The organism is Pseudoxanthomonas sp. J35, from assembly GCF_000513995.1.
Taxonomy (GTDB): domain Bacteria; phylum Pseudomonadota; class Gammaproteobacteria; order Xanthomonadales; family Xanthomonadaceae; genus Pseudoxanthomonas.
Genome location: NZ_AZVB01000004.1, coordinates 169,161 through 264,498 on the forward strand (window position 1 = coordinate 169,161; position 95,338 = coordinate 264,498).

Genomic DNA, 95,338 nt, shown 5'->3' on the forward strand with positions numbered 1-95,338 from the left:
AGAAAAAGGGCCCGGAGATTATCCGAGCCCTTCAATTTGGTGGCGGAACACGGAACCGAACCCCCGTCCGCAATCCGAGCCAGATAGTAACGCCTCGGCCTTGAGGGCGCGGATTCGATGATTTGGCCACTTCGATTCCTTGCATGGGCATAATCTCTGGCGCATGATGTCATCATTTTGATGATGTGATATGCCTGCCGATGAGCAATCGAACTTCCGTTTCCAGCCGTTCAGTCCTCCGCCTTGGATGAGGAGCCTTCGGTGACTCAACCCCAGCGCGTCGAGAGCTTGAGCCGCGCCCAGCGCGAGCGGCTGGCCTACATCGACTTCCGGCTCTACTTCTTCGGCGAGATCGGTCGCCCGGATCTGATTGAGCGCTTCGGCGTGGCTCCGGCCGGGGCGACACGCGACTTGGCGCTGTACCGGGAAATCGCGCCGCAGAACATCACCTTTGACGGCAGCAACAAGATCTACCGCATCGGACAGACGTTCTCTCCGCTGTTCGAACACGCACCGCAGCGCGTGCTGTCGGCGCTGGCTCTGGGCTTCGGCGATGGCGTGAACGGCGCATCCCAATCGCTGCTGCCGTGCGAGTCGCCAACCGCCCTGAGCAACCCCACGATGGAAGTGCTGGCTCCGGTCTGCCGGGCGATACACGCCAAGCGGCCCGTCGCCATCCGCTACCACTCGATGAGCAGCGGCGAGTCCGAACGGGTCATCGTGCCCTTTGCACTGGTGGATACCGGCCTGCGCTGGCACGTCCGGGCCTTTGATCGCAAGAGCGGAGAGTTCCGGGACTTCGTCGTCACCCGCATCGAAGCGCCGACCCTGCTCGACGAGGAGCCACAGCCCAACGAGCGCCCGGACAACGACATCCAGTGGACGCGCATCGTCGAGCTGGAGCTGGTTCCCCATCCGCGCCTGGCCCGTCCAGACATCATCCGGATGGACTACGGCATGAAGGAAGGCTCGCTCAAGCTGCGCGTTCGCGCCGCCGTCGCGGGCTACATGCTGCTGCGCTGGAGCGTGGACTGCTCGCCTGACCACCGCCTCAAGGAAGAACAGTACCGCCTGGCCTTAAGCGATCCGCTGGCGCTGTACGGCGTCGAGAACGCCAAGCTCGCGCCGGGCTATCAAGCCCCGGCAGCAAAGACATCACGCAAAGGATAAGAACACGATGGCACAGAACGACACCAGCAAGAACGGCAACGGAGGCAACCTCGGCTTCGAGGCCGAGCTGTTCAAGGCCGCCGACAAGCTGCGCGGCAACATGGAGCCTTCCGACTACAAGCACGTCGCGCTTGGGCTCATCTTCCTGAAATACATCTCCGACGCTTTCGAGGCCAAGCACAAAGCGCTGCTGGCAGAAGATGCGCAGGCCGCCGAGGACAAGGACGAGTACCTTGCCGACAACGTGTTCTGGGTGCCGAAGGAGGCGCGCTGGTCGCATCTTCAGGCCAACGCCAAGCGGCCCGAGATCGGCACCCTGATCGATGACGCCATGCGCGCCATCGAGAAAGACAACGAGTCGCTCAAGGGCGTGCTGCCCAAGGACTACGCCCGCCCCGCGCTCAACAAGGTGATGCTGGGTGAGTTGATCGACCTGATCTCCGGCATTGCGCTGGGCGCAGAAGGCGACAGGTCGAAGGACATTCTCGGGCGCGTGTACGAGTATTTCCTGGGCCAGTTCGCCGGAGCCGAAGGCAAGCGCGGCGGCGAGTTCTACACGCCGCGCTCGGTGGTGCGCGTGCTGGTGGAAATGCTCGAACCGTACTCAGGCCGCGTCTACGACCCGTGCTGCGGCTCGGGCGGGATGTTCGTGCAATCGGAAAAGTTCGTGCAGGAGCACGGCGGGCGCATCGGCGACATCGCCATTTACGGGCAGGAGAGCAACTACACCACCTGGCGGCTATGCAAGATGAATCTGGCTGTGCGCGGCATCGACGCCGACATCCGCTGGAACAACGAGGGCAGCTTCCACAAAGACGAACTGCGCGACCTCAAGGCCGACTACATCCTCGCCAATCCGCCCTTCAACATCTCCGACTGGGGCGGCGAGCGCCTGCGCGAAGACGTGCGCTGGAAGTTCGGTGCGCCGCCCGTGGGCAACGCCAACTACGCGTGGCTCCAGCACATCTATCACCACCTCGCACCCAACGGCACGGCGGGCGTGGTGCTGGCCAACGGCTCGATGAGCTCCAACCAGTCCTGCGAGGGCGACATCCGCCGTGCCATGGTCGAGGCCGACGTGGTGGACTGCATGGTGGCGCTGCCCGGGCAGCTTTTTTACTCCACGCAGATTCCCGCCTGCCTGTGGTTTCTGGCGCGCAACAAGAACCCCGCGAATGGGAAAGCAGGCGGCCTGCGCGACCGGCGCGGCCAGGTGCTGTTCATCGACGCCCGTCAGATGGGCGTGCTGGTGGATCGCACCCGGCGCGAACTCACCGACGAGGAAATCCAGCGCATCGCCGACACCTACCACGCCTGGCGCGGGGAACCGGGCGCAGGCGCATACCAAGACGTGCCGGGTTTTTGCAAATCCGCCACGCTGGAGGACATCCGCAAACACGGCCACGTACTGACACCGGGCCGCTATGTGGGCGCGGCGCAGCGGGAGGACGACGGCGAACCCTTTGCAGAAAAGATGGCACGCCTCTCCGCCCGGTGGCGGCAGCAGCGCGAAGAAGCGGCCAGGCTGGATGCCGCGATTGAAGCCAACCTGAAGGAGCTGGGGTACGAATGAATCCTGTTTACGCAAATGATTTCGTCGACGGCTTGCCAGAGGGCTGGTGCATTCGACCTTTCGAAGATTTGGTCTATTTTCAAGAGGGCCCAGGGATTCGGAACTGGCAATATGTGGACGAAGGCATCCCGTTCGTAAATATAAGGTGCCTTGTAGACGGGCGACTTGATCGTGGCGCTATGAATCACGTTTCGAAGGATGAAGCTCTTGGTAAATATCGTCACTTTCTGCTAGACGTCGATGACTACGTCGTTTCTAGTTCCGGCACGCTTGGACGAATCGCCACAGTGCGGAAGTCGGATTTGCCGTGCATGCTGAATACCAGTGTCATTCGCATGCGGCCAAAGTCACCGCAGTTGAACCGCATTTACCTCAAGTATTTTCTGCTTTCGGAGTACTACCAAGCACAGGTACTTTCCTTTGCAACCGGAAGCGCCCAACTCAACTATGGGCCAATGCATCTTCGTCAGATGTTCATCGTTTGCCCACCTCTCTCCGAACAACGCGCCATCGCCCATATCCTCGGCACGTTGGACGACAAAATCGAACTCTTGCGCCGCCAGAACGAAACGCTGGAGGCCATGGCCCGCGCCTTGTTCAAGGCGTGGTTCGTGGACTTCGAGCCCGTGCGCGCCAAGATGGAAGGGCGCTGGCAGCGCGGCCAGTCACTCCCCGGACTGCCCGCCCACCTCTACGACCTCTTCCCCGACCGGCTCGTCGATTCGGAGTTGGGGGAGATTCCGGAGGGGTGGGGGGTTTGCAGTTTTTCTGATGTTGTTGAGATTATCGGGGGCGGCACGCCGAAAACCTCAGTCAGCGAGTACTGGGGCGGCGATATCCCTTGGTTTTCCGTTGTGGATACGCCAGTAGCAAGCGATGTTTTTGTTGTTCAAACGGAGAAGTCGGTTACTCAGGCCGGGTTGGAAAGAAGTTCGGCGCGATTGGTTTCTAAGGGCACAACGATCATTTCTGCCCGCGGTACCGTTGGAAACTTGGCCATCGCTGGGTGCGATATGACATTCAATCAGTCTTGCTACGCCCTCAAAGGAAAGAATGGCTCAGGTTGCTACGTTGTATTTTTGTCTGCCCAACGCATGGTCGAGCAGCTCAAAGCGATGGCGCATGGTTCTGTTTTCTCAACAATTACGCGGCAAACTTTCGACGCGGTGCGCACTGTATTGCCGCCGGAAAAAGTGCTCCAACAATTCGAAGAAAACTCTGCAAGCGTTTTCGATCGCATTCTTGGCAACGTCAACGAATCCCGCACCCTCGCCCAACTGCGCGACACCCTGCTGCCCAAGCTGATCTCCGGCGAGCTGCGCGTGCCGGATGCCGAGCGTATCGTCGGAGGCGCTGTATGACCTTGGATTGGTGCCCCGGCATCCGCGAGGCCTGCGGCCATTGGCGCGACGCGCCGATGTTGCAACAGACCTTCGAGGCAATGGAGCGCAATCTGGAGCAGAACAACGATGCGTGCATCGACTGCGCCAAGACCGTCGTCGAAGTGGTTTGTCGCGTGGTGGTGGAAAGTTTCCACACCCCGCAAGCCCCGCTCAAGCCGACCCAGGAGACGCCCTCGCTGTCGGACTGGCTGTCGGCAGCCATCCGCGCGCTCAGGCTGGGTGACATCCGCGACGAGAAGTTCAAGAAGCTGGTGTCCAGCCATCACAAGTTGGCCGACGCGCTGAACGACCTGCGCAACAAAGCTGGCCCCGCCAGCCACGGCAAGGACCCGTATCTGGAACGGCTGGCCGAGCACCACCGCCGTAGCGTGGTTCTGGCGGCAGATGCCATCGTGACCTTTCTTCACCAGGCCTATCTGGATGCGCAGCTCGACCCGATCAGCTCTCGCGAGCCGTGGGAGCGATTTGCAGATGACAACGTGCTGATCGACGCGCACGTGGGGCTGGCTGTGGACGCCGAGGACGGCGACTCACCAACTTTGCGCTTCCTGCTGCCGGGAGGCGATGAGCTACCCATCAACATCGAAGTCAGCCGACTGCTTTACCTGCTGGATCGGGACGCCTATGTGGAGGCGTTGAACGCTGCGCGCGGGGTGGCGGCTCCGGACGTGGAGCCCGTAGAAGAACAAGGAGAACCGTAATGGCATTTCTGTCGGAGGCCGCCGTGGAGCAAGCGCTGCTGGATCAGCTGCGCGCGCTCGATTACAGCATCGAACGCGAGGAGGACATCGGCCCCGATGGACACCGACCGGAGCGGGAGAGCCACGATGAAGTCGTGCTCAAGAAGCGGTTCGAGGACGCCGTTGCACGGCTGAACCCTCATCTGCCACTGGAGGCGCGTCAGGATGCCGTCCGGCGCGTGATGCAGTCCGAGCTGCCATCGTTGCTCGAAGAGAACCGCCGTCTCCACAAGCTGATGACGGAAGGCGTGGACGTCGAGTACTACGCGAACGACGGCACGCTGACAGCGGGCAAGGTCACGCTCATCGACTTCGAAAATCCTGAGCAGAACGACTGGTTGGCGGTGAGCCAGTTCGTGGTGATCAACGGTCAGAACAACCGGCGTCCCGATGTGGTGGTGTTCGTGAACGGGTTGCCGCTGGGCGTGATCGAGCTGAAGGCGCCGGGCAGCGCCGGGGCCCATCTCTTGGGCGCGTTCAATCAGCTGCAGACCTACAAGCAGCAGATCCCGCAGCTCTTCCACACCAACGCGCTGCTGGTCACGTCGGACGGTATAGCGGCCCGCGTGGGGTCGCTGTCGGCAGACCTCGAGCGCTTCATGCCATGGCGCACCACCGACGGCACGGCCATTGCCCCGAAGGGCGCGCCGGAACTCTCGACCCTGATCGAAGGCGTGTTCGAGCATCGCCGCCTGCTCGCTCTGCTGCGTGATTTCACGGTGTTTGCCGAAACCGGTTCCGGGCTGGCCAAGATCATCGCGGGCTACCACCAGTTCCACGCTGTGAAGAAGGCCGTGGAGCAAACCGTGCGCGCCTTGCCGCCCAAGCACGTTGCGCAAGAAGACCCGGCCGACTACGGCCTGCCGTCGGCCAAGACCCAGCGCCCTGGCGACCGGCGTGTGGGCGTGATCTGGCACACGCAAGGCTCGGGCAAAAGCCTGTTGATGGCCTTCTATGCCGGGCAACTGGTCAAGCACCCGGCGTTGGAAAACCCCACGCTGGTGGTGCTCACCGACCGTAACGACCTGGACGACCAGCTCTTCGCCACCTTTTCGATGTGCCGCGACTTGATCCGGCAGACGCCGGTGCAGGCCGAAGGACGTGATCACTTGAAGGAACTGCTCAACCGGGCGTCCGGAGGTGTGATTTTTACGACCTTGCAGAAGTTCGGCGAGATTGCGGAGCCGCTCACCACGCGCCGCAACGTCGTCGTCATCGCGGACGAGGCGCACCGCAGCCAATATGGCTTCAAGGCCAAGGTGGATGCCAAGACCGGCGAGATCTCCTACGGCTTCGCCAAATACATGCGAGACGCCCTGCCGAACGCATCCTTCATCGGCTTTACCGGCACGCCCATCGAGGCGGACGACGTCAACACGCCAGCGGTGTTCGGCCACTACATCGACATCTACGACATCAGCCGCGCTGTCGAGGATGGCGCAACCGTGCCGATTTATTACGAGTCGCGGCTGGCGCGTATCGAGCTCGACGAGGAAGAGAAGCCGAAGATCGACGCCGAGGTCAACGAATTGACTGAAGGAGACGAAGAGGCCGAGCAGGAACGCTTCAAGAAAAAATGGGCAACGGTCGAAGCGCTGGTTGGCAGCGACAAGCGCTTGGCCCTGGTGGCCAAGGACATGGTTGCCCACTTCGAGGATCGCGTGGCAGCCCTCGACGGCAAGGCGATGGTGGTGTGTATGAGCCGCCGCATCTGCGTCAAACTCTACGATGAGATCGTCAAGCTGCGCCCGGACTGGCACAGCACCGATGACAACGCGGGCGTGGTCAAGATCGTGATGACCGGCGCGGCAAGCGACCCGCAGGAGTGGCAGCAGCACATTGGCAACAAGGCCCGGCGCGATCTGCTGGCCAAGCGTGCCCGCGATCCCAAAGACCCGCTCAAGCTGGTGATCGTGCGGGATATGTGGCTGACCGGCTTTGACGCGCCGTGTATGCACACGATGTACGTGGACAAGCCGATGCAGGGCCACGGCCTGATGCAGGCGATTGCGCGGGTGAACCGCGTGTTCCGCGACAAGCCTGCCGGGCTGATCGTCGACTACATCGGCATTGCGCAAAACCTGAAAAGTGCACTGGCCCAATACTCGCCGCGCGACCGTGAAAACACCGGCATCGACGAGCGTGAGGCCATCGCGGTGATGATGGAGAAGTACGAGGTCGTGCGCGACATGTTTCACGGCTACGACTACGTCTCCGCGATGAGCGGCACGCCGCAGGAGCGCCTGGCGATGATGGCGGGAGCCATCGAGTGGATTCTCGACCTGCAACAGAAGCTGGCAGCGCAAGAGAAGACCAAGGAAGGCAAGAAGAACGCTCACCGTCGATATCAGGACGCCGTGCTGGCGCTGTCCAAGGCCTTCGCCCTGGCGTCCGCCTCTGACGAGGCCCGCCAAATCCGGGAGGAAGTCGGCTTCTTCCAGGCGATCCGCGCAGCGCTGGTGAAGAGCAGTACCGGCTCCGGAGTGACCCAGCAAGAGCGTGAGCTGGCCATCCAGCAGATTGTCAGCCGTGCGGTGATCTCGACCGAGATCGTAGACATCCTGGCCGCTGCGGGCATCAAGAGTCCGGACATCTCCATCCTTTCGGACGAATTCCTCGCCGAAGTTCAGCAGATGGAGAAGAAGAACCTTGCGTTGGAAGCCTTGCGCAAGCTGATCAACGACGGCATTTGCTCACGCAGCAAGGCCAACGTGGTGCAGACCAAAGCTTTCTCGGAGCGATTGGAGGACGCGGTGGCGCGCTACCACGCCAACGCCATCACCACCGCCGAGGTGCTGCAGGAGCTGATCCAGCTGGCCAAGGACATCCGTGCGGCGCGTCAGCGGGGCGAAGAGTCTGGGCTGTCAGATGAGGAGATCGCCTTCTACGATGCCCTGGCCGAGAACGAGAGCGCGGTGCAGGTCATGGGGGATGACAAGCTGCGCGTGATTGCCCACGAGCTGCTGGTGAGCTTGCGCGAAAACGTGTCGGTGGACTGGGCCCACCGTGACTCTGCCCGTGCTCGGATGCGGGTGCTGGTGAAGCGCATCCTTCGCAAGTATGGCTACCCGCCTGATCTCCAAGACACGGCAGTTCAAACGGTGCTGCAACAGGCTGAGGCGTTGTCGTCGGGGTGGTCGGTGTCGCATCGCGGAACACCCTGATCAGCACCTGCAAGAGGCGTCAGTTCACTGAAACAAGAAAAGAGGAAAGCCGAGAGATAGAAGGAGGTGCCGTAAGCCTGGTCTTCGTCGAGAGGCTGGGAAAGCCTGCTTCGATCTCGTCGAACTTGGTGGTCAGGTAATGGCGGTAGAGGGCGTCAACTTCGTCGCGGGTCATCGACTGTAGGTTCCGGTCGACTTGCTGCAGGAACGCGGCCATATGGGCTTCCCACAGCGCCAAGCGTCGGCGCGCCTCTCGGAGGTCGCCGGTGCGCAGGCTTCGGGTTAGTTCAGGCCGTCCCCAATGGGCGCGGATGCGCGAGGGGACGACGATGCGAGAAGTATCGATCTGACCGCGTCGCTGTAGCACTTTCTGGTCACTCTCTGTAGCAATCGAGCTAAAGGGAGCGAAAGTGCTAGATTTTCCAATGACGTCAAACGCTTGCGACGCATTGGTGGCTATGGGTGGACTCGAACCACCGACCCCAGCATTATGAGTGCTGTGCTCTAACCGGCTGAGCTACATAGCCACGCGGTGAACCGCGAATTTTTCACTTTCCGGGGCGGGCTGTCAATGCACCCCCGCTTGTGGCCCCGACGGGGCCATGGCAGAGTCGGACCCAGTTGATCTTTCTGGAGTCCGCATCGTGATCGATCCGGACGGATACAGGCCGAATGTGGGCATCGTCCTCATGCGCACGGACGGCCAAGTGTTCTGGGCACGTCGGGTGCGCCGGGACGGCTGGCAGTTCCCGCAGGGCGGGATGCGCAGCGACGAGACCCCGACCGAGGCCATGTACCGCGAGTTGCACGAGGAAACCGGGCTGCTCCCCGAGCACGTGGAAATGCTCGGGGCAACCCCCGGCTGGCTGCGCTACCGCCTGCCCAGCCGGGCCATCCGCAGGGGCGGGCCCGGCCCGGTCTGCATCGGCCAGAAGCAGGTCTGGTTCCTGCTGCGCCTGGTCGGGGACGAGTCGCTGGTGCGCTTCGACGCCTCCGAGACCCCGGAGTTCGACCACTGGCGCTGGGTCGACTTCTGGTACCCGGTGGAGCACGTGGTCACCTTCAAGCGCGGGGTCTATGCCCGGGCGCTGCGCCACCTGGCGCCGCTGGCCGAGAAGGCCGGCGCGACCGTGCGGCAGATGCCCGCGGCGGCGCTGGAGGCCTGGATGCCCGGCGCCGCGGCCGGCCACGACCGGCCGCGGCGCCGTACGCGCGGGCCGCGGGGCCAGCGTTCATCGGCCTGAACGGGGCGGCTGAACCGGCCAGAACCCGGGGGTTCGATGCGAGCCCCTCGCAATTGACAGCGATTCTCATCCCTGTTTGAATGGCGCCGTTCCCCGAAGGTAGCCAGAACGTGTACGTCTGCCTCTGCAACGGTGTCACCGACCGCCACATCCGCGAAGCCGTCGAAAAGGGCTGCGGGAGCGTCGGGGAGCTGACCATGCGCACCGGCCTGGGCGCCAACTGCGGTTCCTGCCTGGGGATGGCCGCCGAGATGGTCGAGCAGATGCGCGCCGAGCTGCCGTTGCCGGTCCTGGCCGCAGCCGCCTGACCGCGCGTCGCCGGCGCGCCAATTGATCACGATTCGCGTTCCCTCGCCGCTTCGCGCGGCGCGCTAGAGTGCGCCCGTTCCCCCCGCGACACGGAGCTGCGGCCATGAAAGGCGACGTCAAGGTCATCGAATACCTCAACAGGGCGCTCTACAACGAGCTGACCGCGATCAACCAGTACTTCCTGCACGCCAAGATGCTGAAGAACTGGGGCCTCAAGGAACTGGCCGAGCACGAGTACAAGGAATCGATCGACGAGATGCGCCACGCTGACTGGCTGTCCGAGCGCATCCTGTTCCTCGAAGGCCTGCCGAACTTCCAGGCGCTGGGCAAGCTGCGTATCGGCGAAGGTCCGCGCGAGCTGCTGGAATGCGACCTGGCTTTGGAGATGGACGGCCTCCCGCTGCTGCGCGAGGCGATCGCCTACTGCGAGTCGGTGGGCGACTTCGTCAGCCGCCAGCTATTCGCCAAGATCCTCGACAACGAGGAAGAGCACGTCGACTGGCTGGAGACCCAGCTGGACCTGATCGGCCGGATCGGCGAGCAGAACTACTTGTTGAGCAAGCTCGAGGACTGAGCCACGGCCGCCTGCGCCTGGGTGGCCGACAGCCAACCCTGCAGGGCCACCCGCGCGCGCGCGAACTCGGCGATCAGCAGGGCCACGGCCACCGCCGGCCGCTCCAGGGTGCCGGAGCGGGCGCCAAGTTCGATCTTCTTGGCCGCCGCCGACAGCGCCAGTGCGCCGACATTGGCGCTGGACGACTTCAGCGCGTGCGCGGCTTCGCGCATCACTTCCAGGTCCGGGATCGCCGAGGCCTGCTCGAGCAGGCGGATCAGGCGCGGCGCGTCCTCCAGGAACAGGTTGACGATCGACAGCGCCTCGTCGCCGGCGATCTCGCGCAGCTCGTCGAGCATCTCCGGTTCCAGCACCGGCGGCGGAGGCGGCTGCGTGGTCGGCGCGTCCTGCGGTGCGTGTTCGACGACGGGCGCGGTTGCGGCCGGCGCGGCCGTGGCGGCGGGAGTGGTGGCGTGCATATCGGCAACCGGGTTCGCGCTGGAAGGCGGCGGGGTGGGTGCAGTGACGCTGGGCTGCGGCGCAGGCGCAACCTGGGCGGCCGGAACGGCCGGGGCGGCCGGAACCGGAGCAGTCGCGGGTGCTGCCGGGGCAGCGGCAGGCGCGGGAGCCGGCGCGGACGCATGCGCAGGTTCGGACGCGCGCGCGCTGCGCTCCGGGGCGCTGCGCAGCCAGCGGCGCAGGCAGGCGTCCAGCTGGTCGCGGGCGACCGGCTTGGACAGGTAGTCGTCCATGCCCGCGTCCAGGCAGCGCTGGCGGTCGCCGGCCATGGCGTTGGCGGTCATGGCCACGATCGGCAGGCGGTGGCCGGGGCCCTGGCCGGCCTCGATCTCGCGCCAGCGGCGCGTCGCCGAATAGCCGTCCAGCACCGGCATCTGGCAGTCCATCAGGACCAGGTCGTAGACGCCGCTGGCCATGTGCGAGAGCGCGACCTCGCCGTTGGGCGCGGTGTCGCAGTCGTAGCCCAGCACCGACAGCAGCTTCTGCGCGACCAGCAGGTTGACCGGGTTGTCCTCCACCAGCAGCAGGCGCGCCGGCATGCCGGCGGGCGCCGGTTCCGGGTTCGGCGGGGTCGGATCGGGTCCGCTCGGCAGTTCGCCGGTGGCGGCGGGGGTGATCGTCTCGACCCTGGCCGGCGCGGCCGCCTCGACCGGTGCCGGCTGCGGATCCAGCAGGGCCGTGCGCAGGTCCGCGTCCGGCACCTGCCGCGGCAGGATGGTGGTCCCTTCGCGCAGCTCGTCCGGGATCTCCTCCTCGCCATACAGCCAGACCAGGCGGATGCCGGCGTTGGCCGGGGTGCGCAGCAGCGCGCGATGCAGGGCGCGCGCGCTGTGGCGCAGGCCGTCGTAGTCGGCCAGTACCGCGACGAAGCCCTCGGTCTGGCCCGGCGACGGCGGCTGGCGCAGGCGCTCCAGCGCTTCCTGGGTGGTCTCGACGATGCTGACGGTGACGCCCCAGTTGGGCAGCAGCAGGGCGATGCGCTGGCGCAGGCGCAGGTTCGGGGTGATCGCCAGCACCCGCCGCGCGTCGTACGCGGTCTGGCGGATCTGCACGTCGCCGATCACCTTCAGCAGCGGGATCTCGAACCAGAACGTGGCGCCCTGGCCGGGCTCGGACTGCACGCCAATGCGCCCGCCCATCAGGTCGACGATGCGCTTGCAGATCGCCAGGCCCAGGCCGGTGCCGCCGTACAGGCGGGTGGTGGAGGCGTCGGCCTGGGTGAAGGCGCGGAACAGGCGTGCCTGCTGCGCATGGCCGATGCCGATGCCGGTGTCGCGCACCTCGAAGCGCAGCAGGTGCTGCGCCGGGGTCTCGCCCAGCCGGCGCACGGCCAGGTGCACGCCGCCGCGCTCGGTGAACTTCACCGCGTTGCCGAGCAGGTTGGTCAGCACCTGGCGCAGGCGCACCGGGTCGCCGCGCACCGGCAGGCGCACGTTCGAATCGATCTGCAGGTCCAGGCGCAGGCCCTTGCCCTCGGCCGGGCGCTGCATCAGCTGCAGCACGCCTTCCAGCAGCTCGCGCAGGTTGAAGCTGGTGATCTCCAGCTCGAGGCGGTTCGCCTCCAGCTTGGAGTAGTCGAGGATGTCGTCGACGATGCGCAGCAGCTGCTGCGAGGACTCGTGCGCGGTGCGCAGCATCTCGCGCTGGTCCGGCGCCAGGTTGCCGCGCGCGATCAGGTCCAGCATCGGGATGATGCCGTTGAGCGGCGTGCGGATCTCGTGGCTCATCGTGGCCAGGAACTCGCCCTTGGCCAGCGCCGCCGACTCGGCCGCGCGCTTGGCCTGCAGCAGCTGCTGCTCGAGCTGGTCGTGGCGGTTGACGTCGCGCTGCAGCAGGTTGCACTCGTCCTCGGCCGCGGCGGCGCGGGCCAGGGCCTCGTTGAGGTCGCGTGCCAGCGCGCCGGCCGACAGCAGCGAGACCAGCGCCAGCGCCAGCGTGGCCAGGGCCAGGCCGCCGGCCACCCGCCACCACGACGCGTCGGCGTTGCCGGTCAGGACAAGGCCGATGGCGACCACCGTGCAGGCGCCCGCCATCGCGGTCAGCACGGGCCAGATGCGGCGCAAACCCGGTGCAGCCATCACAGCACCGCGTTCTTGAAGTCGAAGTCCAGTTCCGAACCGACCGAACTGACGAGGTTGCCCTGGATGTAGTCGATGCCGCCCATCCACATCGCGGCGGCCGCCTGCGGATCCTCGATCTGCTGGCCGATCACCTGCAGGCCCAGGCGGTGGGCCTGGTCGATGACGCCGCGCAGTTCGTCGCGCAGCTGCGGGTCGTTATGGGCGGCGGCAAAGCGCGAGGACATGCGCACGTAGCCCAGCGGCAGCTGGTTGAGCAGGGCCTCGGCCTCGGCGCCGGGCTCGAACTGGCTCAGGCAGAACTGCACGCCGGCGGCCATCAGCCGGCGGCAGAACTCGCCCAGGGTCACGCTGTGGATCAGCGCGTCGCCCAGGCGCAGGTCGATCACCACCGAGGTGCCGTCGATGCCGCGGTCGGCGATGGCCTGCAGCAGCCAGCCGGCGAAGGCCTCGCGGGCCAGCGTGCGCGGCGACTGCGAGACGAACAGGCGCAGCGGGCTGCCGGCGGCGTTGCGCTCGGCGATCATCTCCAGCGCGTGGTCCATGATCTGCTGGTCGAAGTCGGCGATGCGGCCGCTGGCCTCGGCCGCGGGCACCACCTGGCCGGCCGACAGCAGGCTGCCGTCGGGCCGGCGCAGGCGCAGCAGCACCTGGTACTGCGCCTGCTCGTTGCCGGCCACCGCCACGATCGGCTGGTAGGCCAGTTCCAGCTGGCCTTCGAGCAGGGCCATGCGCTCCTGCGCCTCGGCGTCGCTGGGCGGCTGGTAGGCGGCGATGCCCTCGCTGCTCAGGCGCGCCTGCAGGGCGCTGCGTTCGGTCGCCTCCAGGGCGCTGCCGGCGTCGTCGAAGCCGGTCGACAGCGCGGCGTAGCCGACCGAGCTGCGCAGCTGCACCTGCTCGTCGTCGCGCACCAGGAAACCGCGCGCCGACAGTCCGCCGCGCAGGTCGCGCGCGATCCGGTCCAGGTTGGCCTCGTCCTCGTCGGGCAGCAGGGCCAGGAAGCTGTTGTCGTTGAGTCGCGCCAGCGGCGCCGGCGCGACGATCCGCGCCAGGGCGATGCCGGCCTGCGCCATCAGCCGCTCGAACGCGGCGTAGCCGTAGCGCTCGCGCAGGCCCAGCGCGCTGGCCACCTCGATGAAGAACAGGCCGCCATGCGCCTTCGCCGCCAGCGCCGCGTCGACCTGCTGCAGCAGCCAGCCGCGGGTGGCCAGGCCGGTGTCCGGATGCTTGCGCAGCATGCCGCCGTGCGGCGTCGACTGGCGCAGCTGCGCGCGGGTGCGCTGGATGCGGTTGGACACCGCCGCGATCAGGTGGCGCGGGCGGATCGGCTTGGTCAGGAAATCGTCGGCGCCGCTCTCGAGTACCTCGAACTGGCGCTCCGGATCCGGGTCACCGGTGAGGAACACGATCGGCAGCAGCTGGAACTCAGGCTGCTGGCGGATGAGCGTGGTCAGGCGCATGCCGTCCAGGCCGGGCATGTGCAGGTCCATCAGGATCAGGTCCGGGTCGAAGCGGCCGATCGCCTCGATGACGCCGTCCGGCTGCAGCTGCACTTCGGCCTGCATGCCGGCGCCGTGCAGCACGCTCTGCGCGAACAGGGCCTGGGTGCGGTCGTCCTCGACGATGAGGATGCGGTAGGGCGAATCGGCCAGGCCGGACTGGCGCGCGGCGGTGCCGGCCTCGGTGCCCGGGCGCACCAGGGTTGGCGCGGGGGCGGGGGCAGCGGCGGGCGCCGGGGCCGGGGCGATGGCGGGCGCGGCGGCTTCGACGACCGGCGAGGCGGCGGGCGCGGGCGCGGCTTCCGGCGCTGGGGCGGGTTCGGGCACGACGACTTCCAGGTGCGGCGCCGCCGGCGGGGCGGGCGCCTCCCGGGCGTCGGACACCCAGCGCCTCCAGTAATGCGGCGGCGGGGTCTCGGCGCGCATTCGCTGGCGGGCAGCCGCGTCCTCCGGCGCCGGAGCGGGTTCTCGAACGGCCATCAGATTTCCCCCTGCTGGGACCGCATTATGTGAACAAGAGCACTCATTCGAACAAGTCCGCTCCCCGGCCGGCTCATGCCGCCGGTCTGGTGAACAGGCGCCGCACCCCGCGGGCTAACATCCGCCAGACCCACCACACCAGCAGTGCGCCGAGCAGGCTCGTGCCGAGCACCAGCACCAGGGCCAGCCACGGATGGGCGATGGCCAGGGCCAGGCCGCCGACCACGACCGTGTCCTCGGCCGCCGAGGCGACCCAGTTGCTGGCCGGTTCCGGCGAGGTGTTCAGCAGCGCCCGCGTGCCGCTCTTCAGGCCGTGGCTGGCCAGCGCCACGCCGGCGCCAGCCGCCAGCGCGCCGGCGCCCAGCTGGCCGTCCGGCGACAGCGCGGCCGCCGCGAGGAAGGCGCCGGCCGGGATCCGCGCCAGGGTCTGCAGCAGGTCCCATACCGAATCCACGCCGGGGATCTTGTCGGCGAAGAACTCGGCCAGCGCCAGCAGGCCCGAGCTCCCCAGCACCCACCACGAGGTCGTCGGTTCCAGTGCCGGCGGCAGGTCGACCCAGCCCAGCAGGCCGGCCAGGCCCACGCCGAACACGGTCAGGTAGGCACGGATGCCCGCCATCCATGCCAGCAGGATGCCGATCACGTAGATGTGGGCGTCGGTCATGGCGGATCTCCCTGGGGCCTGCGGGCGTTTTCCCGGTCCGCGCAGGCGCTGCGCTAGACTGCCCCGTCCGCCCCGGAGTATAGGCAGAAAACGGGCCGCGCCCGACCCCGCGATGAGCGAACCGCTTCCCCGATTCCAGGTAGTGCCCCGCCGTCCCGGCCTGCCGCCACGTGGCTGGCTGGTCGCCATCGGCGTCGCATGGCTGCTGACCCTGGCCGGCACGTGGATGCTGGCGACCTGGCTCGCCGAGCCGGGCCTGGGCGATACCCGCGCGAAGCTGCGCGCGGCCGAGCGCACCGTGGCCCAGCAGAAGCGCCAGATCGACGAACTGGACCAGCGCCTGGTGACCCTGGCGCGATCGGACCAGATCAGCCGCGCCGCCAACACCGAACTGCAGTCCTCGCTGGCCGAGCGCGACGAGGAGATCTCCGCGCTGCGCGCCGACGTGGCCTTCTACGAGCGCCTGGTGGGCTCGACCTCCCAGCGCAAGGGCCTGAACGTCCACTCGATCGACTTCTCGCCGACCGAGGCCGGGACCTGGAACTACCGCGCGGTGCTGACCCAGAACCTGAACCGCGGGGCGATCAGCCAGGGCCAGATGCGCTTCGCGGTGGAGGGCGTGCGCGCCGGCAAGCTGGCCACGATCGGCTGGGACGAGCTGCACAACCGCGCCGACACCCCCGGACAGGACTATTCCTTCCGCTATTTCCAGGAATTGACGGGCAACGTGATGTTGCCCAAGGATTTCACCCCGCAACGTGTGCGAATCTCGCTGCGTGGCGGCGCCGGCAGCGTCGAGCAGACCTTCGACTGGAAACCCGCGGGGAGCGGAGGGGGAACCTGAACATGTTCAAGAGCAAGTCGACCCAGCGCGACGGCTTCGCCATCGACACCCTGATCGGCCCGGACGTGGTCATCCGCGGCGACCTGGAATTCAGCGGCGGGCTCTACGTGGAAGGCCGGATCGTCGGCAAGGTTTCCGCCATCGAGGGCAAGGCCGCCAGCCTGCTGCTGGCCGAGCAGGGCAGCATCGAGGGCGAGATCAGCGCCCCGGTGGTGATCATCAACGGCACCATGACCGGCGACGTCCACGCCGCCGAGCGCATCGAGCTGGCGCAGAAGGCCCGGGTCGAGGGCAACGTCCACTACACCGTGGTGGAGATGAGCGCCGGCGCGCAGCTGACCGGCCGCCTGGTCCACGCCGGGTCCGGCCAGGGCAAGGTCGTCCCGCTGGCCGAGTCCGGCGCCACCCCGATCACCGCCGCCAAGGCCGCCAAGGCTTGATCCCGGGCCGCTTCGGCCCCATCTTGGCGGGATGGAAATCCTCCCCAGCTACCAGCAGCTCGAACAGCCGCTGCGCTTCAGCCATGCCGCCGCCAGCAAGGTGCGCGAACTGATCGCCGAGGAAGGCAACGCCGACCTCAAGCTCCGCGTGTACATCCAGGGAGGCGGGTGTTCCGGCTTCCAGTACGGCTTCGAGTTCGACGAGAACCAGGCCGAGGACGACATGGCGGTGAACACCGACGGCGTCACCCTGCTGGTCGACCCGCTCAGCCTGCAGTACCTGATGGGCGCGGAGGTCGACTACAGCGAAGGCCTCAGCGGCGCCCAGTTCGTGATCCGCAACCCGAACGCCAAGACCACCTGCGGCTGCGGCAGCAGCTTCAGCGTCTGACCCGGGGCGTCGCGATGTCCCCGCTCGGCGGCCTCGCCGGCTACGCGTTCGCGCAACCGTCCCTGGACCGCGCCGATCCGCTGCGCGGCGACGCCGGGGCCCTGCGCGCGCTGTGGCCGGCGGCGCGGCTGCTGGTGCTCGACGCCGAAGGCCGCGCCCCCGCCGATGCCGCCGGCGGCCCGCTGCCGGTGCTCGGCGCCGAGGTCGGCGGCGGCCCGGGCACGGCGATCTTCCTCGGCCGCGCCGGCGGGCAGGCCTGGTTCGCCATCGACGCCGCCACCCTGCCGGCGCTGGACGCGCCGCAGTGGATCGACCTGCGCCGCGCCGCCGCGCAATGGCCGGCGGACATCGCCAGCGCCTTCGCCTACGCCCGCGGCATGCTGTACTGGCAGGCCCGCTGCCGCTTCTGCGGGGTGTGCGGCGGCCAGGTCGCGTTCGACCGCGGCGGCTTCGTCGGCCACTGCGCGCAGTGCGGCACCGACCACTACCCCCGGGTCGACCCGGCGGTCATCGCCGCGGTCAGCGATGGCGAACGCCTGCTGCTCGGCCGCCAGTCCGGCTGGCCGCCGCGGCGCTGGTCGGTGCTGGCCGGCTTCGTCGAACCCGGCGAGGCGCCGGAGCAGACCGTGGTCCGCGAGGTCCACGAGGAAACCCGGGTACGTGTGCGCGCCTGCCGCTACCTGGCCGCGCAGCCGTGGCCGTTCCCCGGCGCGCTGATGCTGGGTTACGAGGCGCTGGCCGAACCGGACCTGCCGCAGGTCGACGGCGAGCTGGAAGAGGCGCGCTGGTTCACCCGCGAGGAGATCGGCGCGGCCCTGCAGCGCGACGGTTCGGAAGCCGAAGGCATCCTGCTGGCGCCGCCGATCTCGATCGCCCGCTCGCTGATCGAGCACTGGTACCGCCACGGTCCCCTGATCACGCAGGCTTAGCGTCGGGCGCCCGCCGCCCGGGCTAGAATCGCCGGCGGGAGGATCCCCTTCGATGTTCACAACGCTGGTCGCCGTCATCGCCGCGCTGGTGCTGGGCCACGTCGCGCCCGCGCCGGTCGCCTCCCTGCGCCGCTTCCACTGGTACACCCGTTGGCTGGAATGGCTGGGCGTGCAGGCCGGGGACGGCGGCTTCTGGCGCGGCCGCTACGGCATCGTGCTGGCGCTGCTGCCGCCGGTGCTGCTGGTGGCGCTGGTGCAGCTGGCCCTGTCCGGCCGCTGGCTGGGCCTGGTGAGCCTGGTGTTCGGCGTGCTGATGCTGGCCTGGACCTGGGGGCCGCGCGACCTGGACACCGACGTCGAGTCGGTACTCGACGCCCACGACCTGGACACCCGCCGCGCGCGCCTGGCGCAGCTGGCGCCGGCCCCGGACACGGTGATGGCCGAAGGCCCGGCGCTGCCGGGCAACGTCATGCGCAGCGCGCTGCGGCGCTGGTTCGCTCCGCTGTTCTGGTTCCTGCTGCTGGGGCCCGCCGGGTCGCTGCTGTACCGCCTGGTCGAACGCGCCGCGATCGCCAATCCCGGAGTGCTGCCAGAAGAAAACGCGGCCGGCACCCGGGTGCTGCTGCAGTGGCTGGAATGGCCGGTGGCGCAGCTGATGACCCTGGCGCTGGCGCTGGCCGGCAACTTCGACCTGGTGTTCCGCGCCTGGCGTGGCGCCGGCGGCGACCGCTGGCAGCCGGAGAGCCTGTTCCTGGAGGCCGTCGGCCGCGCCGCGGTGAGCGGCGAGCTGGCCGAGGAAGCGGAGGACTACCTGCGCGAGGGCCGGACGTTGCCGGCGGGCGGCGAGCTGCTCGAGCTGCGCGATGCGATGAGCCTGGTCTGGCGCATGCTGCTGTTGTGGCTGGCCCTGCTGGCGCTGCTGGTCATCGCCGGCTGGGTGAGCTGATTCCGGCCGGGGCGCTTGCACAGGCGACCGGTGCTGGTCGCTCCAGGGCCTTCGACGCGATAGCGGTCCTGCCGCCGGCATGGACGCGTGCTCGGTCCGTGGGCCACGAAGGCCCGTCACCACATGCCAGCAGCCTTGCCGCCGCGCCGGTCTTTCAGCCCGGCGCCAGCAGGGTGAACGGGAACCACGGCAGGTTGCGGGCGATCCAGTAGGCCGGCAGCACCACCAGCCACAGCTTCGGCTCCATCACCACCGTCATCAGCGGCCGCAGCACGCGCGGCTGCCAGCCCTGGCCCCACGCCGCCATCAGCGGCATCAGCGGCAGCATCAGCATCGCCAGCGGGTTCATCGCGAAGGCGCCGGCGATGTCGCCGTGGACCAGCGCGTGCAGGGCGCGGGTCAGGCCGCAGCCGATGCAGAACAGGCCGGTGAACTGGCGGAACATGCAGGGCGGGAACGGGCTTCCCGCCGCGTTGGGATCGAACGTGCGCAGCAGCCACACGCCGGCGCCGGCCGCGATCGCGGCCGACACCAGCGCCAGTGCCCACAGCGCACGCCGTGCAGCCATCGTTCGGTTACTGCGCCTGCTGCATCTGCTCGATCCACTGCTGGTACCCGGCCATGCCGCCGCTGGTGTACATGTAGATGTTCAGCAGCAGGCCGATGATGGCCAGGGCGGTGGCGACCCAGCACCAGGTCTTGGCGTTGGCCGAGGCGCGGCGCGCGCCGTCGATGTCGCCCGCGGCCAGCAGGCCGTTGACCTTGGCCGCGAACACGATGGCGACGATGCCGACCAGGCCCAGCGGGCAGCACAGGCAGGTGGCCAGCACGGTCGAGATGATCGCCCACGCCAGGTGGTTGGGGACCGGTCCGTAGGCCTGGGCGGTGTTCGGCGTGGGGGGCGGGACGTAGCTCATTGCATTGCCTCCTGCGGACGTGTGTTGGATGCGGTGGGTGCTTCGGCTGCGACGACGCCGGCGGGCGGACGCCGCCGGAGGTGCCTTGCTACGGGCCCGTTCCCGTGCCCTGCGGTCCCCCCCGGACCGTTCGCCGCAAGCCTAACCGACCGGCCGTCGGCGGCAAAGCTGCAGCGCGGCGCCTCAGGCCGCGTCGCCGCGCAGCGCGCGCACCTGCGCTTCCAGGTCCGCGGCGGTGACGCCCTCGCCGGGGATCGGTGGCGCCGCGACCACCTCCACCCGTGCCCGGAACCGGCGCGGCACGCGCATCCGCCCCAGGCGCGAATCGCGCCGGCTCCACATGCTCGCCCACATCCCGCGCAGCGCCATCGGCACCACCGGCACCGGTCGCCCGGCCTCCGCGGCGCGTTCGAGGATCTTCTCCACGCCCGACTTGAACGGGGCGATCCCGCCGTCCTGGGTCAGCGCGCCCTCGGGGAAGATGCACACCAGCTCGCCCTCGGCCAGCGCCGCGTCGATCTCGTCGAAGGCGCGCTGCATCAGCGCCGGGTCTTCGCGCGCGCCGGCGATGGGGATCGCGCGGGCGGTGCGGAATATCCAGCGCATCACCGGGATGTTGAAGATCCGGTAGTACATGACGAAGCGCACCGGCCGCGGGATGCTCGCTGCCAGGATCAGCGCGTCCATGTAGCTGACGTGGTTGCACACCAGCAGCGCCGCGCCCTCGTCCGGCACGTTCTTCTCGATGCCGTGCAGGCGCAGCCGGTACAGCGCGCGCACCATCACCCAGCTGAGGAAGCGCATCAGGAACTCGGGCACGATGCTGAAGATCCAGATCGCGACCAGGGCGTTGGCGATGGCCAGGGCCAGGAACAGCTGGGTGCTGCTGAGCCCCAGGACCTGCTGGGCGACCAGCACGGCCACTGCGGCCAGGACGATGAAGCCGGAGTTCTGGATGTTGACCGCGGCGAACACGCGCGACATCCGCGACGACGGCGTGCGGCTCTGGATCAGCGCGAACAGTGGCACCACGAAGAAGCCGGTGAACACGCCGATGCCGAGCAGGTCGACGATGATCCGCGCGCTGCCGGGCTGCTGCAGGAAGCCGGCCAGGTCGAGGCCGCCGACCGGCGCCGGCCCGGGGCGGGCGAAGTACAGGTCCAGCAGGAACGCGGTCATGCCGAACGCGCCCAGCGGCACCAGGCCGATCTCCACGGTGCGCGCGGACAGCTTCTCGCACAGCAGCGAGCCGGTGCCGGTGCCGATCGAGAACAGCGCCAGCGCGCCGATGTAGAGCACCGCCGAATCGGAACGGCTGCCCAGGTGCACCTCGGCGTAGGCCGGCAGCTGCGAGGTCAGCACCGTGCCGAAGAACCAGAACCAGGACACGCCGAGGATGGCGTTGCGCACCGCCAGCTGTTCGCGCGCCATGCGCAGCACCGCCAGCGATTCGGGCAGCGGGTTCCAGCGCACGCGCAGCTGCGGGTCGCCGGCGTCGATCCGCGGGATCAGCCGCGCGCACAGGTTGCCCGCCACCGCCAGCAGGACGATGGCCGTGGCGGCGATGGCCGGGCCGTGCGCGCCGGCCAGCTCGAAGATCAGCACGCCGCTGATCATGCCGCACAGGATCGAGATCGAGGTGCCCATCTCGACCAGGCCGTTGCCGCCGGTCAGTTCCTCCGGCTTGAGGATCGCCGGCAGCACCGAGTACTTCACCGGGCCGAACAGGGTCGACTGCACGCCGGTGAGGAACAGCGCCACCAGCAGCACCGGCATGGCCTGCAGCAGGAAACCGACCGCCGCCAGCGACATGATCCCGATCTCCATCGTCGTGGTGATCACGATCAGGCGCTGCTTCTCCAGCTTCTCGGCGACCTGCCCGGCGATGGCCGAGAACAGGAAGTAGGGCAGGATGAAGATCGCCGGGGCGAGCACCGCGTACAGCGAGCGCTCTTCCGTGCTGACCCCGAGGAAGAACAGCAGGCCGATGATCGCCTGCCGGTAGATGTTGTCGTTGAACGCGCCCAGCGCCTGCACGACGAAGTAGGGCAGGAAGCGGCGCTGGGTCAGCAGCGAGAACTGGCTGTAACCGGACATGCACGTCTCCGCGGGGCTGCGCGGAGCCTAGCAGACGGCCGGCGGCCGCCGCCCGGGCCCGCGGTCACCCCCGCAACGGTCCGTTGCGGCCGGCCCGCGCCCGGCGCCGGCGCAGGCGCGTACAGTGGCCGGGCTTCCCCGACGGTACCTTGCCGATGTCCACCACCACGCCCATGCCCGCCGCCTTCCTCGGTCATGGCAGCCCGATGAACGCGCTGGAGCGCAACCGTTACACCGATGCCTGGCGCGCGTTCGGCGCCTCGGCGCCGCGGCCGCGCGCGATCCTGGCGGTGTCGGCGCACTGGTACGGCAACTTCACCGCGGTCACGGCGATGCCGAAGCCGCGCACCATCCACGACTTCTACGGCTTCCCGCAGGCGCTGTTCGACGTGCAGTACCCGGCGCCGGGCCTGCCGGAACTGGTCGAGGAAGTCGCCGACGCGGTGCGCCCGGACCGGGTGGGCGCCGACGTCGACGGCTGGGGCATCGACCACGGCACCTGGTCGGTGCTGGTCCATGCCTTCCCGAAGGCCGACGTGCCGGTGGTGCAGCTGTCGATCGACGCGCGCAAGCCACCGGAATGGCACCTGGCGCTGGGCGCGAAGCTGGCGGCGCTGCGCCAGCGCGGGGTGATGGTGGTCGGCAGCGGCAACGTCGTGCACAACCTGCGCGCGATCGACTGGAACCGGCCCGACGGCGCCTTCGACTGGGCGCGACGCTTCGAGGAGGACGCGCGCGCGCTGATGCTCGAACGCCCCGCAGACGTGCCCTTGCTGGTCGCGCACCCGGACTACCGCCTGGCCGTGCCGACGCCGGACCACTTCCTGCCGCTGCTCTACCTCGCCGGCCTGGCCGCCGCGTCCGGGCGTGCGCCCGACGTGCTTGTCGACGGCTATGCCTATGGCTCGCTGTCGATGACCTCGTACGCGCTGGACGCGCATTGCCCGCAGGCCACGGGCAGCGAAGGCGCGGCGCCGCTGGACACGGCCCTGCCGCCGGAAGACGCCAACGTCTGAGCACGCGCGGCGGCGTTACCATCGGCGCTCCCCACGGAGCCTGCCCATGACGATCTCCCTGCGCGCCTGTGTCCTGCTGTCGCTGCTGCTGCCAGCCCAGGGGGCTATGGCAGTCGAGACCGCTGCCGAGGCGGCGGCACGGCAGCAGCCGGCGATGGTCGAGTGGCGGCGCGACTTCCACCGGCATCCGGAACTGGGCGGGCACGAGACTCGCACCGCCGAAACCGTCGCCCGCGAACTGCGCGCGATGGGCCTTGAGCCGCGCACCGGCATCGCCCGCACCGGCGTGGTCGCGGTGCTGAGGGGCGCGCTGCCGGGGCCGCGCATCGCCCTGCGCGCGGACATGGACGCGCTGCCGGTGAAGGAGGAGACCGGGCTGCCGTTCGCGTCCACCGCCACCTCGAGTTACCGCGGCCAGCCAGTGGGCGTGATGCACGCCTGCGGCCACGACCTGCACATGGCGATCCTGCTGGGCGTGGCGCGCGCGCTGGTCGAGCGCCGCGACAGCCTGCGCGGCGAGGTCATGTTCGTGTTCCAGCCCTCGGAGGAAGGCCCGGACGAGCCGGGTGCGCCGTTCGGCGCGCGGCTGATGCTGGACGAGGGCGTGTGGAAGGATTTCCGGCCGGAGGCGGTGTTCGGCCTGCACGTGTGGTCGTCGCTGCAGGTCGGCCAGGTCGGTTTCCGCAGCGGGCCGCTGCTGGCCAGCGCCGACGAGTGGACGCTGCGGATCCGCGGCCGCCAGACCCATGGCTCGCGGCCGTGGGACGGGGTCGATCCGATCACCATCGGCGCGCAGGTGCTGCTGGGCACGCAGAGCATGATCGCCCGCCAGGTGAACATCGCCAGCACGCCGGTGGTGCTGACCGCCGGCCAGTTCAACAGCGGCGTGCGTTTCAACATCATCCCCGACGAGGCGGTGCTGGTCGGCACGCTGCGTACCTTCGACCCGGAGGTGCGCGAGGACGTGGTCGCGCGCTTCCGCCGTATCGCCGACGGCTACGCGCAGGCGGCCGGCGGCAGTGCCGAGCTGTCGGTGGCCAGCAACGCCCCGGCGACGATCAACGACCCGGCGCTGGCGCGGCGGGTGCTGCCCTCGCTGCAGGCGGCGGTGGGCGCCGGCAACGTGGTCGAGATGCCGCTGCAGACCATCGCCGAGGACTTCGCCCAGTTCGCCAACGAGGTGCCCGGCGCGTACTTCCTGGTCGGCACCACCCCGGCCGGGCAGGATCCGGCGAAGATGCCGATCAACCACTCGCCGCAGTACGCGCCGGACGAGGCGGCGCTGGAAACCGGCGCGCGGGCCATGCTGCAGGTGGTGCTGGATTACCTGGGCGACGGGCCCGGCTGAGCCTTCAGCGGATCCGTGGCTGCGCCGCGAACCACGGCCGCAACCGCCGCAGCGCCTCCTCCACCTGCATCGTTGCCGGGGCGAAGCTGAAGCGGATGAAGCGGTGGCCGTCCACCGGATCGAAGTCCACGCCCGGGGCCAGGGCCACGCCGGTGTCTTCGAGGATGCGCTTGCACAGGGCCAGGCTGTCGTCGGTGAGGTGGGACACGTCGGCCCAGATGTAGAACGCGCCGTCGGGCGGGGCGATGCGCTCCAGGCCCAGGTCCGGCAACGCCTGCAGCAGCAGCTGGCGGTTGCGCGCATAGGTGGCGCGGTGGCCTTCCAGCTCCCGGATGCAGTCCATCGCCACCAGCGCCGCCTGCTGGCTGGGCGAGGGCGGGGTCAGGAACAGGTTGCCGGCGTGGGCGCGCGCGCTGTCCACGTGCGCCGGCGGGACCAGCAGCCAGCCCAGGCGCCAGTCGACCATCGAGTAGTACTTGGAGTAGCTGTTCACCACCATCGCATCCGGCGCGTACTGCAGGATCGAATGCGCCGGCTGGGTGTAGTGCAGGCCGTGGTAGATCTCGTCGGACAACAGGACGATGCCGCGCTCGCGGCAGACGTCCGCGATCGCGCGCAGCTCGTCCGGCTCGATGATGGTGCCGGTGGGATTGGCCGGGCTGGCGAGGATCACGCCGGCCGGCGCCGGGTCCAGCGCGGCGATCGCCGCGGCGGTGAGCTGGTAGCGGCTTTCCGGGCCGCAGCCGATCTCCACCGGCCGCAGGCGCGCGGCGATGGCGGTGTTGCGGTAGGCGATGTAACCGGGACGGGCGAAGGCGATGCGGTCGCCGGCCCCGAAGCGCGACAGCAATGCCAGCAGCAGCGCCGGCGAGGCGCCGCAGGTGAGGATGACCTGCGCCGGATCCACGTCCACGGCGTAGGCCTCGCGGTAGTGGCGGGCGATGCGCTGGCGCAGCGGCACGCTTTCCCAGTAGCCCGGTGGCGGCCGGTCGAGGCCCTCGCGCACCGCCGCCAGCGCCGCGGCCGGCGCCGGCGTGGACGGCTGGCCGAACTCCATGTGCACCACGGAACGGCCTTCGGCCTCCAGCGCGCGCGCCAGCTGGCTGATCGCGATCGCGCGGAACGGTTCGACGCGACCGCCCATGGCTCAGTTGCCCTGCTCGCGCGCGATCGCGCGCCAGCCGATGTCGCTGCGGTGGAACTCGTGGGCCCAGCGGATCGCGGCGACGCCGGCGTAGGCGCGGCGTTGCGCGTCGGACACCGAATCGCCCAGCGCGGCCACGCACAGCACGCGGCCGCCGGCGCTGAGCACGCGGCCTTGCGCGTCCAGCGCGGTGCCGGCATGGAACACCTTGGCCTCGGCCGGGACCGCGTCCAGGCCCTCGATCACGTCGCCGGTGACGGGCGATTCCGGGTAGGGCCGGGCGGCCATCACCACGCCCAGCGACGGGCGCGGATCCCACTGCGCCTGCACCTCGTGCAGGCGGCCGTCGATCGCCGCCTCGACCAGTTCGACCAGGTCCGACTGCAGGCGCAGCATCACCGGCTGGGTTTCCGGGTCGCCGAAGCGCACGTTGAACTCGATCACCTTCGGCGCGCCGCTGCGGTCGATCATCAGCCCTGCATAGAGGAAACCGGTGAAGGGGATGCCGTCGGCGGCCATGCCGGCCACGGTCGGTTCCACCACCTCGCGCATGATCCGCGCGTGCACTTCCGGGGTGACCACCGGCGCCGGCGAGTACGCGCCCATGCCGCCGGTGTTCGGGCCGGTGTCGCCGTCGCCGACGCGCTTGTGGTCCTGCGAGGTGGCCATCGGCAGCGCGGTCGTGCCGTCGACCATGGAAATGAAGCTGGCCTCCTCGCCCTCCAGGAACTCTTCGATCACCACGCGTGCGCCGGCGTCGCCGAAGGCGTTGCCGGAGAGCATGTCGCGCACCGCGGCCTCGGCCTCTTCCAGCGTCATGGCCACGATCACGCCCTTGCCGGCAGCCAGGCCATCGGCCTTGACCACGATCGGCGCGCCCTTCTCGCGGATGTACGCCAGCGCCGCTTCGACGTCGGTATGCACGGCGTAGAACGCGGTGGGGATGCCGTGGCGCTTCAGGAAATCCTTGGCGTAGGCCTTGCTGCCTTCCAGCTGCGCGGCGGCGGCGGTGGGGCCGAAGATGCGCAGGCCGGCGGCGCGGAAGCGGTCGACCACGCCGGCCACCAGCGGCACTTCCGGGCCGACCACGGTCAGCGCTACGCCCTCGTCCCGGGCCAGCTGCAGCAGGCCGTCCAGGTCGGTGACCTTGACCGGCACGTTGCGGCACTTGCCCTCGGTGGCGGTGCCGGCGTTGCCCGGGGCGACGATCACTTCGGACACGCGCGGCGACTGCGCCAGCTTCCACGCCAGCGCGTGCTCGCGACCGCCGGAACCGATGACGAGGACCTTCATGCTGCACTCCTGTACGGGCGCGGCATCGCCGCGCATTGTTCTGGACGGCCGCGAGGCCGGGATCAGCCGGCGGATGCGTCCGCGCAGTCGCCGGCGGGCATCTCCACTTCGAAGAACACGCCGCCCTCGCGATCGACGAAGCGGCGGACCAGGCGCGCATCGGTGGCCACCAGCGGTGCGATGGCCGGCACCGCGCACAGGTCGACCAGCGCCTCCTGCTCGGCCTCGCGCAACTCCTCGAAGCGCGGATGCTGGCGGGTCGCCTCGGCCTTGCCCTCGGGGCTGCGCACCAGCTGCACCAGGGCGTCGCCCTCCACCAGCACCGCCTCGATGACAAGGTCTTCGAAGTAGGGCTCGGGCAGGCCGGTGGCCAGCGCATCGCGCGCCTGGCGCAGGGCGGCGCCGTCCTGGCCGCAGGCGGCCACGGCCAGCGGCAGGCAGCAGGCGATCAGGCGCAGCGCTCGCATCGCGGCGGTCTCCGGATCAGTGGCGGAAGTGGCGCACGCCGGTGAACACCATGGCGATGCCGTGCGCGTCGGCCGCGGCGATCACCTCGGCGTCGCGCATCGAACCGCCCGGCTGGATCACCGCCTTGATCCCGGCCGCCGCGGCGGCGTCGATGCCGTCGCGGAACGGGAAGAACGCGTCGGAGGCCATCACCGAGCCCTCGACCACCAGGCCGGCGTCGGCGGCCTTGATCCCGGCGATGCGCGCCGAGTACACGCGGCTCATCTGCCCGGCGCCCACGCCGATCGTGCGGTTGTCCTTCGCATAGACGATCGCGTTGGACTTCACGAACTTGGCCACCTTCCAGGCGAACAGCAGGTCGGCGAACTGGGCTTCGGTCGGGGCCAGCCTGGTCACCACCTTCAGCTCGTCGCGGGTCACCACGCGGTCGTCGGCGGTCTGCATCAGCAGGCCCGAACCGACGCGCTTGACGTCGATGAAGCCCGGCGACGGCGGCGCCATCGGGATGCGCAGCACGCGCACGTTGGCCTTCTTCGTGGCGTATTCCAGCGCGCCGGCGTCATAGTCCGGGGCCAGCAGCACCTCGACGAACTGGCGGTCGAGGATGGTCCGCATGACGGCCGCGTCGACCGGGCGGTTGAAGGCGATGATGCCGCCGAAGGCGCTGGTCGGGTCGGTGGCGTAGGCCAGTTCATAGGCCTCGCCCGCGCCGGCGGCCACAGCCACGCCGCAGGGATTGGCGTGCTTGACGATCACGCAGGCCGGGGCGTCGAACTGGCGCACGCATTCCCAGGCCGCGTCGGCGTCGGCGATGTTGTTGTAGCTCAGCTCCTTGCCCTGCAGCTGGGTGAAGGTCGCCAGCGAACCCGGCGCCGGGTGCAGGTCGCGGTAGAAGGCGGCCTGCTGGTGCGGGTTCTCGCCGTAGCGCAGGTCCATCAGCTTGACGAAGCTGCCGTTGGCCTGCGCGGAGAACGGCGCGCGCACCGGCACATCGGCCGAGGTATCGGTGATCGCGGACAGGTAGTTGCTGATCGCCGCGTCGTACTGGGCCACGCGGTTGAACGCGGCCACCGACAGGGCGAAGCGGGTGGTGGCCGAGAGCTTGCCGTCGTTGGCTTCCAGTTCGGCCAGCAGGCCGGCGTACTGTTCCGGCGAGGTGGCCACGGCGACGCGGGCGAAGTTCTTGGCCGCGCTGCGCAGCATCGCCGGGCCGCCGATGTCGATGTTCTCCACCGCGTCGGCCAGGGTGCAACCGGCCTTGGCCGTGACCTGCTCGAACGGGTAGAGGTTGAGCACCAGCAGGTCGATCGCGCTGATGCCGTGCTGCGCCATCACCGCGTCGTCGATGCCGGCGCGGCCGAGCAGGCCGCCGTGCACGACCGGGTGCAGGGTCTTGACCCGGCCGTCCATCATTTCCGGGAAGCCGGTGACCTCGGACACGTCCTTGACCGGCAGGCCGGCCTCGCGGATGGCGCGGGCGGTGCCGCCGGTGGACAGCAGCTCGATGTTGCGCGCGGCCAGGGCGCGGGCCAGGTCGATCAGGCCGGTCTTGTCGGAAACGGACAGCAGTGCCCGGCGCACGGGCAGGAGGTCGGCGGTCATGGGGTCGGGGTGGTGCGGGAGGAAGGAGCGGAATTATAGCCGCCCGCCCCGCGTCGACCCCCGGTCGCGGACCGGCGCGCCTGCCCGGGCCGATCAGGCCAGGCCGTAGTCCTTCAGTTTCTTGCGCAACGTTGCCCGGTGGATGCCCAGCAGCGCCGCGGCGCGGCTCTGGTTGCCTTCGCAGTGGTTGAGCACTTCCACGAACAGCGGGATTTCCATCTCGCGCAGCACGATCTCGTACACGTCGTTGGCTTCGACGCCATCGAGGTCGCGCAGGTAGCGGCGCACCGACTGGGCCACGTGCTCGCGCAGCGGCGGACGGGAAGTGGTGCGGCCGGAGTCGGCGCGGGAGCTGGTGTTCTGCTGCACGGGGATTCCGGATCTGCGATCCGCATCGAAGCGGGCAGGGGAGTCTAGCGCGGGAGCCGGGCCGCTGCCATTGGGCCTGGCCGCGAGCGGCCGTCAGCGGAACTCGAACGCGAACGCCACCGTGCCCGGCGCGGGCTCCTGCACCATAAAGGTGATCTGCGCGCTCTGTCCCGGAGACAGCAGCGCGTCCGGCGCGGCGCCGAGGTATTCGGCAGGCAGGAACACGCGGCTGCCGAGCACGCGGCCGTCGGCATCGGACAGGGCCAGCTGCAGCGCCGGCCAGGCCTGCGCCCAGCGCGCGTCGTTGCGGAAGCTCGCGTCCACGCGCAGCGCGCCCGGCTGCGCCGCCGGGCGCACCTGGCGGTCGAGCATGGTGAACGCGGCCGGTTCATGCCACGGCGGCAGTTCGCACCGGAACACGCCGCACAGCGTGGCGACCAGCGGCCGCCAGCGGGCATCGGCCGCCAGGCGCGCGCGGTCGGCGAGCAGCACCTGCACGACCAGCAGCAGGGCCAGCAGCGCGATCAGCGGCCATTGCCAACGCGAGGCGGCGCGGCGCGGCGCCACGGCCGCCATCGGTGCGGGCGCCGCGTTGGCGTCTCCGGGGGCGGCGGCGAACAGCTGCGCCGTGTCTTCCGGCGGCGGCGTTGCGAGGGCGCCGCCGGCTTCGGCCGGCGAAGCGTCTTCCGGCGTGGCCGTCCCCGCGCCCGGGCCTGCGTCCTCGCCGGCGCCCGGCTCGTCTTCCAGCGGCCGGCCGCAACGCGGGCAGGCGGCCGGCAACGGCCGCGACTGCGGGTGGTAGGCGACCAGGAACTGGCAATGCGGACAGGGATAGAACATGCGCCCTATTCAAGCATGCCCGCCCCGGCCTCCGCGATCCGGGCAAGCCCGAGGGCCGGCGCTGCCTAGCGGCGCACGCCCTCGATGCGCACCCAGTCTTCCTCGGTGGCGACCTCGAGGTCGTCGAACCACTGCGCGTAACGCTGCAGCAGTTCGCCTTCCTGGCCGCGGAGGATGCCGGACAGGGCGATGCGCCCGCCCGCGGCGACGCGCGCGGCCAGCACTTCGGCCAGCGCGTCCAGCGCTACGGCCAGGATGTTGGCGACCACGACCGGGTAGGTCGCGGCCGGCTCGTCCTGCGGCAGGTACACGGCCAGGCGCTCGCCGACTTCGTTGCGCGCGGCATTGTCGGCGCTGGCCAGCAGCGCCTGCGGGTCGTTGTCCACGCCCACTGCCTGCGCCGCGCCGAGCTTGAGCGCGGCCAGGGCGAGGATGCCGGAGCCGCAGCCGAAGTCGAGCACGCGTACGCCGTCGAGCATGCCGGCCGCGGCCAGCCGGTCCAGCCAGCGCAGGCACAGCGCGGTGGTCGGATGGGTGCCGGAACCGAAGGCCAGTCCCGGGTCCAGGCGCACGATCGCCGCGCGCTCGTTGTCGGCCTCCGGCGGCAGCTCGTGGTTCCACGGCACGATCCAGGTGCGGTCGCCGAAGCGCATCGGCCTGAACGTGTCCAGCCAGGCGCGTTCCCAGTCCTGGTCCTCGACCGTGCGGAACGAGGCGCTGGCCCAGTCCAGCTCCGGATCGAAGGCTTCCAGCGCGGCCAGCAGGGCCAGCGCGTCGGTCCCGGCGTCGAACAGCGCGGTCAGCACCAGCGACTTCCAGATCGGCGTTTCGCCCACGCCCGGTTCGAGGATGGCGCGCTCGTTCGGGGTGTCGGCGTCGGCGTCGAGCAGGGTGACCGACAGCGCGCCGACGTCCTCCAGCGCGCGCTCGTAGCGCGGCTGCTCGGCTTCGGTGCTGCGCAGGCTCAGTTCGAGGTAGGGCATGGCGTCGTGGGGGCGGTGCGTGCGGGGAACGCGATTGTCTCACGCGCCGGCGATGGCGGCCCCGGCAACAGGCGGGCGGGCGACCCGGGCCGCCACAACGCAAAGGGGCCGGCGATGCCGGCCCCCGTGCGTTCCCCTGCGACCGTGCGATCAGCCGAGGGCGATGGACTGGTTCTTGCGCTCGGCCAGGCGCTTTTCCAGGTAATGGATGTTCTGGCCGCCGGCCTGGAAGCCCTTGTCGCGCATGATCCGCTGCTGCAGCGGGATGTTGGTCTTGATCCCGTCGACCACCATCTCGCTCAGCGCCACGCGCATGCGGCAGATCGCGGTCTCGCGGTCCGGGCCGTGCACGATCAGCTTGCCGATCATCGAGTCGTAGTTCGGCGGCACGCGGTAGCCCTCGTACACGTGGGTGTCCACGCGCACGCCCGGGCCGCCCGGCGCGTGGAAGTGCTGGATCAGGCCGGGGCTGGGGAAGAAGGTCTCCGGGTCCTCGGCGTTGATGCGGCATTCGATCGCGTGGCCGTTGAGGACCACGTCCTCCTGGCGGATGCGCAGCTTCTGGCCGGCGGCGATGCGCAGCTGCTCGGCGACCAGGTCGATGCCGGTCACCATCTCCGTCACCGGATGCTCCACCTGGATGCGGGTGTTCATCTCGATGAAGTAGAAGCGGCCGTCCTCGTACAGGAACTCGAAGGTGCCGGCGCCGCGGTAGCCGATGCGCAGGCAGGCCTCGACGCAGACCTTGCCGATCTGCGCGCGCTGCTCCGGGGTGATGCCCGGCGCCGGCGCTTCCTCGACCACCTTCTGGTGGCGGCGCTGCATCGAGCAGTCGCGCTCGCCCAAGTGGATGGCGTTGCCCTGGCCGTCGGCCAGCACCTGGATCTCCACGTGGCGCGGGTTCTCCAGGAACTTCTCCATGTAGACCTCGCCGTTGCCGAACGCGGCCTTGGCCTCGGTCTTGGTGGTCTCGATCGCCGCCTTCAGCGCGCCCTCGGCGTGGACCACGCGCATGCCGCGGCCGCCGCCGCCGCCGGCGGCCTTGATGATCACCGGGTAGCCGATCTCGCGGGCGATGCGGGTGTTGGCGACGATGTCGTCGCCCAGCGGGCCGCCGGAACCGGGCACGCAGGGCACGCCGGCGGCCTTCATCGCGCGGATCGCCTCGACCTTGTCGCCCATCAGGCGGATGGTGTCGGCCTTCGGGCCGATGAAGACGAAGCCGGACTGCTCCACGCGCTCGGCGAAGTCGGCGTTCTCGGAGAGGAAGCCGTAGCCTGGGTGGATGGCCTGCGCGTCGGTGACCTCGGCGGCCGCGATGATCGAGGCCATGTTGAGGTAACTGTCGGTGGAGGGCGCCGGGCCGATGCACACCGACTCGTCGGCCATGGCCACGTGCTTGAGGTTGCGGTCCACGGTGGAGTGGACGGCCACGGTGCGGATGCCCATCGCGTGGCAGGCACGCAGGATCCGCAGGGCGATCTCGCCGCGGTTGGCGATTACGACTTTATCAAGCATGGGATTCGGGATTCGGGATTGGGGATTCGTAAGAGGCACCCGGGTCGCGCAGGGTTCGCGAGATGTCGAGCGAGCGGATCAGTGCGTTGAGGCGGGAGAAAGTGCGATCCAGCTGTTCGATGGCAGCGGCGTCGTGTTCGCAGTAACCCAGGCGTTCGGCGATCTCCAGCTGGGTGCCGATCTCGGCGAGGGAGCCTCGCGCCATGGACAGGAAATGCAGGTAGTCGGCCGTGGATCTGCGGGCGGCGCCCTCGGCGATGTTGGATGGTACGCTCACCGCCGCCCTGCGCAGCTGCAGGGTGAGCCCGAGCCGCTCATCGGCCGGGAAACGGGCCGTCATCCGGTATATGGATTCGACCAGCGACATCGCGTCCCGCCACACATCGAGGCGCTCATGCGGTCGCAGCTTTTCCGAATCCCGAATCACGAAACCCGAATCCCGTCGTGACCGGCGTCAGCCGATCACGAACAGCGGCTGGTCGAACTCGATCGGCTGGCCGCTTTCGCACAGGATCGCGACGACGGTGCCGGCGACGTCGGCCTCGATCGGGTTGAACATCTTCATCGCCTCGATGATGCCCAGCGTCTCGCCGGCCTTGACCTGCTGGCCGACGGTGACGAACGCCGGCTTGTCCGGGGCCGGGGCGGCGTAGAAGGTGCCGACCATCGGGGCGCGGACCACGTGGCCCGGGGGCAGCTCGGCGCCGGCCTTGGCCGTGCCGCCGGTGGCCGACTCGGTGGGCGAGCTCATCGGCATCGGCGCCGCCGCCGGGGCGGCCGGGGCCGGGCTGCGCACTTCCAGCGCGGCGGCCGGGGCGGCCACGGCCACGCCGGTCGGGATGCGCGACAGGCGCACGCTCTCCTCGCCTTCCTTGATCTCGATTTCGGCGAGGTTGGATTCTTCCAGCAGGTCGATGAGCTTCTTGATCTTGCGCAGGTCCATGATGGCCTCGGTGTTGCAGAAAGGGGGGGGTCAGCCCGGCAGGCGCGCGAGCGCGGCGTCCAGGGCGTAGCGGTAGCTGTCGGCGCCGAACCCGCAGACCACGCCGACCGCCTTGTCGCTGAAGTAGCTGTGCTGGCGGAAGGGTTCGCGGGCGTGCGGGTTGGACAGGTGGATCTCGATGAACGGGATCGCCACCGCCGCCAGCGCGTCGCGCAGGGCGACGGAGGTGTGGGTGAAGGCGGCGGGGTTGAGCAGGATGAAGGCGGTGCCGTCGCCGCGCGCGGCCTGGACCCGGTCGACCAGGGCGTGCTCGGCGTTGGACTGGAACGATTCCAGCTCGTGGCCGGCGGCGCGGGCGCGCGCGGCCAGGTCGGCGTCGATGTCGGCCAGGGTGGTGCGGCCGTAGACCTCCGGCTCGCGGCTACCGAGCAGGTTGAGGTTGGGGCCGTGCAGGACCAGCAGTTTGGCCATGGAACGTTGCGGAACCGGAAAGGGCGGCAGTCTGCGCGAAGGCGCCATTCGTGTCCAGTTCGGCGAAGTTCGCAGCGTTTCAAGCAAATGTTTGAATTGCTGCGGGTGTCCCGCCGCGTGTGCGACGGGCGTCGGGTTCCGAGGCGCAGCGGTGGCCGCAAGGGAGCGGCCTCTCACACGCCCACCCCGACGGCCGGGGCAGGACGAAACCGTGACCGCAAAGTGCCCCACCCACAGCCACCACCCGTGAAAGGGGGGTGGGCCGTGCAGCTGCAGAGCTCGAGGGGCCGGGGCTGCCCCTCGCCCCCGAGCCTGCCCGCGCCGGAAAAGGGGGAAGGCTCAGTGCCTCGCCCAGTCCTCGATCTCCCCGGCCTCGAACGGCCCCAGTTTCTGCCGCACCACCCGCCCGCGCGCATCCACCAGCACGCTGTACGGCAGCAGGCCGCGGGTATTGCCCAGGTGCACGCTGGCGTCGGCCGGGCCCGGCTGGTCGATGAGGATCGGGTAGTCGACCGCTACGCGGGCGAGGAAGGCGCGCACGTTCTCCGGGGTGTCCAGGGCCAGGCCGACCACCTGTACGCCGCCGGCGCCCTGGGCGCGGGCGTAGCGCTGCAGCTCGGGCATTTCCTCGACGCAGGGCCCGCACCAGCTGGCCCAGACGTTGACCAGCAGCGGGCGCCCGGGGGCGATCGCGGCCAGATCGACGACGTTGCCGTCCAGGTCCGGGAGCCGGATCGCCGGCAAGGCATCGCCCGGTCTGGCCGGGTGGACCCCGGCGGGAACGGCCGCCGCCGCCGGGTCGCGCGAAGCCTGGCGGTCCTGCCACCCGCCGGCGGCCAGCAGGCCGAGCCCGCCCGCGGCCAGCGCCACCAGCAGCAGGCGCAGGGAGGCCGGATTCATCGCGCCGCCGCGCGCAGCAGGGCGTCCTCGACGATGGCGCCGGTCAGCACCGGCGGCAGCACCGCCGGTGGCGCGCCCGGGCCGTAGACCACGTACAGCGGCACGCCGACGGCCTTGTGTTCCTCGAGGAAGGCGCTGATCTGCGGGTCGGCATTGGTCCAGTCGCCACGCATGTAGACCGCATCCACGCGCTGCAGGGCGGTGCGGAAGGCCTCGCTGGACAGCACGTTGCGCTCGTTGGCCTTGCAGGTCACGCACCAGTCGGCGGTCATGTTGACGAACACCACCCGGTCCTCGCCGCGCAGGCGGTCCAGCGCGTCGGGCGAGTACGCCAGCACGCCTTCCGCGGCGGCGCGCGCCGCCGGCGGGGCCAGCCGGGTCACGCCCCAGGCCGGCAGGATCGCCACCAGCGCCAGCGCCAGGGCCAGCGCCTTGCCGACGCGGCGGCCCTGCCAGCGGCTGCGTTCGAACCACCACAGCGCCAGCGCCAGCACCGCCGCGCCCGCCAGCACCAGGGCGACCGCGTCGACCCCGCGCTGGCGGCCGAGGACCCACAGCAGCCAGACCGCGGTCAGGTACATCGGGAAGGCCAGCACCTGCTTGAGCGTCTCCATCCACGCGCCGGGCTTCGGCAGTCGCCGCGCCAGCGCCGGGACGAAGCCGATCAGCAGGAACGGCAGGGCCAGGCCCAGGCCCAGCATCAGGAACACCAGGATCCCGACCGCCGCCGGGGCGGCGAAGGCGTAGGCCAGCGCCGGGCCCATGAACGGGGCGATGCACGGGCTGGCGACCACGCAGGCCAGCACGCCGGTAAGGAAGTCGCCCGCCGGCCCGCTGCGCTCGGCGGCCAGGCCGCCGCCGATGCCGGCGCCAAGGGTGAACACCCCCGACAGGCTCAGGCCGACGGCGAACATCAGGTAGACCAGTGCGGCCACGAACCACGGCTGCTGCAGCTGGAAGCCCCAGCCGGCGGCCATGCCCGCGCTGCGCAGCGCCACCACCAGCGCGCCGACCGCGGCGAACGCGACCAGCACGCCGGCGGTGTACCAGAGCGCGTGCCGGCGCGCGTGGGCACGGCTTTCGCCGCTCTGCGCCAGGCCCAGCGCCTTCAGCGAGAGTACCGGCAGCACGCAGGGCATCAGGTTGAGGACCAGGCCGCCGAGCAGGGCCAGCACCAGGATGCCGGCCAGCGCCGGCGCGGAGGCCTCCGGCGGCGCGGTGCTGCGCAGGGCATTGCCGGCCGAGGCGTCGGGCACGGCGGTGACCGCGCCCGCTTCCTCCGGGGCGGCTGCATCGGTGGCAATGGCATCGGCGGTCGCCGCGCTTGCGGGCGTTGCTTCCGGCAGCGGCGGCGCCTCGCGCGGCGGCGGGCTGGCGTTGACCGTGCCGGCCGGCAGGTCCACCACGAGGCGGCGGGTCATCGGCGGGTAGCAGATGCCGTCGGTCTGGCAGCCCTGGAAGGTCGCCACCACGGTGGCCTGCGCCGCATCCGCGTGGCTGCGGTGCACCGGCAGCTGTACTTCGACCGCGTCGAAGTACACCACCACCTCGCCGAAGTGCTCGTCACGGTGGCGGCTGCCCTGCGGCCAGCGCGGCGCCTGGAGCTTCAGGCCCGGGTCGCCCTCGAGCACGAAGCGGCTGCGGTCGCGGTAGATGTAGTAGCCCGGCGCCGGCTCCAGCCGCACCAGGATGCGGTTGCCGCCATCGGCGATGGCCTCGGCGGCGAAGGCCTGCGCTTCCGGCAGCGCCGCCTGGCCGGGCAGCTGCAGGCCGCGCCGGCTCGCGCTGCCGAAGGCGGGCAGGCCGCCCGCGGCGCCGTTCGTCGGCAGGTCCACCTGCAGGCGCCGGGTCTGCGGTGGGTAGCAGATGCCGAGGTCGGCGCAGCCCTGGTACTTCACTTCCAGCTGGACCGGGCCGGCGCCCGGGCTGGCGCCCTCGAGCACCGCCAGCAGTTCGCCCCGGTAGGTCTCCACCGGGCCGAAGAACTCGTCGGTGTGGCGATCGCCGTCGGGCAGGCGCAGCTCGCCGCCGGTCAGGCCGCCGCTGGCCTTCACCGAGGTGCGGTGCCGGTACAGGTAATAGCCCTCGGCGATCTTCCAGCGCAGCTCGACCCGGTCAGGCGCGGTGGCGCTGGCGGAGAGCACGAAGGCCCGGTCGACCGGCAGCAGGTCGTCCTCGTCGACGGCCAGGGCGGGCAGGGCGGGCAGCAGCAGGCCCAGGGCCAGCAGCAGGCGGAACAGGCGGGGGAAGGGGGCGGTCATCGGAAGGGTCAGTCGCGGGTGGCCGCGGCCACCCAGTCCAGGTAGGCGGGCAGGCCGGCCCCGGCTTCGACCGCGACGATCTCGGGGAGTTCGTACGGGTGCAGGGCGCGCAGGCGCTCCACCAGGGCGGGCAGGCGGTCGGCCGGGGTCTTGGCCAGCAGCAGCACCTCGTCGGCCTGCTCGACCGCGCCCTGCCAGCGGTACACCGAGCGCATCGGCGGCAGCTGGCTGACGCAGGCCGCCAGCCGCTCCTCGACCAGGATGGTGGCCAGGCGGTGGGCGGTGTCGGGGTCGGGGCAGCTGCAGAACACGAGATGGACCGGCATGCGCGGAAGTGTACCCGGCCCCCCTTGAAAGTTCTCCGGCGCTCCCCCATCTGCCACTTCAACCCCGGTCACCGCACCGGGTTTCGTCCGCCTGCGGCGCTGGCAGTCGCCCCCGACGAGTGCTAGAGTTGCCGCCCTTTTTCCAACCCAGTCAATCACTTGAGAGGGATTGAAATGAGCAACATCAAGCCGCTGTACGACCGCGTTGTCATCAAGCGTACCGAAGAAGAGAAGGTCTCCGCCGGCGGCATCGTGATCCCGGATTCGGCCACCGAGAAGCCGATCAAGGGCCAGGTCATTGCGGTCGGCGAGGGCAAGGTGCTGGACAACGGCACGGTCCGTGCCCCGAAGGTCAAGGTCGGCGACCAGGTCCTGTTCGGCAAGTACGCCGGCACCGAGGTCAAGCTCGACGGCACCGAGTACCTGGTGGTGAAGGAAGACGACATCTTCGCCGTCCTGGGCTGATCCGCCCGACCCCCTTTCCATCCCATTCGAACCAAGAACTGAGGTAATCCTGCAATGGCTGCCAAGGAAATCCGTTTCGGTGAAGACGCCCGTTCGCGCATGGTGCGCGGCGTGAACATCCTCGCCAACGCCGTCAAGGCGACCCTGGGCCCGAAGGGCCGCAACGTCGTGCTCGAGAAGAGCTTCGGCGCCCCGACGATCACCAAGGACGGCGTGTCCGTCGCCAAGGAGATCGAGCTGGCCGACAAGTTCGAGAACATGGGCGCGCAGATGGTCAAGGAGGTTGCCTCCAAGACCTCCGACAACGCCGGCGACGGCACCACCACCGCCACCGTGCTGGCCCAGGCGCTGATCCGCGAGGGCATGAAGGCCGTGGCCGCCGGCTTCAACCCCATGGACCTCAAGCGCGGCATCGACAAGGCCGTCGTGGCCGCCGTCGAGGAGCTGAAGAAGCTGTCCAAGCCCACCGCCGACGACAAGGCGATCGCCCAGGTCGGCACCATCTCGGCCAACTCCGACGAGTCGATCGGCAACATCATCGCCGAGGCGATGAAGAAGGTCGGCAAGGAGGGCGTGATCACGGTCGAGGAAGGCTCGGGCCTGGAGAACGAGCTGGACGTGGTCGAGGGCATGCAGTTCGACCGCGGCTACCTGTCGCCGTACTTCATCAACAACCAGCAGAGCATGCAGTGCGAACTGGATGATCCGTTCATCCTGCTGCACGACAAGAAGATCTCCAACGTCCGCGACCTGCTGCCGATCCTCGAGGGCGTGGCCAAGGCCGGCAAGCCGCTGCTGATCGTGGCCGAGGAGGTCGAGGGTGAGGCCCTGGCGACCCTGGTGGTCAACACCATCCGCGGCATCGTCAAGGTGTGCGCGGTCAAGGCCCCGGGCTTCGGCGACCGCCGCAAGGCGATGCTGGAGGACATGGCCGTGCTGACCGGCGGCACCGTGATCTCCGAGGAGGTCGGCCTGCAGCTGGAGAAGGCCACCATCAAGGACCTGGGCCGCGCCAAGAAGGTGCAGGTCTCCAAGGAGAACACCACCATCATCGACGGCGCCGGCGACACCTCCGCCATCGAGGCCCGCATCAAGCAGATCAAGGCGCAGATCGAGGAGACCACCTCCGACTACGACCGCGAGAAGCTGCAGGAGCGCGTGGCCAAGCTGGCCGGCGGCGTGGCCGTCATCAAGGTCGGCGCCGCGACCGAGGTCGAGATGAAGGAGAAGAAGGCGCGCGTCGAGGACGCCCTGCACGCCACCCGTGCGGCGGTCGAGGAAGGCGTGGTGCCCGGCGGCGGCGTGGCCCTGCTGCGCGCCAAGAAGGCCATCGAGAACCTCAAGGGCGCCAACGAGGACCAGAACCACGGCATCCAGATCGCCCTGCGCGCGATGGAAGCCCCGCTGCGCGAGATCGTCAGCAACGCCGGCGAGGAGCCCTCGGTCGTGGTCAACCAGGTCAAGGCCGGCGAGGGCAACTTCGGCTACAACGCCGCCACCGGCGAGTTCGGCGACATGGTGCAGTTCGGCATCCTGGACCCGACCAAGGTCACCCGCACCGCGCTGCAGAACGCGGCGTCGATCGCCGGCCTGATGATCACCACCGAAGCCATGGTGGCCGAGCTGCCGAAGAAGGAAGAGCCGGCGGCTCCGGGCATGGGCGGCATGGGCGGCATGGACTTCTGAGTCCTGCTGCAGCAACCGCTGCGTCCGCTGTACCTGGAAAACCCCGCCGCGAGGCGGGGTTTTCTTTTGCGTGTCCCGGCCCCGAATGCAACCGCGTTCCCGCCGCCGTTGCCGCTGAAACGGTTGCGCGGCCCGGAAGCGGCTGTTATCAATGGCTCCGTGAGCACGCCGCGCGCCAGCTTCTACTTCTGGTACTACTTTCCGAAGCCCATGGCGGAGGAAGGGTTGCGCGCGTCCTGAAGTTCGAACAGACACGACACACCCCGGAAGCCGCCAGAGACCCTGGCGGCTTTTTTGTCGCCACCTCCGGCGGGATCGACCGACATCCCAGGAGCACCCACATGGCCCCCCACACCGACGACCTGCGCATCCGCCGCATCGATACGCTGGTTTCCCCGGCCCGGCTGATCGCCGAGCTGCCCTGCACCGAGGAGGCGTCGGAGACCGTCGCCGATGCCCGCCGCGCCCTGCACCGCATCCTGCACGGGCAGGACGACCGCCTGGCGGTGGTGATCGGGCCGTGCTCGATCCACGATCCGGCCGCGGCGATGGAGTACGCGCAGCGGCTGCGCCCGCTGCGCGACCGCCTCGGCGACGCGCTGGAGATCGTGATGCGCGTGTACTTCGAGAAGCCGCGCACCACGGTGGGCTGGAAGGGCCTGATCAACGACCCGGACCTGGACGGCAGCTTCAACATCAACAAGGGCCTGCGCCTGGCGCGCGGGCTGCTGCGCGACATCAACCTGCTCGGCCTGCCGGCCGGCTGCGAATACCTGGACACGATCTCGCCGCAGTACATCGCCGACCTGGTCGCCTGGGGTGCGATCGGCGCACGCACCACCGAGAGCCAGATCCACCGCGAGATGGCGTCCGGCCTGTCCTGCCCGGTGGGGTTCAAGAACGGCACCGACGGCAACGTGCGCATCGCCGCCGACGCGGTGATGGCGGCCTCGCAACCGCACCATTTCCTGGCCGTGACCAAGGACGGCCACTCGGCGATCGCCGCCACGGCCGGCAACCCGGACGGCCACGTGATCCTGCGCGGCGGCAAGGTGCCCAACTACGACGCCGGCAGCGTGCAGGCCGCCGCCGAGGTGCTGGCCAGGGCCGGGCTGCCGGCGCGGATCATGATCGACGCCAGCCACGCCAACAGCGGCAAGAACCCGGACAACCAGCCGGAGGTGGTCGAGGCGATCGCCCGCCAGGTCGAAGGCGGCGATGCGCGGATCATCGGCGTGATGGTCGAAAGCCACCTGGTCGGGGGCCGCCAGGACCTGGTCGACGGGCGCGCGCCCACCTACGGCCAGAGCATCACCGATGGCTGCCTGGACTGGGAGCGTTCGGTCGGCGTGCTGGAGCGGCTGGCGGAAGCGGTGCGCACGCGCCGAGCGCTCGCCCGGGAAAGCGCCGCGGCCTGACCGTGGCGCCCATCCGCGCGGGCAGCGGACTGCCTTGCGCGCGTGGCCGCTTCAGGCATCCTGCACGGCATGGACACCCTGCAACAGGCGAAGGCATGGAGCCGCGACGGATGGCGCCGCGGGATCGCCTGGTGGCATGGCCGTCCGCGCTGGCTGCGTCGCGCGCTGTGGACCGCCCTGCTGGCCTGGGGCGGGTACCTGGTGCTGGGCAACCTGTTCCTCAATACCCTGCTGCATCCGCTGGCCAATCGCCGGCCTGAGGCGTTCCAGGCGCAGTGGGGCGTGGCGCATACGCTGTTCCCCGGCTACGTGTCAGCGCGGCAGGTCCGCCTGCAGGGACAGGTGCGCGACCTCGCCTGGGACGTGCAGGCCGACCATGTGGCCGGACGCATCGCCCTGTGGCCCCTGCTGCGCCGTGAGCTGCGCGTGCCCTCGGTGGTGGCCCGCAACGTCGGCGGCGGCGTGCGCCACGTCGACCGCGCGCGGCCCGCGCCGGCGCCGCGCGCCGGCGGCTGGACCCTGCTGTTCGAGCGCATCGCCAGCGACAGCGTGCGCGAGGGCCACTACGACGGCCTGGTGCTGGAAGGCAACGGCAGCGCGAGCTTCGGCTTCTCCAAGCAGCTGCGCGGCGGGCCGATCCAGGTGCTCGACTCGAGCGTGCATTTCGATGGCGCGCGGCTGCGCGCCGGACCGCACACCCTGCTGGATGGCGCGACCCTCGATGGAGCGTTCTCGATCGCGCGGCATACGCATGCCGAAGCCCTCGGGCTGCGCACCCTGCTGCTGACCGACGCCGCACTGGGTCTCGACGCCGAAGGTGCCTCGCTGCGCGGCTACGTGGGTCCGGATGGCCGGTTCCGCGTCGGTCTGGTTCCGGGCGGTGGCCGCCTGCACGGCCGGCTGGTGGTCGACGATGGCGTGCTGCAGCCTGGTGGCCGGCTGGCGTGGACCGCGCCGGTGCGTGGAACCGGCGTGGCCGGCGACGTGCTGGACGACACCTTGAACGTGGACGTGCAGGTCGACGACGACATCGGCCTGCGCCTGCGGGTGCCCGGCCGCGAAGGCGGGTCGCTCGACCTCGATGCCGAGCTGCGCCTGCAAGGGCGCCAGCTGCCGGTGCAGGGCACGCTGGCCGGGCTGCTGCCGCGCGCCTCCGGGCATGTCGCCGGGCGCTGGCATTTCCCCTCGCTGGGCTGGGTCGCGCCGCTGTTCAACGCGCCGTCGTGGTTCGAACTGGAAGGCGCCGGCGAACTGCGCGCGGACCTGCGCGTGGAAGGCGGCCGGGTCGCGCCGGGCAGCCATGTCGAGCTGCCGGAAGTGGCTGCGGTGGCCACGGTCATGGGCACCGTCGTCAGCGGCCGCGGGCGCGTGCTCGCGGAGCTGGGCAGCGGCGACGGCGGCGCGCTGCAGACGCGGATGGAGGCGGCGCTGGACGGCTATGCGATCGCCGCCGCCGACGCGCCGCAGGCGCCGTTCGCGCGTGGCGACAACCTGCGGCTGGACGTGGTCGTCGACGGCATGCCCGCGCGCGGCGAAGGCCTGGCGGCGACGACGGCGCGGCTGCGTTTCAGCGACGCGGTCGTGCCGGACCTGCGCGTGTACAACCGCTTCCTCTCCGGGCAGATGCGCATCGAGCGCGGCCGGGGCAGCGCCAGCGCCGACCTGCAACTCGACGGCCGCGGCAACCTCGGCCAGGGCAAGGCCAGCGTGCAGGGCCGGGATGCGCGCATGTCGTTCGCTGGCCGCCAGCTGCGCGGCGACCTCGGCATCGACGCGCGTCTCCGCCGCGCCGACCTGGAGCAGCGCCGGTTCGACCTCGACGGCAGCCAGGTCCGGCTGCGCGACGTCAGCTTCCGCGACGCCGCCGGCCGCACGCGCCAGGGCTGGTGGGCGGACGTGGACCTGCCCGAGGCGCGGATCGACCTGCCCGCGGCGTCCCCGGCGCTGGTGCACGGGCGGGTCGGGGCGCAGGCGCGCGACGCCGGCTTCCTGCTCGACCTGTTCGGTGGCACCGACCGTCCGCGCTGGATGGAACGGCTCGTCGACTCCGGCAAGGCCCGGGCCGAGGGCAGAGTGCGCTGGCAGGGCGACACGCTGGTCCTCGATGGCGTGCACGCGCGAAACGACCGCTACGACGTCCATGCCCGCCTGGAGCTGTCGGACGGCCAGCATCGGGGCCAGCTGCTGGCCAGCATGGGCCCGCTGTCGGCGGGCCTGGGGCTCCAGGGCGACCACCACCAGTGGCACCTGCTGCGCGCGCGGGAGTGGTTCGAGGGCCATCCGCCGCTGCTTCACTGAGGAACCGCAGCCCGCCGATCCGGACGTGGCGCGTCCGGCCCGCGCGACGGTTTCATGTAATACCGGTGTCATCCTGCAGGTTTCCCCTATTCAGCAGAATTCCCAGCAAAAACAGGAAATTGAACCTGCCGGTGCTGTTTTGCAGTGCAGCGTGCAAAGCCCCTAACGCCTCCTTCACGATGGCCCCGCATCCCGACGTGGGGGAGGGAGCAGGCCCGCTGGCAGTTCGCTGCAAGCGGGCTTTTTTTATGTCCGCCGCCGACACCGGTGGCATGCCCCGCCGGCGGCGCCAGGCGTGGATACGCCGGTGTCCGCACGCCGCCGGCCGTATTCGTGGTGCATGCCACAATCGCGGCGATGACTACCTCCGCCGCTTCCACTGCTATCCCTCCCGCCGCCGCCGACCGCGAGGCGCTGCGCGAACACACCGGCGCACGCGCGCTGGCGATGCTGCGCTCGGCCTCGCCGCGCCACGCCGAGCTGCTCGAGGACGCAGGACTGTGCGAGCGGGTGGCGCGGGTGGCCCTGGCCAGCGACTTCGCCATCGAGACCCTGCGCCGGCAGCCGGCACTGCTGGAACACCTGGCCGCGGCCGATCCGGCGCCATTGCCCGCGCCGGTGCTCGATCCGGAACAGCCGACGGCCTGGCCGGCACAGCTGCGCCTGTACCGCACCGCCTGTTCGACCCGGCTGGTGTGGCGCGACGTGCTCGGCCTGGACGACGTCGAGGCCACGCTCGCCGGCAGCACGCGCCTGGCCGAGGAATGCCTGCAGCTGGGCCTTGAAGCGGTGGAGCGTGAATTCGCCGAACGCCACGGCGTGGTCCGCAGCGCCGACGGCGCGGTCCAGCGGCTGGTGGTGTTCGGGCTGGGCAAGCTCGGCGGCAGCGAACTGAACTTCTCCTCCGACGTCGACCTGGTCTACGCCTATCCGCAGGACGGCGAATCCGACGGCCGCCGCGCGCTGGCCGCCGAGGACTATTTCGCGCGGTTGGGCCAGCGCCTGGCCAAGCTGCTGGACGAGACCACCGCCGACGGCTTCTGCCACCGCGTCGACCTGCGCCTGCGTCCGTTCGGCAGCGCCGGCCGGGTGGCCTGGTCGTTCGCGGCGATGGACGGCTACTTCCAGCGCGAAGGCCGCGACTGGGAACGCTATGCCTGGCTCAAGGCGCGTACCGTGGCCGGCGACATCGCCGCCGGCGAGGCCTGGCTGGAGACACTGCGTCCGTTCGTCTACCGACGCTACCTGGACTACACCGCCCTGGACGGCCTGCGCACGATGAAGGCGGCGATCGTCGCGGAGATGCAGCGCCGCGACATGGCCGACGACCTCAAGCGCGGCCCCGGTGGCATCCGCGAGATCGAGTTCCTGGTGCAGTCGCTGCAGCTGATCCGCGGCGGCCGCGAGCCGGAGCTGCGCGGACGCAGCCTGCTGCCGGCGCTGCAGGCGCTGGTGGCCGCCGGCCAGGTCGCGCCGGACCACGGCGCCATGCTCGCCGATGCCTACCGTTTCCTGCGCCGGCTCGAGAACCGCGTGCAGATGCTGCGCGACGCGCAGACCCACGCGCTGCCCGAAGCGGCGGAGGACCGCGAACGGCTGGCGCTGGCGCTGGGCCGGCAAAGCTGGGAGGCGCTGCACGCCGAACTGGCCGGGTGGCGGGCGAAGGTCTCGGCCGAGTTCGAGGCGCTGCTGGTGCCGCGCCGGGCCAGCGCCGCGCCGGACGCGCTGGAAAGCTACTGGCGCGCGCTGCCCGATGGCGCCAGCGCCGACACGCTCGCGGCCGCCGGCTTCGCCGATGCCGAAGGCGCCGACGCGGCGCTGCGCGACTTCGCCCGCAGCGGCGGCGTGCGCGCGCTGTCCGACGCCGCGCGCGCGCGCCTGGACCGGGTGGTGCCGGCGCTGCTGGGCGCGGCGGCCGGTTCGGCGCAGCCCGAAGCCGCGCTGCGGCGCCTGCTTGGCCTGTTGCAGGCGATCCTGCGGCGCGCCAGCTACCTCGCCCTGCTCGACGAACAGCCCAGCGCGCTGGCGCGGCTGGTCGATGTGCTCGCGCGCAGCGCGCTGCTGGCCGAACGCATCGCCAACTACCCGCTGCTGCTGGACGAACTGCTCGACGCGCGGGTGGCCGGGCCGATGCCCGACGCCGACGCGATGCAGGCCGCCTGCGCCGCCGCCGCGCAGGACGAGGATCCGGAAGTGGCGCTGCGCTCGCTCAACGAAGTGCGCCAGGCGCTCAGCTTCCGCATCGCCCTGGCCACGCTGGACCGCCGCCAGCCGGCCGAGGACTGCGCGCGCCGCCTGGCTGCGCTCGCCGACGCGGTGGTGGGGCAGGTGCTGCGCATGGCCGGGTCCGAGGTGCGGGCCGCGCATGGCGAACTGCCGGGCGGACGCTTCGCGGTGGTCGGCTATGGCAGCCTCGGCGGCCGCGAGCTTGGCTTCGGTTCGGACCTGGACCTGGTGTTCCTCTACGACGCCGACCCCTCGGCGGTATCGGCCGGCACGCGCGCGCTGGAAGCCTCGCGCTGGTACACACGCCTGGCGCAGAAGGTCGTCGCCCTGCTCGGCGCGGTGACCAGCGCCGGGCGCCTGTACGAAACCGACATGCGCCTGCGCCCGGACGGCGGCAAGAGCCTGCTGGTGTCCTCGCTGGCCAGCTACTCGGAGTACCAGCAGCAGCGTGCATGGACCTGGGAACACCAGGCGCTGGTGCGGGCGCGCCCGGTCGCCGGCGACGCCTCGCTGCTGGCCGACTTCGAGCAGGTGCGTGCGCAGACCCTCGGTCGCGCCCGCGATGTCGCCGCGCTGGCCGCGGACGTCGGCCAGATGCGCCAGCGCATGCGCGCCGAGCTCGACCGCAGCGATGCCGGGCGCTTCGACCTCAAGCAGGGCGCCGGCGGCCTGGTCGACCTGGAATTCCTGCTGCAGTTCGCCGTGCTCGCCCGTTCCGCGCAGGTGCCGGCGCTGCTGGAGCCGCGCGACAGCCCCGGCCTGCTGCAGGCGCTGGGCGCGTGCGGCTGGCTGGGAGGACAGGAGATGGAAACGCTGCACCAGGCACACCAGGTGCTGCTCGAGGCCGGCCTGGCCTGCACCCTGGACCGTCGCCCGCGCCTGACCGCCGAAACCGGCGCGATCGCCGAAGCGCGCGCCGCCATCACCCGCGCGGTGGCCGCGCACGGGCTCTGCTTCGATCCGCCCGCGGCGTGACCCGCGCCAGGTGGCGCGCCGCCTGACGTGGAACTGCGGGTTACAGCGACAGCCGCTCGCGCACGATCGCGGCCACGCGCGCGGTCTCGCGCAGCGGCACCGCCGGGAACGGCGCGGCGGCGGCGTTGAAGGGGCGCACCCGGCCACGCTCCAGCAGCGAGCGCAGGAACACGCCGATTCGCCCGTCCGCGCAGCCGGCCTCCAGCACGTGCACCGGCGCGCGGGTCGCGCAGGCCTCGGACACCATGTTCACCGAGTCCGGGGTGCACACCAGCTCGTCGGCGCAGGCGAGCATGCCGGGGTAGGGGTTGGCGCCGCTGCCGTCCCACAGCAGGCCGGGCAGGCCACGCAGGCCGTTGCGCAGCGCGTCCAGGGCCGCCGCGGGCGTGCGCCGCGACACCGTGGCCAGCAGGCTGCCGCCTTCGGCGGACACGCGCTGGCGCAGCGCATCGAGCAGGTCCGGCAGCGCTTCGACCTTCCACGGCGCGTGGCGGGTCGGGCCGCCGACGAGCAGGGCGATGCGTGGGCGCTGCAGCCGCTGCAGCGCCGGATAGCGTGCCGCGGCGGTGGCCAGCCAGTCCTCGTCGACGGGGTTGAGGCTGCCGAGCACGGACACTACATTCTCGCCGCGCAGGCCGTCGTGTTCGGGCGCGACGACCACGTCCCAGTGGCGGGTGTCGATGCGCGGGTCGAGGATCTGCACCACGCGCGCGCCGCGTCGGCGCAGCAGCCGCGTCGCCAGCGCGCCCTGGCGGCCGCAGCCGATCGCCAGCGCGGGCGGGTGCGCCAGGTCCGCGGCGAAGGCCGGGCCGAACGCATGCGTCGCGCCAGGCAGCAGCCGTGGCGCCAGCCAGCGCCACGGTGCCCGCGGGAACAGCGCCGGCGCATGCGGAGTGGCGGAGTGGAGCGCGCGCGCGAGCGCTTCGGCCTGGCGCAGGTTGCCGGCGTTGCCGTCGGTCAACACCCAGGTACCGCCATCCGTCGCGGGTCGTTGCGAAAACGACATTGATTCGTTCCGTACTGGTCTGGCGCCGACGGCAGCTGCAACAGCCTACACTGTGGCAAGCCTTGGGGAGGGCCAACGATGGCCCGAAGCCTGCCCGCAGAAAACCGTAGAAGGACCATCATGCCGCACCCGCTGAACGACGCCGCCCTCGACCAGCTGTTCCGTACCGCCCGTACCTACAACGCCTTTTCCGGCGAAGTCAGCGACCAGACCCTGCGGCAGCTTTATGACCTGCTGAAGTTCGGTCCGACCCAGGCCAATACCACCCCGGCCCGTTTCGTCTTCGTGAAGTCGCCCGAAGCCAAGGCCAAGCTCGGCCCGGCGCTGGCCGAAGGCAACTACGCCAAGACCATGGCCGCGCCGGTGACGGTGATCATCGGCCGCGACGAAGCCTTCCACGAGAAGCTGCCCTACCTGTTCCCGCACACCGACGCCAAGGCCTGGTTCGAGGGCCCGCGCGAGAACCGCTACACGCCGTCGCTGCGCAACTCCTCGCTGCAGGCCGGCTACCTGATCCTGGCCGCGCGCGCGCTGGGCCTGGACGCCGGCCCGATGACCGGCTTCGATGGCGCCAAGGTCGACGAAGCGTTCTTCGCCGGCACCAGCATCAAGTCCGACATCCTGGTGAACCTCGGCAAGGGCGATCCGGCCAGCATCTTCCCGCGTTCGCCGCGCCTGTCGTTCGACGAGGCCGCACGCATCGAATGACGCGTCGTTAGCGTCGATCGCCGCACTATCCCTCGCGTTCCAACCTCAACGACACTCCCAGAAAGGAGCCCACATGCGCATCCGCCTGCTTTCCGCCGCCGCACTGCTGTCCCTGGCCGTCGCCCCGGCGTTCGCCGAGCCGGTCACCTACAAGCTCGACCCGAGCCACACCAACGTGCTGGCGCAGTGGACCCACTTCGGCTACTCGCACCCGCTCGCGCACTTCGGCGACGTCGAGGGCACTCTCGTCTACGACGCCGACAACGTCGCCGCCTCCAGCGTCGAGGTGACCCTGCCGCTGTCCGGCCTCGAGGCCTTCAGCGACAAGTTCAACGAGCACCTGCGCAGCGCCGACTTCTTCGACGCCGCCAAGTACCCGACCGCGACCTTCAGGAGCACCCAGGTCGAAAGCACCGGCAAGGACAAGCTCAAGGTCACCGGCGACCTGACCATCAAGGGCATCACCAAGCCGGTGGTGCTGCAGGTGATGCTCAACAAGGCCGGGGAACACCCGATGACCAAGGCCCCGGCGATCGGCTTCGACGCCAAGACGAAGATCAAGCGCTCCGACTTCGGTCTCGGCGCCTACGCCCCGAACGTCAGCGACGAAGTCTCCGTGCGCATCACCACCGAAGCCACGGCGCCGAAGGCCAGGTGATTCCCCCCTGCGCGGCAGTCGTCCCCTCCCCCTCCAACTGCCGCGCCCGCCGGCCCGTGGACCCACGGGCCGGCTTTCTTTTTTGCCCGCCGGCGCCCTGGCGGGCGGCGGGCCGCGGGCCCCGCTGCTAGAATCGGCACCTGTTCCCGCTTCATCCCCGCACGCCATGACCAGCACCGCCAACGCGCCCGCCAATGCCGAGAAGCGCTACACCGTGCACCGCAGCGACCTGCCGCTGAGCTGCCCGACCCCGGAAATGGCGCTGTGGAACTCGCACCCGCGGGTCTACCTGCCGGTGCAGGACGAGCCCGACCACCAGGCCCAGTGCCCCTACTGCGGCGCGGTCTACCAGCTGGTCGACTGAGCCCGACCCCCGGCCGCGGACCGGCCCGCCGATGCGCCGCCTGACCGTGGTCCAGCTGCTGCCGGCGCTCGAGTCCGGCGGCGTCGAGCGTTCAACCCTGGAGATCGCCGCGGCCCTGGTGGCCGAGGGGCACCGCGCGATCGTGGTTTCCGCGGGCGGCCGACTGGTGCCGGCACTGCTGGCCAGCGGCGCCGAACACGTCGAACTGGACATCGGGCGCAAGTCGCCGGCCGTGCTGCGCCACGTGCCCGCGCTGCGCGCGCTGTTCGGCCGCGCGCGCGCCGACATCGTCCACGCCCGTTCGCGCCTCCCGGCCTGGCTGGGGCGGATGGCACTGGGCAGCCTGCCGGCCGGGCAGCGCCCGCGCTGGGTCACCACCGTGCACGGACTCAATTCACCGGGTCGCTACAGCGCGGTGATGGCCAGCGGCGAGCGCGTGGTCTGCGTGTCGGGCACCGTGCACGACTACGTGCGCCGGCACTACCCGGCGGTCGACCCGGCGCGGCTGCGGGTGATCCCGCGCGGCATCGACCCGGCGCAGTTCCGGCGTCGGCCGTCTCCGGACCCGGCCGCGCGTGCCACCGTCGCGCGTGAGCATCCGGCGTTGGCTGGCAACGGTCCGCTGCTGCTGCTGCCCGGGCGCGGCACCCGCCTGAAAGGCCATGCCGACGCCCTGCAGCTGCTGGCCTTGCTGCGCGCCGGGCCGTTCGCCGATGCGCGCCTGTGGCTGCCCGGCGCGCGCGAGGCCGGCCGCGACGCCTACATCGATGAGCTGCTCGCACACGCGGCGGCCCTGGGCATCGCCGACGTCGTGGCCTTCACCGCGCCGACCGCGCGGATCGCCGAGGCCTACGCCGCCAGCGACCTGGTGCTGCAGCTGTCGCGCAAGCCCGAAGCGTTCGGGCGCACCGTGGTGGAGGCGCTGGCGGTGGGGCGGCCGGTGCTGGGCTGGGCGCATGGTGGCGTCGGCGAACTGCTGGAATCCCTGCAGCCGTGCGGTGCGGTCGCGCCCTTCGACGCCGCCGCGCTGGCCACGGCCGCGGCCTCGCTGCTGCGCACGCCGCCGGCCCTGCCGGAAACGATCCCGTTCACGCTGCAGGCGATGCAGCGGCAGACCCTGGACCTGTATGCCGAACTGGCCGGCTGAGCACGAAGCGGCCCGCGCCGGCGCCTTCGCCTGGACGCCGGCCTGGGTGCTGGCCTTCGTCGCGCTGTGGCCCTGGCCGGGCCCGGCCGAAGGCGTACTGGGGCTGGGCGCGCTGGCGGTGCTGGTGCAGCTGGCGTCGTGGGCCGGCACGGGCCGCGCGCTGCCGCTGGACCGTGGCGCGTTCTGGCTGGCAACCGGCGTGTTCGCTGCGTACTGGCTGCCGGAGCTGGTGTCGGCGCCCGATGCCCTGGATCGCGGCCGCGCGTGGAAGGAAGTCGTCGCCGACCTGCGCTACCTGCCATTCCTGTGGGGTGTGGCGATCGCCCTGCATGGCGCGCGCGGACGGGCGCTGGTGTTTTCCGGACTGGCGCTGCTGGTGGCGGCGTGGATGCTCGACGCGCTGCTGCAGGCGCTGTCCGGCACCAGTCCGCTGTTCTGGAGCCTGGATATGCTGCGGCGGATGGCCACGGGCAGCGAATCCTGCAGCGCCGCGGAAGTACTGGCGGTGGACCGGCTCAGCGGCGTGTTCGGTCCGTGCAACCTCAAGCTGGGCCTGGTGCTGGCCAGCCTGTCGCCGTTCCTGCTGGACGCCGCGTGGCGGCGTGGCGGCCGCATCGGCTGGGGCGTGGCGGCCGTGGCGCTGGGCGCGGCGATCCTCCTGGGCGGCGCCCGCGCGGCGTGGCTCGGCTATGCGCTGGTGCTGGCCTTCACCGGCTGGCGGGTGCTGGGCGCGCGCCACCTCCTGGCTTTCGCCGCGGCTGGCGTGGTTGCGCTTGGCGTGCTGTACATCGCCTCGCCGCAACTGCAGCAGCGCGTGGCGCGCACCGCGCTGGCGTTCGAGGCGGCGGGCGAGGGCGTGGATGGCGCGCTCTCCGGCCGCGCCCGCATCTGGCAGGGCGCCACCTGCATGGTCGGGGCGCATCCGGTCAACGGCGTCGGCGTGCGCGGCTTCCGCGAGGCCTGGCCGCAGTGCGACCCGGCGCCCGCGCAGGCGCCTGCCTGGGGCGGAGGCGAAGCCTTCCACGCCCACCAGCTGGTGCTGGAAGTGCTCAGCGAGACCGGCGCCGTCGGCCTGCTGCTGTGGCTGGCCGGTGCCTGGCTGGTGTGGCGCAGCTGGCGAGGGGCTCCGGCCGTCACACGCGAACGCGCGCGACCGGCGCTGCTGGCCCTGGCGGTGACCGCGTTCCCGCTCAACACCCACCTGGCGTTCTATTCGACCTTCTGGGGCGGCCTGGCGATGCTGCTGTGCGGGCTGTACATCGGTGCCCTGCATGGGCGCGAGGACGGGCGGGCGGGAACCTCTGCATGAAGCGGTCTGGCGATCTGCACGCCAGGTGTGGCGGCGTGGATGCACCCATGGCCTGCCTGCGCCACACCCCCTTGGGACGACGTCCTTCGGCGCCTTGAGTCATCCCCCCGCTCGCAGGGCCGTCGGCAAGCCCCCTGTAGAGTCGGGCTTGCCCGACTCCCACGCCCGATGTCCCTGCCCGCGCGAAAGAGCAGCGGGGCAAGCCCCGCTCTACGACGCGGCCGACAGCCGCTCCGCCGGGAGAGGGAAACATCGAAGAAGCCGCGGCCGGAACGCGCGGCTCCGTCCGAAGCCCGCGCACTGCAACCGCAGGTGCTGTCGCCGCTACCTGTCGCGGACAGGCATCACGGCTCCTGCCCGCGCCTCAGCGTGAACCCGGCAGCGGCCGGTCGCGGTCGTAGTAGTCGCTGCGGCCCTGCGGCTGGCGCTTGAAGCGGCGGTGGATCCACAGGTATTGCGCGGGCGCCTCGCGCACCATCGCCTCGATCGCGGCGTTGACCCTGGCCGTGTCGGCGACCGCGTCCTCGCCCGGGAAGTCCGGCAGCGGCGGCGCCACCCGCAGGATGTAGCGGCCGCCCTCGCGGCGGTGGAAGAACGGCACCACCGCGCAGCCGGTCAGGCGCGCCAGCTGGTGGGTCGCGGTGATCGTCGAGGCCGGCATGCCGAAGAACGGCGCGAACACCGTGTCCTTGCCGCGCATGTCCTGGTCCGGCGCGTACCAGAGGAAACCGCCCTTCTTCAGGTGCCGCACCGCACCGCGGATGTCGCCGTTGCCGAACATCGCCGTCGCATAGCGCAGGCGGCCGCGCTTGACCGCCCATTCCATCACCGGGTTGCGATGGCGGCGGTACATGCCCGCCAGCGGCACGTGCCCGCACATCAGCCGGCCGCACATCTCCAGGGTCATGAAGTGGCCGGAGACCAGCAGCACCCCGCGGCCCTGTTCCTGCAGCGCGCGCAGGTGCTCCAGGCCCTCGATCGTGGCCTGCGAACGCATCGGCTCGTCCTTGCCCCACCACGCGCGGGCGAACTCGAACAGGCCGATGCCCAGCGCGTCGAAGCTGTCGACCAGCAGGCGCCGGCGCCAGGCCTCCGGCTCGTCCGGGAAGCACAGCGCCAGGTTCACCTCGGCCGCGCGCCGGCGGGTGCGGGCCAGGCGCAGCGCCAGCCAGCCCACGCCGCGGCCGATCGCCCGCTGCCACAGCCAGGGCAGGCGCGCGGCCACCACCGCCAGCCCCAGCCCCAGCCAGGACAGCCACAGGTGGGGCGTGAAGGGCGGGCGCGGGGGTACCTGGTCGGGGGCGGTCATGCGGGAATTCTAAGCCCTGCACGCGAAGGCCGCGTCCGCCTCGGCTATGCTGCGCCGATGCCGAACGAAGCGATACGGAAGGAACCGGGCGAAGGCTACGTGCGCGCGCTGTATTCGTTCGCGCTGTACCTGCTGTCGCCGCTCACGCTCTACCACCTGATCGCGCGCGGGTTCCGGGTGCGCGAGTACTTCCGGCGCTGGGACGAGCGCTATGCCGCCTATGGCACCGAACCGGGCACGCCCTGCGTGTGGCTGCACGCGGTCTCTGTGGGGGAGGTCAACGCCGCCGCGCCGCTGGTCAACGCGCTGCTCAGGGAGCGCCCGGACATCCGCTGGGTCATCACCACCATCACCCCGACCGGCTCGGAGCGCGTGCGCGCGCTGTGGGGCGAGCGGGTGAACCACGTCTACCTGCCGTACGACCTGCCGGGCAGCGCCGCGCGTTTCCTGCAGCATTTCCGCCCCAGCCTGGCCCTGATCATGGAGACCGAGCTGTGGCCGAACATGCTGTTCGGCTGCCGCGACCTGCGCATCCCGGTGTACATCCTCAACGCGCGCCTGTCGGCGCGCTCGCTGCGCGGCTACCGCCTGCTGCGCCCGCTGATCGGGTGCGCGCTGCGCACGGTCAAGTGCGTGGCCGCGCAGTCGCTGGCCGACGGCCGCCGCTTCATGAAGCTCGGCGCGCTGCCCGGACAGGTGCGCATCCTGGGCAACCTCAAGTACGACATCACCGTGCCCGAAGGTCTCGATGCCTTCCGCAAGGAGTTTGCCGCCGCGCTCGGCACGCCGCGCCCGGTGTGGCTGGCGGCCAGCACCCATGAGGGCGAGGAGGCCGACGTCATCGAGCTGCACCGGCGTCTGCGCGCGCGCTGGCCGGAGCTGCTGCTGGTGTGGGCGCCGCGTCACCCGGAGCGCTTCGCGCGGGCGCAGGCGCTGGCCACGGAGGCCGGTTGGAGCGTGGGTTCGCGCCGCCAGGACCGCTGGCCGCGGCCGGACGACGACGTGTTCGTGGTCGACACGCTGGGCGAGCTGATGCTGTTCTACGGCTGCGCCGATGTGGCCTTCGTCGGCGGCAGCCTGCAGGCGATCGGCGGCCACAACCTGCTGGAGCCGGCCGCGGTCGGCACGCCCGCGGTGACCGGGCCGCACCTGCACAACTTCGCCGAGATCTCCGCGCGGATGAAGGAGGCCGGCGCGCTGCGCGTGGGCGCTGACGTCGACGGCGTGGGCGCGGAACTGGAGGCGCTGCTGGGCGATGCCGGCGCGCGCGCGACGATGGCCGCGGCCGGCACCGCGCTGATCGACCAGGGGCGCGGCGCGCTCGCCCGCACCCTGGCGATGCTCGGCGAGGACCTGCCGGCGCCGGTGGCGTCGATCCAGGGCGCCGCTCCCGCTTCGGCCTGAGCGCCGGCACCGGCGCCCGGAAAAGGAAAGGGCCGCCCCGGGGCGGCCCTTTCCACGTACGGGTGCGGCGAGGCTTACTGCGTGTTCACCGGACGCGACAGCTGCGTCTCGGCGTCGGCGGTCAGCAGCGCGTTGATCTCGCGCAGCTGGTCCACGTCCAGTTCGCCGGTGGCCTGGGCCAGCAGCAGGCGGTTGAGCAGGAAGTTGTAGCGCGAGCGCGCGTACTCGACCTGCGCCTGGAACAGGGTGCGCTGGTTTTGGACCACGTCCAGCACCGTGCGGGTGCCGACTTCCAGGCCGACCTGCGAGGCGTCGAACGCGCTCTGCGCCGAGACCACCGCCAGGCGGCGGGCCTCGACCTCGCTCACGCCGGCGACCAGGGCCTGGTAGAGGTTGCGGGTGTTGCGGTCCAGCGCACGGCGCTGCTGCTCGTACTGGTCCTGGGCGATGTCGCGCTGGGCGATCGCCTGGCGCACGCGCGACTGGGTCGCGCCGCCGGAGAACAGCGGCACGCTCAGGGTCACGCCGACACTGGTGCCGGTGCTTTCGCCGCGCTGGGCGTTCGAACCGGTGATGTCGCCCCAGCTGGCCTCCTTGCCCCAGCTGCCGCTCAGCGACAGGCTCGGGTAGTGGCCGGCGCGCGCGGTGTCCACGCTGTGCTCGGCGGCCTCCGCCTGCAGGCTGGCGGCGCGCAGCGACGGATTGTTCTGGATCGCCGCGGCGACCCACTCGTCGGCGCTGGCGCGCAGGGCCGGCAGCTCCGGACGGAAATCGGCCGGCAGCGCGCGCAGCTGGGTCACCGGCTGGCCGGTGAGCTCGGCCAAGGCCTGGTAGGCGTCTTCCAGCGCGTTGCGGGCCAGGACGGTGTTGGCGCGGGCCTCGTCGTACTGGGCGCGGGCCTCGTGCACGTCGGTGATCGGCGCCAGGCCGACCTCCAGGCGCTTGTCGGCGTAGTCGAACTGGCGCTTGCCGGCGGCCTCGTTGGTCTCGGCGGCGGCCAGCGACTCGATCGCCACCAGCACGTCGAAGTAGGCGGCGGCGGTGCGCACCATCAGGTCGTCGTTGGCCGCGTCCAGGGTCTGGTCGGCCGCCGCGCTCAGTGAACGCTGCGCGCGCAGGCTGGAGAACTTGCCCCAGTCGAACAGGGTCTGGCTGGCGCCGATGCCGTAGCTGCGCGACTTGCTGGTGCGCGAGCCGGACACGCCTTCGACCTCGTTGCGGTTGCGCCTGTACGAGGCGTCGCCGGACAGCTGCGGCAGCAGCGCGGCGCGGGCCTGGACCTGGCCTTCCTTGGTGTAGAGCGAGTTGGATTCGGCGATCGCCAGCGTCGGGTCGCCATTGCGGGCCATCTCGTAGGTCTGCAGCAGGTCGGCGGCCTGCGCGCTACCGGCGGACAGCGCGGCGGCCAAAGCCAGGACGAGGGAACGGCGGGTCATCAGCGGCTTCCTTTCTTGGTGGGCGCCTCCCGGTCAATCGGGAGGCGTCGAGGGGGAAAATCAGTGCCGACCGCGCCGTGCGGCTGCGGTCAGAACAGGAACTGCGGGACCGGCTCGGCGCCGTGCAGGTACTCCAGCTCGGTCTCGAACAACGATTCGGTGGTCGCGGCGTTGACACCTTCGCCCTTCACCACGCGCACGGCTTCCATCACCGGCGCCTGGCCGCGGACCACGAACAGGCGCCCGCCCGGACGCAGCCACGCCAGGAAACGCTCCGGGATCTCGGTGACCGCACCGGTCACGCAGACCGCGTCGAAGCGGCGCTCGCCGGGGTCGTACGCGAAGGCGTCGGCGGTTTCGATGCGGACGTTGACGCCCAGGCCGGTCGCGTCCAGGCGCGCGCGCGCGGCGGCGGCCAGCTCCGGGACCAGTTCCAGGCTGATCACTTCGCGGGCCAGCGCGCCGAGGCAGGCGCTGATATAGCCGCTGCCGGTGCCGATCTCCAGCACGCTGTCGCCAGGCTTCAGCTGCAGCGCCTGCAGCATGCGGCCTTCGACCACCGGCTTCATCATCTTCGCGCCGTGGCCCAGCGGCAGCTCGAGGTCGGCGTAGGCGAGGGCGCGGTGCGACTCGGGCACGAACGCCTCGCGCGGCAGGCGCCCGATCACGTCCAGCACGGCGAAGTCCAGCACCTCCCAGGGGCGGACCTGCTGCTCGACCATCAGTTCGCGGGCACGGGCGTAATCGATCGTCATGGGGATTCATCCAACGCGGGGAGCCGGCATTCTACTGGGCCGGGCCGCGGCTTGCCGGAAAGGATGCGGGGGCGGCCGCCGCCGGCTCAGTGCCGGAAGTCACCGCGACCTCCGTCCCGCGGGCGTGGCCGGCCGGCTCAGGTGCCATAGGCCCGCAGGAAGAAGTCGACGGTGGCCTCGATGTGCCGGGCCACCTCGTCCGGGCCCGGGTTCGGGCACAGGCCGCAGGCCATCAGCGGGTGCAGCTCGCCCTTGAGCAGGGAGAAGAACTGCGAGGCGGCCAGCGGCACGTCGTCGATGCGCAGCCGGCCCTCGTCGACGTGGGCCTGCAGGAACACGGCGAACACCTCCTGCACCCGGCGCGGACCGGCGTTCCAGAACAGCTGGCGCAGCGAGTGCTCGGCCGAGCCGGGGGTGTTCATCATGCGGTGGATGCTGATGGCCTCCTCGCTGGTGATCAGCGCGAAGAAGGCGTGGCCGATGGTGCGCAGCTGCTCGCGCAGCGGGCCCTCGGGCGGGTTGACGAACAGGTCGTCCGGCAGCACTTCCTGGCACTTGGCGGCGATGGCCTCGGAGAACAGCGTCTCCTTGTCGCCGAAGTGGCTGTACACCGTCAGCTTCGAAACCCCGGCCTCGCCGGCGATCTGGTCCATGCTCACGCCCTGGTAGCCCTGTTCGAGGAACAGACGCTTGGCGGCATCCAGGATCGACGCGCGCTTGCCCAGGTCCTTCGGCCGGCCGGGGCCCGGGGACCGCGCGGGAGCGGCGGTGGCGGGGTTCTTGAGACTCATGCAGCAATACTAGACTACGAAGTTTTCTATTTATACCATACCGGCTGGTTCAATTATTGAACGCAGGCGGCGACGATGAAGAAGGGATTCCGCGGGGCCGGGCTGCCGGCCCTCGTTTTCGCGGCCATGCTGGCCGCCGGGTGTGGCCGGGACGAGCAGGCCGCGGAGGCACCGCGCCCGGTCTGGGTGGTGCAGCCGCAGGCCGCCGGCGGCGGCGCGCTCGCCTTCGCTGGCGAGGTCCATGCCCGCGAGGAGAGCCCGCTGTCGTTCCGCATCGGCGGCAAGCTGGTGCGGCGGCTGGTCGATGCCGGCGCACGGGTGGAGCAGGGCCAGGTGCTGGCCGAACTGGATCCGGCCGACCAGGAGCTGCAGGCACGCGCGGCGCAGGCGCAGCTGGCCGCCGCCGAGGCCGAGGCCACCCGCGCCAGGGCCGACCTGGACCGCTACGCGAAGCTCGTCGAGCAGCAGCTGGTCAGCCGCTCGGCCTACGAGGCGCAGAAGACCGCCTACGAGGCCGCGGCCGGCCAGGCCCGTGCCGCGCGCGCGCAGTACGAGGTGAGCCGCAACCAGGCCGGCTATGCCGAGCTGCGCGCGCCGCGCGCCGGGGTGATCGCCTCGCGCCAGGCCGAGGCCGGGCAGGTGGTCGCCGCCGGCCAGACCGTCTTCGTGCTCGCCGCCGACGGCGGCCGCGAGGTCGCCATCGACCTGCCCGAGGACCGCATCCGCGAGTTCAAGGTCGGCGACGCGGCCCGGGTCGAGCTGTGGAGCACCCCGGGCCGGCAGCTTCCGGGGCGGATCCGCGAGATCGCCGCGGCCGCCGACCCGCAGACCCGCAGCTTCGCCGCGCGCGTGGCGCTGGACGACTTCGCCCAGGGCGAGGTGGAGCTGGGCCAGAGCGCGCGCGTCTACCTGGCGCAGGGCGCGGCTGACGGCGGCCTGCAGGTGCCGCTGTCGGCGCTGCAACGCGGCGACAAGGGCGAGGCGGCGGTGTGGGTGGTGCGCGAGGGCCGCGCCGTGCGCGTGCCGGTGACCGCCGGCCGCTTCGGCAGCGAGAGCGTGCCGGTGGCAGGCAAGGGGCTGCAGGCGGACGACTGGATCGTGGCCGCCGGCGGGCACCTGCTGCGCGAGGGCGAACCGGTGGCGCCGGTGGACCGCGAGAACCGGCCGGTCGCCGCGGCGGCCGCGCCCGCGAAGGCGGGCTGAGCCATGCGCCGCTTCAACGTCTCGGCCTGGGCGCTGCACAACCGCGGGCTGGTGCTCTATTTCATGATCGCCCTGGCGGTGATCGGCGGCTGGTCGTACCTGCGCCTGGGCCAGAGCGAGGACCCGCCGTTCACCTTCAAGGCGATGGTGGTGCGCACGCTGTGGCCGGGCGCCACCGCGGAGGAGGTGTCGAAGCAGGTCACCGAGCGCATCGAGAAGGCGGTGATGAACACCGGCAGGTACGAGTTCGTGCGCAGCTATTCGCGCCCGGGCGAGTCGCAGGTGATCTTCATGGCGCGCGACTCGATGAAGTCGAAGGACATCCCGGACCTGTGGTACCAGGTGCGCAAGAAGGTCGGCGACATCCGCGCGACCTTGCCGGATGGCGTGGTCGGGCCGTTCTTCAACGACGAGTTCGGCGACACCTTCGGCAACATCTACGCCCTGACCGGGCCGGGCTTCGACTACGCCATCCTCAAGGACTACGCCGACCGCATCCAGCTGGAACTGCAGCGGGTGCCGGACGTGGGCAAGGTCGAACTGGTCGGCCTGCAGGACGAGAAGGTCTGGATCGAGATCGACAACACCCGCCTGGCCACCCTGGGCATCCCGCTGCAGCAGGTGCAGCAGGCGCTCGAGGGCCAGAACGCGGTGGTGCCGGCCGGCTTCTTCGAAACCCCTTCCGAGCGCGTGCAGCTGCGCGTGGACGGGCCGTTCCGCAGCATCGAGGAGATCCGCGCCTTCCCGATCCGTGCCGGCGGCCGCACCATCCGCCTCGGCGACGTGGCCACGGTGACCCGCGGCTTCTCCGACCCGGCCGCGCCGCGCATGCGCTTCATGGGCCAGGACGCGATCGGCATCGCCGTGGCGATGCGCGACGGCGGCCACATCCTGCGCCTGGGCGAGGCGCTGGAGACGCGCTTCGCCGAACTGCAGAAGACCCTGCCGGCGGGCATGGAGCTGCGCAAGGTCTCCGACCAGCCCGAAGCGGTGCGCGAGTCGGTGGGCGAGTTCGTGCGCGTGCTGGCCGAGGCGGTGACGATCGTGCTGCTGGTCAGCTTCTTCTCGCTGGGCTTCCGCACCGGCCTGGTGGTGGCGGTGTCGATCCCGCTGGTGCTGGCGATGACCTTCGCGGTCATGTACTACTTCGGCATCGGCCTGCACAAGATCTCGCTGGGCGCCCTGGTGCTGGCGCTGGGCCTGCTGGTCGACGACGCGATCATCGCGGTGGAGATGATGGCCATCAAGATGGAGCAGGGCTTCGACCGCCTGCGCGCGGCCAGCTTCGCCTGGGAGTCCACCGCCTTCCCGATGCTCACCGGCACGCTGATCACCGCCGCCGGCTTCCTGCCCATCGCGACCGCCGCCTCCAGCACCGGCGAGTACACGCGTTCGCTGTTCCAGGTGGTGACCATCGCCTTGCTGGTGTCGTGGATCGCCGCGGTGCTGTTCATCCCCTGGCTGGGCGACCGGATGCTGCCGGACCTGGCGCATCCGCAGCCGCCGAAGCCCGGCAGCTTCGCCGCGCGCCGCCGCGCCTTCCGCGAGCGCCTGGCCGACCGCTGGCCGCAGTACGCCTTCGTCCTGGCGCCGGCGCCGCTGGACGCGCAGCACCACGATCCGTACCAGCGCCCGTTCTACGTGCGCTTCCGCCGCCTGCTCGACGCGTGCCTGCGCCGGCGCTGGCTGGTGATCGGCGTCACCACCGGCCTGTTCGTGCTTTCGCTGGTGATGTTCCGCTTCGTGCCGCAGCAGTTCTTCCCGGATTCGACCCGGCCGGAGCTGATGGTCGACCTGGAGCTGGCCGAAGGCGTGTCCCTGCGCGCCACCGAGGCCCAGGCGAAGAAGCTGGAAGGCCTGCTGCGGCAGCGCGAGGACATCCGCAATTACGTGGCCTACGTCGGCACCGGGTCGCCGCGCTTCTACCTGCCGCTGGACCAGCAGCTGCCGGCGACCAACTTCTCCCAGTTCGTGGTGCTGGCGAAGGACCTGGAGGCGCGCGAGCGGGTGCGGGCGTGGCTGCTGGACGAGGTCGCGCCGCAGTTCCCCGAGCTGCAGCTGCGCGTGACCCGCCTGGAGAACGGCCCGCCGGTGGGCTACCCGGTGCAGTTCCGCGTCTCCGGCGAGCACATCGAGCAGGTGCGCGCGATCGCCCGCCAGGTCGCGGAGAAGGTGCGCGCCAACCCGCACACCACCAACGTCAACCTCGACTGGGACGAGCCGAGCAAGGTCGTGCGCCTGGAAGTCGACCAGGACCGCGCCCGCGCGCTGGGCGTGGGTAGCGCGCAGCTGGCGCAGTTCCTGTCGGCGCAGCTGTCCGGCTACACCGCCAGCACCTACCGCGAGGGCAACGAGCTGGTCGGGATCATGCTGCGCGGCGGCGCCGGCGACCGCGAGCAGCTGGAACTGCTGGGCAGCCTGGCGGTGCCGACCGGCGATGGCGGCAGCGTGCCGCTGTCGCAGGTGGCGCGCCTGCGCCAGGTGTTCGAGGACGGCATCATCTGGCACCGCGACCGCCTGCCGACGATCACCGTCCGCGCCGACATCCGCGACGGGCTGCTGCCGGCGGCGGTGACCGCGCAGATCGACCCGACCCTCGAAGGGATCCGCGCGGCCCTGCCGCAGGGCTACCTGCTGCAGGTGGGCGGTTCGGTCGAGGATTCGGCGCGCGGCCAGAACTCGATCAAGGCCGGCCTGCCGCTGTTCCTGATCGTGGTGACGACGTTGCTGATGCTGCAGCTGCGCAGCTTCTCGCGCACGGTGATGGTGCTGGTGACCGCGCCGCTGGGCCTGATCGGCGCCACCTGGTTCCTGCTGATCTTCCGCATGCCGTTCGGCTTCGTGGCCATGCTCGGCACGATCGCCCTGGCCGGCATGGTGATGCGCAATTCGGTGATCCTGGTCGACCAGATCGAGCAGGACATCGCCGCCGGCCACGACCGCTGGCACGCGATCGTCGACGCCACGGTGCGCCGCTTCCGCCCGATCGTGCTGACCGCGCTGACCGCGGTGCTGGCGATGATCCCGCTGTCGCGCAGCGCCTTCTACGGCTCGATGGCGGTGGCGATCATGGGCGGCCTGGTGGTGGCCACCGCGCTGACCCTGTTGTTCCTGCCGGCGTTGTACGCGGCCTGGTTCCGGGTGAAGCCGGAAGAGGCACAGGCCTGATGGCGGTACTGTGCAGCCGGAGCAACGCCGCTGCTTTGGCTACGCCCCGGGTGCGCTTCGCTTACCCGGGCTACGCATCTTTTCTGGCTCTTTTCTTACCCGTTGGCCAGCGCCATCGTCCCCGCGAATCACGAATCACGAATCACGAATCCCCGCTCAACAACGCCACGAATGCCTGCGCCGCGCGCGAGAGCGTGCGGCCGCCGTGGACGACGTAGCCCAGCTGGCGTTCCAGCTTCACCCCGTGCACCGGCAGCACCTGCACCTGCGCGTCGAGCATCGTTTCCGGCAGGGCGCCCCAGGCCAGGCCGACGCTGACCATCATCTTGATGGTCTCCATGTAGTTGGTGGTCATGCGCAGCTGCAGCGACAGGCCGCGGCGGGTGAAGGTCCCGGCGACGATGCGGTGGGTGAAGGTGCCGGCGTCGGGCAGTACCGCCGGATGCGCGGCGATGTCGGCCAGCGTCACCTTCGACAGCCGCGCCAGCGGATGGTCCGGCGCCACCGCGAAGCGCAGCGGGTCGTTCCATACCGTGGTCGCCTGCAGCGGCGGCTCGGTGGGGCCCAGCGTGGTCACCGCCAGTTCGACGTCGCCGTGCAGCACCTGCGCGTAGGCCTGCTCCGAATCGAGGAAGCGGATGTCCAGCGCCACCTGCGGATGCAACGCGGCGAAGCGGCGCAGCAGCACCGGCAGGCGGTGCAGGCCGATGTGGTGGCTGGTGGCCAGGCTCAGGCGGCCGCCGATGTGCTGACCGAGGTCGTGCAGGGCGCGCCGCGCGGCCTCGGCTTCGGCCAGCATCTGTCGTGCCCGCGGCAGCAGCAGGCGCCCGGCCTCGGTCAGCACCACCTGGCGGCCGAGCCGGTCGAACAGCCTGGCCCGCAGCGAGTCCTCCAGCTGGGCGATGCGCTTGCTGACCGCCGGCTGGGTCAGGTGCAGCTGCTCGGCGGCCGCGGAGAAGCCGCCGTGCTCGGCGACGGCGACGAATGCGTTCAGTCCGGCCCAGTCCATCGCGCGCCTCCATGGATTCCTGTTGGGAATCCAGAATATGAAGAATATGCATTTGAGTTATCGATGGCAAGCCGGCACGATGGCCTTCCAGCCGGCGGTGCCGCGCTCCGCGCACCGCCACGCCAGACACGATCCGAGGCAGCAGATGGCCGGCAAGACCCTGTACGACAAGCTGTGGGAGATGCACGAGGTGACCCGTCGCGACGACGGCTCCTCGCTGATCTACATCGACCGCCACATCCTCCATGAAGTGACCTCGCCGCAGGCTTTCGAAGGCCTGCGCCTGGCCGGCCGCCGGCCGTGGCGGGTGGACGCCAACATCGCCACGCCCGACCACAACGTGCCGACGACGAAGGCCGAGCGCGCCGGCGGCCTGGCCGCGATCGTCGACGAGGTCTCGCGCCTGCAGGTGCAGACCCTGGACGAGAACTGCGACGACTTCGGCATCCTCGAGTTCAAGATGGACGATGCCCGCCAGGGCATCGTCCACGTGGTTGGCCCGGAGCAGGGCGCGACCCTGCCGGGCATGACCGTGGTCTGTGGCGATTCGCACACCTCCACGCATGGCGCGTTCGGTGCGCTGGCGCACGGCATCGGCACTTCGGAAGTCGAGCATGTGCTGGCCACCCAGTGCCTGGTGGCGAAGAAGATGAAGAACATGCAGGTCCGCGTGGAGGGCAAGCTGGGCCCGGGCGTCACCGCCAAGGACATCGTGCTGGCGGTGATCGGAAGGATCGGCACCGCCGGCGGCACCGGCCATGCGCTGGAGTTCGCCGGCAGCGCGATCCGCGACCTGTCGATCGAAGGCCGCATGACCCTCTGCAACATGGCCATCGAGGCCGGCGCGCGCGTGGGCATGGTCGCGGTGGACGAGAAGACCATCGAGTACGTGCGCGGCCGCCCGTTCGCGCCGAAGGGCGCCGACTGGGACGCGGCGGTGGCGCTGTGGCGCACCCTGGTCTCCGATCCGGAAGCGCATTTCGACACCGTGGTCGAGCTGCGCGCCGAGGACATCAAGCCGCAGGTCAGCTGGGGCACCTCGCCGGAGATGGTGCTGGCGGTGGACCAGCAGGTGCCGGACCCGGAGCGCGAAACCGATCCGGTGAAGAAGGATTCGATCAGCCGCGCGCTGAAGTACATGGGCCTGCAGCCGAACCAGCCGATCACCTCGATCAGGCTGGACCGGGTGTTCATCGGCTCGTGCACCAACTCGCGCATCGAGGACCTGCGCGCGGCCGCGGAAGTGGCGCGCGGGCGCAAGGTCGCGCCGACGATCAAGCAGGCGCTGGTGGTCCCGGGCTCGGGCCTGGTCAAGGCCCAGGCCGAGGCCGAGGGGCTGGACAAGGTGTTCATCGAGGCCGGCTTCGAATGGCGCGAACCGGGCTGCTCGATGTGCCTGGCGATGAACCCCGACAGGCTGGGCGCCGGCGAGCACTGCGCCTCCACCTCCAACCGCAACTTCGAGGGCCGCCAAGGTGCCGGTGGCCGCACCCACCTGGTGAGCCCGGCGATGGCCGCCGCCGCCGCGGTGGCCGGCCACTTCGTCGACGTGCGCGAACTGATGTCTGCCTGAGGCCAAGCCGATGAGAGCTTTCACTACCCACACCGGCCTGGTCGCCCCGCTGGACCGCGCCAACGTCGATACCGACCAGATCATCCCCAAGCAGTTCCTCAAGTCGATCAAGCGCACCGGCTTCGGCCCGAACCTGTTCGACGAGTGGCGCTACCTGGACGTGGGCCAGCCCGGCCAGGACTGCAGCACCCGTCCGCTGAACCCGGACTTCGTGCTCAACTTCCCGCGCTACCAGGGCGCCAGCGTGCTGCTGGTGCGCGAGAACTTCGGCTGCGGCTCCTCCCGCGAACACGCGCCGTGGGCGCTGGACGAGTACGGCTTCCGCGCGATCATCGCGCCGAGCTTCGCCGACATCTTCTACAACAACAGCTTCAAGAACGGCCTGCTGCCGATCGTGCTGAAGGACGAAGAGGTGGATGAACTGTTCGCCCAGTGCGAGGCCACCGAGGGCTACAGCCTGACCGTGGACCTGGCGGCGCAGACGGTGACCCGCCCGGACGGCGTGCAGTACTCCTTCGAGGTCGATGCCTTCCGCAAGCACTGCCTGCTCAACGGCCTGGACGACATCGGCCTGACCCTGCAGGAGAAGGACGCGATCACGGCCTTCGAGGCCCGCCACCGCGCCGCGCAGCCCTGGCTGTTCAATGCCGGCACCTGAGCCTCTCCCTCGCCCTTCTGGGCGAGGCGGCCTGTCTGCGCGCCGCTGGCGCCATGCCGTCGGACGCCCGCGTCCTGTGGACGCGGGCCGGTGGTCCGTATGCGCTCCCTCTGCGGAGGTGGGTCTTTCCTAGTAAGGCGGTTCACGACGTGCGGCATCGCCCCGCGTTGCCGCGCGAGGTCTACCTGACCGCCGGCAGGAGCTTTTCGGTCAGCAGGCGGAAGGTGAGGCGTGGGGCATTGGGCACGGTGTAGCTGGTGGTGGTGATGGCCACCACCAGCTTCTGCTCCGGGAACACCCGCACCGTGTTGCCGCCGGTGCCGTTCATCGCGAACGAATCGAACTCACGGCCCTGGCTGGTCTCGTGGTGCAGCCACCACAGGTATCCGTAGTCGATGCCGTCCTCGATGCGCGCATGCGCTCGCGTGGACTCGGTCACCTAGGCCGCCGGCACCAGCTGGCGGCCGCCCCACTCGCCGCCGCGCCGGTAGAGCTCGCCCAGCGCCAGCAGGTCGCGGCTGCGCAGGCCCAGCCCGCCGCCGGCCTGGGCCAGGCCCAGCGGCGAGAACTGCCAGGCCGGCGCCTGGATCCCGAGCGGAGTGAACAGCTTCTCCTGCGCGTAGTCCTCCTGCAGCGGCCTGCCGACGGCCTCCTGGATCGCCGCGCCCAGCGTGGTGACCCCCGCGATGGAAGCCGGCAGGGGCGGCACGAGGCGCGGGCTGGTTTGCCGCGCTCAGTACACGCCCTGCGCCAGCATCGCGTCGGCGACCTTCACGAAGCCGCTGATGTTGGCGCCGTCCACGTAGTTGACCGAGCCGTCCTTGCGCCTGCCATGGCGCACGCAGTTGCCGTGGATGTCCTTCATGATCGCGTGCAGACGCTCGTCGACCTCGGCGTGGTGCCAGGACAGGCGCAGCGCGTTCTGGCTCATTTCCAGGCCGGAAGTCGCCACGCCGCCGGCGTTGGAGGCCTTGCCGGGCGCGTACAGCGTGCCGGCTTCGAGGAACACGTCGACCGCTTCCAGGGTCGACGGCATGTTCGCGCCCTCGGCCACGCAGATCACGCCGTTCTTCACCAGGGTGCGCGCGTCCTCGCCGTCCAGTTCGTTCTGGGTGGCGCAGGGCAGGGCGATCTCGGCCGGGATGTGCCACGGGCGCTTGCCGGGCAGGTAGTCGAAGCGCGGATCGTCGCCGAGTTCGGCCAGGCGGCCGCGGCGCACGTTCTTCAGTGCCATCACCGCCTCGATGGCTTCCATGTCGAAGCCGTCGCGCGCGTACAGGGTGCCGTCCGAATCGCTGAAGGTGAGCACCTTGCCGCCGAGGTCGGTGGCCTTCGCCGCCGCGTACTGGGCGACGTTGCCGGACCCGGACACCAGCACGCGCGCGCCATGGGTAGGACGACCGGCGTGGTGCAGCATCTGTTCGACGAAGTACACCGTGCCGAAGCCGGTGGCTTCCGGACGCATCAGGCTGCCACCGTAGGCCAGGCCCTTGCCGGTGAACACGCAGCCGGCCTGGTTGGACAGCTTCTTCATCATCCCGGCCATGTAGCCGACCTCGCGTGCGCCGACGCCGATGTCGCCGGCCGGCACGTCCGTGTCCGGGCCCAGGTGCCGGTACAGCTCCAGCATCAGCGCCTGGCAGAAGCGCATCACCTCGCTGTCGCTCCTGCCCTTGGGATCGAAGTCCGAGCCGCCCTTGCCGCCCCCCATCGGCAGCGTGGTCAGCGCGTTCTTGAAGGTCTGCTCGAAGGCCAGGAACTTCAGGATCGACAGGTTCACCGTCGGGTGGAAGCGCATGCCGCCCTTGTACGGGCCGATCGCCGAGCTGTGCTGGACGCGCCAGGCGCGATTCACCTGGACCTGGCCGCGGTCGTCGACCCAGCTCACGCGGAACTGCAGCACGCGTTCCGGTTCGACCAGGCGCTCGAGCAGGCCGTCGCGCGCGTATTCGGGATGGCGCTCGAGGAACGGCCACAGGCTGGCCGTCACCTCTTTCACCGCCTGCAGGAACTCGGGCTGGCCGGGGTCGCGCCGTTGCACCCGTTCGAGGAAATCCTGCCTGGAACCCGGCATGTCGTACCTCCGCTGCTGGGCGGCGAAGGGCGCGCCGCCCATCGCCGCGGATGGATTCAACCCAGCCGCTCGATCACCGCGCGGGCGGCCTGCCGGGTGTCGACCGCCTGGCCGGGAGCCGCGAGGTCGGCGGTGAACACGCGGTCGTCCAGCGCCGCCGAGACCGCGGCCTCGATCGCCGCCGCCTCGGCCTCCAGGCCCAGCGAGTGGCGCAGCAGCATCGCCGCGCTGAGGATGGTCGCGTAGGGATTGGCGACGCCCTTGCCGGCGATGTCCGGGGCCGAGCCGTGGATCGGCTCGTAGATTCCCACCTTGCCATCGCCCAGCGAGGCCGAGGCCAGCAGGCCCAGCGAGCCGGCCAGCATCGAGGCCTCGTCGGTGAGGATGTCGCCGAACATGTTCTCGGTCACCACCACGTCGTAGGCGCGCGGCCTGGACAGCAGGTGCATCGCCATCGAGTCGACCAGCTGGTGCTCGAGGGTGACGTCCGGGAACTCCTCGCGGACGATCCGGCTGGCCACGTCGCGCCACAGCCGCGAGGTCTCCAGCACGTTGGCCTTGTCCACCGAGGTGAGGTGGCCGCGGCGGCTGCGCGCCAGGGCGGCGGCGCGGCGCACGACGCGCTCGATCTCCTCCACCGTGTAACGGCAGACGTCGCTGGCATCGGTCGCGCTGCGGGTGCGGTCGCCGAAGTAGATGCCGCCGGTCAGCTCGCGCACGATCACGATGTCGACGCCTTCCAGCAGTTCGGCCTTGATCGGCGAGGCGCCCAGCGCCGCCGGGTGCGGGCGCACCGGGCGCAGGTTGGCGAACAGGCCCAGCGCCTTGCGGATCGCCAGCAGGCCCTGTTCGGGCCGTACCCTGGCGTTGGGATCGGACCACTTCGGTCCGCCGACCGCGCCGAGCAGGACAGCGTCGGCATGCTTCGCCGCTTCCAGCGTGGATTCGGGCAGCGGCACGCCGTGGCGGTCGATGGCGATGCCGCCGATGTCGTGTTCCTGGAAGGCGAAGCTGTGGCCGTGGCGGCGGGCGACGGCTTCCAGGACCGGCAGGGACGCGGAGACGATCTCCGGGCCGATGCCGTCACCCGGCAGGACGACGATGTTGGCGTGCATTGGGTTCTCGTGTTGGAGGTGCAGGAAAAGAGGTGCGCGACCCGTTCGTGGCGCGGGGCGGCTTCCGGGCTCAACCGTCCGCAGGCGCGGCCTCGCCGGCCGCCGCTTCCAGGTCCGTCTTCGCTGCGGGGGCGCCGGCATGCGGGGCCGGGGCGCCGTTGTGCGGCCAGGGCGTGTCGGCGGCACGGCGCGCCAGGGCGCGGTGCACGGCGGCGTCGAAGGTCAGCGTGGCGGCGGGACTGCTTTCGGCGATCGGCATCGGGATGTCCGCGGTTGCGGGCGGCGCCGGCGGGCGTCGCGGTGATGGAGAAAGGATGGGCGCGCATGGACCGCGGCCCGGCGGCATGCCGGGCCGGGGCCGGGTGCCACCGTCAGGCGGTGGCGAACTGCTCGCTGGCAGCGCCGCGGCGTTGCCGCAGCAGGCGGTTGGCCACGTCCAGCCAGGCCAGCGCGCTGGCCTCGATGATGTCGCGGCTGGTGCCGGTGCCGTCGTACTCGGTGTCGCCGTGGCGCACGCTGAGGTTGGCCTCGCCGCGCGCATCGGTGCCTAGGCCGACGCTGTGCACCTGGTAGCTCTCCAGGCTCAGCTGCACGCCGGTGGCCGCCGACAACGCGGCGAACAGGGCATCGACCGGGCCGTCGCCCTCGGCAGTCTCGCGCACGCGCTGGCCTTCCGGATCGGACAGCTCGACCGTGGCGCTGGCGCGCTGGCCGGCGTCGCTGACCGTCATCGAGGCCAGGCGGTAGCCCTCGCCGTCGCCGGTGTCCTGCATCAGCGCCTGCAGGTCGGCGTCGGTGACCACGCGCTGCTGTTCGCACAGGGCCTTGAACTGGGCGAAGACCAGCTCCAGCTCGGCCTCTTCCAGGTAGTAGCCCAGCGCGCGCAGGCGCTGCTCGACCGCGGCGCGGCCGCTGTGCCGGCCCAGCACCATCTGCGTGTCCGGCCAGCCCACGTCCTGCGGGCGCATGATCTCGTAGGTGCCGCGGTGGCGCAGCATGCCGTGCTGGTGGATGCCCGATTCGTGGGCGAAGGCGTTGCTGCCGACCACCGCCTTGTTGCGCTGGACGGGCATGCCGATCAGGCGCTGCAGCAGCTGCGAGGTCGGGACCAGGCGCCGGGTGTCGATACCGGTGTCGGCCTCGAAGAACGCGTTGCGCACCTTCAGCGCCATCACGATCTCCTCCAGCGCGCAGTTGCCGGCGCGCTCGCCGATGCCGTTGATGGTGCACTCGACCTGGCGGGCGCCGCCCTCGATCGCGGCCAGGGTGTTGGCCACGGCCAGACCCAGGTCGTTGTGGCAGTGCGCGCTGAAGATGACCTTGTCCGCGCCCGGCACCTGCGAGATCAGCCGCTGGAAGATGCCGCGGATCTCCTCCGGGGTGGTGAAGCCGACCGTATCCGGGATGTTGATGGTGGTAGCGCCCGCGGCAATCGCGGCGCCCACGATCTCGTGCAGGAAGTCTTCCTCGGTACGGGTGCCGTCCTCGGTGGAGAACTCGATGTCGTCGATGTGCTGCTTCGCGTAGCGGATGCTCTGGACCACGCGCTCCAGCACCTGCTCGCGGCTCATCCGCAGCTTGTGCTCGCGGTGCAGCGGGCTGGTGGACAGGAACACGTGCAGGCGCGGGCGCGCGGCGGCCTCCAGCGCGCGGAGGGAGATGTCGATGTCGGCCTGCAGGCAGCGCGACAGCACGGCCAGGGTGGGCTCGCGGATCTCGCGGGCGATCAGGGCCATGGCCTCGCGGTCGGACTGCGAGCTGGCCGGGAAGCCGGTCTCGATGATGTCCACGCCCAGGTCGGCCAGGGCGCGGGCCATCACCAGCTTCTGCGGCGGGGTCATGCTGCAGCCGGGGGACTGCTCGCCATCGCGCAGGGTGGTATCGAACACCCGGATTCGGGCCGGGGAGACCTGGGGGTTGGCTTGGGACTGTTGCGCGTTCACCAGGTGAACTCCTCTTCGCTGACTGGCCGGGGCGCATTCGGCGCCATCGGGGCTGAAATGGTGGTGGGGGGAAACAGGTTAGCGGCTGGGCGCCGCTTAGGCACCGCATGTTTCTTCGGCGCGAGCGCGGCGCCTTCCGGGTCGGCGGTGGCCAGCCCGGCGGTGCGCCGGCGCGGCTTGCGCGGCGGCCGCGGCCGCACTTCGGAAAGCAGGGCGGCCAGGGTGACCGCGTCGATGTTGCCGCCGGAGACCACGGCGCACTTGCGCTTGCCGGCGACGCGGCGGCCGGCGGCCAAGGCCAGGGCGCCGGCACCCTCGGCGATCAGGTTCTCCTCCAGGGCCAGCCGCACGAGGGTCTCGCGCAGCTCGGCCTCGCGCACGACGACCACGTCGTCGAGCAGGCGCGCGCACAGGCGGCGGGTGATGAAGCCCGGCACCTTCACGCGCACGCCATCGGCCAGCGACGGCACCGGGTCGATCTCGCGGATGTCGCCGCGGATCGCGCGGGCCATCGAGTCCACGCCCTCGACCTGGGCGCCGACCACGCGCACGCCCTGCGACTTCAGCGCCAGGGCCACGCCGGAGGCCAGGCCGCCGCCGCCGATCGGGACGATGACCACGTCCGGCGCGTAGGGAGCGATCTCGATGCCGATCGTGCCCTGGCCGGCGATCACGTCCGGATCGTCGAACGCGGACAGGAAGCGGTAGTCGTTCTGCTCGGCCAGCTGGCGGGCGAAGGCATAGGCCTCGTCGTAGCTGTCGCCGTGCTGGCGCACGGTCGCGCCCCAGTGGGCGACGCCGGCGATCTTGGTCTGCGGCGCGCCGTGCGGCATCACCGTGATCGCCTGCACGCCCAGCCGGTAGGCGGCCCAGGCCACGCCCTGGGCGTGGTTGCCGGCCGAGGCGCAGATCACCGGCCGGTGGTCGCCGCGTTCCTGCGCGGCCAGCATCGCGTTGAGCGCGCCGCGGACCTTGTAGGAACCGGTGCGCTGCAGGTTCTCCAGCTTCAGCATCACGCCGAAGCGCTCGGCGTGGTGCATCGGCGTCACCGGGAGGAAGCGGCGCAGCCGCGACTGCGCGGCCAGCACCTCGGCGACGCCCACGTCGACGACACCGACGTCGCCGACGTCCGCCTCCTTCGAACCGGTGCTGGCGCGGCCGCTGTCAGGCATGGCCGCCGCCCTGCGCGAGATGTCGAAGAAGGCACCTCCGCACCATGGCCTCCGCGCGGGCGGCCCTGGCGACGGGGGCGGGAGCAGGCAGCCGGCCCATCACGCGGCCTCCTGCGCGCCGCCGTCCAGCGGCGCGATCTCGACCGACTCGCAGTCGTAGACCTTCTGCAGCTGGCGCTTCAGCGTTTCCGCCGGGCGGCTGCCGTCGACCACCAGCTGCAGGCGCCAGCGGCCGTCGCCGGCGTCGGCGCCGCCGCTGATGTGCCGCGGCGCGAATCCGCGGCGCTCGGTCATCCCGATCACCCGGACCAGCGCGCCCTCGACGGGCTTCAGCACCAGGTCAAGCCGGTAACGCATGCGCGGACTCCGCCTTCTGTTCATTGGGGTTGGACTCCAGCATCTGGCTGTTGGCCGTGTTCGGCGGCACCAGCGGCCAGACATTGGCGCGCGCATCGATCTTCACGTGCAGCAGGCCGGGGCCGGGCGCGGCCAGCAGCGCGGCCAGCGCGTCCTCGACCTCGCTGCGCTGGGTGATCGCGGTGGCGGGGATGCCGCACACCCGTGCCAGGGCGGCGAAGTCCGGGTTGTCGGACAGGTCGATCTCGCTGTAGCGCTTGTCGAAGAACAGCTCCTGCCACTGCCGGACCATGCCCAGCGAGCTGTTGTCGAGCAGGATCATCTTGATCGGCAGCTGGCAGCGGGCCACGGTGACCAGCTCCTGCACGTTCATCATGAAGCTGCCGTCGCCGGAAACCATCACCACCGGACGTTCCGGGCAGGCGAACTGCGCGCCCATCGCCGCCGGCAGGCCGAAGCCCATCGTGCCCAGCGCGCCGGAGGTCAGGTGGTTGCGTGGATGGCTGAAGCGGCAGTGCTGCGCCACCCACATCTGGTGCTGGCCGACGTCGCAGGCGACCACCGCGTCCGGGGCCAGCTCGCTGACCCGCTTCAGCAGGGCCGGGGCGTAGATGTCCTGGCCGGGCGCGTCGTAGCGGGCGGCGTGGCGCTCGCGGTTCTTGGCGCAGCGCTGGCGCCAGTCGTTCTGCGCGTGGTTGGTCGAGTAGCTGCGCGCGGCGGCGGCCAGCGCGCGCAGGCCGGCGCGGACGTCGCCGGGCAGGGCGATGTCGGCGGTGCGCAGCTTGGAGATCTCGTAGGCGTCGGCATCCAGGTGGATGACCCTGGCGAACGGCGCGAACTCGGCCAGCTTGCCGGTGGCGCGGTCGTCGAAGCGCGCGCCGACCACCACCAGCAGGTCCGACTCCTGCACGGCGATGTTGGCGGCGCGGGTGCCGTGCATGCCCAGCATGCCCAGGAACTGCGGATGGTTGCCCGGCAGCGCGCCCAGGCCGCGCAGGGTCAGCACGGTGGGGATGCCGCTGGCCTCGACGAACTGGCGGAACTCGTCCACCGCGTCGGCCAGGGCGATGCCGCCGCCGCCGTAGACCACCGGCTTCTCGGCGCCGGCGATCGCGGCGATGGCCTCGGCCAGCGCCGCGTCGGCCGGCGCCGGTTCGCGTTCGACCGTGGCCGGCACATGCGCCGGCAGGTGGGTCGCCGGACCGACCTGCACGTCCTTCGGCAGGTCGATCAGCACCGGGCCGGGGCGGCCCTCGCGGGCCAGGCGGAACGCCTCGGCCAGTACCTGCGGCAGGTCGTCGACCTTCCGCACCAGGAAGCTGTGCTTGACGATCGGCATGGTCATGCCGAACACGTCCAGTTCCTGGAAGGCATCGGTGCCCAGCAGGCTGGTGGGCACCTGGCCGGTGATGCAGACCATCGGCACCGAATCCAGCATCGCATCGGCAATGCCGGTCACCAGGTTCGACGCGCCGGGGCCGGAAGTGGCCACGCACACGCCGACCTTGCCGCTGGCGCGGGCGTAGCCGTTGGCGGCCAGCGCCGCGCCCTGCTCATGGCGGACCAGGATGTGGCGCAATCCCGAGTCCACCAGCGCATCGTAGAACGGCATGATCGCGCCGCCCGGATAGCCGAAGATCGTATCCACCCCCTCGGCTTCCAGCGCGTGCGCGACCCAGGCCGCGCCATTGCGCAGCCCGACCGCCGCTGTGGGGGAGGTGGCGTTCATGCGGCTGCGGTCCTCTGCGCGGTGGCGTCGTCGGTGTCCGGCTGCGCCGCGCTGGCCTGCAGCCAGACCATCTTCGCGCGCAGTTCCTTGCCCACCTTCTCGATCGGATGGTCCTTGTCGGCCTGCTGGAAGCGCTTGTAGTTCGGCAGGCCCGCTTCGTACTCGGCCACCCAGTTCTTGGTGAAGGTGCCGTCCTGGATGTCCTTGAGCACTTCCTTCATGCGTGCCTTGACCGAGGCGTCGATCACCCGCGGACCGCTGACGAAGTCGCCGTACTGCGCGGTCTCGGAGATGAACTCGAGCATGCGGGTGATGCCGCCTTCGTAGAACAGGTCGACGATCAGCTTCAGCTCGTGCAGGACCTCGTAGTAGGCGATCTCCGGCTGGTAGCCGGCTTCCACCAGGGTCTCGAAGCCGGCCTGGACCAGCGAGGAGGCGCCGCCGCACAGCACGGCCTGCTCGCCGAACAGGTCGGTCTCGGTCTCTTCCTTGAAGGTGGTCTTGATGATGTTGGCGCGGGCGCCGCCCAGGCCGGCGGCGTAGTCCAGCGCGTACTGCTCGGCCTTGCCGGACTTGTCCTGGTAGACGGCGTAGATGCACGGCACGCCGCGGCCGATCTCGTACTCGCGGCGGACCAGCGCGCCCGGGCCCTTCGGCGCGACCAGGACCACGTCCATGTCCTCGCGCGGGGCGATCATGCCGAAGTGGACGTTGAGGCCGTGCGCGAACAGCAGCACCGCGCCCTGCTTCATGTTCGGCTCCAGCACGTCGGCGTAGAGCTTCTTCTGGACCATGTCGGGCGTCAGCACCGCGACCAGGTCGGCGTCCTTCACCGCCTCGGCTGGCGACTTGACCACGAAGCCGTCGGCCTGCGCCTTCGCTTCGGTCGGGCCGCCCGGACGCAAGCCGACGGTCACGTCGAAGCCGGAGTCGCGCAGGTTCAGCGCATGCGCGCGGCCCTGGCTGCCGTAGCCGACGATCGCGATCTTGGGAGAGGTGCTGCTGGTCATGGGTGTGGTCCTGTGCGGTAGCTGTGTGGTGAAGGGGTTGGAATGTGCCGCAATCAATTCGTTTCTGCTGTTAGCGTCCGCCGGGCCCTGAAACAAAAAACCCCGCGCCTTTCGGTGCGGGGTTTTCGGAATCTGGCGTCTTTTCTGCTTACACGCCGGTTCGTCCCGCACCTGTTGGCGAGCTAATAAGGACGAGGACAAGGACCGACGCGGAGTTCGCGTTCTGGACATTGGCCGGTGGCGTGTGGCGGTGCAGCATGGGCCTAGAGGAGCACGCGGCTTCGCGGCTTGTCAAGTAGCCCGTCCGGCCGCTCTACTGTTGCACCTGCAACCGTGGAAACGCAGCACAATCGAGGTGCAATGCGGAGCCCGTTCCGCGGCCTTCCTTCCATGTCCAGCGGCGCCGAGGCGCCGTTTCATCCAGCCTTCGCCCGATGCCCGAATACCGCTCCAGGACCTCCACCCACGGTCGCAACATGGCCGGGGCCCGCGCGCTGTGGCGCGCCACCGGCATGCAGGACGGCGACTTCCAGAAGCCGATCATCGCCATCGCCAACTCGTTCACCCAGTTCGTGCCCGGCCACGTCCACCTCAAGGACCTCGGCCAGCTGGTGGCGCGCGAGATCGAACGCGTCGGCGGCGTGGCCAGGGAGTTCAACACGATCGCCGTCGACGACGGCATCGCGATGGGCCACGACGGCATGCTGTATTCGCTGCCCAGCCGCGAGCTGATCGCCGACGCGGTGGAGTACATGGTCAATGCGCACTGCGCCGACGCGCTGGTGTGCATCTCCAACTGCGACAAGATCACCCCGGGCATGCTGATGGCCGCGCTGCGCCTCAACATCCCCACCGTGTTCGTCTCCGGTGGGCCGATGGAAGCGGGCAAGACGCGGCTTGCCGACCACAAGCTCGACCTGATCGACGCGATGGTGATGGCCGCCGACCCGACGGCGTCCGACGAACAGGTCGCCGCGGTGGAACGCAGCGCCTGCCCGACCTGCGGCTCGTGCTCGGGCATGTTCACCGCCAACTCGATGAACTGCCTGACCGAGGCCCTGGGCCTGTCGCTGCCGGGCAACGGCACGGTGCTGGCCACGCATGCGGACCGCGAGGCGCTGTTCAAGCGCGCCGGCGTCATCGCGGTGGAGCTGTGCCACCGCTGGTACGGCGCCGGCGACGGGAGCGCGCTGCCGCGCGGCATCGCCAGCTTCGCCGCGTTCGAGAACGCGATGGCGCTGGACATCGCCATGGGCGGCTCGACCAACACCATCCTGCACCTGCTGGCCGCCGCGCAGGAGGCGGAGGTGCCGTTCACCCTGCGCGACATCGACCTGCTTTCGCGCAAGGTGCCGCAGCTGTGCAAGGTGGCGCCGAACACGCAGAAGTACCACATAGAGGACGTGCACCGCGCTGGCGGGATCATGGCGATCCTCGGCGAGCTGGCGCGCGGCGGGCTGATCGACACCTCCGTGCCGACCGTGCATTCGAAAACCCTCGGCGAGGCGCTGGCGCGCTGGGATGTGGCTGCCACCTCCGACGAGGCGGTGCACACCTTCTACAAGGCCGGTCCCGCGGGAATTCCCACGCAGGTGGCCTTCAGCCAGTCCACGCGCTGGCCGTCGCTGGACACCGACCGCGCCGAAGGCTGCATCCGCGACGTCGCCCACGCGTTCTCGAAGGAGGGTGGCCTGGCCGTGCTCCACGGCAACATCGCCGTCGACGGCTGCGTGGTGAAGACGGCCGGCGTCGACGAATCGATCCTCGTGTTCGAAGGTCCGGCGCGGGTCTATGAAAGCCAGGACGCAGCGGTGAAGGGCATCCTCGGCGACGAGGTGCAGCCGGGCGAGGTGGTGGTGATCCGCTACGAAGGCCCGAAGGGCGGCCCGGGCATGCAGGAGATGCTGTACCCGACCAGCTACCTGAAGTCGAAGGGCCTGGGCAAGCAGTGCGCGCTGCTCACCGACGGCCGCTTCTCCGGCGGTACCTCGGGCCTGTCGATCGGCCACGCCTCGCCGGAAGCGGCGGCTGGCGGTGCGATCGGCCTGGTGCGCGACGGCGACCGCATCCGCATCGATATCCCGGCGCGGACCATCGACCTGCTGGTGTCCGACGAGGAGCTGGCCGCACGCCGCGCCGAACAGGACGCCAAGGGCTGGAAGCCGGCGCAGCCGCGCGCGCGCAAGGTCAGCACCGCGCTGAAGGCCTACGCGCTGCTGGCCACCAGCGCCGACAAGGGCGCGGTGCGCGACCGCGCGCTGCTGGATGGCGCCTGACCGCCTCCGCCGCGGTGGCGGCGCGGCGCTGGGCGCATTGATGCTGGCGCTGGCCTCGGCCGGCGCCGGCGCGAGTGGCCCAGGGGACCGCGATGGCGCCGCGCCGTGGGTGGTCGCCACCTACGCCTATCCGCAGCGCGACCGCGCCGCGGCGGTGCAGCCGCTGGCCGATTACCTCGCGCGCCGTTCCGGCCATGCGGTGCAGGCCAGGATCCTGCCTTCGCCCACCGCGCTCGTGGAAGCGCTGCGCCGCGGCGAGGTGGACGTGGCCGTGCCCAACCTGCACGGCTACCTGCAGGCGCGGCCGGGCGAGGGCGCCATCGTCGCGCTGCCGGTGCCGGACGTGCCGCCGGCGCAGGCCGATCGCTACCGCGCGGTGCTGGTGGCGCGCGATGGCCTCGCCACGCTGGCGGAACTGCCGGAACGGGCACGCGAGCTGCGCCTGGTGCTGGTGGGCGCGGACTCGGCGTCCGGCGGCTTCATCCCGGTGGCGGCGTTGCGTGCGCTGGGGCTGGATCCGCGCACCGGCTTCGCCTCGCTCGACTACGCGGGCTCGCATGCGGCGGCGCTGCAGGCGGTGGCCGAGGGCCGCGCCGACGTGGCCGCGCTGGCGGCCGATGTCTACGACGCCGGTCCGCCGCCGGGTGTGCGCGAGCTGTGGCGTTCCGCGCCCATTCCGCCGGGGCCGCTGCTGTGCCGCGCCTCGGCCGCGATCGACTGCGGCCAGGTCGCCGGGTGGCTGCTGCAGGCGCACGAGCAGGATCCGGCGGTGATGGCCGCGCTGCGCGCCGGCTGGCCGGAGTTCGGCGATGCGACCGCGTTCACGGTCGCGCCGCCGTTGCAGGACGTGACCATCGACTAGGCGCGACCGGCGCGGCGGGATCGTCTATCTTCGGCCGATCCCGCAACGGTGCACCGGCATGTCCCTGTTTCGATCCTCGCTGCTCCGAACCTCCGTCCTCTGCGCCGCGCTGCTGCCGCTGGCCGTCGGCGCCGCCGACCGCGTCACCGGCGAGCTGTTCGCCACCCGCTCCGAAGTGATCGCGCCGCACGCGATGGCGGCCACCTCGCATCCGCTGGCCACCCAGGTCGCGCTGGACGTGATGAAGCAGGGCGGCTCGGCGGTGGACGCGGCGATCGCCGCCAACGCCGCGCTCGGCCTGATGGAGCCGACCGGCAATGGCATAGGCGGCGACCTGTTCGCGATCGTGTGGGATCCGAAGACGCAGAAGCTCTACGGTTACAACGGCTCGGGCCGCTCGCCCAGGTCGCTGACCCTGGAGGAGTTCCAGCGCCGCGGCCTGAAGGACATTCCGCCGCTGGGCCCGCTGCCGGTATCGGTGCCCGGCGCGGTCGACGGCTGGTTTGCCCTGCACGGCCGCTTCGGCCGCCTGCCGATGGCCGACAACCTGGCCCCGGCGATCCGCTATGCGCGCGAAGGCCATCCGGTGCACGAGGTCATCGCCTACTACTGGGACCGTTCGGTGCCGCGGCTGTCGCAGTTCCCCGGTTTCAAGGAGCAGTTCACCATCGACGGCCGCGCGCCGCGCAAGGGCGAGCTGTGGAAGAACCCGAACCTGGCCGATACCCTGCAGAAGATCGCCGAGGGCGGCCGCGACGCGTTCTACAAGGGCCAGATCGCCCGCACCATCGACGCCTACTTCAAGGCCAATGGCGGCTTCCTGTCCTACGAGGACCTGGCCGCGCACCAGGGCGAATGGGTCGAGCCGGTGTCGACGAACTACCGCGGCTACGACGTGTGGGAACTGCCGCCCAACAGCCAGGGCATCGCCGCGCTGCAGATGCTCAACATCCTCGAGGGCTACGATTTCTCGAAGATTCCGTTCGGTTCGCCCGAGCACGTGCACCTGTTCGTCGAGGCCAAGAAGCTGGCCTTCGCCGACCGCGCGCGCTTCTACGCCGACCCGGCGTTCCAGCCGGCGCCGGTGGCCAGGCTGGTATCCAAGGAATACGCCGCGCAGCGCCGCCAGCTGATCTCGATGGACAAGGCCCTGCGCGAAGCGCAGCCGGGCACGCCGAAGCAGCTGGAGGAGGGCGACACCATCTACCTGACCACCGCCGACGCCGACGGCATGATGGTCTCGCTGATCCAGTCCAACTACCGCGGCATGGGCAGCGGCATGGCGCCGCCGGGGCTGGGCTTCATCCTGCAGGACCGCGGCGAGATGTTCGTGCTGGCCGGCTGCGACCGCGAGCCGCGCCATCCCAACTGCTACGCGCCGGGCAAGCGCCCGTTCCAGACCATCATCCCGGCCTTCATCACGAAGGACGGCAAGCCGTGGGCGAGCTTCGGCGTGATGGGCGGGGCGATGCAGCCGCAGGGCCACGTGCAGATCGTGATGAACCTGGTCGACTTCGGCATGAACCTGCAGGAAGCCGGCGACGCGCCGCGCATCCAGCACGAAGGCTCGACCGAACCGACCGGGCAGGGCACGGCGATGTCGGACGGCGGCGAGGTCAACCTGGAGACCGGCTTCCCCTACGAGACCGTGCGCGCGCTGATGCGCAAGGGCCATCGCATCATCTTCGCCGACGGGCCGTACGGCGGTTACCAGGCGATCCACCGCGACCCGGACAGCGGCGTCTATTACGGCGCTTCGGAGAGCCGCAAGGACGGGCAGGCGGCCGGCTACTGAGCCGCCGGCGCGCTGCGGCACCGCAGGCATAGGAGGTATGCGCGCTGCACATGCGCGCCGCAGCGTGTAAGGTCGGCCGGCCCGCAGGGTCGCGGGCCACCTGCCGGGAGTCTTACGCATGCGCATGCCTGGAAGCTTCTTCGCCGGTCCCGTCCGGCTCGTGCTGGGGTGCCTGCTGTCGTTGCTGCCGCTGGCAGCGTCCGCGGCAGGACAATCGGGATTCGTGCAGGTCGAAGGCACGCGCTTCGTGCTCGACGGCAAGCCCTACCGTTTCGCCGGCGCCAACTTCTGGTATGGCGCCTACCTGGGGGCGCCGGGCGATATCGGCGACCGCGAACGCCTGCGCGCCGAACTGGACCAGCTCAAGGCCGCCGGCATCGACAACCTGCGCGTGCTGGCCATGTCCGAGGCCAGCGGCTTCAAGCGCGGGGTCAGCCCGGCGATCATGGCCGGGCCCGGGCAGTACGACGAACAGCTGCTGCAGGGCCTGGACTACCTGCTGGCGGAGATGGCCCGCCGCGACATGAAGGCGGTGCTGTACCTCAACAACTTCTGGCAGTGGTCCGGCGGCATGTCGCAGTACGTGTCCTGGGCCACCGGCGCGCCGGTGCTGGATCCGGACGCCCATGGCGACTGGAACGGCTTCATGCAGAACTCGGCGCGCTTCTACGCCATTGCCGAGGCCCAGTCCTGGTACCGCGACGCGATCCGCCAGGTGGTCGGCCGCACCAACAGCATTACCGGCGTGGCCTACGCCGACGACCCGACGGTGATGTCGTGGCAGCTGGCCAACGAACCGCGCCCGGGCAGCGACCGCGATGGCCGCGCGAACTTCGAGGCCTACCGCGCCTGGATCGCCGACACCGCCGGCTTCATCCGCCGGCTCGCGCCGAAGCAGCTGGTCAGTACCGGCAGCGAGGGCGAGAAGGGTTCGCTGGGCGACATGGCCCTGTTCCTGCAGGCGCACGACACGCCCAACGTCGATTACCTGACCTTCCATCTGTGGCCGTCGAACTGGGGCTGGATCGACCACGGCGATCCGGCGGCGCGCCTGGACACCGGGCTGGCCACCTCGCTGGCCTACATCGACCGCCACATCGAGGTGGCCGGAAAGCTGGGCAAGCCGATCGTGCTGTCGGAGTTCGGCCTCAACCGCGATCGCGGCTCCTACGATCCGGCCTCCGGCGTGGAGGCGCGCGACCGCTTCTACCGTGCCATCTACGACCGCCTGCTGGAACGCGCCGGCGCGGGCAAGCCCATCGCCGGTTCCAACTTCTGGGCCTGGGGCGGGCGCGGGCGCACGGACAACCCGGACTGGATGTGGCAGGCCGGCGATCCGTTCACCGGCGATCCCCCGCAGGAAGCCCAGGGGCTGTTCTCGCTGTTCGACAGCGATGCCTCGACCCTGGAGCTGGTGTCCGCGCACGCGCGGGCGATCCGCGCGCTGCCCTGAGGCGCAACTCGCTGCGCCGGTGATGTCAGGGCGTGCCGGCCGGTGGGCCGACGTTGTCGCCCGTGCCGACTGCCGCCTCGCCCCGACGTGGGCGACCGAGCAGCCAGTCCTCCAGCGCATGGCGCATGCGCTGGGCGCGCCGTTGCCGCACCTGCATCGTGCGGACCAGTACCCGCCGCAAGGCAAGGGCGACCAGCACCAGCAGCAGCGCGAACGGCAGCGCGGAGACCGTGACCAGGCCCTGCAGTGCCCCCAATCCACCCGCCAGCAGCAGGGTTCCGGCCACTAGGGCGATCGCCATGCCCCAGGCCAGGCGGCGCCGCATGGGCGGGTCTCCGGGCTGCTCGCTGGACATGCTGGCCAAGACCAGAACGGCCGAATCGGCCGAGGTGACGAAGAAGATCGCCACCAGCGCCAGGGCGATCGCCGACATCGTCGCCCCCAACGGCAGGTACGAGAAGACCGCGAACAGGACGTTCTCGTAGCCCGACTCCAGCACCGGCGCCAGGTCGGCGCCCGCGAACAGCTGCAGCCACAGCGCGGTGCCGCCGAAGATCGAGAACCAGGCGAAGCCGAGCAGGCTGGGCGCGAGCACCGTGCCCACGACGAACTCCCGGATCGTGCGGCCATAGGACACGCGCGCGATGAACGCCCCGACGAATGGCGCCCAGGAGATCCACCAGGCCCAGTAGAAGATCGTCCAGTCCATCACCCAGTGGCCGCCGGAGAAGGGCGACAGGCGCAGGCTCATGCGCACCAGGTCGTCCAGGTAGCTGCCCAGGCTGGTGGTGAACACGTCGAACAGGAACGCGGTCGGTCCCAGCACCAGCACCATCGCCATCAGCAGGGCGGCCAGCACCAGGTTGGCGCTGGACAGCCACTTGATGCCGCGATCCACGCCGCTCAGGCTCGAGGCCATGTACAGCACGAAGGCGACGGCGATCACCGTCAGCTGCACCGGGAGGCTGTCGGGCGTGCCGAACAGCCGGCCCAGGCCGGCGACGATCTGCAGGGTCCCGAATCCCAGCGTGGTGGCCACGCCTATCGCGGTGGCCACGACCGCGGCGGTGTCGACCAGCCTGCCGGCGAACCCGCGGTGGTGGCGGCCCAGCAGCGGTTGCAGCAAGTCGCTGACCTGGCCGCGGCCGCGCCGGTTGTACTGGAACCAGGCCATCGCCAGCCCCACCAGGCCGTAGACGGCCCAGGGATGCAGGCCCCAATGGAAGAACGCGTAGCGCATCGCCGCCCGCGCCGCCGGCACGCTGCCCGGTTCCAGTCCCTCGGGCGGCTTGAAGAAATGGGACACCGGCTCGGCCGCGCCCCAGAACACCAGGCCGATGCCCATGCCCGCGGCGAACAGCATCGCCAGCCAGCTGGCGCCGGAGAAGGCCGGTTCGGCGTCATCACCGCCGATGCGCAGGTCCCCCAGCCGGCCGAAGGCCAGGTAGAGCATGAACACCAGGGTGAAGAACACGACGACCAGGTACATCCAGCCGGTGTATTGCAGGGTCGCGGCGAGCAGGCCGCGCACGACCGCCTCGAAGCGGTCCGGGGCCAGCCCGGCGGCGGCGACCAGCAGGGCGACCAGCAGGAAGGAGATGCGAAAAACCATGCCGCCCCCGGGTCCGGTGGGGTGGCGAGTCTAGCAAAGCCCGCCTGCGCACCGTCCGTGGCGGCCGTGCCCCGCGCGCCGGCGTGTGGTCTAATTGTCGCCGAAGCGGGGGTACCGCGGCCGATGCGGCGCGGTTGAGACAGACCCTTCGAACCTGATCCGGTTGAGACCGGCGTAGGGAGCTTCGTGCCACGCCCGGCGGCCGCCGGGCGTGCTGCGCTCCGCTTCGGTGTCCCGCCGCCCGTCCCCCGGGCCGGTTTACCCATGCGCCGGAGTCCACGATGAATGCCAGCTTCAAACCGGAAGCGACCGCCACGCTGCTGCAGCAGACCGCGCAGCTTTCCGAATCCGTCACGCGGCCCATCCCGGGCTCGCGCAAGATCCACGTCGAAGGCTCGCGCCCGGACATCCGCGTGCCGATGCGCGAGATCGCGCTGACCCGCACGCCGACCGTGTTCGGCGGCGAGGACAACCCGCCGGTCACCGTCTACGACACCTCCGGCCCGTACACCGATCCGGACGCGCGTATCGACCTGGCCGCCGGCCTGCCGGCGCTGCGGGCGCAGTGGATCGCCGAGCGTGGCGATACCGAGCAGCTGCCCGGGCTCACCTCGGAGTTCGGCCGCGCCCGCGAGCACGATCCGAAGCTGGCGCCGGTGCGCTTCCCCGGCCGCATCCTGCCGCGCCGGGCGAAGGCTGGCGCCAACGTCACCCAGATGCACTACGCGCGCCGCGGGATCATCACCCCGGAGATGGAGTTCGTCGCCATCCGCGAGAACCAGCGGCTGGAGGCGGTGCGCGACGCCGGCCTGCTCGCGCAGCACCCGGGCGAGAGCTTCGGCGCCAGCATCCCCAAGGTCATCACCCCCGAGTTCGTGCGCGACGAGATCGCCCGCGGCCGCGCGATCCTGCCGTGCAACATCAACCACCCCGAAAGCGAGCCGATGATCATCGGCCGCAACTTCCTCACCAAGATCAACGCCAACATCGGCAACTCCGCCGTGTCCTCCGGCATCGCCGAGGAAGTGGAGAAGCTGGTGTGGGCGATCCGCTGGGGCGGCGACACGGTGATGGACCTGTCCACCGGCAAGCACATCCACGAGACCCGCGAGTGGATCATCCGCAACTCGCCGGTGCCAATCGGCACGGTGCCGATCTACCAGGCGCTGGAGAAGGTCGATGGCCGCGCCGAGGAGCTGACCTGGGAGATCTTCCGCGACACGCTCGTCGAGCAGGCCGAGCAGGGCGTGGACTACTTCACCATCCACGCCGGCGTGCTGCTGCGCTACGTGCCGCTGACGGCGAAGCGCGTCACCGGCATCGTGTCGCGCGGCGGCTCGATCCTGGCCAAGTGGTGCCTGGCCCACCACAAGGAGAACTTCCTCTACACCCACTTCGAGGACATCTGCGAGATCATGAAGGCCTATGACGTGGCCTTCTCGCTGGGCGACGGCCTGCGCCCCGGCTGCATCGCCGACGCCAACGACGCGGCCCAGTTCGGCGAGCTCGAAACCCTGGGCGAACTGACCAAGATCGCCTGGAAGCACGACGTCCAGACCATGATTGAAGGCCCAGGCCACGTGCCGATGCAGCTGATCAAGGAGAACATGGACAAGCAGCTGCGCGAGTGCGGCGAGGCGCCGTTCTACACCCTGGGGCCCCTGACCACCGACATCGCCCCGGGCTACGACCACATCACCTCGGCGATCGGCGCGGCGATGATCGGCTGGTTCGGCACCGCGATGCTCTGCTATGTCACGCCCAAGGAGCACCTGGGCCTGCCCAACCGCCAGGACGTGCGCGACGGGATCATGGCCTACAGGATCGCCGCGCACGCGGCCGACCTGGCCAAGGGCCATCCGGGCGCGCAGGTGCGCGACAACGCCCTGTCCAAGGCGCGCTTCGAATTCCGCTGGGAGGACCAGTTCCATCTCGGCCTGGATCCGGAGAAGGCCAAGGAGTTCCACGACGAGACCCTGCCGAAGGAAGCGCACAAGCTGGCGCACTTCTGCTCGATGTGCGGCCCGCACTTCTGCTCGATGAAGATCACCCAGGACGTGCGCGACTACGCCGCCGAGCACGGGGTGGACGAGCAGGCCGCATTGGAAGTGGGCATGGCCGAGAAGTCGGCGCAGTTCCGCGAGCAGGGCGCGAAGGTCTACCAGGCCGGTTGAGGCCTGGCCGCGGCTCCCTCTGCCGCGGCCAGGCGGGCGGCACCGGCCACCGGCCGCAGGGGGGAGAGAGATCCGCTGCGGCCGGGGCCAGTGTGGAAGGCCCCGGGCCGATGGCGTTAGCCCCGGATGGCTGTCCGGCTTTGCCGACCTTGGCGAAGCCGGGCAGGCCAGGGGTGGCCGGCATCAGGCGTCGATGAACGCCGGCTGGACCGCGATACGGCCCCGTACGAAAGGCACATGGCGGCGCCAAGTCGCGGTAGCTAGCGTGCGCGCTACGTTTCGTACGTGGATGGCCCGCGGCATGCTGCGCCCGCGCGCGAAGCGGCGGCGGAGCGCCGGACGCTCCACTGACCGGAACAAAGGGGTCTGGATGGCGGCGCAGGCAGACGGCGCCCTGGGCGGGACTGCGGTTGCGGAAGGCAGGTGGCTGCGCGTGGGCGACCACGAGATCGACATCGCCCGGCGGGTGGTGTCGCGCCCGGGCGATGGCGGGACCTTCCGCTTGACCCTCAAGTCGTTGCAGGTCCTGCTGGCACTGGTCGAGGCCGAGGGCCGCGTGGTCAGCCGCGAGCAGCTGCTGGCCACGGTCTGGCCGAACACCCTGCCCACCGACGACGTGCTGACCCAGGCCGTGGCCCAGCTGCGCCGGGCCTTCGAGGACAGCCGCGAAGCCCCGCGCTACATCGAGACCATCGCCAAGGGCGGTTACCGCCTGCTGGCCACGCCTGCATGGATCCTGCCCGAGGCGGAAGCCGCCGTGCCGGCGCCCGTGGTGCAGGAAACCGCGCCGCCGCCCCAAGAAGCCGCACCCGTCCCGCCCCCGGCCCGCGGGCCTGGGGGCGGGACCGCGCGTGCGTCCGTACTCGCGCTGGCGCTCGTCGCCATCGTCTCGCTCGTCGCCGTCCTGTTCCCGTGGCCGTCGCGGGGGCCGGCCGCGGTGGCCGCGGCGGGTGCGCCGGCCGAAGTGCCGCCGCCGGTGCGTTACCAGGCCATCGCCTCCACGCCGATGTTCGAGCAGGCGCCGGCGCTGTCGCCGGATGGTTCGCTGGTGGTGTTCTCGCGCCAGGCGCATCCGGGCGGTCCGCACGCCCTCTACCTGCAGCCGCCGGCCGAGGCCAGCGCCCGCCAGCTGACCTTCCCCGGCGACGGCGCAGGCGACCAGCTGCCGGCGTGGTCGCGCGATGGCCGCCGCATCGCCTTCGTGCGCAGTGGCGCCGGCGGTTGCCGGCTGATGGTGGTGGCCGCCAGCGGTGGCGGCGAACGCGAAGTGGGACGTTGCGAGGACGGCCACTTCGCGCCGTTCGACTGGAGCCCGGACGGGACTGCGCTGGTGATGGGCGGTTGCAGTGGCGGCCCGGACCAGGCTGCGCCGCTGCGCCGGCTCGACCTGGCGACCGGCCGCTGGGAAGCACTGCCGTACGAGGGTGCGGGCATCGAAACCCTGCCGCGCTACTCGCCGGACGGGCAGTGGCTGGGCTTCCGCCGCGGCACCTCGCTGGGCGACCTGTGGCTGGTGCCGGCGGCGGGTGGCACGCCGCGGCAGCTCACCCGCCTGCACGGCGACATCCGCGGCTGGGACTGGCTGCCGGACGGCAGCGGCCTGGTCTTCAGCCTCATCAAGGGAGAGGCGCGGCTGTACCGGCTGGCCCTGGCCGACGGAGCGATCGCCGAACTGCCGCCGCTGGCCAGGGGCAATCCGATCCATCCGGACATCGCCGACGACGCATGGGCGATGGCGTTCGAGATCTACCGCTTCCACAGCGGCCTGTACGCCTTCGGCCTGGATGGGGCGACGGAATCGGGCGCCCATGCCGAACCGGTGTTCGCGTCCAGCGGCGTGGACATGACGCCGGCCATCTCGCCGGACGGCTCGACCCTGGCCTTCGTCTCCGACCGCAGCCTGGCGGCGCAGCTGTGGATCGGCGAGATCGCCCAGCCGCAGACCCTGCGGGCGGTGCCGGGCATCGTGCCTGTGCCGCGGCATCCGCCGGTGTGGTCGCCCGACGGGCGCCGGCTGCTGGTGATCGGCGCGACCGGCAAGGGCGGTGACCGGCTGTTCGAGGTCGATGTCGGCCTGGACACGGTGCGGGTGCTGCCGGTGCCGGGCGTGCCGGCATTCGCCGCGTACCCCGCCGAGCCGGACCAGCTGCTGGTCGGGGTGGACGGCGACGCCGGGCGGATGCGCCTGGTGCGCTACCAGCTGCCGGACTGGCGCGAGCTGGCCAGCCTGGACGACGTAGCGGTGGCGCGTTACGACCGTCATGGCGATCGCGTCTGCTTCACCCGCCCGGCGCGCGCCGGCCTGTGGTGCGCCGATCCCTCGCTGGGCAAGGTGGCCGAGCTGAGCCGGACCACGCCGCTGCCGGACCAGTTCCGCGAGTGGGCCATCACCGGCGGGCGGATCTTCTCCACCGGACCGGCGCCGGGGTGCGCGACCGCTTGGACGGAGATTGGTGGCAAGGATGGGGAGCCGGTGCGCTGCATGTCGCGCATGCACACCGTGGTCGCCGGTTCGACCAGCGTCGACGAAGCGGCGCGCCGCGTCTACCTGTCGCTGCCGCTGGAGCAGAACATCGACGTCGGCTGGGCTTCGCTGGAGCCGCTGCGCCCGCCCGCCCCTGCCGGCGCAAGTGATTGACCGGCAAGGGATCGAAGCGCCCGACGAGATAAATATCGGAAAGATTTCGGCGCAGTTTCCTGTCTCCCGGGCGCCCGCGCGGCAAACAGGTGGCCATGTTCCCCCGAGGAGATGGCCATGGAGATCAGGACACTGTGCGGTGACCGCGGACAGGCGCTGGAGCTGCACTGGCCCCGCGGCTGGCGCGAGCGCCCGCTGCTGGCGACGCTGGCGCGCGGCGTGACGCTGGAGGTGACCGCGCCCGCCGCCAGCATCTGGCTGGTGCTGCGCGGCGAGGTCGAACTGCAATGCCGGGAGGGCCGCTTCGCCCTCGGCGGCGGCGACTGGCTGTACCTGGACCGCGACTCGCTGCCGGCGGTGCGCGCCGGCTCGCGCGCGCTGGTGCTCGGCCTGGCCCTGTCCTGCGGGCTGCAGGCGCAGCTGCAGCAGTCGGCCTACGCGCCGATGTATCCCGGTCGTGGCCATGCTTCGCCGGCGGCGCGACGCGCGGTCCTGGGGCTGTGGCGCCAGCTGTGGCTGGCCGCCGCCGCGGAGGGTCAGGACGTGCCGCGCCTGCTCAACCGCCTGCTGCGCGCCCTGGCCGGCCTGCAGGAGGACTGCAGCGCGAAGGTCGAGCGCTGCCCCGGCCGTTCGCTGCACCGCCGCCGCCAGGTGTTCGCGCGCATGCAGGGCGCGCTGCAGTACCTGGAAGGCAACCTCGACCGCACCGTGCGCAGCTCCGAGCTGGCCGCGCGCGCGAGCATGTCGGTCTGGTACTTCACCAAGACCTTCCAGGCCGTGTACGGGGAACCGCCGCAGGCGGCATCGACGCGGCTGCGGCTGGCCCATGCGGCGCGCCTGTTGCGCGATGGACGCCTCGCCGTCAGCGAGGTCGGCGCGGCCTGCGGCTTCGAGAACAACTGCAGCTTCTCGCGCGCGTTCCGCGCGCAGTTCGGGCTTCCGCCGTCGCTGTACCGCATCCATGGAGGGGTCCTGCCGCCACTCCAGGCAAACGCAGCAGACATGCCCGGCCAAGCGGGTTGAGCACACGTCTCCTTAACGTCTTGTTGCCATCCGGCCCCATCTCTCACGTCACTGGAGAATCCCTTATGAAGTTGCATCATCCGCGCCCCGCATCGAAGTGGGCGGCGTTGCCGCTGGGCATCGCCTGCGCGCTCGCCGCGGGCGGCGCGGTCGCCCAGGAGGCGGCTGCCGAACAGCCGCAGACCCTCGACCGGATCCAGGTCACCGGCTCGCGCCTCAAGCGCGCCGACATCGAGGGCGCGGTGCCGGTCACCGTCATCGACCGCGCGGTGATCGACGCCAGCGGCGACGTCTCGGTGGCGGACGTGCTGCGCGACACCACCTTCTCGTCTTTCGGCAACTTCCGTCCGCGTTCGGGCAGCACCGCCCAGTCCACCGCGGACATCAACCTGCGCGGCCTCGGTGCGGACCGCACCCTGGTCCTGATCGACGGCCGCCGCGCGCCCTACGCGCCGTCCACCGGCACCAGCGCCGACCTCAACACCATCCCGCTGGCCGCGGTCGACCGCATCGAGATCCTGTCCGACGGCGCCTCGGCGCTGTACGGCTCCGATGCCATCGGCGGCGTGGTCAACATCATCCTGCGCAAGGACTTCGACGGCGCCGAAGTGCGCATCGGCAAGGGCAGCACCGCGATCAAGGGTGGCGACACCGACGAGGCCTCGCTGGTCGTCGGCACCTCGTCCGACCGCGGCTCGCTGCTGTTCGGTGCGTCCTACAACTCGCGCGGCATGGTCTTCACCCGCGACCAGCACGGCGGCAACGTGCGCGGCGCCTCCCCGTACGGCAACAACTTCTACTTCGAGAGCGACACCGCGCCGGGTGAGGAGGGCGAGTTCGGCGGCGCGCTGCCGGGCTACGCCTGCGACGACCCGGGCTTCTGGAAGAACCAGGGCAACTGCGTGTTCGACTACAACTCGGTGCAGGCCGACGAGGCCTCGGTGAAGAACCGCTCGCTGTTCGCGCGCGGCGAATACCGGATCAACGAGGACTGGACGCTGTACGCCACCGCCAGCTACAGCCACGCCAGCAGCTTCGGTCGCTACGCGCCGACCCCGGGCGTGCTGTACGTGGCCGAGGGCACGCCGAACGACCCGGTCAAGGGCGACGGCCGCGGCGCCTTCATCTACCACCGCTACGCCGCCGCCGGCAACCGCGACGACTTCGTCGACAACACCGTGCTGGACGTCAACGCCGGCGCCAGCTGGCGCGCGAGCGACCGCCTGCAGGTGGACTTCGGCCTGCGCCGCAGCAATGCCGACTTCGACCAGATCGGCCGCGGCTACATCGTCACGCCGCTGGCCGAGGCCGCGGCGGCCGACGGGCGCTACAACCTGTTCGACCCGTTCGGCAACCCGGAGGAGGTGATCAAGGGCATCACCACCGCCACCACCCGCGACGGCAAGTTCGACATCTCCGAAGCCTACGCGACGGCCACCCTGGACCTGTTCGATCTGGGCGGCGGCACCTCGGCGATCGCCTTCGGCGCCGAGTACCGCGAGGAGAACTACGCCGACATCTTCGACTCGCTGTCGGAAGCGGGCGTGGTGGCCGGTTCGGCGGGCAACTCGGCCGCCGGCAAGCGCGAGATCCAGGCGGCCTACGCCGAATGGCTGTTCCCGCTGGCGCCGAACTTCGACTTCACCCTGGCCGCGCGCTACGACCGCTACAGCGACTATGGCAGCGACGTCTCGCCGAAGGTCTCGCTGCGCTGGCAGCCGTTGGACAACCTGACCCTGCGCGCCTCGGCGGGCGAGGGCTTCCGCGCGCCGGCCCTGCCGTACATCCACTCCAAGCGTTCGTTCTCGGCCGAGCAGATCTCCGACTACCGCACCTGCCTGGCGATCGGCTACACCTCGGCCCAGTGCGGCGGCGACGCCAACAACGACGGCATCGCCGACGGTCCGGAAGCCGGCGACGTCTCCTACCAGGTCGACAGCTACATCTCCGGCAACCCGGAACTGGCTTCCGAGCACTCGCGCCAGTACAGCATCGGCGTGGCCTGGGACGCGACCGACTGGCTGAACATGACCCTGGACTACTACGGGATCCAGATCGACGACCGCATCCGCCAGATCGAGTACCAGGAGCTGGTGAACTTCGACAACAACGGCGTCGGGCTGCCGCCAGGCACTTCGGTCACCCGCCGCAGCAACGGCGCGATCAGCGAGATCGTCACCGCCTACGCCAACGAAGGCCGGCTGGATACCCGCGGCGTGGACCTGAACCTGCGCGTGCGGCTGGCCACCGGCTGGGGCCGCTTCGACCACTGGCTGCAGGTAGGCAAGGTCCTGGAGTTCACCGTCACCAACGGCGACAAGGTGACCGACCGCCTCGGCTGGGTGACCTCGCCCGACATGCGCGCCAGCCTGCGCAACACCTGGACCGGGGGCAACCTGAGCCTGAGCTGGAACATCAACATGATCGGCTCGCAGGAGAACCCGGCCAAGCCCCCGTCCTACGGCTACGTGGCCGGCGGCGAGGGCACCCGCATCGGTACCTACACCACCCACGACCTGTCGGCCAGCTACAAGCTGCCGTGGGAAGGCACCGCCACCCTGGGCGTGGTCAACGCAGGCGACCGCTATCCGGAGCTGGTCGGCTACAGCAACCGTCCGTGGAACTTCAACCTCTACGACGGCTACGGCCGCACGGTGTACATCCGCTACGCGCAGACGTTCTGACGCGACGATCCGACGGGGGAGGCCTGGTGCCTCCCCCGTTTTCGTGCCCTGCGCACGCTCACGACAGGCCGCCGCGGGCCGTGCTAGCGTTCGCCGCTACTGCATGCCATGGAGGCCACCATGCGTCTTTCCCGCATCCTGCCGACGGCCTGGCTTGCGCTCGTGCTGCTGCTCCTGGCCGGCTGCGCCAGCGGCCCCACGATCCGCGCCGATGCCGACCCGCAAGCTGATTTCGGCCGCTACCGCAGCTGGGCCTTCTACGAGCCCATCGCGATGGAGGCCAACGGCTACACCAGCTTCACCACCGAACGCATCCGCGAGGCGGTCCGCCGCGAGATGGACGCCCGCGGCTACACCTACGACCCGGCGGCGCCGGACCTGCGGGTGAACTTCCAGGGCATCGTCCAGGACCGGACCGACGTCTACACGATGCCGCGCACCGACTACCAGTACTTCTACAGCTACCGTGCGCGCACCTACGTCGCGGTGCCGGTGTGGTACGACGAGACCCAGGTGCGCCAGTACCGCGAAGGCACGCTGACCGTCGACCTGGTCGACGCGCGGCGCAACCACCTGGTGTGGACCGGCTCGGCGATCGGCCGCGTCACCCGCAAGACGCCGCAGGAGCGCGCCGCCGACATCGACGCGGCGGTGGCAGCGATCTTCGCCCGGTACCCGTACCGCGGTGGAGCGGCGCCATGAGCCGGGTGTCCGGTGGCGGCGTGGTGCGCGCCGGGGTCGGCTTCGGCACGGCCCTGGCGATCACCATTTCCTGGACGGCGAACAAATCCCTGCTGTGGGTGCTGGTGCACGGCATCCTCGGCTGGATCTACGTCGTCTACTACGCGCTGGTCTACCACCTCTGAGTGGCGAGGTTCTGGCACCTGCGCTGGTGGGTGCTGGCCAGGCGGCATCCGTCCGCATGGCTGCTGCTGGCGCAGCTGTGCGGCCTGCTGCTGTATCCGGCGCTGGACGGCATGCCGATGGGCAACGTCCTGGTCAGCGTCTTCGGCGCAATCGTCCTGGCCCTGGCGCTGTGGGTGGTCAGCCACAGCCCGACCGTGGCCTGGCTCGCCTGGTGCCTGGCGTTGCCCGGGGCGACCTTCTCGCTGCTGGCGGCGTGGCGGGCGGATCCGCAGATGCTGGCCCTGGGCCATGTCTTCGAAGGCGCGCTGTACTTCTACACCGCCGCCGGGCTGATCGCGTACATGTTGCAGGACCACGAGGTCACCAGCGACGAACTGTTCGCCGCCGGCGCGACCTTCACCCTGCTGGCCTGGGGTTTCGCCTTCGCCTTCTCGGTCTGCCAGATCCTGCAGCCGGGCAGCTTCGTCGCCGCGGTGCACCCGGAATACCAGCGCAGCTGGATGGAACTGCTCTCGCTGAGCTTCAGCATGCTGTCGGGCGTGGGCCTGAGCGACATCATGCCGGTGCGGCCGGCGGCGCGCGCGCTGGTGATGCTGTCGCAGTTCGCCGGGGTGATGTACATCGCCCTGGTGGTGTCGCGCTTGATCGGGCTGAGCATCCTGCGCCACGGGCAGCGGGGTCGCTGAACCCCCGAACGGCCATGGCGACCGGCACTACAGGTTCCGGCGCGGGTGCGTGACAATCGGTGCCTCATTCGCGCCGTGATCCCCGATGAAGCTGCAGGTCCCCTTTCTCCAGCTCCCCGTCCAGTTCGACGCGGCCGCCCTGGCCGCCGAAGTCGCCGCCATCGATCCGCGCTGGTGGCGCGGCCGCACCCAGCAGGACGACGGCAACAGCGCGCTGACCCTGATCACCACCCACGGCGACCCCGACAGCGACGAGCTGTCCGGCCCGATGCGGCCGACCCCGGCGCTGCAGCAGTGCCCGTACATGATGCAGGTGCTGGAGACGCTGGGCGCCACCTGGGGCCGGGCGCGGCTGATGCGCCTCAACGGCCAGGCCGAGGTTCGCGCCCACGTCGACATCAACTACTATTGGCGCGAGCACATGCGCGTGCACGTGCCCATCGTGACCACGCCCGGCGTGCGCTTCCAGTGCGGCGAGGGCGAGGTGAACATGGGCGCCGGCGAATGCTGGATCTTCGATACCTGGCGCCGCCACCGCGTGCTCAACGCCGGGCAGGAGACGCGCATACACCTGGTCGCCGACACCGTCGGCGGCGAGCGCTTCTGGGACCTGCTGGGGCAGGCGCGGCCGCCGGGCCAGCGTGGTCCGGAATGGCAGCCGCGGCCAGTGCCGCCGCAGCCGGGCAGGCCGGCGCCGGTGCTGGACTTCGAGACCTTCAACGCGCCGAAGGTGATGTCGCCGTGGGAACTGCGCGAGCACATCGTGTTCCTGCTCGGCGAGACCGTGCCCGATCCGCGGCTGGGGCCGATCCAGCAGGCGCTGCTGCGCTTCTCGCGGCGCTGGCAGGCACTGTGGGCCGCATTCGGCGACAGCGGCGAAGGCCTGGCGCGCTACCGCCGCCTGCTCGACGGCGTTGGCGCGGAGCTGGAAGCGCTTGGCGCCGGCCAGCTGGCGCTGAAGAACGAGCTGGGCTTCCTGCAGGTGCTGCACGTGCAGGTGCTGGGCATGGCGCTGGCCACGCCGCCGGACCAGGAAGACGAGTCGCGCCTGGACCGCCACGGTTACGGCGGCGGCGAGGGCGTGCACGCCGGGGCGATGGCGGTGCCGGAACCGGCCGCGGCGGCGCCCATGCCGGCGCCCGCGCGCCGCGCCGCCGGCAGCGATCCGCTGTTCGAGCGCCCGCTGTTCATCGTCAGCCCGCCGCGCTCGGGCTCGACCCTGCTGTTCGAAACGCTGGCGCAGGCGCCGGGCCTGTATTCGCCGGGCGACGAAAGCCACGCGCTGATCGAGGGCGTGCCGGGCCTGGCGCCGGCCGCGCGCGGCTACGAATCCAACCGCCTGCTCGCCGGCGACGCCAGCCCGCAGGTCGCCGCGGCGCTGCGCGAGCGCTTCTTCCGTTCGCTGCGCGACCGCGAAGGACGCGCACCCACCGGCGCGCCGGTGCGGATGCTGGAGAAAACGCCGAAGAACGCGCTGCGCATCCCGTTCCTGCGCGCGGTGTTCCCCGAGGCGCGCTTCGTGTTCCTGTACCGCGATCCGCGGCAGGTGCTGGGCAGCATGATCGACGGCTGGAACTCCGGCAATTTCCGCATGTACCCGCAGCTTCCGGGCTGGCAGGGGCCGACCTGGTCGTTCCTGCTCACCCCGGGCTGGCGCGAGGCCAGCGGCCAGCCGCTGGAAGTGGTGGTGGCGAAGCAGTGGGCTTCGGCCGTGCAGGTCATGCTCGACGACCTGGTGGAACTGCCGGTCGACAGCTGGACCGCGATCGACCACGCCGGTTTCGTCGCCGATCCGCAGGGCCGCATGGAGCGACTGTGCGCATGGGCGGGGCTGGACTGGGACCGCCGCCTCGGCGCGCAGCTGCCGCTGTCGCGCTATACCCTGACCGCACCGGACCCGCAGAAGTGGCGCAGGCACGAGGCAGGCATCGAGGCGCAGCGCGAGACATGGGAAGCGCAGGCCCAGCGCGCGCAGGCGCTGCTGGCCAGGTTCGCCGGCTGAAAGAAAACGGGGCGCCGATGTGGCGCCCCGTCGGTGGCTGGCGGCTGCCGGCAGTGCCGGGCGCCCGCTTCGCGCGATCAGGCCTTGGCGGCGGCCGCGCGCTTGATCGATTCGACCAGGATCTGCTTGGCCTCTTCGGCGTTGCCCCAGCCGGAGATCTTCACCCACTTGCCCTTCTCGAGGTCCTTGTAATGCTCGAAGAAGTGGCCGATGCGCTCCAGCCAGTGCGGCGAGACCTGGTTGATGTCCTCGACGTGGGCGTAGCCGTTGAACACTTTGGCCACCGGCACGGCCAGGATCTTCTCGTCGCTGCCGGCCTCGTCGGTCATCTTCAGCACGCCGACCGGACGGCAACGCACCACCGAGCCCGGGATCAGCGGCAGCGGCAGCACCACCAGCACGTCGGCCGGGTCGCCGTCGCCGCACAGGGTGTTCGGCACGTAGCCGTAGTTGCACGGATAGCGCATCGGGGTGGAGAGGATGCGGTCGACGAAGATCGCGCCGCTTTCCTTGTCCACTTCGTACTTGACCGGCTCGGAGTCCTTCGGGATCTCGATGACGACGTTGATTTCGTCGGGCGGATTGCGCCCGGAATTGACCTGGTCGAGACCCATCTGCTGCTCCGTGATCAAGGGTGGAAATAGGGCGGTCNTTTTACGCTCTTGCCTGTTGCGCCGCACAAACCCCCTGGGTGTTCCCCCGAAACGCGCGAAGCCCCGGCCCTGCCGGGGCTTCTTTCCATGCGAAATCAGTGACTTGGCCCGTGCCGGCGACGGGCGCCCGCCGCCGGCAGGGACACCGGGCCTACAGCAGCGGCACCAGCAGCAGGGCCACGATGTTGATGATCTTGATCAACGG

Annotated in this window: 81 protein-coding genes, 1 tRNA gene and 1 riboswitch; of the genes, 42 read left to right on the top strand and 40 right to left on the bottom strand. The window is 70.6% G+C overall.

All coding sequences use genetic code 11. From position 1 onward, the window contains the following. Positions 1-261: 261 nt before the first annotated feature. From PSEJ35_RS0105075 to PSEJ35_RS0105095, 5 genes are read left to right on the top strand one after another with little or no spacing between them, the layout of a single operon-like run. Positions 262-1,170 carry a WYL domain-containing protein gene (locus PSEJ35_RS0105075; RefSeq protein ID WP_198014147.1) on the top strand — a complete coding sequence of 303 codons (909 nt, stop codon included), beginning with the start codon at positions 262-264 and terminating at the stop codon, positions 1,168-1,170. A gap of 7 nt (positions 1,171-1,177) precedes the next feature. Beyond that, positions 1,178-2,743, top strand: a complete 1,566-nt coding sequence (locus tag PSEJ35_RS0105080; protein ID WP_028916853.1) for a class I SAM-dependent DNA methyltransferase — start codon at positions 1,178-1,180, stop codon at positions 2,741-2,743. Continuing rightward, positions 2,740-4,104: a restriction endonuclease subunit S gene (locus PSEJ35_RS15435; RefSeq protein ID WP_084635435.1), complete on the top strand. Its 1,365-nt coding sequence runs from the start codon at positions 2,740-2,742 to the stop codon at positions 4,102-4,104. Before PSEJ35_RS0105080 ends, PSEJ35_RS15435 begins: the two co-directional genes overlap by 4 nt. Further along, the gene (locus PSEJ35_RS0105090; RefSeq protein WP_028916854.1) at positions 4,101-4,847 is read left to right on the top strand and encodes an abortive infection family protein; all 747 of its coding nucleotides are present in this window, start codon (positions 4,101-4,103) and stop codon (positions 4,845-4,847) included. The genes PSEJ35_RS15435 and PSEJ35_RS0105090 overlap by 4 nt, the downstream gene beginning before the upstream one ends. Beyond that, a complete protein-coding gene (locus PSEJ35_RS0105095; RefSeq protein ID WP_028916855.1) occupies positions 4,847-8,050 on the top strand; it encodes a type I restriction endonuclease subunit R in 3,204 nt (1,067 codons plus the stop codon). The genes PSEJ35_RS0105090 and PSEJ35_RS0105095 overlap by 1 nt, the downstream gene beginning before the upstream one ends. A 19-nt stretch (positions 8,051-8,069) precedes the next feature. On the opposite strand, the gene PSEJ35_RS17840 is transcribed toward PSEJ35_RS0105095, so the two are convergent. Both PSEJ35_RS17840 and PSEJ35_RS0105105 read right to left on the bottom strand, forming a co-directional pair. Then, entirely contained in the window at positions 8,070-8,417 is a 348-nt protein-coding gene (locus PSEJ35_RS17840) for a DUF6538 domain-containing protein (RefSeq protein WP_343122511.1), read from the bottom strand. Positions 8,418-8,500: 83 nt separating this feature from the next. After that, positions 8,501-8,577 (bottom strand) — tRNA-Met (locus PSEJ35_RS0105105). Positions 8,578-8,694: 117 nt separating this feature from the next. Between PSEJ35_RS0105105 and PSEJ35_RS0105110 the strand changes: the two genes are divergently transcribed. The 3 genes from PSEJ35_RS0105110 (at position 8,695) to bfr (ending at position 10,177) form a co-directional block, all read left to right on the top strand. Then, positions 8,695-9,294 carry an RNA pyrophosphohydrolase gene (locus PSEJ35_RS0105110; RefSeq protein ID WP_028916857.1) on the top strand — a complete coding sequence of 200 codons (600 nt, stop codon included), beginning with the start codon at positions 8,695-8,697 and terminating at the stop codon, positions 9,292-9,294. A 110-nt stretch (positions 9,295-9,404) separates the two neighbouring features. Beyond that, positions 9,405-9,602, top strand: coding sequence for a (2Fe-2S)-binding protein (locus tag PSEJ35_RS0105115; protein ID WP_028916858.1), 198 nt, complete (start codon positions 9,405-9,407; stop codon positions 9,600-9,602). 104 nt (positions 9,603-9,706) lie between these two features. Then, the gene (gene bfr, locus PSEJ35_RS0105120; RefSeq protein WP_028916859.1) at positions 9,707-10,177 is read left to right on the top strand and encodes a bacterioferritin; all 471 of its coding nucleotides are present in this window, start codon (positions 9,707-9,709) and stop codon (positions 10,175-10,177) included. Here bfr and PSEJ35_RS0105125 read toward each other — a convergent pair. The 3 genes from PSEJ35_RS0105125 to PSEJ35_RS0105135 all read right to left on the bottom strand — a co-directional run bounded on the left by PSEJ35_RS0105125 (position 10,150) and on the right by PSEJ35_RS0105135 (position 15,396). Then, positions 10,150-12,753 carry a hybrid sensor histidine kinase/response regulator gene (locus PSEJ35_RS0105125; protein WP_051412505.1) on the bottom strand — a complete coding sequence of 868 codons (2,604 nt, stop codon included), beginning with the start codon at positions 12,751-12,753 and terminating at the stop codon, positions 10,150-10,152. The two genes, bfr and PSEJ35_RS0105125, sit on opposite strands and share 28 nt — an antisense overlap. Continuing rightward, entirely contained in the window at positions 12,753-14,732 is a 1,980-nt protein-coding gene (locus PSEJ35_RS0105130; protein ID WP_028916861.1) for an EAL domain-containing response regulator, read from the bottom strand. The genes PSEJ35_RS0105125 and PSEJ35_RS0105130 overlap by 1 nt, the downstream gene beginning before the upstream one ends. A 73-nt stretch (positions 14,733-14,805) precedes the next feature. Beyond that, positions 14,806-15,396, bottom strand: coding sequence for a DUF4126 domain-containing protein (locus PSEJ35_RS0105135; protein WP_028916862.1), 591 nt, complete (start codon positions 15,394-15,396; stop codon positions 14,806-14,808). Positions 15,397-15,508: 112 nt separating this feature from the next. Here PSEJ35_RS0105135 and PSEJ35_RS0105140 point away from each other — a divergent pair, with 112 nt between their 5' ends. From PSEJ35_RS0105140 to PSEJ35_RS0105160, 5 genes are read left to right on the top strand one after another with little or no spacing between them, the layout of a single operon-like run. Beyond that, on the top strand, positions 15,509-16,240 hold the full coding sequence (locus tag PSEJ35_RS0105140) for a DUF6776 family protein (protein WP_028916863.1): 732 nt from the start codon (positions 15,509-15,511) through the stop codon (positions 16,238-16,240). Between the two features lie 2 nt (positions 16,241-16,242). Continuing rightward, positions 16,243-16,680: a polymer-forming cytoskeletal protein gene (locus tag PSEJ35_RS0105145; protein ID WP_028916864.1), complete on the top strand. Its 438-nt coding sequence runs from the start codon at positions 16,243-16,245 to the stop codon at positions 16,678-16,680. 31 nt (positions 16,681-16,711) lie between these two features. Beyond that, the gene (gene erpA, locus PSEJ35_RS0105150) at positions 16,712-17,071 is read left to right on the top strand and encodes an iron-sulfur cluster insertion protein ErpA (protein WP_028916865.1); all 360 of its coding nucleotides are present in this window, start codon (positions 16,712-16,714) and stop codon (positions 17,069-17,071) included. 14 nt (positions 17,072-17,085) lie between these two features. Next, positions 17,086-18,000, top strand: coding sequence for an NAD(+) diphosphatase (gene nudC, locus PSEJ35_RS0105155; RefSeq protein ID WP_028916866.1), 915 nt, complete (start codon positions 17,086-17,088; stop codon positions 17,998-18,000). Between the two features lie 52 nt (positions 18,001-18,052). Continuing rightward, on the top strand, positions 18,053-18,946 hold the full coding sequence (locus PSEJ35_RS0105160) for a cobalamin biosynthesis protein (protein WP_028916867.1): 894 nt from the start codon (positions 18,053-18,055) through the stop codon (positions 18,944-18,946). A 154-nt stretch (positions 18,947-19,100) separates the two neighbouring features. Here the strand turns inward: PSEJ35_RS0105160 and PSEJ35_RS0105165 are convergent, their stop codons facing one another. The 3 genes from PSEJ35_RS0105165 to PSEJ35_RS0105175 all read right to left on the bottom strand — a co-directional run bounded on the left by PSEJ35_RS0105165 (position 19,101) and on the right by PSEJ35_RS0105175 (position 21,960). Further along, positions 19,101-19,514 carry a DUF2752 domain-containing protein gene (locus tag PSEJ35_RS0105165; RefSeq protein ID WP_028916868.1) on the bottom strand — a complete coding sequence of 138 codons (414 nt, stop codon included), beginning with the start codon at positions 19,512-19,514 and terminating at the stop codon, positions 19,101-19,103. A 7-nt stretch (positions 19,515-19,521) separates the two neighbouring features. Continuing rightward, positions 19,522-19,863 carry a CD225/dispanin family protein gene (locus PSEJ35_RS0105170; RefSeq protein ID WP_028916869.1) on the bottom strand — a complete coding sequence of 114 codons (342 nt, stop codon included), beginning with the start codon at positions 19,861-19,863 and terminating at the stop codon, positions 19,522-19,524. A gap of 183 nt (positions 19,864-20,046) precedes the next feature. Continuing rightward, positions 20,047-21,960: an MFS transporter gene (locus PSEJ35_RS0105175; protein WP_028916870.1), complete on the bottom strand. Its 1,914-nt coding sequence runs from the start codon at positions 21,958-21,960 to the stop codon at positions 20,047-20,049. A 155-nt stretch (positions 21,961-22,115) separates the two neighbouring features. Between PSEJ35_RS0105175 and ygiD the strand changes: the two genes are divergently transcribed. Together ygiD and PSEJ35_RS0105185 are read left to right on the top strand one after the other, a co-directional pair. Continuing rightward, positions 22,116-22,976, top strand: a complete 861-nt coding sequence (gene ygiD, locus PSEJ35_RS0105180) for a 4,5-DOPA dioxygenase extradiol (RefSeq protein WP_037082440.1) — start codon at positions 22,116-22,118, stop codon at positions 22,974-22,976. A gap of 46 nt (positions 22,977-23,022) precedes the next feature. Continuing rightward, complete coding sequence (locus PSEJ35_RS0105185; protein ID WP_037082442.1) at positions 23,023-24,324, top strand: amidohydrolase; 1,302 nt, start codon at positions 23,023-23,025, stop codon at positions 24,322-24,324. 4 nt (positions 24,325-24,328) lie between these two features. Here PSEJ35_RS0105185 and PSEJ35_RS0105190 read toward each other — a convergent pair whose 3' ends face one another. The 14 genes from PSEJ35_RS0105190 to cutA all read right to left on the bottom strand — a co-directional run bounded on the left by PSEJ35_RS0105190 (position 24,329) and on the right by cutA (position 37,442). Continuing rightward, positions 24,329-25,468 (bottom strand): aminotransferase class I/II-fold pyridoxal phosphate-dependent enzyme, encoded by a 1,140-nt coding sequence (locus tag PSEJ35_RS0105190; RefSeq protein ID WP_028916873.1) that lies wholly within the window; start codon positions 25,466-25,468, stop codon positions 24,329-24,331. A 3-nt stretch (positions 25,469-25,471) separates the two neighbouring features. Beyond that, positions 25,472-26,761 carry a phosphoribosylamine--glycine ligase gene (gene purD, locus PSEJ35_RS0105195; protein WP_028916874.1) on the bottom strand — a complete coding sequence of 430 codons (1,290 nt, stop codon included), beginning with the start codon at positions 26,759-26,761 and terminating at the stop codon, positions 25,472-25,474. A gap of 62 nt (positions 26,762-26,823) precedes the next feature. Beyond that, positions 26,824-27,228, bottom strand: coding sequence for a hypothetical protein (locus tag PSEJ35_RS0105200; RefSeq protein WP_028916875.1), 405 nt, complete (start codon positions 27,226-27,228; stop codon positions 26,824-26,826). A gap of 16 nt (positions 27,229-27,244) precedes the next feature. After that, positions 27,245-28,831: a bifunctional phosphoribosylaminoimidazolecarboxamide formyltransferase/IMP cyclohydrolase gene (gene purH, locus PSEJ35_RS0105205; protein WP_028916876.1), complete on the bottom strand. Its 1,587-nt coding sequence runs from the start codon at positions 28,829-28,831 to the stop codon at positions 27,245-27,247. Positions 28,832-28,924: 93 nt separating this feature from the next. Beyond that, positions 28,925-29,200, bottom strand: coding sequence for a DNA-binding transcriptional regulator Fis (gene fis, locus PSEJ35_RS0105210; protein ID WP_028916877.1), 276 nt, complete (start codon positions 29,198-29,200; stop codon positions 28,925-28,927). Positions 29,201-29,293: 93 nt separating this feature from the next. Next, on the bottom strand, positions 29,294-30,040 hold the full coding sequence (locus PSEJ35_RS17410) for a DUF3426 domain-containing protein (RefSeq protein ID WP_051412506.1): 747 nt from the start codon (positions 30,038-30,040) through the stop codon (positions 29,294-29,296). A 65-nt stretch (positions 30,041-30,105) separates the two neighbouring features. Continuing rightward, positions 30,106-31,023 (bottom strand): 50S ribosomal protein L11 methyltransferase, encoded by a 918-nt coding sequence (prmA, locus tag PSEJ35_RS0105220; protein ID WP_028916878.1) that lies wholly within the window; start codon positions 31,021-31,023, stop codon positions 30,106-30,108. A gap of 150 nt (positions 31,024-31,173) precedes the next feature. Continuing rightward, positions 31,174-32,541, bottom strand: coding sequence for an acetyl-CoA carboxylase biotin carboxylase subunit (gene accC, locus PSEJ35_RS0105225; RefSeq protein WP_028916879.1), 1,368 nt, complete (start codon positions 32,539-32,541; stop codon positions 31,174-31,176). Next, entirely contained in the window at positions 32,534-32,968 is a 435-nt protein-coding gene (locus tag PSEJ35_RS0105230; protein ID WP_028916880.1) for a four helix bundle protein, read from the bottom strand. Before PSEJ35_RS0105230 ends, accC begins: the two co-directional genes overlap by 8 nt. 27 nt (positions 32,969-32,995) lie before the next feature. After that, complete coding sequence (gene accB, locus PSEJ35_RS0105235; protein WP_028916881.1) at positions 32,996-33,484, bottom strand: acetyl-CoA carboxylase biotin carboxyl carrier protein; 489 nt, start codon at positions 33,482-33,484, stop codon at positions 32,996-32,998. A gap of 30 nt (positions 33,485-33,514) precedes the next feature. Further along, the gene (gene aroQ / locus PSEJ35_RS0105240; RefSeq protein ID WP_028916882.1) at positions 33,515-33,955 is read right to left on the bottom strand and encodes a type II 3-dehydroquinate dehydratase; all 441 of its coding nucleotides are present in this window, start codon (positions 33,953-33,955) and stop codon (positions 33,515-33,517) included. 339 nt (positions 33,956-34,294) lie between these two features. Beyond that, a complete protein-coding gene (locus tag PSEJ35_RS0105245) occupies positions 34,295-34,855 on the bottom strand; it encodes a TlpA disulfide reductase family protein (protein WP_028916883.1) in 561 nt (186 codons plus the stop codon). Next, the gene (locus PSEJ35_RS0105250; protein ID WP_051412507.1) at positions 34,852-37,116 is read right to left on the bottom strand and encodes a protein-disulfide reductase DsbD; all 2,265 of its coding nucleotides are present in this window, start codon (positions 37,114-37,116) and stop codon (positions 34,852-34,854) included. Before PSEJ35_RS0105250 ends, PSEJ35_RS0105245 begins: the two co-directional genes overlap by 4 nt. Before the next feature lie 8 nt (positions 37,117-37,124). Further along, entirely contained in the window at positions 37,125-37,442 is a 318-nt protein-coding gene (gene cutA, locus PSEJ35_RS0105255) for a divalent-cation tolerance protein CutA (RefSeq protein ID WP_028916885.1), read from the bottom strand. A gap of 174 nt (positions 37,443-37,616) precedes the next feature. Here cutA and groES point away from each other — a divergent pair, with 174 nt between their 5' ends. The 5 genes from groES (at position 37,617) to glnE (ending at position 46,510) form a co-directional block, all read left to right on the top strand. Continuing rightward, the gene (gene groES / locus PSEJ35_RS0105260) at positions 37,617-37,907 is read left to right on the top strand and encodes a co-chaperone GroES (protein WP_024867607.1); all 291 of its coding nucleotides are present in this window, start codon (positions 37,617-37,619) and stop codon (positions 37,905-37,907) included. Positions 37,908-37,961: 54 nt separating this feature from the next. Then, positions 37,962-39,593 (top strand): chaperonin GroEL, encoded by a 1,632-nt coding sequence (groL, locus tag PSEJ35_RS0105265; protein ID WP_028916886.1) that lies wholly within the window; start codon positions 37,962-37,964, stop codon positions 39,591-39,593. Between the two features lie 341 nt (positions 39,594-39,934). After that, the gene (locus PSEJ35_RS0105270; protein ID WP_028916887.1) at positions 39,935-41,011 is read left to right on the top strand and encodes a 3-deoxy-7-phosphoheptulonate synthase; all 1,077 of its coding nucleotides are present in this window, start codon (positions 39,935-39,937) and stop codon (positions 41,009-41,011) included. Positions 41,012-41,080: 69 nt separating this feature from the next. Next, the gene (locus PSEJ35_RS0105275; RefSeq protein WP_051412508.1) at positions 41,081-43,309 is read left to right on the top strand and encodes a hypothetical protein; all 2,229 of its coding nucleotides are present in this window, start codon (positions 41,081-41,083) and stop codon (positions 43,307-43,309) included. A gap of 447 nt (positions 43,310-43,756) precedes the next feature. Beyond that, positions 43,757-46,510 carry a bifunctional [glutamate--ammonia ligase]-adenylyl-L-tyrosine phosphorylase/[glutamate--ammonia-ligase] adenylyltransferase gene (gene glnE / locus PSEJ35_RS0105280; RefSeq protein ID WP_156924736.1) on the top strand — a complete coding sequence of 918 codons (2,754 nt, stop codon included), beginning with the start codon at positions 43,757-43,759 and terminating at the stop codon, positions 46,508-46,510. 40 nt (positions 46,511-46,550) lie between these two features. Here the strand turns inward: glnE and PSEJ35_RS0105285 are convergent, their stop codons facing one another. Beyond that, positions 46,551-47,516, bottom strand: a complete 966-nt coding sequence (locus tag PSEJ35_RS0105285; protein ID WP_051412509.1) for a mitochondrial fission ELM1 family protein — start codon at positions 47,514-47,516, stop codon at positions 46,551-46,553. Positions 47,517-47,636: 120 nt separating this feature from the next. On the opposite strand from PSEJ35_RS0105285, the gene PSEJ35_RS0105290 reads away from it, so the two are divergent. From PSEJ35_RS0105290 to PSEJ35_RS15445, 5 genes are all read left to right on the top strand, one after another. Beyond that, a complete protein-coding gene (locus tag PSEJ35_RS0105290; protein WP_028916891.1) occupies positions 47,637-48,224 on the top strand; it encodes a malonic semialdehyde reductase in 588 nt (195 codons plus the stop codon). A gap of 73 nt (positions 48,225-48,297) precedes the next feature. After that, positions 48,298-48,882: a YceI family protein gene (locus tag PSEJ35_RS0105295; RefSeq protein WP_028916892.1), complete on the top strand. Its 585-nt coding sequence runs from the start codon at positions 48,298-48,300 to the stop codon at positions 48,880-48,882. Positions 48,883-49,048: 166 nt separating this feature from the next. Beyond that, a complete protein-coding gene (locus PSEJ35_RS0105300) occupies positions 49,049-49,246 on the top strand; it encodes a zinc-finger domain-containing protein (protein WP_024867615.1) in 198 nt (65 codons plus the stop codon). Positions 49,247-49,277: 31 nt separating this feature from the next. Further along, positions 49,278-50,393 (top strand): glycosyltransferase, encoded by a 1,116-nt coding sequence (locus PSEJ35_RS0105305; RefSeq protein ID WP_028916893.1) that lies wholly within the window; start codon positions 49,278-49,280, stop codon positions 50,391-50,393. Next, positions 50,374-51,702, top strand: a complete 1,329-nt coding sequence (locus PSEJ35_RS15445) for an O-antigen ligase family protein (protein WP_037082448.1) — start codon at positions 50,374-50,376, stop codon at positions 51,700-51,702. Before PSEJ35_RS0105305 ends, PSEJ35_RS15445 begins: the two co-directional genes overlap by 20 nt. A 364-nt stretch (positions 51,703-52,066) precedes the next feature. Here the strand turns inward: PSEJ35_RS15445 and PSEJ35_RS0105315 are convergent, their stop codons facing one another. Beyond that, positions 52,067-53,011: an LpxL/LpxP family Kdo(2)-lipid IV(A) lauroyl/palmitoleoyl acyltransferase gene (locus tag PSEJ35_RS0105315; protein ID WP_028916894.1), complete on the bottom strand. Its 945-nt coding sequence runs from the start codon at positions 53,009-53,011 to the stop codon at positions 52,067-52,069. Between the two features lie 72 nt (positions 53,012-53,083). Here PSEJ35_RS0105315 and waaA point away from each other — a divergent pair, with 72 nt between their 5' ends. Further along, a complete protein-coding gene (waaA, locus tag PSEJ35_RS0105320; RefSeq protein ID WP_028916895.1) occupies positions 53,084-54,415 on the top strand; it encodes a lipid IV(A) 3-deoxy-D-manno-octulosonic acid transferase in 1,332 nt (443 codons plus the stop codon). 74 nt (positions 54,416-54,489) lie between these two features. On the opposite strand, the gene PSEJ35_RS0105325 is transcribed toward waaA, so the two are convergent. From PSEJ35_RS0105325 to PSEJ35_RS0105335, 3 genes are all read right to left on the bottom strand, one after another. Next, positions 54,490-55,851, bottom strand: a complete 1,362-nt coding sequence (locus PSEJ35_RS0105325) for a TolC family outer membrane protein (protein WP_028916896.1) — start codon at positions 55,849-55,851, stop codon at positions 54,490-54,492. An 89-nt stretch (positions 55,852-55,940) separates the two neighbouring features. After that, entirely contained in the window at positions 55,941-56,606 is a 666-nt protein-coding gene (locus tag PSEJ35_RS0105330) for a protein-L-isoaspartate O-methyltransferase (protein WP_028916897.1), read from the bottom strand. A 137-nt stretch (positions 56,607-56,743) separates the two neighbouring features. Further along, positions 56,744-57,397, bottom strand: coding sequence for a TetR/AcrR family transcriptional regulator (locus tag PSEJ35_RS0105335; RefSeq protein ID WP_028916898.1), 654 nt, complete (start codon positions 57,395-57,397; stop codon positions 56,744-56,746). Positions 57,398-57,472: 75 nt separating this feature from the next. Between PSEJ35_RS0105335 and PSEJ35_RS0105340 the strand changes: the two genes are divergently transcribed. Together PSEJ35_RS0105340 and PSEJ35_RS0105345 are read left to right on the top strand one after the other, a co-directional pair. Further along, positions 57,473-58,600 (top strand): efflux RND transporter periplasmic adaptor subunit, encoded by a 1,128-nt coding sequence (locus tag PSEJ35_RS0105340; protein ID WP_051412510.1) that lies wholly within the window; start codon positions 57,473-57,475, stop codon positions 58,598-58,600. Between the two features lie 3 nt (positions 58,601-58,603). After that, positions 58,604-61,768, top strand: a complete 3,165-nt coding sequence (locus PSEJ35_RS0105345; RefSeq protein WP_028916900.1) for an efflux RND transporter permease subunit — start codon at positions 58,604-58,606, stop codon at positions 61,766-61,768. A gap of 142 nt (positions 61,769-61,910) precedes the next feature. Here the strand turns inward: PSEJ35_RS0105345 and PSEJ35_RS0105350 are convergent, their stop codons facing one another. Continuing rightward, entirely contained in the window at positions 61,911-62,777 is an 867-nt protein-coding gene (locus PSEJ35_RS0105350) for a LysR family transcriptional regulator (RefSeq protein ID WP_028916901.1), read from the bottom strand. A 145-nt stretch (positions 62,778-62,922) separates the two neighbouring features. Here PSEJ35_RS0105350 and leuC point away from each other — a divergent pair, with 145 nt between their 5' ends. Together leuC and leuD are read left to right on the top strand one after the other, a co-directional pair. Beyond that, positions 62,923-64,350, top strand: a complete 1,428-nt coding sequence (leuC, locus tag PSEJ35_RS0105355) for a 3-isopropylmalate dehydratase large subunit (RefSeq protein WP_028916902.1) — start codon at positions 62,923-62,925, stop codon at positions 64,348-64,350. Positions 64,351-64,360: 10 nt separating this feature from the next. Then, positions 64,361-65,008 carry a 3-isopropylmalate dehydratase small subunit gene (gene leuD / locus PSEJ35_RS0105360; RefSeq protein WP_028916903.1) on the top strand — a complete coding sequence of 216 codons (648 nt, stop codon included), beginning with the start codon at positions 64,361-64,363 and terminating at the stop codon, positions 65,006-65,008. 181 nt (positions 65,009-65,189) lie between these two features. Here leuD and PSEJ35_RS16580 read toward each other — a convergent pair whose 3' ends face one another. From PSEJ35_RS16580 to ilvC, 10 genes are all read right to left on the bottom strand, one after another. Continuing rightward, positions 65,190-65,447, bottom strand: coding sequence for a hypothetical protein (locus tag PSEJ35_RS16580; RefSeq protein ID WP_028916904.1), 258 nt, complete (start codon positions 65,445-65,447; stop codon positions 65,190-65,192). Further along, complete coding sequence (locus tag PSEJ35_RS16585) at positions 65,448-65,717, bottom strand: hypothetical protein (RefSeq protein ID WP_028916905.1); 270 nt, start codon at positions 65,715-65,717, stop codon at positions 65,448-65,450. It abuts the gene before it with no gap. A gap of 24 nt (positions 65,718-65,741) precedes the next feature. Then, positions 65,742-67,082 (bottom strand): NADP-specific glutamate dehydrogenase, encoded by a 1,341-nt coding sequence (gdhA, locus tag PSEJ35_RS0105375; RefSeq protein WP_028916906.1) that lies wholly within the window; start codon positions 67,080-67,082, stop codon positions 65,742-65,744. Between the two features lie 56 nt (positions 67,083-67,138). Next, entirely contained in the window at positions 67,139-68,197 is a 1,059-nt protein-coding gene (leuB, locus tag PSEJ35_RS0105380; protein ID WP_028916907.1) for a 3-isopropylmalate dehydrogenase, read from the bottom strand. Positions 68,198-68,267: 70 nt separating this feature from the next. Beyond that, positions 68,268-68,456 carry a hypothetical protein gene (locus PSEJ35_RS0105385; protein ID WP_028916908.1) on the bottom strand — a complete coding sequence of 63 codons (189 nt, stop codon included), beginning with the start codon at positions 68,454-68,456 and terminating at the stop codon, positions 68,268-68,270. Between the two features lie 112 nt (positions 68,457-68,568). Next, complete coding sequence (locus PSEJ35_RS0105390; protein WP_051412511.1) at positions 68,569-70,140, bottom strand: 2-isopropylmalate synthase; 1,572 nt, start codon at positions 70,138-70,140, stop codon at positions 68,569-68,571. Next, on the bottom strand, positions 70,137-71,312 hold the full coding sequence (locus tag PSEJ35_RS0105395; protein WP_028916910.1) for a threonine dehydratase: 1,176 nt from the start codon (positions 71,310-71,312) through the stop codon (positions 70,137-70,139). The genes PSEJ35_RS0105390 and PSEJ35_RS0105395 overlap by 4 nt, the downstream gene beginning before the upstream one ends. Before the next feature lie 99 nt (positions 71,313-71,411). Beyond that, on the bottom strand, positions 71,412-71,669 hold the full coding sequence (locus PSEJ35_RS0105400) for an ACT domain-containing protein (protein ID WP_028916911.1): 258 nt from the start codon (positions 71,667-71,669) through the stop codon (positions 71,412-71,414). After that, positions 71,653-73,398: an acetolactate synthase 2 catalytic subunit gene (gene ilvG, locus PSEJ35_RS0105405; protein ID WP_028916912.1), complete on the bottom strand. Its 1,746-nt coding sequence runs from the start codon at positions 73,396-73,398 to the stop codon at positions 71,653-71,655. Before ilvG ends, PSEJ35_RS0105400 begins: the two co-directional genes overlap by 17 nt. Beyond that, complete coding sequence (ilvC, locus tag PSEJ35_RS0105410) at positions 73,395-74,408, bottom strand: ketol-acid reductoisomerase (RefSeq protein WP_028916913.1); 1,014 nt, start codon at positions 74,406-74,408, stop codon at positions 73,395-73,397. The genes ilvG and ilvC overlap by 4 nt, the downstream gene beginning before the upstream one ends. A gap of 434 nt (positions 74,409-74,842) precedes the next feature. Between ilvC and ilvD the strand changes: the two genes are divergently transcribed. The 4 genes from ilvD (at position 74,843) to PSEJ35_RS0105430 (ending at position 80,794) form a co-directional block, all read left to right on the top strand. Next, a complete protein-coding gene (gene ilvD, locus PSEJ35_RS0105415) occupies positions 74,843-76,684 on the top strand; it encodes a dihydroxy-acid dehydratase (protein WP_028916914.1) in 1,842 nt (613 codons plus the stop codon). Then, a complete protein-coding gene (locus PSEJ35_RS0105420) occupies positions 76,674-77,546 on the top strand; it encodes a PhnD/SsuA/transferrin family substrate-binding protein (RefSeq protein WP_037082453.1) in 873 nt (290 codons plus the stop codon). Before ilvD ends, PSEJ35_RS0105420 begins: the two co-directional genes overlap by 11 nt. 58 nt (positions 77,547-77,604) lie before the next feature. After that, the gene (gene ggt / locus PSEJ35_RS0105425; protein WP_084635436.1) at positions 77,605-79,341 is read left to right on the top strand and encodes a gamma-glutamyltransferase; all 1,737 of its coding nucleotides are present in this window, start codon (positions 77,605-77,607) and stop codon (positions 79,339-79,341) included. A gap of 118 nt (positions 79,342-79,459) precedes the next feature. Then, positions 79,460-80,794, top strand: a complete 1,335-nt coding sequence (locus PSEJ35_RS0105430; protein ID WP_028916917.1) for a cellulase family glycosylhydrolase — start codon at positions 79,460-79,462, stop codon at positions 80,792-80,794. Positions 80,795-80,819: 25 nt separating this feature from the next. Here PSEJ35_RS0105430 and PSEJ35_RS15455 read toward each other — a convergent pair whose 3' ends face one another. Next, positions 80,820-82,406: a BCCT family transporter gene (locus tag PSEJ35_RS15455; RefSeq protein WP_051412512.1), complete on the bottom strand. Its 1,587-nt coding sequence runs from the start codon at positions 82,404-82,406 to the stop codon at positions 80,820-80,822. A 97-nt stretch (positions 82,407-82,503) separates the two neighbouring features. Continuing rightward, positions 82,504-82,604, top strand: a riboswitch (TPP riboswitch). 83 nt (positions 82,605-82,687) lie between these two features. Between PSEJ35_RS15455 and thiC the strand changes: the two genes are divergently transcribed. The 8 genes from thiC to PSEJ35_RS16590 all read left to right on the top strand — a co-directional run bounded on the left by thiC (position 82,688) and on the right by PSEJ35_RS16590 (position 94,480). After that, positions 82,688-84,580, top strand: a complete 1,893-nt coding sequence (gene thiC, locus PSEJ35_RS0105440) for a phosphomethylpyrimidine synthase ThiC (RefSeq protein ID WP_028916918.1) — start codon at positions 82,688-82,690, stop codon at positions 84,578-84,580. Between the two features lie 370 nt (positions 84,581-84,950). Continuing rightward, positions 84,951-87,218: a winged helix-turn-helix domain-containing protein gene (locus PSEJ35_RS15460; protein ID WP_051412513.1), complete on the top strand. Its 2,268-nt coding sequence runs from the start codon at positions 84,951-84,953 to the stop codon at positions 87,216-87,218. A 117-nt stretch (positions 87,219-87,335) separates the two neighbouring features. Continuing rightward, the gene (locus tag PSEJ35_RS15465) at positions 87,336-88,241 is read left to right on the top strand and encodes an AraC family transcriptional regulator (RefSeq protein WP_198014148.1); all 906 of its coding nucleotides are present in this window, start codon (positions 87,336-87,338) and stop codon (positions 88,239-88,241) included. Positions 88,242-88,306: 65 nt separating this feature from the next. Next, positions 88,307-90,925 carry a TonB-dependent receptor gene (locus PSEJ35_RS0105455; protein ID WP_084635438.1) on the top strand — a complete coding sequence of 873 codons (2,619 nt, stop codon included), beginning with the start codon at positions 88,307-88,309 and terminating at the stop codon, positions 90,923-90,925. A 120-nt stretch (positions 90,926-91,045) separates the two neighbouring features. Further along, positions 91,046-91,627 carry a DUF4136 domain-containing protein gene (locus PSEJ35_RS0105460; protein ID WP_037082504.1) on the top strand — a complete coding sequence of 194 codons (582 nt, stop codon included), beginning with the start codon at positions 91,046-91,048 and terminating at the stop codon, positions 91,625-91,627. Then, positions 91,624-91,791, top strand: a complete 168-nt coding sequence (locus PSEJ35_RS17415) for a hypothetical protein (protein WP_198014149.1) — start codon at positions 91,624-91,626, stop codon at positions 91,789-91,791. Before PSEJ35_RS0105460 ends, PSEJ35_RS17415 begins: the two co-directional genes overlap by 4 nt. Beyond that, positions 91,792-92,478, top strand: a complete 687-nt coding sequence (locus PSEJ35_RS0105470; RefSeq protein WP_232207580.1) for an ion channel — start codon at positions 91,792-91,794, stop codon at positions 92,476-92,478. A gap of 85 nt (positions 92,479-92,563) precedes the next feature. Then, positions 92,564-94,480 carry a sulfotransferase gene (locus tag PSEJ35_RS16590; protein WP_051412516.1) on the top strand — a complete coding sequence of 639 codons (1,917 nt, stop codon included), beginning with the start codon at positions 92,564-92,566 and terminating at the stop codon, positions 94,478-94,480. 77 nt (positions 94,481-94,557) lie between these two features. Here PSEJ35_RS16590 and ppa read toward each other — a convergent pair whose 3' ends face one another. Continuing rightward, positions 94,558-95,094: an inorganic diphosphatase gene (gene ppa, locus PSEJ35_RS0105485; RefSeq protein WP_028916922.1), complete on the bottom strand. Its 537-nt coding sequence runs from the start codon at positions 95,092-95,094 to the stop codon at positions 94,558-94,560. Positions 95,095-95,338: the final 244 nt, after the last annotated feature.

Bases quoted from the DNA above. Each gene is read 5' to 3' on its own strand.
- aroQ (WP_028916882.1), bottom strand. From the start codon at position 33,955: ATGGCCAAACTGCTGGTCCTGCACGGCCCCAACCTCAACCTGCTCGGT.
- PSEJ35_RS15460 (WP_051412513.1), top strand. From the start codon at position 84,951: ATGGCGGCGCAGGCAGACGGCGCCCTGGGCGGGACTGCGGTTGCGGAA.
- PSEJ35_RS0105325 (WP_028916896.1), bottom strand. From the start codon at position 55,851: ATGACCCGCCGTTCCCTCGTCCTGGCTTTGGCCGCCGCGCTGTCCGCC.
- PSEJ35_RS0105160 (WP_028916867.1), top strand. From the start codon at position 18,053: ATGTTCACAACGCTGGTCGCCGTCATCGCCGCGCTGGTGCTGGGCCAC.
- PSEJ35_RS0105165 (WP_028916868.1), bottom strand. From the start codon at position 19,514: ATGGCTGCACGGCGTGCGCTGTGGGCACTGGCGCTGGTGTCGGCCGCG.
- PSEJ35_RS0105140 (WP_028916863.1), top strand. From the start codon at position 15,509: ATGAGCGAACCGCTTCCCCGATTCCAGGTAGTGCCCCGCCGTCCCGGC.
- ggt (WP_084635436.1), top strand. From the start codon at position 77,605: ATGTCCCTGTTTCGATCCTCGCTGCTCCGAACCTCCGTCCTCTGCGCC.
- PSEJ35_RS15435 (WP_084635435.1), top strand. From the start codon at position 2,740: ATGAATCCTGTTTACGCAAATGATTTCGTCGACGGCTTGCCAGAGGGC.
- purD (WP_028916874.1), bottom strand. From the start codon at position 26,761: ATGAAGGTCCTCGTCATCGGTTCCGGCGGTCGCGAGCACGCGCTGGCG.
- ilvG (WP_028916912.1), bottom strand. From the start codon at position 73,398: ATGAACGCCACCTCCCCCACAGCGGCGGTCGGGCTGCGCAATGGCGCG.
- PSEJ35_RS0105420 (WP_037082453.1), top strand. From the start codon at position 76,674: ATGGCGCCTGACCGCCTCCGCCGCGGTGGCGGCGCGGCGCTGGGCGCA.
- PSEJ35_RS0105185 (WP_037082442.1), top strand. From the start codon at position 23,023: ATGACGATCTCCCTGCGCGCCTGTGTCCTGCTGTCGCTGCTGCTGCCA.
- PSEJ35_RS0105315 (WP_028916894.1), bottom strand. From the start codon at position 53,011: ATGACCGCCCCCGACCAGGTACCCCCGCGCCCGCCCTTCACGCCCCAC.
- PSEJ35_RS0105170 (WP_028916869.1), bottom strand. From the start codon at position 19,863: ATGAGCTACGTCCCGCCCCCCACGCCGAACACCGCCCAGGCCTACGGA.
- PSEJ35_RS0105270 (WP_028916887.1), top strand. From the start codon at position 39,935: ATGGCCCCCCACACCGACGACCTGCGCATCCGCCGCATCGATACGCTG.
- PSEJ35_RS0105125 (WP_051412505.1), bottom strand. From the start codon at position 12,753: ATGGCTGCACCGGGTTTGCGCCGCATCTGGCCCGTGCTGACCGCGATG.
- accB (WP_028916881.1), bottom strand. From the start codon at position 33,484: ATGGACCTGCGCAAGATCAAGAAGCTCATCGACCTGCTGGAAGAATCC.
- PSEJ35_RS0105345 (WP_028916900.1), top strand. From the start codon at position 58,604: ATGCGCCGCTTCAACGTCTCGGCCTGGGCGCTGCACAACCGCGGGCTG.
- PSEJ35_RS0105095 (WP_028916855.1), top strand. From the start codon at position 4,847: ATGGCATTTCTGTCGGAGGCCGCCGTGGAGCAAGCGCTGCTGGATCAG.
- PSEJ35_RS0105340 (WP_051412510.1), top strand. From the start codon at position 57,473: ATGAAGAAGGGATTCCGCGGGGCCGGGCTGCCGGCCCTCGTTTTCGCG.
- groES (WP_024867607.1), top strand. From the start codon at position 37,617: ATGAGCAACATCAAGCCGCTGTACGACCGCGTTGTCATCAAGCGTACC.
- PSEJ35_RS0105090 (WP_028916854.1), top strand. From the start codon at position 4,101: ATGACCTTGGATTGGTGCCCCGGCATCCGCGAGGCCTGCGGCCATTGG.
- PSEJ35_RS0105295 (WP_028916892.1), top strand. From the start codon at position 48,298: ATGCGCATCCGCCTGCTTTCCGCCGCCGCACTGCTGTCCCTGGCCGTC.
- PSEJ35_RS0105130 (WP_028916861.1), bottom strand. From the start codon at position 14,732: ATGGCCGTTCGAGAACCCGCTCCGGCGCCGGAGGACGCGGCTGCCCGC.
- PSEJ35_RS15455 (WP_051412512.1), bottom strand. From the start codon at position 82,406: ATGGTTTTTCGCATCTCCTTCCTGCTGGTCGCCCTGCTGGTCGCCGCC.
- PSEJ35_RS16590 (WP_051412516.1), top strand. From the start codon at position 92,564: ATGAAGCTGCAGGTCCCCTTTCTCCAGCTCCCCGTCCAGTTCGACGCG.
- purH (WP_028916876.1), bottom strand. From the start codon at position 28,831: ATGACCGCCGACCTCCTGCCCGTGCGCCGGGCACTGCTGTCCGTTTCC.
- ilvC (WP_028916913.1), bottom strand. From the start codon at position 74,408: ATGACCAGCAGCACCTCTCCCAAGATCGCGATCGTCGGCTACGGCAGC.
- PSEJ35_RS0105305 (WP_028916893.1), top strand. From the start codon at position 49,278: ATGCGCCGCCTGACCGTGGTCCAGCTGCTGCCGGCGCTCGAGTCCGGC.
- leuB (WP_028916907.1), bottom strand. From the start codon at position 68,197: ATGCACGCCAACATCGTCGTCCTGCCGGGTGACGGCATCGGCCCGGAG.
- PSEJ35_RS0105275 (WP_051412508.1), top strand. From the start codon at position 41,081: ATGGACACCCTGCAACAGGCGAAGGCATGGAGCCGCGACGGATGGCGC.
- PSEJ35_RS0105460 (WP_037082504.1), top strand. From the start codon at position 91,046: ATGCGTCTTTCCCGCATCCTGCCGACGGCCTGGCTTGCGCTCGTGCTG.
- PSEJ35_RS0105290 (WP_028916891.1), top strand. From the start codon at position 47,637: ATGCCGCACCCGCTGAACGACGCCGCCCTCGACCAGCTGTTCCGTACC.
- cutA (WP_028916885.1), bottom strand. From the start codon at position 37,442: ATGCCGGTCCATCTCGTGTTCTGCAGCTGCCCCGACCCCGACACCGCC.
- ilvD (WP_028916914.1), top strand. From the start codon at position 74,843: ATGCCCGAATACCGCTCCAGGACCTCCACCCACGGTCGCAACATGGCC.
- PSEJ35_RS0105300 (WP_024867615.1), top strand. From the start codon at position 49,049: ATGACCAGCACCGCCAACGCGCCCGCCAATGCCGAGAAGCGCTACACC.
- thiC (WP_028916918.1), top strand. From the start codon at position 82,688: ATGAATGCCAGCTTCAAACCGGAAGCGACCGCCACGCTGCTGCAGCAG.
- PSEJ35_RS0105200 (WP_028916875.1), bottom strand. From the start codon at position 27,228: ATGCGAGCGCTGCGCCTGATCGCCTGCTGCCTGCCGCTGGCCGTGGCC.
- PSEJ35_RS17415 (WP_198014149.1), top strand. From the start codon at position 91,624: ATGAGCCGGGTGTCCGGTGGCGGCGTGGTGCGCGCCGGGGTCGGCTTC.
- PSEJ35_RS0105245 (WP_028916883.1), bottom strand. From the start codon at position 34,855: ATGAATCCGGCCTCCCTGCGCCTGCTGCTGGTGGCGCTGGCCGCGGGC.
- PSEJ35_RS0105335 (WP_028916898.1), bottom strand. From the start codon at position 57,397: ATGAGTCTCAAGAACCCCGCCACCGCCGCTCCCGCGCGGTCCCCGGGC.
- prmA (WP_028916878.1), bottom strand. From the start codon at position 31,023: ATGCCCTACCTCGAACTGAGCCTGCGCAGCACCGAAGCCGAGCAGCCG.
- PSEJ35_RS0105350 (WP_028916901.1), bottom strand. From the start codon at position 62,777: ATGGACTGGGCCGGACTGAACGCATTCGTCGCCGTCGCCGAGCACGGC.
- PSEJ35_RS0105175 (WP_028916870.1), bottom strand. From the start codon at position 21,960: ATGTCCGGTTACAGCCAGTTCTCGCTGCTGACCCAGCGCCGCTTCCTG.
- ppa (WP_028916922.1), bottom strand. From the start codon at position 95,094: ATGGGTCTCGACCAGGTCAATTCCGGGCGCAATCCGCCCGACGAAATC.
- PSEJ35_RS0105400 (WP_028916911.1), bottom strand. From the start codon at position 71,669: ATGCGTTACCGGCTTGACCTGGTGCTGAAGCCCGTCGAGGGCGCGCTG.
- PSEJ35_RS0105395 (WP_028916910.1), bottom strand. From the start codon at position 71,312: ATGCCTGACAGCGGCCGCGCCAGCACCGGTTCGAAGGAGGCGGACGTC.
- PSEJ35_RS0105135 (WP_028916862.1), bottom strand. From the start codon at position 15,396: ATGACCGACGCCCACATCTACGTGATCGGCATCCTGCTGGCATGGATG.
- PSEJ35_RS0105285 (WP_051412509.1), bottom strand. From the start codon at position 47,516: ATGTCGTTTTCGCAACGACCCGCGACGGATGGCGGTACCTGGGTGTTG.
- PSEJ35_RS0105385 (WP_028916908.1), bottom strand. From the start codon at position 68,456: ATGCCGATCGCCGAAAGCAGTCCCGCCGCCACGCTGACCTTCGACGCC.
- glnE (WP_156924736.1), top strand. From the start codon at position 43,757: ATGCTGCGCTCGGCCTCGCCGCGCCACGCCGAGCTGCTCGAGGACGCA.
- PSEJ35_RS0105330 (WP_028916897.1), bottom strand. From the start codon at position 56,606: ATGACGATCGATTACGCCCGTGCCCGCGAACTGATGGTCGAGCAGCAG.
- leuC (WP_028916902.1), top strand. From the start codon at position 62,923: ATGGCCGGCAAGACCCTGTACGACAAGCTGTGGGAGATGCACGAGGTG.
- PSEJ35_RS0105145 (WP_028916864.1), top strand. From the start codon at position 16,243: ATGTTCAAGAGCAAGTCGACCCAGCGCGACGGCTTCGCCATCGACACC.
- ygiD (WP_037082440.1), top strand. From the start codon at position 22,116: ATGTCCACCACCACGCCCATGCCCGCCGCCTTCCTCGGTCATGGCAGC.
- PSEJ35_RS0105250 (WP_051412507.1), bottom strand. From the start codon at position 37,116: ATGACCGCCCCCTTCCCCCGCCTGTTCCGCCTGCTGCTGGCCCTGGGC.
- PSEJ35_RS0105080 (WP_028916853.1), top strand. From the start codon at position 1,178: ATGGCACAGAACGACACCAGCAAGAACGGCAACGGAGGCAACCTCGGC.
- PSEJ35_RS0105430 (WP_028916917.1), top strand. From the start codon at position 79,460: ATGCGCATGCCTGGAAGCTTCTTCGCCGGTCCCGTCCGGCTCGTGCTG.
- PSEJ35_RS15465 (WP_198014148.1), top strand. From the start codon at position 87,336: ATGGAGATCAGGACACTGTGCGGTGACCGCGGACAGGCGCTGGAGCTG.
- leuD (WP_028916903.1), top strand. From the start codon at position 64,361: ATGAGAGCTTTCACTACCCACACCGGCCTGGTCGCCCCGCTGGACCGC.
- bfr (WP_028916859.1), top strand. From the start codon at position 9,707: ATGAAAGGCGACGTCAAGGTCATCGAATACCTCAACAGGGCGCTCTAC.
- PSEJ35_RS15445 (WP_037082448.1), top strand. From the start codon at position 50,374: ATGCCGAACTGGCCGGCTGAGCACGAAGCGGCCCGCGCCGGCGCCTTC.
- gdhA (WP_028916906.1), bottom strand. From the start codon at position 67,082: ATGCCGGGTTCCAGGCAGGATTTCCTCGAACGGGTGCAACGGCGCGAC.
- nudC (WP_028916866.1), top strand. From the start codon at position 17,086: ATGTCCCCGCTCGGCGGCCTCGCCGGCTACGCGTTCGCGCAACCGTCC.
- erpA (WP_028916865.1), top strand. From the start codon at position 16,712: ATGGAAATCCTCCCCAGCTACCAGCAGCTCGAACAGCCGCTGCGCTTC.
- groL (WP_028916886.1), top strand. From the start codon at position 37,962: ATGGCTGCCAAGGAAATCCGTTTCGGTGAAGACGCCCGTTCGCGCATG.
- accC (WP_028916879.1), bottom strand. From the start codon at position 32,541: ATGCTTGATAAAGTCGTAATCGCCAACCGCGGCGAGATCGCCCTGCGG.
- PSEJ35_RS17410 (WP_051412506.1), bottom strand. From the start codon at position 30,040: ATGTTCTATCCCTGTCCGCATTGCCAGTTCCTGGTCGCCTACCACCCG.
- PSEJ35_RS0105190 (WP_028916873.1), bottom strand. From the start codon at position 25,468: ATGGGCGGTCGCGTCGAACCGTTCCGCGCGATCGCGATCAGCCAGCTG.
- PSEJ35_RS0105455 (WP_084635438.1), top strand. From the start codon at position 88,307: ATGAAGTTGCATCATCCGCGCCCCGCATCGAAGTGGGCGGCGTTGCCG.